The 113,009-nt window shown below is 68.3% G+C and carries 109 protein-coding genes and 2 pseudogenes (1 of these 111 running past the window's edge); 40 read left to right on the top strand and 71 right to left on the bottom strand.

Translation table 11 applies throughout. The features are described from left to right. Nucleotides 1-71: 71 nt before the first annotated feature. Nucleotides 72-899: an arylamine N-acetyltransferase family protein gene (locus tag ACNUDN_RS01400; protein WP_419120278.1), complete on the bottom strand. Its 828-nt coding sequence runs from the start codon at nt 897-899 to the stop codon at nt 72-74. A gap of 214 nt (nt 900-1,113) precedes the next feature. Between ACNUDN_RS01400 and ACNUDN_RS01395 the strand changes: the two genes are divergently transcribed. The 4 genes from ACNUDN_RS01395 (at nt 1,114) to ACNUDN_RS01380 (ending at nt 5,776) form a co-directional block, all read left to right on the top strand. Continuing rightward, the gene (locus ACNUDN_RS01395) at nt 1,114-1,788 is read left to right on the top strand and encodes an SDR family oxidoreductase (RefSeq protein ID WP_419120277.1); all 675 of its coding nucleotides are present in this window, start codon (nt 1,114-1,116) and stop codon (nt 1,786-1,788) included. Between the two features lie 229 nt (nt 1,789-2,017). Further along, nucleotides 2,018-2,827: a 1-acyl-sn-glycerol-3-phosphate acyltransferase gene (locus ACNUDN_RS01390; protein ID WP_419120276.1), complete on the top strand. Its 810-nt coding sequence runs from the start codon at nt 2,018-2,020 to the stop codon at nt 2,825-2,827. A gap of 13 nt (nt 2,828-2,840) precedes the next feature. After that, the gene (gene fadD12, locus ACNUDN_RS01385) at nt 2,841-4,487 is read left to right on the top strand and encodes an acyl-CoA ligase FadD12 (RefSeq protein WP_419120275.1); all 1,647 of its coding nucleotides are present in this window, start codon (nt 2,841-2,843) and stop codon (nt 4,485-4,487) included. 50 nt (nt 4,488-4,537) lie between these two features. Then, entirely contained in the window at nt 4,538-5,776 is a 1,239-nt protein-coding gene (locus ACNUDN_RS01380; protein ID WP_419120274.1) for an alpha/beta hydrolase, read from the top strand. On the opposite strand, the gene ACNUDN_RS01375 is transcribed toward ACNUDN_RS01380, so the two are convergent. Next, entirely contained in the window at nt 5,777-6,304 is a 528-nt protein-coding gene (locus ACNUDN_RS01375; protein ID WP_419120273.1) for a TetR/AcrR family transcriptional regulator, read from the bottom strand. 95 nt (nt 6,305-6,399) lie between these two features. On the opposite strand from ACNUDN_RS01375, the gene ACNUDN_RS01370 reads away from it, so the two are divergent. Then, complete coding sequence (locus ACNUDN_RS01370) at nt 6,400-6,771, top strand: hypothetical protein (RefSeq protein WP_419120272.1); 372 nt, start codon at nt 6,400-6,402, stop codon at nt 6,769-6,771. 51 nt (nt 6,772-6,822) lie between these two features. Here the strand turns inward: ACNUDN_RS01370 and ACNUDN_RS01365 are convergent, their stop codons facing one another. Continuing rightward, nucleotides 6,823-8,241 (bottom strand): WS/DGAT/MGAT family O-acyltransferase, encoded by a 1,419-nt coding sequence (locus ACNUDN_RS01365; RefSeq protein ID WP_419120271.1) that lies wholly within the window; start codon nt 8,239-8,241, stop codon nt 6,823-6,825. A gap of 26 nt (nt 8,242-8,267) precedes the next feature. After that, on the bottom strand, nt 8,268-9,491 hold the full coding sequence (locus ACNUDN_RS01360) for an alpha/beta hydrolase fold domain-containing protein (RefSeq protein WP_419120270.1): 1,224 nt from the start codon (nt 9,489-9,491) through the stop codon (nt 8,268-8,270). A gap of 177 nt (nt 9,492-9,668) precedes the next feature. Here ACNUDN_RS01360 and ACNUDN_RS01355 point away from each other — a divergent pair, with 177 nt between their 5' ends. Beyond that, nucleotides 9,669-10,619 (top strand): alpha/beta hydrolase, encoded by a 951-nt coding sequence (locus ACNUDN_RS01355; RefSeq protein ID WP_419120269.1) that lies wholly within the window; start codon nt 9,669-9,671, stop codon nt 10,617-10,619. A gap of 70 nt (nt 10,620-10,689) precedes the next feature. Here ACNUDN_RS01355 and ACNUDN_RS01350 read toward each other — a convergent pair whose 3' ends face one another. Next, on the bottom strand, nt 10,690-11,691 hold the full coding sequence (locus ACNUDN_RS01350) for a MaoC family dehydratase (RefSeq protein WP_419120268.1): 1,002 nt from the start codon (nt 11,689-11,691) through the stop codon (nt 10,690-10,692). Nucleotides 11,692-11,800: 109 nt separating this feature from the next. Here ACNUDN_RS01350 and ACNUDN_RS01345 point away from each other — a divergent pair, with 109 nt between their 5' ends. Further along, nucleotides 11,801-12,958, top strand: a complete 1,158-nt coding sequence (locus tag ACNUDN_RS01345) for an acyl-CoA dehydrogenase family protein (RefSeq protein ID WP_419124967.1) — start codon at nt 11,801-11,803, stop codon at nt 12,956-12,958. Then, nucleotides 12,958-13,680 (top strand): GntR family transcriptional regulator, encoded by a 723-nt coding sequence (locus ACNUDN_RS01340; RefSeq protein ID WP_419120267.1) that lies wholly within the window; start codon nt 12,958-12,960, stop codon nt 13,678-13,680. The genes ACNUDN_RS01345 and ACNUDN_RS01340 overlap by 1 nt, the downstream gene beginning before the upstream one ends. 57 nt (nt 13,681-13,737) lie before the next feature. On the opposite strand, the gene fadD4 is transcribed toward ACNUDN_RS01340, so the two are convergent. The 4 genes from fadD4 to ACNUDN_RS01320 all read right to left on the bottom strand — a co-directional run bounded on the left by fadD4 (nt 13,738) and on the right by ACNUDN_RS01320 (nt 19,819). Further along, entirely contained in the window at nt 13,738-15,288 is a 1,551-nt protein-coding gene (gene fadD4 / locus ACNUDN_RS01335; protein ID WP_419120266.1) for a fatty-acid--CoA ligase FadD4, read from the bottom strand. Between the two features lie 183 nt (nt 15,289-15,471). Next, nucleotides 15,472-17,301 carry a phosphoenolpyruvate carboxykinase (GTP) gene (locus ACNUDN_RS01330; protein WP_419120265.1) on the bottom strand — a complete coding sequence of 610 codons (1,830 nt, stop codon included), beginning with the start codon at nt 17,299-17,301 and terminating at the stop codon, nt 15,472-15,474. 155 nt (nt 17,302-17,456) lie between these two features. Beyond that, nucleotides 17,457-18,758: a hypothetical protein gene (locus tag ACNUDN_RS01325; protein ID WP_419120264.1), complete on the bottom strand. Its 1,302-nt coding sequence runs from the start codon at nt 18,756-18,758 to the stop codon at nt 17,457-17,459. Beyond that, nucleotides 18,755-19,819, bottom strand: a complete 1,065-nt coding sequence (locus tag ACNUDN_RS01320) for a hypothetical protein (RefSeq protein ID WP_419120263.1) — start codon at nt 19,817-19,819, stop codon at nt 18,755-18,757. Before ACNUDN_RS01320 ends, ACNUDN_RS01325 begins: the two co-directional genes overlap by 4 nt. Before the next feature lie 151 nt (nt 19,820-19,970). Here ACNUDN_RS01320 and trmB point away from each other — a divergent pair, with 151 nt between their 5' ends. From trmB to mmpL3, 3 genes are all read left to right on the top strand, one after another. Continuing rightward, on the top strand, nt 19,971-20,756 hold the full coding sequence (gene trmB, locus ACNUDN_RS01315) for a tRNA (guanosine(46)-N7)-methyltransferase TrmB (RefSeq protein WP_419120262.1): 786 nt from the start codon (nt 19,971-19,973) through the stop codon (nt 20,754-20,756). Between the two features lie 62 nt (nt 20,757-20,818). After that, complete coding sequence (locus ACNUDN_RS01310) at nt 20,819-21,487, top strand: NYN domain-containing protein (RefSeq protein ID WP_419124966.1); 669 nt, start codon at nt 20,819-20,821, stop codon at nt 21,485-21,487. Nucleotides 21,488-21,568: 81 nt separating this feature from the next. Further along, nucleotides 21,569-24,541 carry a trehalose monomycolate exporter MmpL3 gene (gene mmpL3, locus ACNUDN_RS01305; protein ID WP_419120261.1) on the top strand — a complete coding sequence of 991 codons (2,973 nt, stop codon included), beginning with the start codon at nt 21,569-21,571 and terminating at the stop codon, nt 24,539-24,541. A 375-nt stretch (nt 24,542-24,916) separates the two neighbouring features. On the opposite strand, the gene ACNUDN_RS01300 is transcribed toward mmpL3, so the two are convergent. Then, on the bottom strand, nt 24,917-26,071 hold the full coding sequence (locus ACNUDN_RS01300) for an AI-2E family transporter (RefSeq protein WP_419120260.1): 1,155 nt from the start codon (nt 26,069-26,071) through the stop codon (nt 24,917-24,919). Nucleotides 26,072-26,148: 77 nt separating this feature from the next. Here ACNUDN_RS01300 and ACNUDN_RS01295 point away from each other — a divergent pair, with 77 nt between their 5' ends. Both ACNUDN_RS01295 and ACNUDN_RS01290 read left to right on the top strand, forming a co-directional pair. Further along, a complete protein-coding gene (locus ACNUDN_RS01295; protein WP_419120259.1) occupies nt 26,149-27,318 on the top strand; it encodes a lysylphosphatidylglycerol synthase transmembrane domain-containing protein in 1,170 nt (389 codons plus the stop codon). A gap of 9 nt (nt 27,319-27,327) precedes the next feature. Continuing rightward, complete coding sequence (locus tag ACNUDN_RS01290; RefSeq protein WP_419120258.1) at nt 27,328-27,729, top strand: DUF3054 domain-containing protein; 402 nt, start codon at nt 27,328-27,330, stop codon at nt 27,727-27,729. Here the strand turns inward: ACNUDN_RS01290 and ACNUDN_RS01285 are convergent. From ACNUDN_RS01285 to ACNUDN_RS01270, 4 genes are all read right to left on the bottom strand, one after another. Further along, on the bottom strand, nt 27,724-29,073 hold the full coding sequence (locus tag ACNUDN_RS01285) for a sensor histidine kinase (RefSeq protein WP_419124965.1): 1,350 nt from the start codon (nt 29,071-29,073) through the stop codon (nt 27,724-27,726). The genes ACNUDN_RS01290 and ACNUDN_RS01285 overlap by 6 nt on opposite strands. A gap of 64 nt (nt 29,074-29,137) precedes the next feature. After that, complete coding sequence (locus ACNUDN_RS01280) at nt 29,138-29,806, bottom strand: response regulator transcription factor (RefSeq protein ID WP_419124964.1); 669 nt, start codon at nt 29,804-29,806, stop codon at nt 29,138-29,140. Nucleotides 29,807-29,889: 83 nt separating this feature from the next. Next, nucleotides 29,890-30,282 carry a heme-binding protein gene (locus ACNUDN_RS01275; RefSeq protein WP_419120257.1) on the bottom strand — a complete coding sequence of 131 codons (393 nt, stop codon included), beginning with the start codon at nt 30,280-30,282 and terminating at the stop codon, nt 29,890-29,892. A 140-nt stretch (nt 30,283-30,422) separates the two neighbouring features. Beyond that, nucleotides 30,423-30,872 (bottom strand): hemophore, encoded by a 450-nt coding sequence (locus ACNUDN_RS01270; RefSeq protein WP_419120256.1) that lies wholly within the window; start codon nt 30,870-30,872, stop codon nt 30,423-30,425. Between the two features lie 270 nt (nt 30,873-31,142). Here ACNUDN_RS01270 and ACNUDN_RS01265 point away from each other — a divergent pair, with 270 nt between their 5' ends. The 3 genes from ACNUDN_RS01265 to ACNUDN_RS01255 are packed head-to-tail and all read left to right on the top strand — an operon-like array spanning nt 31,143 to nt 35,286. After that, complete coding sequence (locus ACNUDN_RS01265) at nt 31,143-34,103, top strand: MMPL family transporter (RefSeq protein WP_419120255.1); 2,961 nt, start codon at nt 31,143-31,145, stop codon at nt 34,101-34,103. Then, nucleotides 34,103-34,594 carry an XRE family transcriptional regulator gene (locus tag ACNUDN_RS01260; protein WP_419124963.1) on the top strand — a complete coding sequence of 164 codons (492 nt, stop codon included), beginning with the start codon at nt 34,103-34,105 and terminating at the stop codon, nt 34,592-34,594. Before ACNUDN_RS01265 ends, ACNUDN_RS01260 begins: the two co-directional genes overlap by 1 nt. A 5-nt stretch (nt 34,595-34,599) precedes the next feature. Continuing rightward, nucleotides 34,600-35,286 (top strand): alpha/beta fold hydrolase, encoded by a 687-nt coding sequence (locus ACNUDN_RS01255; protein WP_419120254.1) that lies wholly within the window; start codon nt 34,600-34,602, stop codon nt 35,284-35,286. On the opposite strand, the gene ACNUDN_RS01250 is transcribed toward ACNUDN_RS01255, so the two are convergent. Continuing rightward, entirely contained in the window at nt 35,283-35,972 is a 690-nt protein-coding gene (locus tag ACNUDN_RS01250) for a hypothetical protein (protein ID WP_419120253.1), read from the bottom strand. The two genes, ACNUDN_RS01255 and ACNUDN_RS01250, sit on opposite strands and share 4 nt — an antisense overlap. Continuing rightward, nucleotides 35,969-36,556, bottom strand: a complete 588-nt coding sequence (locus tag ACNUDN_RS01245; RefSeq protein WP_419120252.1) for a hypothetical protein — start codon at nt 36,554-36,556, stop codon at nt 35,969-35,971. Before ACNUDN_RS01245 ends, ACNUDN_RS01250 begins: the two co-directional genes overlap by 4 nt. Before the next feature lie 40 nt (nt 36,557-36,596). Between ACNUDN_RS01245 and ACNUDN_RS01240 the strand changes: the two genes are divergently transcribed. Beyond that, a complete protein-coding gene (locus ACNUDN_RS01240; RefSeq protein WP_419120251.1) occupies nt 36,597-38,636 on the top strand; it encodes a M13 family metallopeptidase in 2,040 nt (679 codons plus the stop codon). Nucleotides 38,637-38,711: 75 nt separating this feature from the next. On the opposite strand, the gene ACNUDN_RS01235 is transcribed toward ACNUDN_RS01240, so the two are convergent. Further along, nucleotides 38,712-39,161, bottom strand: a complete 450-nt coding sequence (locus ACNUDN_RS01235) for a thiol-disulfide oxidoreductase DCC family protein (protein WP_419120250.1) — start codon at nt 39,159-39,161, stop codon at nt 38,712-38,714. A 177-nt stretch (nt 39,162-39,338) separates the two neighbouring features. Here ACNUDN_RS01235 and ACNUDN_RS01230 point away from each other — a divergent pair, with 177 nt between their 5' ends. Further along, a complete protein-coding gene (locus ACNUDN_RS01230; protein ID WP_419120249.1) occupies nt 39,339-40,292 on the top strand; it encodes an AraC family transcriptional regulator in 954 nt (317 codons plus the stop codon). A 193-nt stretch (nt 40,293-40,485) separates the two neighbouring features. Next, complete coding sequence (locus ACNUDN_RS01225; protein ID WP_419120248.1) at nt 40,486-42,051, top strand: phospholipase D-like domain-containing protein; 1,566 nt, start codon at nt 40,486-40,488, stop codon at nt 42,049-42,051. Nucleotides 42,052-42,071: 20 nt separating this feature from the next. On the opposite strand, the gene ACNUDN_RS01220 is transcribed toward ACNUDN_RS01225, so the two are convergent. The 6 genes from ACNUDN_RS01220 to ACNUDN_RS01195 all read right to left on the bottom strand — a co-directional run bounded on the left by ACNUDN_RS01220 (nt 42,072) and on the right by ACNUDN_RS01195 (nt 47,230). Beyond that, a complete protein-coding gene (locus ACNUDN_RS01220) occupies nt 42,072-42,530 on the bottom strand; it encodes a hypothetical protein (RefSeq protein ID WP_419120247.1) in 459 nt (152 codons plus the stop codon). Further along, nucleotides 42,527-43,741: a DUF58 domain-containing protein gene (locus ACNUDN_RS01215; RefSeq protein ID WP_419124962.1), complete on the bottom strand. Its 1,215-nt coding sequence runs from the start codon at nt 43,739-43,741 to the stop codon at nt 42,527-42,529. The genes ACNUDN_RS01220 and ACNUDN_RS01215 overlap by 4 nt, the downstream gene beginning before the upstream one ends. An 8-nt stretch (nt 43,742-43,749) precedes the next feature. Next, nucleotides 43,750-44,715 carry an AAA family ATPase gene (locus tag ACNUDN_RS01210; protein WP_419120246.1) on the bottom strand — a complete coding sequence of 322 codons (966 nt, stop codon included), beginning with the start codon at nt 44,713-44,715 and terminating at the stop codon, nt 43,750-43,752. Further along, the gene (locus ACNUDN_RS01205; RefSeq protein WP_419124961.1) at nt 44,712-45,194 is read right to left on the bottom strand and encodes a hypothetical protein; all 483 of its coding nucleotides are present in this window, start codon (nt 45,192-45,194) and stop codon (nt 44,712-44,714) included. Before ACNUDN_RS01205 ends, ACNUDN_RS01210 begins: the two co-directional genes overlap by 4 nt. Continuing rightward, nucleotides 45,191-46,123 (bottom strand): DUF4129 domain-containing protein, encoded by a 933-nt coding sequence (locus ACNUDN_RS01200; protein WP_419120245.1) that lies wholly within the window; start codon nt 46,121-46,123, stop codon nt 45,191-45,193. Before ACNUDN_RS01200 ends, ACNUDN_RS01205 begins: the two co-directional genes overlap by 4 nt. Nucleotides 46,124-46,216: 93 nt before the next feature. After that, complete coding sequence (locus tag ACNUDN_RS01195) at nt 46,217-47,230, bottom strand: L,D-transpeptidase (RefSeq protein WP_419120244.1); 1,014 nt, start codon at nt 47,228-47,230, stop codon at nt 46,217-46,219. Nucleotides 47,231-47,407: 177 nt separating this feature from the next. Between ACNUDN_RS01195 and ACNUDN_RS01190 the strand changes: the two genes are divergently transcribed. Beyond that, on the top strand, nt 47,408-47,740 hold the full coding sequence (locus ACNUDN_RS01190; RefSeq protein ID WP_419120243.1) for a thiamine-binding protein: 333 nt from the start codon (nt 47,408-47,410) through the stop codon (nt 47,738-47,740). A gap of 10 nt (nt 47,741-47,750) precedes the next feature. Here ACNUDN_RS01190 and ricR read toward each other — a convergent pair whose 3' ends face one another. After that, on the bottom strand, nt 47,751-48,080 hold the full coding sequence (gene ricR, locus ACNUDN_RS01185) for a copper-sensing transcriptional repressor RicR (RefSeq protein ID WP_419120242.1): 330 nt from the start codon (nt 48,078-48,080) through the stop codon (nt 47,751-47,753). Then, on the bottom strand, nt 48,077-48,703 hold the full coding sequence (locus ACNUDN_RS01180) for a DUF305 domain-containing protein (protein WP_419120241.1): 627 nt from the start codon (nt 48,701-48,703) through the stop codon (nt 48,077-48,079). Before ACNUDN_RS01180 ends, ricR begins: the two co-directional genes overlap by 4 nt. Before the next feature lie 79 nt (nt 48,704-48,782). On the opposite strand from ACNUDN_RS01180, the gene ilvD reads away from it, so the two are divergent. Continuing rightward, complete coding sequence (gene ilvD / locus ACNUDN_RS01175; RefSeq protein WP_419120240.1) at nt 48,783-50,495, top strand: dihydroxy-acid dehydratase; 1,713 nt, start codon at nt 48,783-48,785, stop codon at nt 50,493-50,495. On the opposite strand, the gene ACNUDN_RS01170 is transcribed toward ilvD, so the two are convergent. After that, a complete protein-coding gene (locus ACNUDN_RS01170; protein WP_419120239.1) occupies nt 50,492-51,010 on the bottom strand; it encodes an MBOE_33420 family protein in 519 nt (172 codons plus the stop codon). The genes ilvD and ACNUDN_RS01170 overlap by 4 nt on opposite strands. Before the next feature lie 188 nt (nt 51,011-51,198). Between ACNUDN_RS01170 and ACNUDN_RS01165 the strand changes: the two genes are divergently transcribed. The 3 genes from ACNUDN_RS01165 (at nt 51,199) to ACNUDN_RS01155 (ending at nt 53,775) form a co-directional block, all read left to right on the top strand. After that, entirely contained in the window at nt 51,199-51,882 is a 684-nt protein-coding gene (locus ACNUDN_RS01165) for a chymotrypsin family serine protease (RefSeq protein ID WP_419120238.1), read from the top strand. A 26-nt stretch (nt 51,883-51,908) separates the two neighbouring features. Next, nucleotides 51,909-52,784 carry an oxygenase MpaB family protein gene (locus ACNUDN_RS01160; protein WP_419120237.1) on the top strand — a complete coding sequence of 292 codons (876 nt, stop codon included), beginning with the start codon at nt 51,909-51,911 and terminating at the stop codon, nt 52,782-52,784. 169 nt (nt 52,785-52,953) lie between these two features. Next, on the top strand, nt 52,954-53,775 hold the full coding sequence (locus tag ACNUDN_RS01155; RefSeq protein WP_419120236.1) for a nitroreductase family protein: 822 nt from the start codon (nt 52,954-52,956) through the stop codon (nt 53,773-53,775). Between the two features lie 22 nt (nt 53,776-53,797). Here the strand turns inward: ACNUDN_RS01155 and ACNUDN_RS01150 are convergent, their stop codons facing one another. The 5 genes and pseudogenes from ACNUDN_RS01150 to ACNUDN_RS01130 all read right to left on the bottom strand — a co-directional run bounded on the left by ACNUDN_RS01150 (nt 53,798) and on the right by ACNUDN_RS01130 (nt 59,212). After that, a complete protein-coding gene (locus tag ACNUDN_RS01150; protein WP_419120235.1) occupies nt 53,798-56,371 on the bottom strand; it encodes a diguanylate cyclase domain-containing protein in 2,574 nt (857 codons plus the stop codon). Nucleotides 56,372-56,523: 152 nt separating this feature from the next. After that, nucleotides 56,524-56,682 (bottom strand): annotated as a pseudogene (locus ACNUDN_RS01145) (SRPBCC family protein); the annotation flags it as partial. 3 nt (nt 56,683-56,685) lie between these two features. Continuing rightward, nucleotides 56,686-57,078, bottom strand: a complete 393-nt coding sequence (locus ACNUDN_RS01140) for an SRPBCC family protein (protein ID WP_419120234.1) — start codon at nt 57,076-57,078, stop codon at nt 56,686-56,688. Nucleotides 57,079-57,092: 14 nt separating this feature from the next. Beyond that, nucleotides 57,093-57,881, bottom strand: a complete 789-nt coding sequence (locus tag ACNUDN_RS01135; protein WP_419124960.1) for a DAPG hydrolase family protein — start codon at nt 57,879-57,881, stop codon at nt 57,093-57,095. Further along, nucleotides 57,878-59,212: an FAD-binding oxidoreductase gene (locus tag ACNUDN_RS01130; protein ID WP_419120233.1), complete on the bottom strand. Its 1,335-nt coding sequence runs from the start codon at nt 59,210-59,212 to the stop codon at nt 57,878-57,880. Before ACNUDN_RS01130 ends, ACNUDN_RS01135 begins: the two co-directional genes overlap by 4 nt. A gap of 67 nt (nt 59,213-59,279) precedes the next feature. Between ACNUDN_RS01130 and ACNUDN_RS01125 the strand changes: the two genes are divergently transcribed. Continuing rightward, on the top strand, nt 59,280-60,011 hold the full coding sequence (locus ACNUDN_RS01125; protein ID WP_419120232.1) for an IclR family transcriptional regulator: 732 nt from the start codon (nt 59,280-59,282) through the stop codon (nt 60,009-60,011). Between the two features lie 44 nt (nt 60,012-60,055). On the opposite strand, the gene ACNUDN_RS01120 is transcribed toward ACNUDN_RS01125, so the two are convergent. The 5 genes from ACNUDN_RS01120 to ACNUDN_RS01100 form a co-directional block, all read right to left on the bottom strand. Continuing rightward, nucleotides 60,056-60,718, bottom strand: a complete 663-nt coding sequence (locus ACNUDN_RS01120) for an O-methyltransferase (protein WP_419120231.1) — start codon at nt 60,716-60,718, stop codon at nt 60,056-60,058. A gap of 42 nt (nt 60,719-60,760) precedes the next feature. Next, a complete protein-coding gene (locus tag ACNUDN_RS01115; RefSeq protein ID WP_419120230.1) occupies nt 60,761-61,252 on the bottom strand; it encodes a TIGR04338 family metallohydrolase in 492 nt (163 codons plus the stop codon). Continuing rightward, nucleotides 61,249-62,001 (bottom strand): DUF2786 domain-containing protein, encoded by a 753-nt coding sequence (locus ACNUDN_RS01110; RefSeq protein ID WP_419120229.1) that lies wholly within the window; start codon nt 61,999-62,001, stop codon nt 61,249-61,251. Before ACNUDN_RS01110 ends, ACNUDN_RS01115 begins: the two co-directional genes overlap by 4 nt. Before the next feature lie 84 nt (nt 62,002-62,085). Then, entirely contained in the window at nt 62,086-63,087 is a 1,002-nt protein-coding gene (locus ACNUDN_RS01105; protein ID WP_431959180.1) for an alpha/beta hydrolase family protein, read from the bottom strand. After that, the gene (locus ACNUDN_RS01100; RefSeq protein ID WP_419120228.1) at nt 63,084-63,923 is read right to left on the bottom strand and encodes an alpha/beta hydrolase; all 840 of its coding nucleotides are present in this window, start codon (nt 63,921-63,923) and stop codon (nt 63,084-63,086) included. The genes ACNUDN_RS01105 and ACNUDN_RS01100 overlap by 4 nt, the downstream gene beginning before the upstream one ends. 85 nt (nt 63,924-64,008) lie before the next feature. On the opposite strand from ACNUDN_RS01100, the gene ACNUDN_RS01095 reads away from it, so the two are divergent. After that, nucleotides 64,009-65,031, top strand: a complete 1,023-nt coding sequence (locus ACNUDN_RS01095; protein WP_419120227.1) for a sigma-70 family RNA polymerase sigma factor — start codon at nt 64,009-64,011, stop codon at nt 65,029-65,031. On the opposite strand, the gene ACNUDN_RS01090 is transcribed toward ACNUDN_RS01095, so the two are convergent. Further along, nucleotides 65,028-65,483: a MarR family winged helix-turn-helix transcriptional regulator gene (locus tag ACNUDN_RS01090; protein WP_419120226.1), complete on the bottom strand. Its 456-nt coding sequence runs from the start codon at nt 65,481-65,483 to the stop codon at nt 65,028-65,030. The two genes, ACNUDN_RS01095 and ACNUDN_RS01090, sit on opposite strands and share 4 nt — an antisense overlap. A 99-nt stretch (nt 65,484-65,582) precedes the next feature. On the opposite strand from ACNUDN_RS01090, the gene ACNUDN_RS01085 reads away from it, so the two are divergent. Next, nucleotides 65,583-66,350: a pirin family protein gene (locus tag ACNUDN_RS01085; RefSeq protein WP_419120225.1), complete on the top strand. Its 768-nt coding sequence runs from the start codon at nt 65,583-65,585 to the stop codon at nt 66,348-66,350. Next, nucleotides 66,328-67,668 (top strand): PQQ-dependent sugar dehydrogenase, encoded by a 1,341-nt coding sequence (locus ACNUDN_RS01080; RefSeq protein WP_419120224.1) that lies wholly within the window; start codon nt 66,328-66,330, stop codon nt 67,666-67,668. Before ACNUDN_RS01085 ends, ACNUDN_RS01080 begins: the two co-directional genes overlap by 23 nt. Nucleotides 67,669-67,677: 9 nt before the next feature. Here the strand turns inward: ACNUDN_RS01080 and ACNUDN_RS01075 are convergent, their stop codons facing one another. After that, complete coding sequence (locus ACNUDN_RS01075; RefSeq protein WP_419120223.1) at nt 67,678-68,226, bottom strand: SRPBCC family protein; 549 nt, start codon at nt 68,224-68,226, stop codon at nt 67,678-67,680. Between the two features lie 257 nt (nt 68,227-68,483). Between ACNUDN_RS01075 and ACNUDN_RS01070 the strand changes: the two genes are divergently transcribed. Then, on the top strand, nt 68,484-69,506 hold the full coding sequence (locus ACNUDN_RS01070; protein WP_419124959.1) for a phosphodiester glycosidase family protein: 1,023 nt from the start codon (nt 68,484-68,486) through the stop codon (nt 69,504-69,506). Here the strand turns inward: ACNUDN_RS01070 and ACNUDN_RS01065 are convergent. The 14 genes from ACNUDN_RS01065 to fadD5 form a co-directional block, all read right to left on the bottom strand. After that, nucleotides 69,499-70,278: a fructosamine kinase family protein gene (locus ACNUDN_RS01065; protein WP_419120222.1), complete on the bottom strand. Its 780-nt coding sequence runs from the start codon at nt 70,276-70,278 to the stop codon at nt 69,499-69,501. The genes ACNUDN_RS01070 and ACNUDN_RS01065 overlap by 8 nt on opposite strands. A 71-nt stretch (nt 70,279-70,349) precedes the next feature. Next, nucleotides 70,350-71,402 (bottom strand): mammalian cell entry protein, encoded by a 1,053-nt coding sequence (locus tag ACNUDN_RS01060; RefSeq protein WP_419120221.1) that lies wholly within the window; start codon nt 71,400-71,402, stop codon nt 70,350-70,352. After that, the gene (locus ACNUDN_RS01055) at nt 71,369-71,941 is read right to left on the bottom strand and encodes an Rv1363c family protein (protein WP_419120220.1); all 573 of its coding nucleotides are present in this window, start codon (nt 71,939-71,941) and stop codon (nt 71,369-71,371) included. The genes ACNUDN_RS01060 and ACNUDN_RS01055 overlap by 34 nt, the downstream gene beginning before the upstream one ends. Further along, the gene (locus ACNUDN_RS01050; protein WP_419120219.1) at nt 71,938-72,948 is read right to left on the bottom strand and encodes an RDD family protein; all 1,011 of its coding nucleotides are present in this window, start codon (nt 72,946-72,948) and stop codon (nt 71,938-71,940) included. The genes ACNUDN_RS01055 and ACNUDN_RS01050 overlap by 4 nt, the downstream gene beginning before the upstream one ends. Next, nucleotides 72,945-73,568, bottom strand: coding sequence for an Rv1363c family protein (locus ACNUDN_RS01045; protein ID WP_419120218.1), 624 nt, complete (start codon nt 73,566-73,568; stop codon nt 72,945-72,947). Before ACNUDN_RS01045 ends, ACNUDN_RS01050 begins: the two co-directional genes overlap by 4 nt. Beyond that, nucleotides 73,538-75,100, bottom strand: a complete 1,563-nt coding sequence (locus ACNUDN_RS01040; protein WP_419120217.1) for an MCE family protein — start codon at nt 75,098-75,100, stop codon at nt 73,538-73,540. Before ACNUDN_RS01040 ends, ACNUDN_RS01045 begins: the two co-directional genes overlap by 31 nt. A 3-nt stretch (nt 75,101-75,103) precedes the next feature. After that, nucleotides 75,104-76,249, bottom strand: a complete 1,146-nt coding sequence (locus tag ACNUDN_RS01035; RefSeq protein ID WP_419120216.1) for a virulence factor Mce family protein — start codon at nt 76,247-76,249, stop codon at nt 75,104-75,106. 5 nt (nt 76,250-76,254) lie between these two features. Continuing rightward, nucleotides 76,255-77,874: a virulence factor Mce family protein gene (locus tag ACNUDN_RS01030; RefSeq protein ID WP_419120215.1), complete on the bottom strand. Its 1,620-nt coding sequence runs from the start codon at nt 77,872-77,874 to the stop codon at nt 76,255-76,257. 14 nt (nt 77,875-77,888) lie between these two features. Beyond that, nucleotides 77,889-79,457 (bottom strand): MCE family protein, encoded by a 1,569-nt coding sequence (locus ACNUDN_RS01025; RefSeq protein ID WP_419120214.1) that lies wholly within the window; start codon nt 79,455-79,457, stop codon nt 77,889-77,891. Continuing rightward, nucleotides 79,454-80,485 carry a virulence factor Mce family protein gene (locus ACNUDN_RS01020; RefSeq protein WP_419120213.1) on the bottom strand — a complete coding sequence of 344 codons (1,032 nt, stop codon included), beginning with the start codon at nt 80,483-80,485 and terminating at the stop codon, nt 79,454-79,456. The genes ACNUDN_RS01025 and ACNUDN_RS01020 overlap by 4 nt, the downstream gene beginning before the upstream one ends. Next, the gene (locus ACNUDN_RS01015; RefSeq protein WP_419120212.1) at nt 80,482-81,699 is read right to left on the bottom strand and encodes an MCE family protein; all 1,218 of its coding nucleotides are present in this window, start codon (nt 81,697-81,699) and stop codon (nt 80,482-80,484) included. Before ACNUDN_RS01015 ends, ACNUDN_RS01020 begins: the two co-directional genes overlap by 4 nt. Before the next feature lie 5 nt (nt 81,700-81,704). Beyond that, the gene (locus ACNUDN_RS01010; protein WP_419120211.1) at nt 81,705-82,574 is read right to left on the bottom strand and encodes an MlaE family ABC transporter permease; all 870 of its coding nucleotides are present in this window, start codon (nt 82,572-82,574) and stop codon (nt 81,705-81,707) included. A 1-nt stretch (nt 82,575) separates the two neighbouring features. Continuing rightward, nucleotides 82,576-83,292 carry an MlaE family ABC transporter permease gene (locus ACNUDN_RS01005; protein WP_419124958.1) on the bottom strand — a complete coding sequence of 239 codons (717 nt, stop codon included), beginning with the start codon at nt 83,290-83,292 and terminating at the stop codon, nt 82,576-82,578. 300 nt (nt 83,293-83,592) lie between these two features. After that, nucleotides 83,593-85,296 carry a fatty-acid--CoA ligase FadD5 gene (gene fadD5 / locus ACNUDN_RS01000; protein WP_419120210.1) on the bottom strand — a complete coding sequence of 568 codons (1,704 nt, stop codon included), beginning with the start codon at nt 85,294-85,296 and terminating at the stop codon, nt 83,593-83,595. A 143-nt stretch (nt 85,297-85,439) separates the two neighbouring features. Here fadD5 and ACNUDN_RS00995 point away from each other — a divergent pair, with 143 nt between their 5' ends. Then, nucleotides 85,440-86,129 (top strand): GntR family transcriptional regulator, encoded by a 690-nt coding sequence (locus tag ACNUDN_RS00995; RefSeq protein ID WP_419120209.1) that lies wholly within the window; start codon nt 85,440-85,442, stop codon nt 86,127-86,129. Between the two features lie 44 nt (nt 86,130-86,173). On the opposite strand, the gene ACNUDN_RS00990 is transcribed toward ACNUDN_RS00995, so the two are convergent. From ACNUDN_RS00990 to ACNUDN_RS00980, 3 genes are read right to left on the bottom strand one after another with little or no spacing between them, the layout of a single operon-like run. After that, on the bottom strand, nt 86,174-86,614 hold the full coding sequence (locus ACNUDN_RS00990; protein WP_419120208.1) for an SRPBCC family protein: 441 nt from the start codon (nt 86,612-86,614) through the stop codon (nt 86,174-86,176). After that, nucleotides 86,598-87,365, bottom strand: coding sequence for a DUF72 domain-containing protein (locus ACNUDN_RS00985; protein WP_419120207.1), 768 nt, complete (start codon nt 87,363-87,365; stop codon nt 86,598-86,600). The genes ACNUDN_RS00990 and ACNUDN_RS00985 overlap by 17 nt, the downstream gene beginning before the upstream one ends. 30 nt (nt 87,366-87,395) lie before the next feature. Beyond that, nucleotides 87,396-88,073, bottom strand: a complete 678-nt coding sequence (locus ACNUDN_RS00980; RefSeq protein ID WP_419120206.1) for a TetR/AcrR family transcriptional regulator — start codon at nt 88,071-88,073, stop codon at nt 87,396-87,398. Between the two features lie 149 nt (nt 88,074-88,222). Here ACNUDN_RS00980 and ACNUDN_RS00975 point away from each other — a divergent pair. After that, nucleotides 88,223-88,333, top strand: a pseudogene (locus ACNUDN_RS00975) (CAP domain-containing protein); the annotation flags it as partial. Here the strand turns inward: ACNUDN_RS00975 and ACNUDN_RS00970 are convergent. From ACNUDN_RS00970 to ACNUDN_RS00950, 5 genes are all read right to left on the bottom strand, one after another. Beyond that, entirely contained in the window at nt 88,318-88,704 is a 387-nt protein-coding gene (locus ACNUDN_RS00970; protein ID WP_419120205.1) for a hypothetical protein, read from the bottom strand. The pseudogene ACNUDN_RS00975 and the gene ACNUDN_RS00970 sit on opposite strands and share 16 nt — an antisense overlap. 93 nt (nt 88,705-88,797) lie before the next feature. Then, on the bottom strand, nt 88,798-89,553 hold the full coding sequence (locus ACNUDN_RS00965) for an ABC transporter ATP-binding protein (protein ID WP_419124957.1): 756 nt from the start codon (nt 89,551-89,553) through the stop codon (nt 88,798-88,800). Then, nucleotides 89,478-89,663 (bottom strand): hypothetical protein, encoded by a 186-nt coding sequence (locus ACNUDN_RS00960; protein WP_419125348.1) that lies wholly within the window; start codon nt 89,661-89,663, stop codon nt 89,478-89,480. The genes ACNUDN_RS00965 and ACNUDN_RS00960 overlap by 76 nt, the downstream gene beginning before the upstream one ends. Continuing rightward, nucleotides 89,660-90,688 carry a taurine ABC transporter substrate-binding protein gene (locus tag ACNUDN_RS00955; RefSeq protein ID WP_419120204.1) on the bottom strand — a complete coding sequence of 343 codons (1,029 nt, stop codon included), beginning with the start codon at nt 90,686-90,688 and terminating at the stop codon, nt 89,660-89,662. Before ACNUDN_RS00955 ends, ACNUDN_RS00960 begins: the two co-directional genes overlap by 4 nt. Further along, the gene (locus ACNUDN_RS00950; RefSeq protein WP_419120203.1) at nt 90,685-91,587 is read right to left on the bottom strand and encodes an ABC transporter permease; all 903 of its coding nucleotides are present in this window, start codon (nt 91,585-91,587) and stop codon (nt 90,685-90,687) included. Before ACNUDN_RS00950 ends, ACNUDN_RS00955 begins: the two co-directional genes overlap by 4 nt. 304 nt (nt 91,588-91,891) lie before the next feature. Here ACNUDN_RS00950 and ACNUDN_RS00945 point away from each other — a divergent pair, with 304 nt between their 5' ends. Both ACNUDN_RS00945 and pntB read left to right on the top strand, forming a co-directional pair. Further along, complete coding sequence (locus ACNUDN_RS00945; protein ID WP_419120202.1) at nt 91,892-93,424, top strand: Re/Si-specific NAD(P)(+) transhydrogenase subunit alpha; 1,533 nt, start codon at nt 91,892-91,894, stop codon at nt 93,422-93,424. A 4-nt stretch (nt 93,425-93,428) separates the two neighbouring features. Beyond that, nucleotides 93,429-94,868: a Re/Si-specific NAD(P)(+) transhydrogenase subunit beta gene (gene pntB / locus ACNUDN_RS00940; protein WP_419120201.1), complete on the top strand. Its 1,440-nt coding sequence runs from the start codon at nt 93,429-93,431 to the stop codon at nt 94,866-94,868. A 228-nt stretch (nt 94,869-95,096) separates the two neighbouring features. Here pntB and ACNUDN_RS00935 read toward each other — a convergent pair whose 3' ends face one another. Further along, the gene (locus ACNUDN_RS00935; RefSeq protein WP_419120200.1) at nt 95,097-96,290 is read right to left on the bottom strand and encodes a sensor histidine kinase; all 1,194 of its coding nucleotides are present in this window, start codon (nt 96,288-96,290) and stop codon (nt 95,097-95,099) included. A gap of 1 nt (nt 96,291) precedes the next feature. Further along, complete coding sequence (locus ACNUDN_RS00930) at nt 96,292-96,933, bottom strand: response regulator (protein WP_419120199.1); 642 nt, start codon at nt 96,931-96,933, stop codon at nt 96,292-96,294. Between the two features lie 389 nt (nt 96,934-97,322). Between ACNUDN_RS00930 and ACNUDN_RS00925 the strand changes: the two genes are divergently transcribed. After that, a complete protein-coding gene (locus ACNUDN_RS00925; protein ID WP_419120198.1) occupies nt 97,323-98,303 on the top strand; it encodes a helix-turn-helix domain-containing protein in 981 nt (326 codons plus the stop codon). A gap of 5 nt (nt 98,304-98,308) precedes the next feature. On the opposite strand, the gene ACNUDN_RS00920 is transcribed toward ACNUDN_RS00925, so the two are convergent. Further along, nucleotides 98,309-99,856, bottom strand: a complete 1,548-nt coding sequence (locus ACNUDN_RS00920) for an FAD-dependent oxidoreductase (protein WP_431959169.1) — start codon at nt 99,854-99,856, stop codon at nt 98,309-98,311. A 45-nt stretch (nt 99,857-99,901) separates the two neighbouring features. On the opposite strand from ACNUDN_RS00920, the gene ACNUDN_RS00915 reads away from it, so the two are divergent. The 5 genes from ACNUDN_RS00915 to ACNUDN_RS00895 all read left to right on the top strand — a co-directional run bounded on the left by ACNUDN_RS00915 (nt 99,902) and on the right by ACNUDN_RS00895 (nt 105,669). Beyond that, a complete protein-coding gene (locus ACNUDN_RS00915) occupies nt 99,902-101,380 on the top strand; it encodes an aminotransferase class I/II-fold pyridoxal phosphate-dependent enzyme (RefSeq protein ID WP_498450143.1) in 1,479 nt (492 codons plus the stop codon). Nucleotides 101,381-101,513: 133 nt separating this feature from the next. Then, nucleotides 101,514-102,182: a phosphodiesterase gene (locus ACNUDN_RS00910; RefSeq protein WP_419120197.1), complete on the top strand. Its 669-nt coding sequence runs from the start codon at nt 101,514-101,516 to the stop codon at nt 102,180-102,182. Between the two features lie 14 nt (nt 102,183-102,196). Then, nucleotides 102,197-103,576, top strand: coding sequence for a cytochrome P450 (locus ACNUDN_RS00905; RefSeq protein ID WP_419120196.1), 1,380 nt, complete (start codon nt 102,197-102,199; stop codon nt 103,574-103,576). A gap of 72 nt (nt 103,577-103,648) precedes the next feature. After that, nucleotides 103,649-104,869 (top strand): acyl-CoA dehydrogenase family protein, encoded by a 1,221-nt coding sequence (locus ACNUDN_RS00900; RefSeq protein ID WP_419124955.1) that lies wholly within the window; start codon nt 103,649-103,651, stop codon nt 104,867-104,869. Continuing rightward, nucleotides 104,869-105,669 (top strand): tyrosine-protein phosphatase, encoded by an 801-nt coding sequence (locus ACNUDN_RS00895; protein WP_419120195.1) that lies wholly within the window; start codon nt 104,869-104,871, stop codon nt 105,667-105,669. The genes ACNUDN_RS00900 and ACNUDN_RS00895 overlap by 1 nt, the downstream gene beginning before the upstream one ends. Before the next feature lie 56 nt (nt 105,670-105,725). Here the strand turns inward: ACNUDN_RS00895 and ACNUDN_RS00890 are convergent, their stop codons facing one another. From ACNUDN_RS00890 to ACNUDN_RS00855, 8 genes are all read right to left on the bottom strand, one after another. Continuing rightward, entirely contained in the window at nt 105,726-106,208 is a 483-nt protein-coding gene (locus ACNUDN_RS00890; RefSeq protein WP_419120194.1) for a DUF456 domain-containing protein, read from the bottom strand. A 16-nt stretch (nt 106,209-106,224) separates the two neighbouring features. Continuing rightward, nucleotides 106,225-106,956 carry a methyltransferase domain-containing protein gene (locus tag ACNUDN_RS00885; protein WP_419120193.1) on the bottom strand — a complete coding sequence of 244 codons (732 nt, stop codon included), beginning with the start codon at nt 106,954-106,956 and terminating at the stop codon, nt 106,225-106,227. 20 nt (nt 106,957-106,976) lie between these two features. After that, complete coding sequence (locus ACNUDN_RS00880) at nt 106,977-107,675, bottom strand: haloacid dehalogenase type II (RefSeq protein ID WP_419120192.1); 699 nt, start codon at nt 107,673-107,675, stop codon at nt 106,977-106,979. Beyond that, entirely contained in the window at nt 107,672-108,637 is a 966-nt protein-coding gene (locus ACNUDN_RS00875; RefSeq protein ID WP_419120191.1) for an NADPH:quinone oxidoreductase family protein, read from the bottom strand. The genes ACNUDN_RS00880 and ACNUDN_RS00875 overlap by 4 nt, the downstream gene beginning before the upstream one ends. Further along, nucleotides 108,638-109,501 (bottom strand): SDR family oxidoreductase, encoded by an 864-nt coding sequence (locus tag ACNUDN_RS00870; protein WP_419120190.1) that lies wholly within the window; start codon nt 109,499-109,501, stop codon nt 108,638-108,640. A gap of 74 nt (nt 109,502-109,575) precedes the next feature. Then, nucleotides 109,576-110,991 carry an aldehyde dehydrogenase family protein gene (locus ACNUDN_RS00865; protein ID WP_419120189.1) on the bottom strand — a complete coding sequence of 472 codons (1,416 nt, stop codon included), beginning with the start codon at nt 110,989-110,991 and terminating at the stop codon, nt 109,576-109,578. A 76-nt stretch (nt 110,992-111,067) separates the two neighbouring features. Next, nucleotides 111,068-111,997: a class I SAM-dependent methyltransferase gene (locus ACNUDN_RS00860; RefSeq protein ID WP_419120188.1), complete on the bottom strand. Its 930-nt coding sequence runs from the start codon at nt 111,995-111,997 to the stop codon at nt 111,068-111,070. Nucleotides 111,998-112,117: 120 nt separating this feature from the next. Then, nucleotides 112,118-112,753: a TetR/AcrR family transcriptional regulator gene (locus ACNUDN_RS00855; protein ID WP_419120187.1), complete on the bottom strand. Its 636-nt coding sequence runs from the start codon at nt 112,751-112,753 to the stop codon at nt 112,118-112,120. A gap of 167 nt (nt 112,754-112,920) precedes the next feature. Between ACNUDN_RS00855 and ACNUDN_RS00850 the strand changes: the two genes are divergently transcribed. Next, nucleotides 112,921-113,009, top strand: partial view of a TetR/AcrR family transcriptional regulator gene (locus tag ACNUDN_RS00850; protein ID WP_419120186.1) — the beginning only. Its footprint extends 478 nt past the window's final position; 89 of the gene's 567 nt are visible here — the first part of the coding sequence; its start codon is at nt 112,921-112,923; its stop codon lies beyond the right edge, outside the window.

The following is a 113,009-nucleotide window of genomic DNA, read 5'->3' as shown; positions in this document are numbered from 1 at the left end:
GGGGTCGTCGGTCACGGCTTCTGAGTATCGTCGGCGGGCGCGACCAGGGACATGACTTTTTCTGCTGCCCTTCAGCTGTCGAGTATCCCTCCGATGCGCGCCTCGACGTCGGCACGGTCGCCGAGGTCGGCCACGTTGATGCCGAACCGCCCTTCCAGCACCTGGAGCACCTCGGCCGCACCGTCGAGCCGTATCTTCTCCGAGCCGCCGGCCCGATGCACCGCCAGCCGGTTGCCGCGCAGGTTCCATCGCGCGTCATCGGTGACCAACGCGGCGGTCAGGCCTCGGACGAACACCGACTCGGGATACGTGGACACGTACCAGCTGCCGACCTCCAGGTCGATCGGTGGCCTCGGGTTCGAGTCGAGCAGATAGAGCGACTCCCAGACACCGGCGACCCGGGCCTGGAGTTCGAACCCTTCCGAATGGTCGAGCAACCGGTAGGGCTCGTGACGGGTCTGCTGCACCAGGCCGGTCACGAGACGGATCGGGGAGCTCAACGTCTGACCGCCGAACCCGACGTCGACGAGATACGGGCCGTCGCCGCCGGGCAAGGTCACCGACAGCACCTGGTGGGTCTGCGCGGGTAGCGTGTCGTCGTGGTGCATCCAGACGACGCGACCGACCAGGCGTTGCACACCGAAGCCGAGGTCGTCGAGCACGTAGCCGAGCAGCCCGTTCTGCTCGTAGCAGTACCCGCCGCGCCGACGTCCGATGAGCTTGTCCGCCAATGCTTCCGCCGACAGGTCCACAACCGGGATGCCGGTGGCCGGGTCCAGGTTTTCGAAGGGGATGCTGCGGTTGTGCCCCGCGACGATGTCGCGCAGCGCGTCGACAGTGGGCGCCGCCGGGATGGTGAGGCCGATTCGGGCGAAGTATCCGTCAAGCAGGATGGACATGTCCGCCATGATGCGACCTCAACGGCGGTTGAGGTCAATGGCGTTCGGATGCAGATCCCGAAAGCACTATGGCGGAATCCCCCGACCGGGTTCCGCCATAGTGATTCGAACCTACAGCGGGCGGTTCGCATCCGTCAGCGTTTGGGGCTACCTGCCAGCTGCAATCTTGCTGTCGTCCGGGACTGCGCCGCGGTCGCATCGCGTTGACACCGGCATGATCAACATTGACAACACCACCGCCCTGGTCACCGGCGCCAACCGCGGCCTCGGCCGACGGTTCGCCGAAGAACTCGCCGCGCGCGGCGCCAAGGTCTACGCCGCGGCCCGGCGGCCCGAGAGCATCGATCTGCCGGGCGTCGAGCCGCTCCAGCTCGACATCACCGATCCCGATTCGGTGCGCCGCGCCGCCGAGCTGGCCACCGACGTCAACGTCGTCATCAACAATGCCGGCGTGTCGACGCGGGCCGGCCTGCTCGACGGGGCGCCCGAAGACATCCGCCTGGAGATGGAGACGCACTTCTTCGGCACGTTGGCCGTCACGCGCGCGTTCGTCCCCGTCATCGAGCACAACGGCGGGGGCTCCATCCTCAACGTGCTGTCTGTCCTGTCCTGGGTGCACCCCCCGACCAGCGGGGCCTATTCCGCCGCCAAGGCTGCAGGCTGGGCGATGACCGACGCGGTGCGTGAGGAACTGGCCCCCCGCGGAATCCACGTCGCGGCGTTGCACGTCGGATACATGGACACCGACATGGTCAGCGACATCCCAGCCGACCAGAAGACCGATCCGGCGGTGGTGGCTCGGTTGGCCCTGGACGGACTCTTCGCCGGGGCTCCCGAGATTATGGGGGACGACCTGACGCGGACCGTGAAGGCGCGGCTGTCGGGGTAGTGCCCGACGGCGGAGCCGTCCAAGCAGCCCCGACGGCGGAGCCGTTTTCATGATCAAGGTTGCGAAACGGTGTCCCACCTTGACGACCCACCCGTCGGTGCTGGATTCTTCCGTCACGTGATGCTCCTCATAGCTTTGTCGATGCCTGTGAGCAGCGGGTAGAGTAGCGAAACTAGAACACGTTTCAGTCTGACCTGTAGTCACGCCGTAGTCACTAAAGGGGGCCGCCGTGAGCGCGACCGACATCGAGACGTCCGAGATCACCAAATGGGACCCCGTGCTCACCGAACGGGTGATGGGCCTGCTCAAGCCCTTCCTCCGCGGCTGGCACCGCGCCGAGGTGCGCGGCCTGGAGGACTTTCCGCACGGCGGCGCACTGGTCGTGGCGAACCACTCCGGCGGTCTCTTCCCGATGGATGTGCCGATTTTCGCCAGCGGCTTCTACGACACGTTCGGCTACGACCGGCCCGTCTACACGCTCAGCCACGACATGTTGATGGTCGGGCCGACCGGCGCGTTCTTCAAGAAGACCGGCTTCATCCCGGCCAACCACCGCAACGCCGACGAAGCCCTGCGGTCCGGCGGTGTCGTGGTCGTCTTCCCCGGCGGGGACTATGACGTCTACCGGCCCACGCTGGCGGCGAACAAGATCGACTTCGGCGGGCGCACCGGCTACGTGAAGGCGGCCCTCAACGCCGGCGTACCGATCGTGCCGACGGTAGGCATCGGCGGCCAGGAGAGCCAACTGTTCCTCACCCGAGGCACCGATATCGCCAAGGCCCTGGGTCCGGTGGCGCGGATGTTCCGCACCAAGATCCTGCCGGTGTCTTTCGGCTTTCCGTTCGGGCTGTCGGTGGTGCTACCGGTCAACGTGCCACTGCCCGCCAAGATCACCATGAAGGCGTTGCCTCCGATCGACATCGTCGCCGAGTTCGGCGAGAACCCCGACGTCGACGAGGTCGACGCGCACGTGCGACGGGTCATGCAGCGCGCTCTCGACGAACTGGCCCAGGAACGCCGGCTCCCGGTGCTGGGCTGAACCGGGCTCGCCGATGGGAATCACCGACACGGTCACCAACGGGCTGGGCCTGCTCTCGACGATGGTCCGCGCCGGCGTCATCGCGCCGATGCGTCCCGACAAGTACCTGCGCATCGCCGGCGCCATGCAGCGCGAGAACATGGCGATCACTTCCGGGTTCGCCGCGGCCGCCCAGCGCTGCCCCGACCGGGCCGGGCTGATCGACGAACTCGGTGTGCTGACCTGGCGCCAGATCGACCGGCGTGCAGATGCATTCGCCGCTGCGCTACAGGCCTTGCCGGGTGGCCAGCCCGAGGTCATCGCGCTGATGGCGCGCAACCATCGTGGATTCGTCGACGCGCTCATCGCGGCCAACCGGATCGGTGCCGACGTGCTGCTGCTCAACACCTCGTTCGCCGGTCCTGCACTGGCCGAGGTGGTGGAACGCGAAGGTGAGGGACGCTCGGTCGCCGTCGTCTACGACGAGGAGTTCACCGAGACCGTCGACCGGGCACTGGCCGGGCGGCCCGAGACCACCCGCATCGTCGCGTGGGCCGACGGCGCCGTCGAGGCACTGACGATCGAGGCCATGCTGGCAGAACACGGGGGGCAGGAACCGCAGCGCGCGCCGGAGAAGGGCAGGGTCATCCTGCTCACCTCGGGCACCACCGGAACACCCAAGGGCGCCAAGCATTCCGGGGGAGATCCGAGCGTGCTCAAGGCGATCCTGGACCGCACCCCGTGGCGGGCCGAGCAGCCGGTGGTGATCGCGGCGCCGATGTTCCACGCCTGGGGGTTCTCCCAGCTGGCATTCGCCGCCTCGATGTCGTGCACGATCATCACCCGTCGTAAGTTCGACCCCGAGGCGACTCTGGGGCTGGTCGACACGCACCGTGCGACCGGGCTGTGCGTGGTACCGGTGATGTTCGATCGGATCATGGAGCTGCCTGCAGACGTGCTCGACAAGTACAGCGGGCGATCGTTGCGGTTCGCGGCGGCCTCGGGTTCACGGATGCGACCCGATGTGGTGATCAAGTTCATGGACCGCTTCGGCGACGTCATCTACAACAACTACAACGCCACCGAGGCCGGCATGATCGCCACCGCGACGCCGCGCGATCTGCGCGCTGCGCCCGACACCGCGGGCCGTCCGGCCGAGGGCACCGAGATCCGCATCCTCGACGCCGAATTGCACGAGTTGCCCGCCGGCGAGGTCGGCACGATCTACGTGCGGAACTCGACGCAGTTCGACGGGTACACCTCGGGTAAGACCAAGGAGTTCCACGAGGGATTCATGTGCTCGGGCGACGTCGGCTACCTCGACGGAGCCGGGCGGCTTTTCGTGGTCGGGCGCGACGACGAGATGATCGTCTCCGGCGGAGAGAACATCTACCCCGTCGAGGTGGAGAAGACCCTGGCCACCCACCCCGACGTGGCCGAGGCCACCGTCCTCGGCGTCGACGACGAGCAGTTCGGTCAGCGTCTGGTGGCGTTCGTGGTTTTGAACCCCGGAGCCGGGGCTACCCCCGAGACGCTCAAGCAACACGTTCGCGAGAACCTCGCGAATTACAAGGTTCCGAGGGAGATCACGGTTCTCGATGAACTGCCACGCAGCATCACCGGCAAGATTTCGCGCAAGGATCTCCAGGACCGCCTCGGCGGCGGTCGCGCCGACGGGTGACGCGATGCCCGGCCTGCCGCGCCACCGATCGCCCGACCTGACTTCCGAACATGGTTAAGCGCCGGCCGGTGCTGCGCGCGGTCGCCGAGTTGCTCAACGCAGCCAATGGCGTTCGCCCTCTGGCCCGCGACGGCTACCCCACCATCCCGGTCTTCGCGTTCGGCTGGCCCACCTCGGAGATGTCGGCGCTCTACCTCGCGGGCTCGATCCTGGATGCGGTTCGGCGGGGCGTGCGCGGCGACTTCCACGGTGCACGCGGTCGGATCGCCTTGCTGCTGACCGTGATCGCCTGGGGTCTGCTCCACCTGATCCACCGACGTAACGTCGCCGCGCAGCCGCACTTCGAGGAACCGCTGCGCGAGGCGCTCGGTGCGGACTACCAGCAGATCGCCGACAAGGCCAAGCCGGCCAGACGGCGCTATGTCGGGGTCTTCCCCAACGACGTCATCCGGCGCCGCTATGTGGAGACCGTCGTGCAGTACGGCCCGCTGCGCGTCAACAAGGCGGATATCTGGCGCCGCGCCGACCTGACCCGCCACGGCAAAGCTCCTGTGCTGCTCCAGGTTCCGGGCGGCGCGTGGTCGATCGGGATGCGCCGCCCGCAGGCCTATCCGCTGCTGAGCCATCTCGCCGACCACGGCTGGATCTGCGTGTCGATCGACTACCGGGTCAGCCCCCGCAACACCTGGCCGGACCACATCGTCGACGTCAAACGCGCGTTGGCATGGATCAAGGACCACATCGCCGAGTACGGAGGCGATCCCGATTGCGTCGCGATCACCGGTGGTTCGGCCGGTGGCCACCTGTCCGCGCTGGCCGCGCTGACCTCCGACGATCCGCAGTTCCAGCCCGGTTTCGAGGACGCCGACACCTCGGTCGTGGCCGCCGTCCCGATCTATGGCCGCTACGACTGGGTATCGGCTCGAGGGAGCGGACGCCGGGAGTTCATCGGCTTCCTGCAGAAGTTCGTTGTCAAGAAGCCCATCTCGAGACACCGCCAGGTCTACGTCGACGCCTCGCCGCGCTATCGCCTGCGCGCCGACGCCCCGCCGTTCTTCATCCTGCACGGACAGGACGATTCGATCATTCCGGTGCCGGAGGGACGCGAGTTCGCCGAGCAATTGCGGGCGGTGTCGACGTCACCTGTGGTGTACGCCGAGATCCCGCACGCCCAGCACGCTTTCGATTTCTACTACGGATCGCCGCGGGCGCATTACACCGCGCAGGCAGTCGAGGAGTTCCTGTCCTGGGTGATCGCACAGCGCGAGCTGGCCGCCAAGGCCAGTTAGTCAGGTATCGACGAGGTCGGCGATCACCGCTGCGACATTGTCGTCCCAGCCGTCGGCCACGACGCCCGTGCGCGCCAGTTCGGCGACGTAGCTGCCGACGATCATGTCGATGAGCGTGTCACCGGTCGCCTCGTCGAGTTGCAGTGCGTCCTTTGCCAGTTGACGGTAGGCGGCAAGGATGCTCCGGAACGCGTCGGTGAACTCGGGATCCTCACCGGTCAACAATGCGGCGAATCCGCCAGGGCCGATTCCGTCGGCAATGACGTCGACCGACTGTGCGATCACCCACCGTATCCGCTGCGCACGATCGGCATCCGCAGGCACGGGCGGACGCTCCCCGAGTGTCTGTAAGGCGGCGGTGAGGAGCACCCGCCGGTTCTGATGGCGACGGTAGATCGTGGTCTTCGCGATGCCCGTCGTATCGACGATTGCCTGCATGGTCACCGCACGGGGTCCGCGCGCACGCAGCAACCCGAGCGCGGCGTCGAGAATTCGGACTCCGACCTCATCGGTCTGACGCTCTGACATTGGTGACGACTCCTGCTGGACGGGTGGACGAGACCAACGCTACACTGGGCGTATCGCTACGCTACTCGTAGCGTATTGTGAAGGAGGTTGTGATCATGCGCATTTCATGGGAAAGTGCCCCACTGCCGGTCATCGGGTATCTGTCCACCCTGATCGGCTTCGTATTCCTGGGTTCGTTCACCGCAGCCCTGGCGTTCGGTAGCAGTCTGACCCCGTGGCTCGGCGCCGCGATGATCGTGAGTTACGCGCTGGCGGCGGGGTGTTTCGTCCTGCGTCATCGACACATCGCCGCCGCACACCCCGACAGCCACACAGTTCTCGGCATCGACCCCATCCGCGGGAACGTCGACCGAAGAGCGGCCGAACGCTACCTGGCGCGATACCGGGGACGGCCCGGTGCGCAGCCCGAACTCACACCCACGGGCGCGCAGAGATCATCGGAGACACCCCTCGCCGAGGCCGCGTAGCCACAAAAGCCGGGTAGCCACAAAAGCCGGGTAGCCACGGACCGGCCGAGACTAATTGGGAAGCGCTGTTTCGACGACGGTCAACTCCGGCGAAAGCCCCGCCGCGCGGCGGATCTCGGTGAACTCCTCGACCATGGCCGCGGTGAGTTCATGCGGGTCCTCGAGGGTTTTCCCGTCCGACAGCACCGAGATGTTGAGTTGGTCGACATAGCTCCACACGGTGATGTTCAACCCGCTGCCGGCCGTCAGCGGTCCGACGGAGTAAATCTCGGTGACCAATGCGCCTCCGACTCTGGCCCGCTCCCGAGGGCCCGGCACGTTGGAGATCGGCAGGTTCATCACCTTGTTCTGTCCGTCCTTGTTCGACAGCCAGCGGAACATCGCCTCGGCCGGCGCCGGTGGAAAGTACGCCGACCACCGGCTCACCAACTCGGGGCCGATGAGGTTGTTGCTCTCCTTGCCCACCGCCGCCGAGACATGCGCTCCCTGAACCCGTTCCAACGGATCCTCGACGTCCACCGGAAGGCTGACCAGCACGCCGGTGAAGTAATTGCCGGAAATCCGGTCACGGGAGAAGTCGAAGCTGACCGGAACCGAGGCGAGCAGCGGGTGATCTGCACGTCCGTCATAGCGCAACAACAACGTGCGCAACGCACCCGCCGACATCGCCAGCACCATGTCGTTGATGGTGACGCCCAGGTGCTTACCGGTCTGCTTCACGTCATCCAACGCCAGGGTGGTGGTGGCGAACCGGCGGGTCGCGTCGATCATATGGTTCATGAACGACGGCGGCGGAGTGAAAGGCCGGGTCAGCTCCGGGGACAGCTTGTGCGGACTGCGCTGCACCCGGCGCACGCCTTGAGCCGTATAGCGCATCACCCCGGGCAATTTCGCGATCTGCCGGAGGTGATCGGCGAACGCCGTCCGCACCAACTCACCTTTGGTCGGAGCCGGATCGGTGGCGTAGGAGTCGCGGTCGGCCTGCGGGCTGTCCTGCAGGTCCATTCCCCGCGCAAGCAGGTTGGCCGACGCAACGCCGTCAGCCAGTGCATGGTGAATCTTGCCCAGCACCGCGATGCGGCCGCCTGCCAGTCCTTCGATCAGGTACATCTCCCACAGCGGCCGGCTGCGGTCCAGCGCAGTGCTGGCAATCCTGCCGACCGCCTCGTCGAGCTCACGGCGCCCACCCGGGGCGTCGACACGGCATGAGCGCACGTGATATTCGAGATCGACCTCGGCGTTCTCCCGCCACATGGGGTGATGGAACTTGAACGGAATGTCGATCAGCTCGTAGCGGAACGGGTCGAGCTTGTAGAGCCGACTGTGGATGACCTTGCGCAACTCCTCGACACCGAACTTCGCCCCACCCAGATCGTCGAGCTCGATCACCGCCAACTTCAGCGTGTGCATGTGGACGTTCGGGGTCTCGCTGTACAGCAGCACAGCGTCCCAGCCACGAAGCCTCTTCACCGCGCCACCTTCCCCACCGGAGGTGACTATATAACCTCTTTGGCCCCGATGAGGCTCTGATTTCGGTGAATGTGGTTGAGGAACAAGCCGATTGCTGTCGCGGCAGCACCGGTGCGGGCGCCGTCGGTCATGTCGAAGCCGTGGCCGGCACCCGGCAATTCGACATATCCCACCACCGAGCGGGAGACGTCACGCATGCGTTCGACGAAGCTCTGCGCCTGCGCCACCGGGATCACGCTGTCCCCGGTACCGTGCACGACGAGGAACGGTGGCGCTTCGGCGTGGACGCGCGCCATCGGAGACGCTTTGCGAAACACGTCCGGATGCCTGTTGAACGTGCGCTTGACCACCACCCGCTCCAGGAAGTCCATGAAACGCACCCGCTCCACGGTGGACTTGTCCTCCCAGTCGTAGCGGCCGTAGATGCCGACCACTGCATCGACCGAGGTGTCCGAGCCTTCGGGCAACTCGCCCTGCATCTCGGGGTCGTTGGCCGTCAGACCCGCCAGCGCAGCGAGATGCCCGCCGGCCGAACAGCCGGCGATCGAAACGAAGTTACGGTCACCGCCGAACTTGTCCACGTTGGCGCGCGCCCAGGCGATGGCGGTCTTCACGTCGGTGATGTGAGCCGGCCAGGGATTGTGCGGTGCCACCCGGTAGTCGATCGACAGGCACACCCAACCCTTCTCGGCCAGATGAGACATCAGCGCGTAACCCTGCAGCTGGCGGCTGCCGTGCACCCAGGCGCCGCCCGGCACGAACAGCAGCACCGGGGCCGGTTCGGCGGGCAGGTCGTCGCGGCGCCACACGTCGAGCAGTTGCGAGGGCCGCGGACCGTAGCGCACCGACGTCCGGTGCACGTGCCGCCGGTGCTCGCGCATCTTCCAGACCGGCGGGGTGCGCTGCGCCGCGGGCCACTCGATATCAAGATCTTTGGCACTCAACAGTCCGCGCAGCGCGGCCTCGGTGACCTCGTTGGTGCAATCGCGCTCCTGCCGCTTCTTCTCGGCATCGTTGGGTGCCACCAGCGACTTCGCCAGCGCGCCGACGAAGTCCGGAGCGTGCCGGGTGCCCCAGATACCCGCCGCGGTCAACGCGCCGAGGGGCTCAAGATGTTTGCCGATCACCGGAAGCGACGCGGACGCCACGCTCATCGCGAGCAGGTAATCCGACGGACCCGCGTTCAGCAACCATTTCAAGCGGGTAGTCAGGGTAGGTCCGGGATACCGGATGTCCGGCCGTTCCGTCATTGCGCGAGCGTACCCCCGGACCCGTACCCCAAACGACAATCTGAGCGAAGTTGTCTACTCCTGTTCCGGTCGTGGTCAATTTGTGATGCACCTCACACGTCGGTCGCGGGGCTTCCCGTGCGCGGGGCGCACTGCATACCAGTGCGCGGTGCGCTTTTGCCACGCGGTTGGCCGCCGATGCCGGTCGTCCGCACGCATACTGATCGCGTGCCCCGCATCGAGTTCCATCCCGAACTTCGCCGCAGCGCCCGACTGCTGCCCCGGCAGATGATCACCCCGGTCACGCTCCCGTTCGTCCGGGCGGCGTCGCGGCTGATGTGGAACAGCAACAAGGGACCAGACGACGTCGAGGTGCTCACGTTGTCCTCCGGCGTCGGCGTCCGACTGTTCCGCCCGAGTGGCGTGACCCCCGGCCCGGCACTGCTGTGGATCCACGGCGGCGGCTATGTCATCGGCGATGCCGCCCAGGACGACGTGCTGTGCCGGCGCTTCGCACGCGAGCTCGGTGCGACCGTCGTCTCGGTGAACTATCGGCTCGCGCCCGAGCATCCATACCCCACCCCGCTGGAGGACTGCTACTCGGCACTCGGCTGGCTCACCCGCTTGCCGTCGGTCGACTCCGCGCGGGTGGCCATCGGCGGCGCCAGCGCCGGCGGTGGACTTGCCGCCGCACTGGCCCTGCTCGCCCGCGACCGTGGCGAAATATCGCTTGTCGCACAGCTTCTCGTCTATCCCATGATCGACGACCGCACGGTGCACCGCACCGGGCTCGACCACCCCGGGCACCGGTTGTGGAACCAGTCCAGCAACCGCTTCGGCTGGCGGGCGTATCTGGGGGACGCCGACCCGGACGAGGCAGTACCCGCCCGCCGCGACGACCTCGCCGGGCTCCCGCAGGCCTGGATCGGGGTCGGTACGCTGGACCTCTTCCACGACGAGGACCTCGCCTACGCCGAACGCCTGCGCCAGGCCGGTGTCCCGTGCGAGATCATGGTGGTCGAGGGCGCGTTCCACGGGTTCGACGGCATCGCACCGAAGGCCGATGTCTCGCAGTCGTTCTTCAACAGCCAATGCGATCTGCTGCGGACCGCCTTCGCCCCCGTCACTGCCGAGAATCCGAGCGAGTAGCTTGACCGGCAACGGGATTCGGCGATCGCTGTCCGCCTCCTGGCGCATTCGCCGCCACCGCGCTCCCGGCTCAGAACATCAATGCGGTGAACCGCCAGTCGAGCACCTGACGGTCCTCGGCAGGTGACGCGCCCGCCGCGAAGACCGCGGACCGCAACCGCAGCACCCCGCCTCGCCCATCCGACCGGGGGTCGGCGGCTTCGACGGTGAGATCACTGTAGAGCGTGTCGTCCTCGTAGACCGGGCCGGTGTGATCACAGGACTCCCACCCCAGCACCGTCACCAGGTTGGGCAGCATCCTGGTCGCCTGGGCCAGCGCCAATCCGATGGTGTGGCCCCCGTACACCAGACGCCTGCCGGCGACACGCGAATCATGATGAGTGGCAGCGATGTTGAGTGACAAGCGGGCCAGCTCGGGGGCGCTGCTGACCACATCGGCGGTGCTGCGCCGCACAGTCCCCGCCAGGCCCGGGTCGAAGTGTTGCCCGGGGACCCGGGCCCGGAACGCCTCCGCGTTCCAGTCCGCGGTGGGATCGGGCATCGGTAGCGTCGATGAGCCGATCCCGGTCAGGTCGTCGTCATGGCCTGTCACGGTCTCGCTGCGCAGCGGAAGCATCGCGCATCGGTAGAAGTCGAGCACCAGGCGGCCGACACCGTCGATGGTCGTCATGCGCAGGGCCGCGAGTCCGGTGGGCGCCCGGCCTTCTCTGACGGAGTTCTGCCGAAGGCCCACCACCTCGGTGCGGGTGAACAGTGTGTCGCCGATGACCGGATAGCGGTGGAAACGCAGACCTCGGTAGAACAGATTGGCCTTCACCCGCTGGGTGGCCAGGGTCGACTGACCGATCGCCACATCGCACACCAGGGCCGGATGTGCCAGCGGGGCGCTCGCGCCGATCACCGCCAGGGACAGCTCGGCGTCCAACGGCAGGCGCAGCCGGTCACCGACGATAGCTTGGTGCGTCGCCGCCACCCCGGACGTCAGGGTCATCGAGGGCGCGGCGTCGAACACCTGACCGACCTCAAGGTCCTCGAAGTGCGGACCCCCCGATATTTGGCCGTACAAAGTCACAGCGAATCATGCTGGCACCTGGTCTGGAACGGTGTTAATATGACGTGTGGAAATGGCCGTACATTTGAGAACGTTGAAATTCGGAGGCGTCGGGATGAGCGAAGGTGCGGTGGCCGCGGGCTTGAGCGATGAGGAGACCCTGCTGGTGGAGACGGTTCGCACGTTCGTCGACCGCGACGTCAGACCCACCGTGCGCGACGTCGAGCATGCCAACGCCTACCCCGAGGCCTGGATCGAGCAGATGAAGCGGATCGGCATCTTCGGGCTCGCGATCCCGGAGCCGCACGGGGGTGCACCGGTGTCCACCCGCTGCTATGTGCTGGTGACCCAGGAACTGGCGCGCGGGTGGATGAGTCTGGCCGGCGCGATGGGCGGGCACACAGTGGTCGCCAAACTGCTGACCCTGTTCGGAACCGAAGAACAGCAGCAGCGCTACCTACCGCCGATGGCGACCGGCCGGCTGCGGGCGACGATGGCGCTCACCGAACCCGGTGGCGGGTCGGATCTCCAGGCAATGAGCACCGTGGCCCGTCGCGACGGTGACGCCCTGGTGATCAACGGGGCCAAAACGTGGATCTCCAACGCTCGACGCTCGGGTCTGATCGCGCTGCTGTGCAAAACCGATCCCGACGCCGTTCCGCGGCACGAAGGCATTTCGGTGCTGCTGGTCGACAATCCGAGCGAGGGGCTGTCGGTGTCGCGCGACCTGCCCAAACTCGGTTACAAGGGGGTCGAATCGTGTGAGCTGTCGTTCGACGGCTGCCGGGTGCCCGAGACCGCCATCCTCGGCGGGGTCCCCGGCCGAGGATTCGCGCAGATGATGAAAGGGCTTGAAACCGGCCGCATTCAGGTGGCGTCGCGGGCATTGGGGGTGGCGTCGGCGGCGCTGGCAGACGCCCTGGCCTACGCGCAGAACCGGGAGAGCTTCGGGCAGCCGATCTGGAAACACCAGGCCGTCGGCCACTACCTCGCCGATATGGCGACGAAACTCACCGCGGCACGCCAACTCACCCTGCATGCCGCCGACAGGTACGACAGCGGCGCCCGGGCCGACATGGAGGCCGGTATGGCCAAGCTGTTCGCGTCCGAGGTCGCGATGGACATCGCGCTCAACGCGGTGCGAATCCACGGAGGGTACGGCTACTCGACCGAGTACGACGTCGAGCGATACTTCCGCGACGCTCCGCTGATGATCGTCGGGGAAGGCACCAACGAGATCCAGCGCAATGTCATCGCCGCACAACTCGTCGCCCGCGGAGGTATCTGATGCCGCCGGCGTATCAGGTACTGCGGGAGCGTCTCCGCAACGACATCGCCGCCGGGCGGTATCCCGACGGGACGCGTCTACCCACCGAGTCCGAGCTCGTCGCCCGGCACGGGCTGTCACGTCAGACGGTCCGCCGGGCGTTCCAGGATCTGGTCGCCGAGGGCATTGTGTACCGGGTGCCCGGACGCGGCAGCTACGCCAGCGAACAAGGCCGGCGCTATCTCCGGCAGCTCGGGTCGATCGAGGATCTGATGAGCCTGTCCGTCGACACCACGATGGAGGTGATCGACGGATTACGCCGCCGGGTGGACATCGACGCGGCCAGCCGGCTGCGCCAGGACGGGGACATCGTCCACACGGTGCGGTTACGCCGTCTCCATGAGGGAATACCGTTCTGCCACACTGTGGTTCATCTCCCGCCGGCGGTGGCCGGCGCGGTGTCCGAGTCTGTGAACCTGGCCACCGGGGCCATCAGCACCCACACCGTGATCGGACTGCTCGAGCCGCATCTGGAGAAACCGATAGCCCAGGCCGCGCAGTCGATCACCGTCACGGCCGCCGGACCCGCAACCGCTGCGGCGGTCGCCTGCCCGCCGGGGCATTCGATGTTACGGGTGGACCGGCTCTACGCGGACGACGACGGCCGACCGGTCGAATTGGCCGTCAGCGAGTTCCTGCCCGAGCAGTACACCTACCGGGTCACACTGCGCCGCTCGGGCTAGACGCTCCCCGGTCTGTGCGCCACCGTTGCGCACTGCACACCGGGTTCGGTGGACCGCTCACGAGTACTTCTTGATCAGCTCCTGTTTGTAGAGTTTGCCGGTGTCGGTGCGCGGGAGCTGAGCCTCGAACGACAAGGAACGCGGGCACTTGTAGTGCGCCAACCGATCCCGCAGCCATGCGATCAGCTCACCGGCGAACTCCTCGGTGGCGTCAGCCGGATCGACGGTCTGCACCACGGCCTTGACGCGTTGTCCCATCTCGTCGTCGGGCACCCCGAACACCGCGGCATCCATCACCCTCGGGTGGGTCACCAGTAGGTTCTCGGCCTCCTGCGGATAGATGTTGACGCCGCCGGAGATGATCATGTGGTGGCGCCGGTCGGTGAGGTAGAGGTACCCCTCGTCGTCGAGATATCCGATGTCGCCCACCGTTTTCCAGCCCAGCGGATGCCGAGACGAGGCTGTCTTGTCCGGGTCGTTGAGATATTCGAAGTCGAAGCCGCCCTCGAAGTAGATCTCACCGGCCTGCCCGGCCGGCAACTCCTGACCGTCCTCACCCACGATGTGGATGACGCCCGCCAGCGGTTTGCCGACCGAACCCGGGTGCTGGAGCCACTCCTCGGCGCTGATGAGCGTGGATCCGTGCGCCTCCGAGGAGGCGTAGTACTCGTCGACGATCGGCCCCCACCAGTCGATCATCTGCTTCTTGATCTCCACCGGGCACGGTGCGGCCGCATGCATGACCCGTTCCAGACTCGACACGTCGTAGGAGTTGCGAACCTGCTCGGGCAGTTTCAGCATCCGGGTGAACATCACCGGAACGAACTGGCCGTGCGTCACCTTGTGTTCGGCGATGGCGTCCAGGGCGCCCTCGGGGTCGAACTTCTCCATCACCACCGTGGTGATGCCACCGGCCTGCGTCTGCATCGACCACACCGAGGGAGCGGTGTGGTAAAGCGGTGCCGGACTGAGGTATACCGCGTCGGGGCGCATCCAGAAGGACACCAGCGCCGCCATCAGGCCCGGTGACTCCGCGGGCGGCACGTGCGGTAGTTCGCGTTTGATCCCCTTGGGACGTCCCGTGGTGCCCGACGAGTACTGCAGCAGATCGCCTTCGATCTCGTCGGGGATCGGCGTGTCCGGTTTGTCGGCCACACACTCGGGGTAGCTCTGCCAGTCGTCGAGCACACCCGCGCTGCCCGCCGCCGAGGATTCTGTACCGCCGGCGATCAGCCGGACCGGCGGCAGACCACCGGGCAACTCTGCCGCCAGACCGGCCAGGGTGTCGATGAGCTTGACCGATCCGATCAGCGCCTTGGCGCCGCTGTTGTCGACGATGTAGGCAACCTCGGCCGCGGTGAGGTGTGTGTTGATCGGCACGTAGTACAGGCCGGCACGGCGGGCGGCCCACATCACCGCATGGAAGTGCTCGTTGTTCTCCATCAGAATCGCGACGGCATCGCCCTCGACCAGTCCGGCGTCGCGAAACAGATGCGCCAACCTGTTCGCACGCGCCTCCAGCTCACCGAACGTGACGACCGTGCCCGTGGGATACATGATGACGGCGGGCTTGTCGGGGGTGGCAACGGCGGTGTCGCGGATCTGCATGCGCAGCACTCTACTGAATAAAAGTTGACACCTGTCAAGAGGGCGTCGCCGCCCCATCGAGCGCCGAGCGTCGCCCCATCGAGCGTCGAGCGTCGAGCGTGCGTGAAGTTCGGCGCGAGCGTGCGTGAAGTTGAGCCTGGACCCGGCGTGTCGCCTGCAGACACGCACGCTGGGCCCAGAAAATCAGCTCTCCTTGGCCAGGCGGGTCTTCAGTGCGTCGAACTCGTCTTTGATGCCGGTCGGCAGTTTCTCGCCGACGAACTCGAACCACTCCTCGATCAGCGGCAGCTCGGCGCGCCATTCCTCGGCATTGACGGCCAGCGCCTCGTCCACGTCGGCAGGGTCCACGTCGAGCCCCGACAAGTCGAGATCGGCCGCGGTGGGCACGATGCCGATCGGCGTGCTCTTGCCGTCGGCGGTGTGCTCGATGCGCTCGATGGCCCACTTGAGCACCCGGCTGTTCTCGCCGAAGCCCGGCCATAGGAAGCGGCCGTCGCCCCCGCGGCGGAACCAGTTGACGAAGAACACCTTCGGGAGCTTGGACTCGTCGGCCTGCTTGCCGACATTGATCCAGTGCTGGAAATAATCGCCGACGTTGTAGCCGAGGAACGGCAGCATGGCCATCGGGTCGCGGCGCACGGTGCCGACCTTGCCCTCGGCGGCAGCAGTCTGCTCGGAGCCCAGCGTGGCGCCGATGAACACGCCGTGCTGCCAGTCACGGGCCTCGGTGATCAGCGGGACGGTGGTCTTGCGGCGGCCGCCGAACAGGATCGCCGAGATCGGCACCCCCTGCGGGTCGTCCCATTCCGGGGCCAACGTCGGGCACTGTGAGATCGGCGTGCAGTAGCGCGAATTCGGATGGGCCGCTTTGGTTTCCGTCTCACGCAAGACCCAGTCGTTGCCCTTCCAGTCGATCAGGTGATCGGGCTCGCCCTCCAGGCCCTCCCACCACACGTCGCCGTCATCGGTCTTGGCGACGTTGGTGAAGACGGTGTTGCCCGCGGCGATGGTCTTCATCGCGTTCGGGTTGGAATCCCAGTTGGTGCCCGGTGCGACACCGAAGAAACCGAACTCGGGGTTCACCGCGTAGAGCCGGCCGTCCTTACCGAACCGCATCCAGGCGATGTCGTCGCCGACGGTCTCGGCGCGCCAACCCGGAATGGTGGGCTGCAGCATCGCGAGGTTGGTCTTGCCGCACGCCGATGGGAAAGCCGCGGCGATGAAGTAAGCCTTGTCCTCCGGCGAGATGAGCTTGACGATCAGCATGTGCTCGGCGAGCCAGCCCTCGTCGTGCGCCATCGCCGAGGCGATACGCAGCGAGTAGCACTTCTTGCCCAGCAACGCGTTGCCGCCGTAGCCGGAGCCGTAGCTCCAGATCTCGCGGGTCTCCGGAAAATGGGTGATGTACTTGGTGTCGTTGCACGGCCAGGGCACGTCGGCCTGGCCTTCCTCCAGCGGGGCGCCCAGCGAGTGCAGCGCCTTGACGAAGAAGCCGTCCTCGCCGATCTTCTCCAGGGCCTTGCTGCCCATCCGGGTCATGGTGCGCATCGACACCACGACGTACTCGGAGTCGGTGAGTTCCACACCGAGCTTCGGATCCTCGGCCTCCAGCGGTCCCATGCAGAACGGCACCACCCACAGCGTGCGTCCCCGCATGCTGCCCCGGTACAGATCGGTCATGATCCCGCGCATCTCGCCCGGGTCCATCCAGTTGTTGGTGGGGCCCGCGTCGATCTCGCGCTGCGAGCAGATGAAGGTGCGCGACTCCACGCGCGCCACATCGGACGGGTCAGACAGCGCCAGGTACGAGTTCGGCTGCTTTTCCGGGTTCAGCTTCTGGAAGGTACCGGCCTCGACCAGCTGCGCGCAGAGCCGCTCATACTCCTGCTCGGACCCGTCGGCCCAGGCGACGCGGTCGGGCTGGGTCAGCTCGGCGACCTCGCGGACCCATGCCAGCAGACCCTGGTGCTTGGTGGGTGCGTTGTCGAGTCCCGGAATGGTCGCTGCGGTCATATGCGTGTCGTCTCCCTGCATCTGCGAAAGGCCTGCCAGGACGCGGGCACCGGGACCGGGGCCCGAGGGCCCGGATTCGCTGGCAGCCGCGGCCGTCACTGTGTACTGAGGTTAACGCGGGTGACATACCCTCGGGAATTCCGGAGTATGTCCATTCACTCACAGGAACGATTCAGATGGCCGCCACCGGGCGATCTACTGGCCGGTAACACGTTTCCGGTGCGCCGGAGCCGTTCGCGCGTCAGCGTCAGCCCCCGTAGTTCGGCCTCGATCGCAGCGATCCGCAGACCCGCATCGGCATCCTCGTCGGCCATGGCGCCTGCGGACAGGATCGCGGTCTCGATTGACAGCATCCGGTCGGCCACCCGCTCTTCGACCGCGGCGCGCAACGCGGCCATACCTTCGGCGGTCCACCGCTCCAGCACGGCGCGATCGTGCAGCAGCGCACGTGTCCGGATCACCCACGCCGCGGTCAGCGCTCCGATGACGGCGCCGACCGCCGCGGCACCCGGCGCCGGCCAGGGCGCGATCCCGGTCAGAAACCGGGCCACCACCACCGCGACACCGAGACCGAAGCCCGCCCCGAGTACGGCCATCAGTCGCGTCTCAAGTCGGCGACCGTTCAACGCCGGTCGCGGGAGCTCGAGCCCCGCCGCCGGACCACGGCTGCCCGGGACCACCGTGCCCGCAGCCGAGCCCGGGACCGCAGCAACGGTGTGCGCGGTGACATCCGCCTCGACCGCGGCCAGGGTCTCGGCGCTGCGCCGTTGCGTTCGGTGCACGAAACCGGCCATGTCATAACGGCTCACCGAGGTCACCTCGGCGAGCAGATCGGCGCGCAACGCGCCACACCGTCTGCGCGCCATGTGGGTCGCTGCCAGCCGCGCTCTCGTCACGACCGCGCGGCGGTCGGCCGCACGGCGCGCAGCCCGGGCCCGGCTGCCACGCACCAGCCGGGCCCGCTCGGCGGCCAGTAATCGCTCACGAGAACTCAGGGCGTGCAGTGTGTTTCGCGCGAGCAGATGGGGATCACCCAGTTGCTCGGCGATCACGGCGACGAGGTCGTCCATGCGGGGTTCACCGAGGCGGGGTGACGCCGCCGCACCGGTCCACGGAACGTCACGGAAACGCGCGGCATGGACGGCGAGCAGCTCTCGGTCCTGCTCCAGCACGCCCGCCCAGTCCCGGTGGTCGTCGATCTTCGACACCACCGCCACCACAGCCGCGGTCGTCTCGGCCACCGATTCGGCGAGCGCACAATCCGATTCGGACATCGCAGCGACCGCCGAAAACACCAGAAGCACCATCGAGGGGGCGCCGGGACATCCCTCGTCGACGTCCTCGAGGAACCGGTTGTCCGGCATGCGGCGGCGCAGCTCGTCGACCATGGCGGTGACCCCGGCGCGCGGCGGTCCCGCCACCAACACCAGCTTGGGCATCAGCTTGGGCCCGGTCACCGGACCTGGCCCAGCAGCCGCAGCGAACCACGTGCGATGTCACGACCGCAACGCCGCCGGACGTCGTCGAGGGCGCCGGCAGCGTCGCGCCGCCAGTGCACCGCCCGCCGCTGGTGGGCCTGCGGATCGTCGCCACGGTCGACCGGCTCGCCGGCCGCCTCCACCACGGCGACCGCGGCGGCCATCACGGAGATGACCACCTCGTCGGAGACGAGAAATGCCGCCAGCTCGTCGTCACGACTTTCGGCGGCAAGCCGGCTCAGGTCGTCGAGTGCGGCGCAGACCCGTCGATATCCGACCTCGGCCTCTATCGCGGCCAGGCTCTCGACGAGCCGGTCGACGCGGCTGAGCGCCCGCAGGCTCTCGCTGATCGCGGCCGGCGGGGCCCCGTCGACGCAGGCGAGCACCGCGTGCGCGATCCCGAAGCGGTCCAGCCGGCGCAGTAGGCGGTGCCGCAGCTGCGGCGGCACCGGGTGCTCGGCCGCCACGAACGCATCGGTCGAGGTCATGTCCACCGGGGTGGCGGCCAATGCCCGCAGCACCGCGGCGTCCTGCTCGTCGATCTCGGCCGAGGCGAGCAGGGCGACCATCGGCACCACCGGCAGCCCCACCAGCTCGGCTATCGCGGTGGCGCAGCGATCCGCCGACGCCAGCGGCCCGCCGGGTTCCCGACCCCCCAGGTCCGCCTTGTTCAGCACGATCACGGTCGGCGTATCGGTGCCGATCATCGCGCGATCCTCGGGCTTGAGCGCCTCGGCGATCACCACCACCTGGACGTCGGCCTCAGCTGGGGCGCCGGCCTCAGCTGGGGCGGCGCCGCGTACGACGCAAACCCCCTGACCGAAGGCGGGCACCCCGGTGGCGTCGAGCGCCCGCGCCACCGCGCCGCTGCCCACGCCGCGCCGTCCCCGCACCGCTACCCTGACGGGGGCACGGAGCCGTTTGTCGACCGCGCGCAGGCGCGGATGCTGCGTACGGGCGGCGAACTGGGCCAAGACGTCGACGAAGATGTGCTTCCCCCGCAGGTCACGGGCAGTCGGGCCGACCGCCTCGACACCCATCGTGACACCGTCCGCAGGTGGTCCCGGACACGAATTTCGTTCGTGCGCGGCACCCGTGCAGCCACGGGGCAGGAACCGGGTAACCGTCGGTACCAGGGGAAGGCAACTGTTGGGTATCAATCTGTAACACGATGCAGGGAGCGCGGTCTTGATGAGCGACCATGGACGGATGCACACGCCCGAATCCGACCTCGCCATGCCCGTGGCGGCGGATTCCGGTGACGGAGCGCACCCGCACTTCCACCGTCGGGTCACCAGCTTCCGCGCCCGTCGCTCGACGATCTCCGACGGTCAGCGCGCGACCTGGGACCGGCTCTGGCCGGCGCTGGGCCGCGAGGCCTGCGACGGCGACGCGCCGGCCGGCCTGCTCGACACCGACACGTGGTTCGGCCGGGCCGCACCGGTGGTGCTGGAGATCGGCTGCGGCACCGGGACGTCCACGCTGGCGATGGCCCAGGCCGAACCGGACCTCGACGTCGTCGCCGTCGAGGTCTACCGGCGGGGGCTTGCCCAGCTGCTCAGCGCGATCGACCGCACCGCCGGCACCGACCCGGTCACCAACATCCGGCTGATCCGCGGCGACGGCGTCGACGTCCTGACCCACATGTTCGGTCCCGGCTCGCTGACCGGCGTGCGCGTGTTCTTCCCCGACCCGTGGCCCAAGGCCCGTCACCACAAACGCCGGCTGCTGCAGCCCGATACGGTCGCGTTGATCGCCGATCGGCTCCGCCCCGGCGGGGTCCTGCACGCGGCGACCGACCACCCCGGTTACGCGCAGCACATCGCCGAGGTCGGCGACGCCGAACCCTCGCTGCGGCGGGTCGGCCCGGACACTGCGCGGTTGCCCATCTCGGTTTCCCGGCCGGCGACCAAATACGAACGCAAGGCCCTCGCCGGCACCGATGTGGCCGAACTGCTCTGGGAGAGAACACCGTGAGCCTGACGGACGACATCCCGGCCCCGGCCGGCGTCGCGGACGTACCGGAGAACCCGAACCCGGTGACGCCGGTGACACTGGGCGCCGACAGCGCCGCCTCGGCCCGCGTGCTGCTGGTCTGGGACGCGCCGAATCTGGACATGGGCCTCGGGTCCATCCTCGGTGGCCGCCCCACCGCGGCGCACCGCCCCCGGTTCGACGCGCTGGGACGCTGGCTGCTGTCCCGCACCGCCGACCTGTCCGCCGAGTTCACCGGTGCCGGCCGCCCGGTGGCGCTGGAACCGGAGGCGACGGTATTCACCAACATCGCCCCAGGCAGCGCCGATGTGGTCCGGCCCTGGGTGGAAGCGCTGCGTAATGTGGGTTTCGCGGTCTTCGCCAAACCCAAGATCGACGAGGACAGCGACGTCGACAGCGACATGCTGGCGCACATCGCGCTGCGGCACAGCGAGGGCCTGGCGGGCCTGATCGTGGCCTCCGCCGACGGCCAGGCCTTCAAACTGCCCCTGGAGGACATCGCCCGCGGCGGTATCGAGGTGCAGGTGCTCGGATTTCGCGAACATGCCAGTTGGGCGTTAGCGTCGGATACCTTGGAGTTCGTCGACCTGGAGGACATCCCTGGTGTCTTCCGGGAGCCGTTACCGCGGATCGGACTTGACTCGCTACCCGAGCAGGGCGCCTGGCTGCAGCCTTTCCGGCCGCTGTCGTCGCTACTGACCTCGCGCGTCTAGAACAACTTAAAGCCTCGGGTCGACGTGCGCGGGGCCAAGACGGAGATGTACACAGCTTTTTGGTGACGATAGGAGCATTAGGTGTTCGCCTGGTGGGGTCGAACGGTGTACCAGTACCGATACATAGTGATCGGTGTCATGGTCGCACTGTGCCTGGGCGGCGGCGTCTACGGCATCAGCCTGGGACAGCACGTCACGCAGAGTGGTTTTTACGACGAAGGCAGCCAATCGGTCCATGCGTCGCTGGTCTCCGACGAGGCCTACGGCCGCGACCGGACCAGCCATGTGGTGGCGATCCTCACTCCACCGGACGGTGAGAAGGTCACCGACCCGGCGTGGATGGAGAAGGTCACCGGTGAGCTGAACGACGTGGTGGCCGAGCACCCGGACCAGATTGTCAGCTGGGTGGGGTGGTTGCGCGCGCCCGACAGCACGGCCGAGACCGTCCAGCAGATGAAGACCGAGGACGACTCGAAGACCTTCATCAGCATCCCGCTCAAGGGTGACGACGACGACGAGATCCTGAAGAATTACCAGACCGTCGAACCCGACCTGGAGCGGATCAACGACGGCAACATCCAGCTCGCCGGACTGCAGCCGCTGGCCAGTGAACTCACCGGAACGATCGGCGAGGACCAGAAGCGCGCCGAAGTCGCCGCCATCCCGCTGGTGGCGGTGGTCCTGTTCTTCGTGTTCGGCGGTGTGATCGCTGCGGCGCTGCCTGCGATCATCGGTGGTTTGACCATCGCCGGCGCGCTGGGCATCATGCGGTTGTTCGCCGAGTTCATGCCGGTGCACTTCTTCGCCCAGCCGGTGGTGACGCTGATGGGTCTGGGCATCGCGATCGACTACGGCCTGTTCATGGTGAGCCGCTTCCGCGAGGAGATCGCCGAGGGCTACGACACCGAAGCCGCCGTCCGCCGCACCGTGATGACCTCGGGACGCACCGTGATGTTCTCCGCGGTGATCCTGGTGGCGTCCTCGGTGCCCCTGCTGCTGTTCCCGCAGGGCTTCCTCAAGTCGATCACGTACGCGATCATCGCCTCGGTCATGCTGGCGGCGATCCTGTCGGTCACGGTGCTGCCGGCAGCGTTCGCGATCCTCGGGCGCAATGTCGACGCGCTCGGTGTGCGCACGCTGCTGCGGGTCCCGTTCTTCCGCAATTGGAAGCCGATGCGGGTCTACCTGGAGTGGCTGGCGGAAAAGACCCAGAAGACCAAGACCCGCGCCGAGGTCGAGAAGGGTTTCTGGGGTCGTCTGGTCAACGTCGTGATGAAGCGGCCGATCGCATTCGCCGCACCGATCCTGATCATGATGATTCTGCTGGTGATCCCGCTGGGCGGGTTGGCGCTCGGCGGCATCAGTGAGAAATACCTGCCTCCCGACAACGGGGTCCGTCAGGCGCAGGAGGACTTCGACCGCAGCTTCCCGGGCTTCCGCACCGAACCGCTGACGCTGGTGATCGAGCGCCAGGACGGCGAACCGGTCACCGACCAGCAGCTGGCCGAGGTCCGGGCGAAGGCGATGACCTTCAGCGGGTTCACCGATCCGGACAACGATCCGACCAAGATGTGGCAGGAGCGTTCGGTCCAGGAGGGCGGAACCGAGGATCCGTCGGTCCGGGTGATCCAGAACGGTCTGGTCGACCGCAACGATGCGTCGGAGAAGATCGAACAACTCAGATCGATCCAGCCCCCACGCGGTCTGGAGGTCTCGGTCGGCGGTACGCCTGCCCTGGAACAGGACAGTATTCACAGCCTGTTCGACAGGCTGCCGCTGATGGTGGCGGTGCTGATCATCACCACCACGATTCTGATGTTCCTGGCGTTCGGCTCGATCGTGCTGCCGATCAAGGCGGCGCTGATGAGCGCGCTCACCCTCGGATCCACGATGGGGATCCTGACCTGGATGTTCGTCGACGGCCACGGCTCAGGACTGATGAACTACACGCCGCAGCCACTGATGGCGCCGATGATCGGCCTGATCATCGCGGTGATCTGGGGCCTGTCCACCGACTACGAGGTGTTCCTGGTCTCCCGAATGGTGGAGGCCCGCGAACGCGGGATGTCCACCACCGAGGCAATCCGTATCGGCACCGCGACCACCGGCCGGCTCATCACGGGTGCGGCACTGGTCCTTGCCGTGGTCGCCGGGGCGTTCGTGTTCTCCGACCTGGTGATGATGAAGTACCTCGCCTTCGGGCTGCTGATCGCGCTGCTGCTGGACGCCACGATCATCCGAATGTTCCTGGTGCCGGCGATCATGAAGTTGCTCGGCGACGACTGCTGGTGGGCGCCGCGCTGGATGAAGCGCGTCCAGGAGAAGATGGGCCTCGGCGAGACCGAGCTACCCGATGAGCGCAAGCGTCCGACCGTTCGCGAGAGCCCCGCACCCGCCGAGGCGCTGGTGGGCGCCGGTGGTCCACCGGTGACTGTGCCGCCGCGGCCGATGCCGCCGCACGATCCGACCCACCCGGCCCCGGCAGCGCGCCCGCTGGCGACAACGCGGATGACCGCCCCACCTCGGGCAGGTGACCCGTCCGCGGCGGGCACCACCCGCCTGCCCAGCGCGCCGCCCCGCCCGCCGGCGCCGGCCGAGGAGGAGCCGCAGACCACCCGGCTGTCGATCGCGAAGAACGCGGTTCGCAACGCGGTCAGCAGCGCCGCCGCGGCGGCCCAGCGCGCGACCGAGAAGCCTGCTGCGCCCCCACCGGCGCGTGACGAACGCGAGATCGAGTCGTGGTTGGGCGACCTGCGCGGGGGCGGTTCCGCTCCGGCGCAGCCGCCACGCCCGTCCGCCGAGCCGACGCGGGCCATGCCCGACGCCGGCGGAGCTCACGAGCCGACCACGGCGATCCCGGCACCGCCGACCACGGCGATCCCGGCACAGGACGATGCCGACGATGCGGCCACCCGGGCGATTCCGGCACAGCGCAAGCCGGACACCGAGGCGGCGACGGAGAAGCTCAACACCCGGCCCGACGACGACACGTCGCGACGTGGTGGCGGCGGGCTGAGTGCTCAGGATCTGCTACGCCGCGAGGGCCGGCTGTAGCTGCGTCTGCGGGTGGGCCAGCCGGTCCCGAGGCCCCTGGTGGTCCCGACGGTACCTGGTGGTCGCGACGGTCCCTGGTGGTCCCTGGTGGTCGCGACGGTCCCTGGTGGTCGCGACGGTCCCTGGTGGTCCCTGGTGGTCGCGAATGGTCGCACGCACCCCACGGATCTACGTTGTGCAGGGAAAGTGCGAGTAACTGCCTGCAAGAAGCGGATCGGTCGGACTCGACGATCCCCGGGCTTGGCGGCTGGGCCCACAGGAGTGGCTGGAGCGGCTGGGCACGCCGGGCTGGGCTCGGCCGGGGGCTGGGCTCTGCACGCCGGGGGCTGGGCCAGTTGCTCACCCGGGGGCGGGCCGTGCCAAGGAGGCGAGAACCTACTCCCGTGCTACGTCGACGTCATCAGGTTCGGCGTTGATCAACGCATCGTCCTCGGCCTCCATGGCGGCCTCTTCGGCAGCCGGATCCTCGGCGAGCAGGACCCGCAGAGCGCTGTTGAGGAACGCCAGCGCCGGCACGGCCAGCAGCGCGCCCACGATGCCGGCGAGCACGGCACCGCCTGCGATCGCCAACACGATCGCCAACGGATGGATGGCCACCGCACGTCCCATCACCAGCGGCTGCAGCACGTGACCTTCCAGTTGCTGCACCGCGATGATCAAACCGAGGGTGATCAGCCCGTAGATCCAGCCCTTGGCGATGAGCGCGACGATGACCGCCAAGAATCCCGTCACCACCGCACCGACAAGCGGTACGAACGCGCCCAGGAACACCAGCGACGCCAGCGGGAGCGCCAGCGGGATTCCCATGATGGCCAGCCCCACCCCGATACCGATGGCATCGACGGCCGCCACCAGAAACGTCGCGCGCACGTACCCGATCAACGATCGGAAGCCTGCGCGGCCCGCATCGCGCACCCGGTCGCGCACATGTCCCGGAAACACCTTGGTGACGAATCCGAAGATGTTGCGTCCCCCGTGCAGCAGGAAGATCAGCGTGAACAGCACCAGCAGCGCACCGGTGACGATCTCGGTCACGGTGCCGGCCGTCGACAGCGCCCCACTGGTCAGCTTCTCCTGATTGCTGCGTAGCGCCTCGATCGCCGCATCGCGTGCCTCGTTGATCTGCGCCGGACTGACCCCGAGCGGCCCGTCCGTCAGCCACCGACCCAGGCCTTCGATGCTCGTCGACACCTGGGTCACCAATTCCGGTGCCCCTTCGATGAATTGGTTGACGACGAACGCCAGCAGGCCGCCGAACAAGGCGAAACCGGTCAACAGAACCAGCGCGACCGCGCCGCCCCTCGGGGCGCCGCGACGGTCCAGGAAGTCGACCACGGGAAGCAGCAGCGCGGCCAGGATGGTAGCCAGCGCGACGGGAACGACGAGGATCTCCAACTGCAGCACGACCCACAGCAGCGCGACGACGGCGGCCAGGATCACCAGCAGCCGCCACGACCAGGCCGCGGCCTTACGGACCAGCGGTGCCACCGAAGCGTCGGCGAAGGTGTCGAAGGACGGACCGGCTGACATTCCGGTAGCGTAACGGCCCCGCCAGTGCGTGCCCCGGATCTGCAGTTTCGGCCTTTTCGCGGCTTACCCTGTAGGGCGTGTCTCACGACGCCCCCGCGAGCGACGCGCACACCGGGCCCGCCGAGCCCGAGCGGACTCGCGGTAAGTACTGGTGGCTGCGCTGGGCGCTCATCGCGCTCGCCGTCATCGTGCTGGCGGTCGAACTGGCGCTGGTGCGCGATCAGCTCGCCAAGGCGTGGAAGAGCCTGGTGTCGGCGAACTGGTGGTGGGTGCTGGCCGCGGCGGGCGCGGCCATGGCATCGATGCACAGCTTCGCCCAGATCCAGCGCACCCTACTGCGCTCGGCGGGCGTCATCGTGCACCAGTGGCGCTCCGAGGCGGCCTTCTACGCGGGCAACGCGTTGTCCACCACGATGCCGGGCGGTCCGGTGCTGTCGGCCACCTTCATCTACCGCCAGCAGCGGCTCTGGGGTGCCTCCCCGCTGATCGCGTCGTGGCAGCTCGTCATGAGCGGTGTGCTGCAGGTGATCGGGCTGGCGCTGCTCGGCCTCGGCGGAGCGTTCCTGCTCGGCGCGAGCGAGAACCCGCTGTCGCTGATCTTCTCCCTCGGCGGATTCCTGGCATTGATCCTGTTGGCCCAGGCGGTGGCGACCCGCCCGGAACTCATCGACGGAATCGGCGTGCGGGTGCTGACGTGGGTGAACTCGGTGCGGAACAAGCCGCCCGAAACCGGCCTGGCGAAATGGCGCGAGATCCTGGCCCAGCTGGAGGCGGTGCAGCTGAGCCGCCGCGCTCTCGGGACGGCTTTCGGCTGGTCGCTGTTCAACTGGATTGCCGACGTCGCGTGCCTGCTGTTCGCCTGCTACGCCACCGGCGGCCACCCCTCGGTGGCGGGGGTGATGGTCGCCTACGCGGCTGCGCGCGCCGTCGGCTCCATCCCGCTGATGCCCGGCGGCCTGCTGGTGGTCGAGGCCGTCCTGGTACCCGGGCTGGTGTCCAGCGGGATGTCACTGGCGTCGGCGATCTCGGCGATGCTGATCTACCGCCTCATCAGCTGGATCTTCATCGCCGCGATCGGGTGGGTGGTGTTCTTCTTCATGTTCCGCACCGAGAGCCATCTCGACCCCGACTCCGCTGCCCCGATGCCGGACCGCGCCGAAACCCCACCGCTGTTCAGCCCGGACCCGGAAGCCTCTCATCCACCGGACGAAAAATCCGGTGCGCCGCCTGATCGCCCCGATCGCTAGCCTGGCCAGGTGACGATCGAACCGACCACCGAGTCCCGGTCCGCCGGGCCGGCGCTGCGCGCCCTGGCCATCGACCTCGGATGCGTCGTGGTGTTCTGCGTGATCGGTCGGCGTAGCCATGCCGAAGGGCTGACGGTCACCGGTGTCGCCGAGACCGCCTGGCCGTTCCTCACCGGTACCGCCGCCGGGTGGCTGCTGGCCGGCGGCTGGCGGCGGCCGACGGCACTGGTTCCCACCGGTCTGGTGGTGTGGGCGGCGACGGTGGTGATCGCGATGCTGCTGCGCAGAGCCACCTCTCAGGGCACCGCCGCCAGTTTCATCGTGGTGGCATCGGTGACCACGGCGGTGCTGCTGCTCGGCTGGCGCGCCGCGGCGCAGGTGTCGGCGCGGCGCGCCGCGCACCGCTCATGAGTCCCAATCCCCTGGTGGCTCAGGCTCACTCGACACCGTCAGGGTCGCACGCAGACCACCGAGCGGACCGTCGGACAGCGTGATGGTCCCACCGTGCAACGCCGCCTGCTGGGCGACGAGCGCCAATCCGAGACCCGACCCGCCCGGGGCGGCATTGCTCCCACGGGAGAACCGGCCCAGCACCGCCTGATGTTCCTCGGCGGGCAGGCCGTGACCGTTGTCGTCGACGGTGAAGGTCACTACATCGCCGCTGCGGCGGGCGGCCAGCACGATGCGGGTGGCCTGGCCGTGGGTGATGGCGTTACGCACCAGGTTGTCCACCGCGAGGCGCAGACCGCCGGGCCATCCCAGCACGGTGCCCAGATCGTCGGCCGCTTCGATGTCGATCTGCACGTCCCGCCGGACCCGCATGTTCTCGCGTGCGACCCGATCGAGCAGATCGGTGACGATGATGACCTCGCGGTCCTCGACCTGGGCCAGCTGCCCGGATGCGAGCTGACCCAGCGCGGTGATGATGCCTTCCACGCGGCGCTGCGCGCGCGACAGGTCGGCGACCACCTCATCGCGTTCGTCCTCGGGCAGATTGTGGATCCGCAGCGTGTCGAGGTCGGCGCGCATCGCGGTCAACGGGGTGCGTAACTCATGAGCGGCGTTCGCGGCGAAATCCTGGGCGGCCTGCAGCGAGTTCGTGGTGGCCAGCTGCGCGGCGGCCAGCCGGTCGAGCATCGCGCTCATCGCCTCGGACAGATCCTCGGCTTCCCGCACCCCATGCACCGCCGGGATCTGCTCGCTGCCGTCGTGTAACCGCTTGGTGTGCTCGGTGAGTTTGCGCAGCGGCCGGATCGCCGGGCCCGCCAACAGCCAGCCGAGCACACCGGCGAGCAGCACGGTGCCCACGCCGACACCGATGTACAGCGGAATCCTGGCCCGGCTCAACAGGATGCTGTCGGCCCGGATACCGATGGACATCAGCACCCCGCCCTCCTGGGGGACCGGCAGGGTGCGCACCCGGTACTCGACCCCGTTCACCATCACGGTCTCGGTTCCCGGGGGGAGCGGGGGCAGCTGGAAGCCGCGTTGGAACACCACCTGACCGGTCGACCGCGACCGGCCGGTCTGCAGGACACCGCGGCGCGGATCGGAGAGCTGGTCGGGAAAGACGCTGGCGTCGACGATCGCGTCGAGACGGCGATCGAGCTGAGCTTCGTCGTTGCTCGCCAGGACGAGCGAGGTGAGGATGGTGAACGCGGCCACCACCGCGGCCGCGGCGGCCGCCGCAGCGACGGCCACCCTGGTCCGCAGGGACGCCGATCGGAGAAATCTCGGAAGTCTCGGGCGGTTCAGCGGACCACGTGCCTCTGCGACGTGCCCCTGCGCGCCTGCCCGAAGAGATCTCCCGCTGCGCCGGTCACGGCTCTTCCCGCAGCACATACCCGATGCCGCGCACTGTGTGTATGACGCGTGGCAGGTTGTCGCGCTCCAACTTGCGGCGCAGATAGGAGACGAACACGTCGGCGACGTTGGTGTCGACGTCGAAGTCGTAGCCCCAGACGAGCTCGAGCAGCCGTTGCCTGCTCAACACCACGCCCGCGTTCTCGGCGAGCGCGGCCAACAGGTCGAATTCGCGCTTGGTCAGCTCGACCCGCTCGCCCGCCACGAACACCAACCGGCGCGCGGTGTCGATGGTCAGCGAACCCACCGTCATGGTGTCCGAGGTGGGGTCGGAATGGTGCGCGCGGCGCAGCAATGCGTGCAGCCGGGCGACCAGCTCCCCGAGGTCGAACGGTTTGGTCAGGTAATCGTCGGCACCCGCCTCGAGCCCGGCGATCCTGTCGTTGACGGTGTCGCGCGCCGACAACACGCAGATCGGGATGTCATTGCCGAGCGCCCGCAACGCGGTGACCACCGCCACGCCGTCGAGTTCGGGCATCTGCACGTCGAGCACCAACGCGTCGTGCGCTTCGCTGGACAGCAGCCGAAGCGCCTCTTTACCGGTCGCGGCGACCCTGACGTCGAACCCCGAATGCCGCAGACCGCGGGCAACCGAGGTCCGTACGTCCGGGTCGTCGTCGACCATCAACACCGTCCGACCCGCGCCGTCCTGGGCGGACAGCTCCCCCCCACGAGCGGGCGGAGTATCCACCCTGTCCCGCACCGGCGTTACGGGAAGTTCGGGCCGTCGGGGTCCTCGGGGGTGAACCCGCACCGATGTTTGATGTCAGCCAGCGGCTGGCGGATGCCACGCAGTTCCGCACTGACCTGGGGGTGGACCTCTAGGTATTCGGCAACCTCGGTACGGATCTGCTCGTGCGGCATACCGTGCAAGCCGCTGAAGAAGTCGTTCACCTCGGGGTGGGTGAACAGGTACGCCGACGATGCCGCCGACACCCCGGAGGCCACCCCGGCGAAATCAGCCGCCGAGCAGTTCGGCGGCGGGGGTGCGGGCTGGGCCGAAGCGGCGGGCAAGACGCCGAACAGCATCCCGCCGGAGACCGCGCCTGCGCCAAGCGCACCCGCGACCGCGCGGCGCACAGCTGGGGCCGAGAACAACATGAAGGCTCCTTCTTCAGAGGTGGACCGACCTATGTCGGTGGCCGGTCGAGACCATCCTAGAAAGCTAAGCAGAACCCGCGCCCACTTTCTTGCCTAGCGGTTAACCGATCATGAGAAAGTCCGCAGGAACGGCGGGCCGATCAACCTGCGATCGGGGCCGCGACGTTCTGTGACACCGGCAGCGCCGGACCCTGCTGGGCGGCCTGCATCAACCCGAACACCTGCGGCAACGTCACGGGGAGTTTGCATGTGCCCGACAACGCCACCAGCGGCTGCTGCAACCGCTGCAGATCCGAGGCCACCTGCGGGTTGGCGTCGAAATAGGTCTTGAGTGCCGCGATCGACTGCGGCCCGGCCTCCCGCTGGGAGATGGTGGTGATCGCCCGATTGGCCTCCGGGTTGGCCTCCAGGTAATTGCCGGTGTAGGTGGCGACCTCTGCGACGGTCCTGGCGACTTCGCTGGCCGCGCACGGGTCCGGGGCCGCGACGGCCGCCGGGGCGAGCACTGTCGCGGCGATCGCTGTCGCGGCGAGCACTGTGGCGGCGCCGATCCCGACCGCGGCGGCGTCGAATTTCCTGGGCAGATGCATGACGAACTCCTAACAGTTCGCTAACACGTGACGTGCTTCGCAAACATGCTGCGATGATGAGCAGAGGGTCCCCGACGCCAGTGTTTGACCATCGCCATACTGCCATCGGTTCGGCCGGGCTGCCGAATCCACGACCCCAAGCTGCGCGTATTAGAGCTGCATGAGGCATTTCTGGCAGCTCATTTGAGCCCGGCAGACCTGCAGAATCCTGCTGTACCCTTCCGCTAGCAGCACCCGGGGAGAAAGTGGGGAGTTCCGATCCAGCAGTTCATGATGCGCGTGAGCAGCAACCTGCGCAGATTCCGCTGGGCGGTCTTTCTGGTCTGGCTGCTCCTGCTGGCGCCCTCGATTTGGTTGGCGGTGAACCAGTCCGGCAACCTGACTGGCGGCGGGTTCGAAGTCCAGGGTTCCCAGTCGCTCTACGTCCAGCGGCAGCTTGAGGACCAGTTCCCCGACCAGGGTGCCTCGCCGTTGGCCCTGGTGGCCGCCCCGCGGCCGGATGCCTCGTTCGACGATATGAACGACGCCGTCGCCCACCTGGAACGGCTGGCGGCCGAGGTGCCGAGCGTGACCGTGGTACCCACACCGCAGCAACCCGCGCCCGCCCCGGACCGGCCCTATGTCATCACGCTGCAACTGGACTTTGAGAACACCGGCGCTGTCGACATCGCCAAACAGTTGCGCGAGAAGGTCGGCATCGACGGTTACGAACCGGGCGAGATGGAGAACGGCAAGGTCCGGCTCTACGTCATCGGTCAGGGCGCGCTGGGCGCAGCGGCGACGCTGGCCACCAAACACGACGTCGCGCAAGCCGAGAAGTGGAACTTCCCGATCGTCCTGATCATCCTGCTCGCGGTGTTCGGATCGCTGGCGGCGGCGGCGATGCCGCTGCTGCTCGGACTTTGCACCGTCGTGGTGACGATGGGTGTGGTCTTCGTGCTGTCCATGCACACCACGATGTCGGTGTTCGTCACCTCGACGGTGTCCATGTTCGGCATCGCGGTGGCCATCGACTACTCGCTGTTCATCCTGATGCGGTTCCGGGAGGAGTTGCGGGCCGGACGAGAACCCGAGGACGCCGCCGACGCCGCGATGGCGACGTCGGGTCTGGCGGTGGTGCTGTCGGGTCTCACCGTGATCGCCTCGGTCACCGGCATCTATCTGATCAACACCCCGGTGCTGGAGTCGATGGCCACCGGAGCGATCCTGGCCGTCGCGATCGCGGTGCTGACGTCGACGACCCTGACCCCGGCGGTGCTCGCCACCTTCGGCCGCCGGGCCGCCCGACGGTCGTCCTATCTGCAGTGGGGCCGGCGCGCGGAGGCCACCCAGTCCAGGTTCTGGACCCGCTGGGTCGGCGGGGTGATGCGCAGGCCGTGGCTGTCGGCGCTGGCGGCCTCGGTGCTGCTGCTCATCCTCGCCGCGCCTGCGTTCTCGATGGTGTTGGGCAACAGCATGCAACGCCAGTTCGACCCGACCCATGAGATCCGTGGCGGGGTCAACGCGGCCGCCGAAGCGCTCGGTCCCGGCGCGCTGGGGCCGGTCCGGGTCTTGATCACCTTCCCCGAGGGCAACGCCGCCTCGGCGCCGGCGAAGGAACCGCTGCTGGCCGAGGTCCGCGAGAAGATGACCGAGGCACCGCACACGGTGTCGGTGTCCCCCCCGGTTTTCGGCAACAACTACCGCAGCGTCCTGCTGTCGGCCGTGCTGTCGGTCGACCCGGAGGATCTCAGTGCCCGCGACACGGTGGACTGGATGCGCGCACAACTGCCCGAGGTCGTCGGCGACACCGCGCGCGTCGATGTGGGCGGCCCGACCGCGCTGATCAACGATTTCGATGATCGGGTTTCCGAGACCCAGCCGTTGGTCTTCGTGTTCGTGGCACTGATCGCCTTCGTGATGCTGCTGATCGCCATCCGGTCGGTCTTCCTGGCGTTCAAGGGCGTGCTGATGACCGTGCTGTCGGTCGGCGCGGCCTACGGCTCCCTGGTCGTGGTCTTCCAGTGGGGCTGGCTCACCGACCTGGGCTTCAAACAGCTTCCCTCCCTGGACAGCACGATCCCGCCGTTGGTGCTGGCGTTGACGTTCGGGCTGTCGATGGATTACGAGATCTTCCTGCTGACCCGGATCCGGGAACGGTTCCTGCAGACCGGCAACACCCGCGATGCCGTCGCCTACGGCGTGTCGACCAGCGCGCGCACCATCACCAGTGCCGCGCTGATCATGATCGCGGTGTTCATCGGCTTCGCCTTCGCCGGCATGCCGCTGGTGGCGCAGCTGGGCGTCGCGTGCGCGGTGGCCATCGCGGTGGACGCCACCATCGTGCGCCTGGTGCTGGTGCCCGCGTTGATGGCCATGTTCGACGAATGGAACTGGTGGTTGCCGCGCTGGCTGGACCGCATTCTGCCGTCGGTCGACTTCGAGAAGCCGCTACCGAAGGCCGACATCGGCGATCTGGTGATCATCCCCGACGACATCTCGGCGCTGGCCCCGACGGGTGCGGATCTGCGCACCGTCGTCAAGTCCGCCGCCAAACTGAAAACACTTGCGCCACAATCAATCACAGTAGCCGACCCGCTGGCTTTCAGCGGTTGCCAACCCTGCGCGAAGATCGGGGGCCGGGTCGGGCGCGACGAGCGGATCACCGCGGCCGTCAGCAACCGGGCCCACGGCAAGACCGTCGCGGTCAAGCTACCCAAGCATCCGGTGACGATGTGGCGCGGCCGGCTCGATGTGGCGCTGGACGCCCTCGCCTACGAGCGGGCCGGCGGGCCGGCGCAGGCGGAACAGGCGGGCGGGCCGGCGCAGGCGGAACGGGCCGGCGGGCCGGCGCAGATGGAGCGGATCAGCCCGATGGAGACGACGAACGTGCTGCTTCCCACCGGCGACCGGCTGCAGATCCCGACCGGTGCCGAGACGCTGCGGCTCAAGAGCTTCCTGGTCATGCAGCGCAACAGCGCCCGCGATTATCGGGAACTCGCCGAACTGGTGGATTCCATGGACGTCGACACCGCAGCTGATGTGCTCAGCGGCATGGACCGGTATTACGCTGGGCAACCAGCCCGCGCGGGCCACTGGGTAGCCACTCAGCTGGTGCGGCGGTTGGCCGAGCCGGTGCCGTCGGACGGGCCGGATCTCGCCGCGGCCGGGGCCGAGGAGGAGGCCGAGTGGGCCAAGGTCAGGCAACGCTGCCTCTCGGTGGCAGTGGCCATGCTGGAGGAGACGAGGTGATGGTGGCTCCTGAGATGCCCGAGGTACGCGGCGCGGGCCGCCGCGCGGCCCCGCCCGCCGACGACCGGCCGGTGGAGTTCTGGCCGACCGCCGCGATCCGAGCCGCCTTGGAGAACGACGATCTCGCCGTGTGGCAGCGCATCGTGGTGGCGATCAAACGCGACCCGTTCGGCAGAACGGCGCGTCAGGTCGAAGAGGTGCTGGAGACGGCCCGGCCCTACGGTGTGTCGCGGGCGATGTCGGAGGTGCTGACCCGCACCCGCGAACACCTCGAGGCCAACGAGTGTGCCGAGGTCGCCCGGCACGTGCACCTGTTACTGGATCGGTCCGGCCTGGGCGAACACGAGTTCGCCTCCCGCATCGGCGTTCCCGCCGACGACTTCGCCGCCTACCTGCGGGGCAGCACCAGCCCGCCGGCGTCGTTGATGATCCGGATGGGCCGGCTCTCGGAGCGGTTCGCCAAGATGCGCGCCCAGCGCAGCGGCGACTGATCCCGATGGCCTATCTGCTGATCCCCGGTGCCGGCGGCAGCGCGTGGTACTGGCACCGGGTGGTGGAGCTTCTCGAAGCCGCCGGCGTCGAGGCGATCGCGGTGGATCTGCCCGCCGACGATGTCGACGCCGACCTGCTGACCTACGCCGACGTCGCCTCGGTCGCCGCGATGGAAACGGCCGGACCGTTGACGGTGGTCGGTCAGTCGATGGGGGCGATGACCGCGCCGATCGTGGCCGAACGGTTGCCCACCGAATCGCTGGTGCTGGTCAATCCGATGGTGCCCAAGCCCGGTGAATCCGGGGGGCAGTGGTGGGAGAACACCGGTCAGAAGCCGGCCCAGATCGAGTACTTCCGTGAGATCGGGCTCGACAGAACAGAGTTCGACTTCGTCGAGGACTTCTTCCACGATGTGCCCGCCGAAGTTCGGGCGGAGGCGCTGCGCCGGCCCGAACCCGACCAGTCCGACACGCCGTTCCTCGAACCGTGGCCACTGCCCGACTGGCCCGAGGTCGCGACCAGGGTGCTGGTCGGCGAGCAGGACCGGTTGTTCCCGCTGGACTTCCAACGCCGGGTGGTGCGCGAGCGCCTCGGCCTGGAGGTTCAGGTGGTCCCCGGCGGTCACCTCGTCGCGCTCAGCCACCCCGCCGAGCTGGTCACGGCACTGCTCGACTCGGCACAGCGCCCCTAACGGGAATGGATCGGCGAGACGTCCTCGACGATCCAGCGGCCATCGGACTTCGACAGCGCCACCCGCAGCGCCAGTACCGCGGTGTCGGGCTGCCGTCCGGGGACGCTCTGAGTGCCTCGCAGGAGCACTGCGACGCTGGCCGCGTCCGGTCCGATGGCCTCGACACCGGCAGAGACCGTATTCGCCTGCGCCGAGACATTTCGGCTTGCGAGGTCCTCCGCCACGGCCGCGAATTCGTTCCTGAACCGTTCGGCGCTCGCGGTCGACATCAGGCCGGCGGCACGGTCGATCGACGCCGTGGGGTCTTGCGGCGTGAACGTCGCCGACGCCTCGGCCACGCTGCTGGCGATACCTGCCACCTCGGCACTGTCGGCGCGCAACGCGCGGTCGGGCCGCGTCCACTGGGTGTACCCGACCACCACGGCGGCCACCAACGCGGCCGTGGTGACCGCGATGACCGCCAGCCGCAACACAGGACCGTCGTCATCGGTTCCGACGGTGACCCCGTCCCGGCGCGCGAGCACGCCGTTGACGGCCATCCCCTGAACCACGAGCAGACACAACACCGAGCACACCGACACCCACCACAGCGGCCACTGCAGCGCGAGGCCGATGTACACCAACGCGGCCACCGCCGCCAGCGGCGCCAGCAGGTCGAACGCCAGGACACGCAGCCGGTTCCTCATCGGATCGACTCCAACCGGGACACGGCCAGCCTGCCGTCGACGTCGGCGACGTCCAGACGCAGGTTCCACCGCACTGTCCGCGGCGTGTCGGTGCCGGCGTTCTCCGAGACCGACGTCGCGACGACCAGCACGCTGTCGGTGCGCGATGCGAAACCCTCCAGATCCCCGTCGGGGTCCGGCGTCTCCCCCGGCCGCGGGTGGTGGATGGTCTCGATCGCCACCGAGTCGATCTGGCCGGTGGTGCGGGACTGCAGCGTCTGCACCAGCTTGCGGTAGGGCTCGACGGCGGTCTCGAAGTCGACGTTGAGCTGCCCGACGGTGCCCTCGTGCAGCGTCGTCATATCGGCATCGACGCTGTCGGCGTTCATGTTGATCAGCACATCGGTCCACTCGGCGGCGGTCTGCAGTACCTGCGTCCGGTACCTCAGCTCTTCGGTGTCGTCACGATGGCCGATCCAGATCAGGGTCGCCGACACGACCGCGACGACGGCCAGCACCCCGAGGACCGCCGATGCGACGCCGAACGCGCTGAACACCGCGGCGTCGGTCGGTCGCTGATCGGAAAGCTGCTCGTCATCGGGCATGCGCGTGAGGGTACCGGCACGTTTCTGGAAGGATGTCGGGGTGACGGTAGAAGCGACATCCTCGACCTCATCCCCATCCCCGGAATCCGCATCCGCATCCTCCTCGGGCGCGGTCTCAGGGATCGACCTGCGCTACGTCGACACCCAGGCTCGCCCCCAGGACGATCTCTTCGGTCACGTGAACGGACGCTGGCTCGCCGAATATCAGATCCCGCCGGACCGGGCCACCGACGGCGCCTTTCGCACCCTTTACGACCGCGCCGAGGAGCAGATCCGCGACCTGATCGACGAGGCCGCGACATCCGGCGCCCCGCACGGCACCGATGAGCAGCGCATCGGCGATCTGTTCGCCAGCTTCATGGACGAGGACACCGTCCGCACGCGGGGGCTTCAGCCGCTGCTCGACGAGCTGGCGACGGTGGACGGGGCCGCGACGCCGGAGGAACTGGCCCGGGTGATGGGTGCGCTGCAGCGCACCGGCGTCGGCGGCGGCACCGGTGTGTACGTCGACACCGACTCCAAGGACTCCACCCGCTACCTGCTGCACCTGACGCAGTCCGGGATCGGGCTGCCCGACGAGTCCTATTTCCGCGACGGGCAGCACGCGGAGATCCTGGCGGCCTACCCCGGGCACATCGCGGCGATGCTGGGCCTGGTCGAGGCAGATGCGACCGCGGATCACCGGGCGACCGCATCCGCGATCGTGGCGTTGGAGTCCGAGATCGCAGCGGCACACTGGGACGTGGTCAAGCGCCGCGACGCCGACCTGACCTACAACCTGCGCACCTTCACCGAGGTGGCCGAGCAGGCGCCGGGCTTCGACTGGGCGGGGTGGCTGGCCGGCCTGGGCGCCGGGCCCGAGCAGGCCGCCGAGATGGTGGTGCGCCAGCCGGACTTCCTGACCGCGTTCGCGCGGCTGTGGGCCGGGCACAGCCTGCAGGAATGGAAGAACTGGTTGCGCTGGCGGGTGATCCATTCCAGGGCTTCGTTGCTCACCGATGAGTTGATCGCCGAAGACTTCTCGTTCTACGGCCGCAAACTCTCGGGCACCGAGGCGATCCGCGAGCGCTGGAAGCGCGGGGTTTCGGTGGTAGAGAGTCTGATGGGTGAGGCGCTCGGCCGCCTGTACGTCCAACGGCATTTCCCGCCGCAGGCCAAGGCGCGCATCGACGAGCTGGTCGCCAACCTGAGGGAGGCCTACCGGGTCAGCATCAACTCATTGGACTGGATGACCCCGGAGACCCGGCAGAAGGCGCTGGTCAAGCTCGACAAGTTCACCCCGAAGATCGGCTACCCGAACAAGTGGCGGGATTATTCGGCGTTGGAGATCGCCCGCGACGATCTGTACGGCAACTACCGGCGCGGCTACGCGCTGGAGTACGACCGCGAGCTGGCCAAGCTCGGCGGACCGGTGGACCGCGACGAGTGGTTCATGACACCGCAGACCGTCAACGCGTACTACAACCCCGGCATGAACGAGATCGTGTTCCCGGCAGCGATTCTGCAGCCGCCGTTCTTCGACGCCGACGCCGACGACGCCGCCAACTACGGGGGCATCGGGGCGGTGATCGGGCACGAGATCGGACATGGGTTCGACGATCAGGGCGCCAAGTACGACGGCGACGGCAATCTCGTGGACTGGTGGACCGACCAGGATCGGGCCGAGTTCGGCAAGCGCACAACGGCATTGATCGACCAGTATCAGGAATTCGTGCCGCGCGGGCTGGACGGTACTCATCACGTGAACGGTGCGTTCACCGTCGGGGAGAACATCGGCGATCTCGGTGGTCTGTCGATCGCGTTGCTGGCCTACCGGCTCTCGCTGCAGGGCCGGCCGGCCCCGGTGATCGACGGGCTGACCGGGGAGCAGCGGGTCTTCTACGGCTGGGCTCAGGTGTGGCGCACCAAATCGCGTGAGGCGGAGGCGATCCGGCGTCTGGCGGTGGACCCACACTCACCTCCGGAATTCCGCTGCAACGGCGTCATCCGCAACATGGATGCGTTCTACGAGGCGTTCGGGGTCGGACCGAACGACGAGCTCTACCTGGAACCGGAACGGCGCGTACACATCTGGAACTGATCCGGCACATCCGGAACTGATCCGGCACATCCGGAACTGATCCGGTCCTGATCGGCACCGCCTGAGGGCCGGCCGTCAACCCATGAAGCGGGCCCGCACGTGCGGTTCGGGGATGGGGCAGGTGTCGCGGGTGCCGAATACCCGGTACCGGATCCGGGCGAAGCCGTCGTAGAGACGGTCGCGCACCGGCGCCGGGATCACTCGCGCCGCCAACAGCACCCGCCAGGGACCACCGAGGTAGTCCGTGACGCGCAGGGCCGCGGCGGATTTGACCGACACCTGCTCGGTCGGACCGCCCGGATCGTCGACGAAGACCACGGAGTCGACGCCGGCGAGCGCCGGATGCCGGTCGATCACCGCCTTGGCGAAATCACTGTCCAGGGCAGCGAATCGCAGATCCCCGCGCCGGTCCAGTCGCAGGATGGTCTGGACGGCGCCGTTGCAGAATCCGCAGACGCCGTCGTACAGCAGCACCGGGGGGTCGTGCCGCGCCCCGGGTATCTCCGCGCTTTGCGCTTTCTGCACTGTCGTAGGTTTCTGCACTGTGGTAGCGCTCTCCACTGTCGTAGCCGACCGTTTCACCCATGGTGTTCCCGATGTCCGGGCCGGTAATCGGATCCGGCGCATATCACCGCGTCGTCACGCTCGGACGAATAGGTGGACAACAGCGGTTTTCCCTCGGTGATCGTCTAACCTGTCGGGGTGGATGTCTTCGGTGACCTGTGTCGAGGACTGCGTGCACACGGGTCGTTGTTCGGCGCCTCGACACTGACACCGCCCTGGGCGCTGCACTTCGTCGACGGAGCCCCACTGACCCTGTGCACCGTGCTCGACGGCGACGGCTGGATCGTGCCGGAGCACGGCGAACCCGAACCGCTGCGAGCCCGCGACACCGTCGTCGTGAAGGGTCCCGCGACGTTCACTTTCGTCGATGCGATCGACACCCGAGCCCAACCGGTCGCGTGTGGGGAGTTCTGTTCGACGCCGGATCAGGGTGGCACCCGCCACCGGTTGGGTTGGAACGACCTGTCGGCCCCCGATCACCGGCGGGACCGGCAGGACGACACCGGCGCGACCACGCTGATCGTCGGCGCGTATCCGGTGGGCGGCGAGATCAGCAGGCGCCTGCTGGACGCACTGCCGCCGCTGCTGCGTGTGGCCGGCGGCGGAACCGGCGACGCCGTCCTGGACCACCTCGCCGCCGAGGTCGCGCTCGACATCCCCGGCCAGCAGGTGGTGCTCGACCGGCTGCTGGACTGGATGCTGGTCTGTACTCTGCGCGAGTGGTTCGACCGACCCCACGGTGAACCCCCGGCCTGGTGGACCGCACAGCGTGACCCGGTCGTCGGCGCCGCGCTGAGTCTGCTGCACGCCGAACCCGCGGCTGCGTGGACGGTTTCCCTGCTGGCCGAGCGCACCGGGGTGTCGCGCTCGACGCTGGCGAAACGGTTCACCGACCTCGTCGGCGAGCCGCCCCTGACCTACCTCACCGCATGGCGTATGACGCTGGCCGTGGATCTGATGCGCAGGCGCCGGACTGCGACCGTCGCCGAGGTCGCGCGCACGGTCGGCTACTCGGACGCCTTCGCGTTCAGCGCGGCGTTCAAGCGGGTCCGGGGTGTGAACCCCAGCGAGTTCCGGCGCACCGTCGCCTGAGCGCCCGCGCCAGCCGGGCGCCGGGTCCGTCAGCAGGCCGTCATCCCGGTCGGCGGCGCGCCATGTGGCGACGGCATAGGCTCGCGACATCGGGTTCCGGTCCTGTGGCCGTGCCACGGTGCATGAGGTGACCGGTCGACGGGGCGAAGGGTGCCCCCGTCGACCGGTCGAAGGTGAGCGTCGAAGGCGAGTGATGTCAGACGAGTCGCAGTACGCCCCCGCCGGGGCCCCCGACCGGCTCCTGGTACCCGGATCGACGTGCTGGCAGACTGCCCGGGCCGACCGGTACGCGCCGGTCATCGACGGAGCCGACTACCTGGCCCTGGTCAAGATCGCGATGTTGCGCGCCGAACACCGGATCATGCTGATCGGGTGGGACCTCGATTCCCGCACCGCGTTCGAACCCGTCGCGCCGACGCTGGCCGGGCCCAATCACCTCGGGTTGTTCCTGCACTGGCTGTTGTGGGGCCGCCGGCATCTGCAGGTGTACCTGCTCAAATCCAATCTGCGGCTGCTCCCCGCCTTCGACGGCTTCTGGTTCGGTGTCACCCCGGTGACGCTGCTCAATCAGATCACCTCGCACCGTATGCATTTCGCGGTCGACGGGGCGCGCCCCACCGGAGCGGTGCATCACCAGAAGATCGTGGTCGTCGACGACGAGATCGCGTTCTGCGGGGGTATCGATCTGACCGTCGGCCGCTGGGACACCCGCGCTCACCTTCCCGCGGCACCGGGCCGCCAGACCTCGGGGCAGCCCTACGGTCCGCGACACGAGGTCGCGGCGGCGGTGAACGGCGCCGCGGCGCGGGTGCTCGCCGCGCAGGCCCGTGACCGATGGCAGGCTGCCACCGGTCAGACCTTGCCGCCGGTTTCGGCGCGTGAGCCGATCTGGCCCGAGCGGCTGCCTGCCGCGCTGTGTGACGTCGAGGTGGGTATCGCCCGCACCCTGCCGGCGCTGCCGCAGCGCAGCGAGGTCCGGGAGGTGGAGGCGTTGAACCTCGCGGCCATCGCCGCCGCACGCCACGTCATCTACCTGGAGAACCAGTACCTGGCCGCCCGCAGCCTGGCCGAGGCGCTCGCCGAGCGGCTACGCGAGCCGGACGGACCCGAAGTGGTGATCGTGCTGCCCCGCAGTTCCGAGAGCCGCCTGGAACAGGAGTCGATGGACAGCGCCCGCGAGCGTCTGCTGCACACGTTGTGGGACGCCGACCGGTTCGGCCGCCTGGGCGTGTACTGGCCGGCGATCAAGGGCGGGACGTCGGTGTATGTGCACGCCAAAGTCATGGTGATCGACGACCGGCTGCTGCGGATCGGCTCGTCGAATCTCAACAACCGCTCGTTGGGATTCGACAGCGAGTGCGATGTCGCGCTGGAGGCACCTTCCGAGGGCGGCGCCGACGTGCGACGGCACATCGTCGACACCCGCGACGATCTGGCGGCCGAACATCTCGGTGTGCCGCTGCCGGATTTTCAGCGCGAAGTGCTGCGCCGCGGCTCGTTCCTCGCGGCGATCGATGCGCTGCGCGGGACCGGACGGTCGCTGCGCAAGTTCACCGAGACGATGGTGGCAGCCGACGAGAGTCCTTTCGCGGAGAACGATCTGATGGACCCCGACCATGTGCCGCCGTCGATGGCCCAGAGCGCGCTGACGCTGCTGACCGGTGTGGTCACCTGGCCGTTGACCCGCGCCGCTCCCCGGCTGATGTCGTTCATCCGGGCCGACGAGACGGTCACCGAGCGGGCGGACGCAGGCCCCTAGCGTCCGGCGGACGGCATGGCTCAGCGGGTGCGCGGCAGCAGGGGCTGCAGCGCCAACAGATAAGCGGTGAACAGCGCCACCGGCGCCACCAGCGGCAGCCACGCTATCTGGACAGGCACCAGCACGGCCACGGCTCCGACCGCGGCGAACCCCACCGCGAACGACATCGACGGGACTGTCGGATCGGAGTGCCGCAGCACGAGATAGGCGGTGGCGGCCAGCCCGGCGAGCACAGTGCACATCGGATCGGGGGTGGCCAGGACGACGGTGATCACCGACGCCAACACCGCCCCGGTGGCCGCGCGGCGCCACCATACCGAGGCGATCACCGCCACCACCGAGGCCACCGAGACCACCGAGACCACCGAGACCAGGGCCGCAGCACCGTCCGATCCCCGTCCGCCGCCGCCGGCCGCCGCCGCCACCATCAGCAGGCCGAACATCGTGGTCGTCAAGACTTTCCCGATACCGGCGGTCACCGTCGTCGTCCCCGGGCCGGGACCGCAGCCATCGCCTGGTCCAGTGTGACGGCGGCCGGCCACGCCACGATGTCCACCCCGACGGTCGCCATGTCGCGGTACATGAACGACCGTTGCATCGCCCACATCCGGTGCACCAGTGGGTCGTGGTCACCCTCGACCGGGCTGCCGTCGAGGACGTCGACGGCGAGCACGGGATGACCGCGCTTGCGCAGATCGATCAGGGCCAGGGCGAACTCGGTGGCCAGCATCGTGGAGAACGCGATGACGATCGCTGCCGTGGGGAGCGCGGGACGTGGGGCCAGGGTGCCGGGAGCGGTTTCGAAGGTGTCTGACGCGCCGAGCATCGTGTCGAGTATCCGGTAGAACTGTCGCTGCCCGATATCGGCTCCCAGCCAACGGGTCTCGCGGCCGCCGAGCGCGACGAGTCCGGCCCGGTCCCCGTATCGCAGCGCGCTCTGCACCACCTGGGCGGCGCCGCGCGCGGTGCGCTCGGTGGCGGCGGTGGCCGGACCGGGAGGTTGCGGGTAGGTGTCGACGAGAACCACCACATCGGCGGCCCGGTCGGTCAGCCGTTCGGTGACGTGCAGCGCACCCCGACTGGCGCTGACCGGCCAGTTGACGGTGCGCAACTGGTCACCGGGCAGGTAGGGCCGGACGTCGGCGAACTCGACACCGGGGCCGCGGTGACGGGTCAGGTGGGTGCCGAGCCGGTCGAGCAGATCGGTACGCGGAATCGCGATGGATTGCGTTGGCGCCATGGGAAATACGCACACCTGCGCGGCGGCGGCGGTACCCACCCCCTCCAGCAGACCACCCCGGGCGCTCACCCGCAGTGTGACTTTCACCGGATAGCGCCCCCAGCGCGACGCGCTGACGGACAGCACCAGACCCGTGGCATCGGCCGCGCCGATCTCGTCGACGTCCAGGCCGGTATCCCGCACCGCGCTCAGGGCGACAGCGCTGCCGTCGTCCGCACAGGCCGACACGGTCAGGCGAATCCGTTCGCCCTCGAAGCACCGCTGGATGACGGGATCCGCGTGCAGGGTCACCACCGGCACCGCCGCCTGCCTGCCGACCGAGCACAGCACGCCGAGCAGCGGAGCGGCGAACGCCACCAACTCCCACCGGCCGGTGACCAGTGCGGCCACCAGGGCTGCCGCCACGCAGGTGGCCAGTGATCGGGTCAACGGCGCTGCCCGCCAACGCATTTCGACGGTCACTGGGAAGCCCCCCGGGCGCGGGGCACCGGGGTGCGGCGCAGCAGCTCCTCCACCACGTCGGCGCCCTGAACCCGCCGGACCCACATTTCGGGCCGGAGGCTGATGCGGTGCGCCCACGCGGGCACCGCCAGCGCCTTGACGTCCTCCGGGATGACGTAGTCGCGCCCGAGCAGCAGCGCCCGCGCCCGCGCCAGTTGCACCAGATCCAGCTCGGCGCGCGGGCTCGCCCCCACCGCCACCTGGGGGTGCTGCCTGCTCGCGGCCGCCAACGCGACGACGTAACCGAGCACGTCGTCGTGGACGCTGACCTGCTCGACCGACTCCTGCATGGCATACAGACCCCCGGCGTCGACAACCTGCCGCACCGTCACCGGCGCAGACCCGCGGTCGAGGCGGCGCCGCAACATCGCGGTCTCCTCGGTCTCACTGAGATACCGCAGTTCCAGCCTGATCGCGAACCTGTCCAGCTGCGCCTCGGGCAGCGGATACGTGCCCTCGTACTCGATCGGGTTGTCCGTCGCCAGCACCAGGAACGGCTCGGGCAGCCGGTGTGTCACACCGTCGACGCTGACCTGGTGTTCGGCCATCGCCTCCAGCAGTGCGGCCTGGGTCTTCGGCGGGGTGCGGTTGATCTCGTCACCGAGCAGCAGGTTCGTGAAGATCGGACCGCGGCGGAATTCGAAGCGTCCGGACTGCATGTCGTAGATCGTCGAACCGAGGAGATCGGCGGGCAGCAGATCGGGGGTGAACTGCACCCGGGTGAACTCCAGGCCCAGCGCGGCGGCGAACGATTTGGCGATCAGCGTCTTGCCCAGGCCGGGCAGATCCTCCACCAGCACATGGCCGCGGGCGAGCACGGTGACCAGAATGAGGTGGAGCGCGTGGCGTTTCCCGACGACGGCGCGGCCGATCTCGTCGAGCACCGCCTCACACTGTGCGGTGGTCACCGCTGCAGTGGTCACAGCCGTTCCAGTCGCTGCAGGATGTCGTCGAGGGTGGCCCGGCCGGGCCCGGGCTGCCCGTGGCCGTCGCGGGCGATGTTGTCCGGGTCCACCCACTGCCACAGCTCGTCACCGAACAGCATGCGACCGGTGGCCTCGAACATCCTCGGGTCCTTCGACTTTCGGTGGCCCGCGGCGAGTTCGAACTGCCGGGCCAGCATCGGGCGCAGCCGGCGGTCCCAGTCTGCCCGCGACGACTCCGCCCATGAGATCAGCGTCTCGGTGCGCAACAACCACCGGCGCAGTGCCTCATCGGCGTCGTCGGTGACCGATTCGGTCGTGTCGTCCTGCCGCGGATCAAGGCGGGTCCGGGCCGCGATCAGCGCACACGCCAGCGCAGCGCCGGTCAGACCCAGCACGGCTTCGCCGTCGAACTGGGTCACCGCCAACAGCTGCACAGCGAGGATCACCAACACCCCGCAGACCACGACCTTCCTCACGTCGCCGCCCATCGCAGCTCGCTCTGCACCAGGCGAAGCGCGGCGACCGCATCGCAGCGATGGCTTTCGTCCATGACGTGCGGACTGAACCGCGCCTCTTCGAACAGTTCCACCAGCCGGGTGGCGCTGTCTGCGGGCAGCACCCGCCGTTGCACGGCCCGGGCCAGCACTTCGGCTGGGGTGTCGGAGTCCTGCGGGACGGTGCCGGGGGACTTCTCCAGCTCACGTTCCATCGCCAGGTAGCAGGCGATGATCGCCTGCCGCGGATCGCGGCTCAGGTCGCCCACCTCTGCCAGCCCCCGCTCGGTGGCCCGGGCCAGGTCGAGCACCGGCGCGGGCGCGGCGTCGCCGGGGTCCGCTGACTGCTCCGGCACCGCCGGCGCGCGCCGGCGTCCGAGCAGCGTCGTGGCGGCCGACGTGACGATCAACGCGACAGTCACACCGGTGAGCACGGCGAGCACGACGGGGGCGTCACCGTCATCTGCGGGCCGAGCCCGCTCCGGGTCGCCACGACCGTCGGCGCCCGACGGCGCCGAGGTCCCCGCCGCGTCGTCGACGGTCACCGCCGGCACCCACCGCATCAGAATCAGGATCACCAACGACCACAGCAGCAGTGCGGCCGCGGCGAACAGCAGCGGGCGCCACCGCATTGCGGTCCCGGGTGCGCGGAGTTCTCGACGCGGAGCGCCGTCGGCCGGCGCGGCCGGACGCCGGGCCGGCTGAGCGAGGACCGCGATCGCGATGACGGTCATGGACACCGTCAGCATCACGACGAGCGCAACCAGGCTGCCCGACCCGGCTTCCGAAGGCTCGTCGGGCTGCCCGGTGCGCCCGAGTTCGGGCAGGTAGCCACGTAAACCGGTGACAGCCAGCAGGATCAGCACGATCACGGCAGTGGCGCGCACGGCCGTCTTGTCGTCCACCGGCATCAGCCCACCCTCGGCTCCGGTACCGACGACCGGGCCGCCGTCGGCCTGTGCTCATCGTGGCACGATGGGCACGCCGGGCGCGGGGCTATCGGGTCAGAACATCTGCCAGTCCGACGCTCCGTCGGGCTGGGTGTACCACCCTCCGTCGGTGTTCTTGATCACGACCGCATCGCCGCTGCCGAAGTTGTCGTAGAACCATTTGGCATTGGCCGGGCTGAGGTTGATACAGCCATGGCTGACATTGCTCTTGCCCTGGGATCCCACCGACCACGGCGCACTGTGCACGAAGATGCCGCTGTTGTCGATCCGCACGGCGTCGTCCACGTCGAGCTTGTAACCCTCGCCGGACGGGTCGTCCACCGGGACGCCGTAGGTCGAGGAGTCCATCACGATCTCGGAGAATTTCTCCAGCACGTAGTAGGTGCCGTTCTTGGTGTCGTAGCCCGGTTTGCCCAGCGAGACGGGGAAGGTCTTCTCGACCACGCCGTCGCGCACGATCTCCATCTGCTTGGTGTCGTTGTCGATGGTCGCGACGAGCTGCTCGGGGACGCTGAAGCTGGACTTGGTGCCCGCCGCGTCGATGGTGACGACGGTGCCGGCCGGCCAGAAGTCCTGAGGCCGCCAGCGCAGCTGGGTGTCGCTGACCCAGTAGAACCGGCCGGGCACCGGCGGATTGGACGAGATGTGGACGGCATCCTGGGCCATCTGCCGATTGGCGATGGGCCGCGCGAAGTTGATGTAGATCGGCTTGGCGGCGCCGACGATGGACCCGTTGACCGGGTTGAACGACGGCGGCACGAACGGCGGCTGACCGACGAACGGGTTTGGGTTCTGCCCGGCCGGCGTGCCTTCGGGGATGGGCATCGGCTGGCCGGGAACAACCGCCAACGGGTTGGCCGCAGTGGGGCCGGTCGAGCCCGGCGCGGGCGGCGTGGCCGGATTCGGGAAGCCGAACGGGTTCGCCGGCGGCGGAACCGGCTCAGGTGCCGGCGGAGCCGGCGCCGGAGCGGGTTGCGCCAGCGCCGAGGGGGTGCCGAGCGTCAGCCCGGCGACCACGCCAACTGTCATGAACAGGGCGAGGACCCAGCTCCGGTTTCGCTGCCGCATGCGTTACCTCCAGTCCAGCGACTGACCCCAGTGTGGCACAGCACCGGGGTCGATCTCCCCGGCGAACGTCGCCGCCGGACCCCGGCACCCTCCTGTCCGAGGGCATTGACCTGCAGTGATGATCGTGTTCACGCGGCCTTTCGTTACCCGGCCGTGGAGTACGGGGACACTGGACCCATGATCGTCGCGTTCAGCATCAGTCCCGCCGGTGCCGACGGCACCGGCAGCGTCGGTGACGCAGTCGCCGAGGCGGTCCGGATCGTACGGTCATCGGGGCTGCCCAACGAGACCAACGCCATGTTCACCAATATCGAGGGTGAGTGGGACGAGGTGATGGCCGTCGTCAAGCAGGCTGTCGACGCCGTCTCGGCGGTGTCTCCGCGGACCAGCCTGGTGCTCAAGGCCGATATCCGGCCCGGCTACAGCGGTCAGCTCACCGCGAAGGTGCAACGCATCGAGGACACTTTGGGCATCGAGGACACTTTGGGCATCGAGGACGCCCTGGGCTGACGCCCCGCGGTCAGGACCGGACCAGCCGGGCGATGGCCGCCGAGGCCTCGGCGAGTTTGGCGTCGGCCTCCGCGCCGCCGACGGCGACCGCGTCGCTGACACAGTGTCCGAGGTGTTCGTCGAGCAGTCCCAGCGCCACCGACTGCAGCGCGCTGTTGACAGCGCTGATCTGGGTCAGGACGTCGATGCAGTACTTGTCCTCGTCGATCATCTTGGCGATTCCGCGTACCTGGCCTTCGATGCGGCGCAGGCGCTTGGCGTAATTCTCCTTCTGCGCCGAGTAGCCGTGCGTCCCGCGGTCGGGTTCGGCGGTGTCGTGCGCACCGGTCGTCTCACTCACGGCATCCCCTTCAGCATCTGCCTCATCTGCGCGATCCGCGTTTCCTGGCCGCTGACGATCGTCCTGGCGATGGCGATGGCGTCGACATTGGCGCCCTCGGCGATCTCGGTGTCGGCGATATCGACCGCTCCCTGGTGCTGACCGATCATCGACTGCAACCACAGTCTGTCGAACTCCGGACCGCTCAGCGACTCAAGCTCGGTGATCGTGGCCTCATCGACCGAACCCCGCGGCGGGTCCTCCCCACCGTCGGCCCCCGGGCCACTGGGGCCGGTGCGGATCTCGGGGTTCTCGTTCCACTGCACGAGCAACACGTTGAGGATGTTGATCTCGGGTTGCTGGACGGCCACGATCTGGTTGGTCAGCGCGATCAACTCGGGATTCTCCGACCTGCGCTGCGCCAGCTCGGCCAGATCGATCGCCTGTGCGTGGTGGGGGACCATCTCGGTAGCGAATGCGATATCGGCGTCGTTGTAGCTCGCGGGAGCACCGGTGATCAGGGGTGTCTCGGGCTCATCAGTGCCGTTCGGCCCGTTTCCCGGCTCGTCACCGCGCTCGCCGCACCCGGCGAGCAACAGCAACGCGACGAGCACGGCGAACAGACGCGCGGCCAACGTCATCATGCACCCAGAGTACTAGTACCCCACGGGGGTATGACGGGATGGTTTGGCGGCCGTAAACGCCAGGCGCATAATTCTCCGCATGCCCTCAGACCCCGCGCAGCCCGGCATCGACATCAAGCCCCGCAGTCGTGACGTCACCGACGGACTGGAAAAGGCCGCGGCCCGCGGCATGCTTCGCGCGGTCGGCATGGGCGACGACGACTGGGCCAAGCCGCAGATCGGCGTCGGTTCGTCGTGGAACGAGATCACCCCGTGCAACATGTCGCTGCAGCGGCTGGCGCAGGCCGTCAAGGGCGGTGTTCACCAAGCGGGGGGTTTCCCGCTGGAGTTCGGCACCATCTCGGTCTCCGACGGCATCTCGATGGGCCATGAAGGCATGCACTTCTCGCTGGTGTCGCGTGAGGTGATCGCCGACAGCGTGGAAACCGTGGTGCAGGCCGAGCGCCTCGACGGCACGGTGCTGCTGGCCGGCTGCGACAAGTCGATCCCCGGCATGCTGATGGCCGCCGCACGCCTGGATCTGGCGTCGGTGTTCTTCTACAACGGTTCGATCATGCCGGGCACGGCCAGGCTCACCGACGGCACCGAAAAGGAAGTCACCATCATCGACGCCTTCGAGGCCGTGGGCGCCTGTGCCCGCGGGCTGATGTCGCGCGAGGACGTCGACATCATCGAACGCGCGATCTGTCCCGGCGAGGGCGCCTGCGGGGGCATGTACACCGCTAACACCATGGCCTCGGCGGCCGAGGCTCTCGGAATGTCGTTGCCGGGCAGTGCATCTCCAGTCGCCATCGACAAGCGGCGCGACGAGTTCGCACGCAGGTCCGGGGAGGCCGTGGTGGAGATGCTGCGCCGCGGGATCACTGCCCGCGACATCCTGACCAAAGAGGCGTTCGAGAACGCGATCGCCGTGGTCATGGCGTTCGGCGGCTCCACCAACGCGGTGCTGCATCTGCTCGCGATCGCCTACGAGGCCAACGTGAAGCTGACACTGGAGGACTTCACCCGCATCGGACAGAAGGTGCCGCACCTGGCCGACGTGAAGCCGTTCGGCCGCCACGTGATGAAGCACGTCGACGAGATCGGCGGCGTGCCAGTGGTGATGAAGGCACTGCTGGACGCGGGCCTGCTGCACGGCGACTGCCTGACCGTCACCGGCCAGACCATGGCCGAGAACCTGGCCCATATCGAGCCCCCGGACCCCGACGGGAAGGTGCTGCGGGCGATGGACAACCCTATCCATCCCACCGGAGGCATCACGATCCTGCACGGGTCGCTGGCACCCGAGGGTGCCGTGGTGAAGTCCGCAGGCTTCGATTCGGATGTGTTCGAAGGCACTGCAAGGGTTTTCGAGCGGGAGCGGGCCGCGCTGGATGCGCTGGAGGACGGCACCATCACCCACGGCGACGTCGTCGTGATCCGCTACGAAGGCCCCAAGGGCGGACCCGGGATGCGCGAGATGCTCGCGATCACCGGTGCCATCAAGGGCGCCGGTCTCGGCAAGGACGTGTTGCTGATGACCGACGGCCGGTTCTCCGGCGGAACCACCGGGCTGTGCGTCGGCCACATCGCCCCCGAGGCGGTCGACGGCGGGCCGATCGCCTTCGTCCGCGACGGCGACCGGATCCGCCTCGACGTCGCGCAGGGCACCCTGGACATCCTCGTTGACGAGGCCGAGTTCGACTCCCGCAAAGCGGGTTTCGAACCGCTCCCGCCGCGTTACACGACCGGGGTGCTGGCCAAGTACACGAAGTTGGTCGGGTCGGCGGCGGTCGGCGCGGTCTGCACCTAGCGCGGCGCTGCCGGTGCGTCGATCGGGGTCAGCCTGATCGGAACCCGGTGGGTGCCGGGTCCCTCACCGGGGCATCCGGGACCTTCGACGACCAGGGTGCGCTCCCCGGTGAAGCTCCCGCCGGGACCTGGGATCCAGTGGTCCGAGCGCGTCGACGGCACGGCGCTGGCGGGGTCGGTCCGGTCGCAGAAATAGGGGTACGGACCGCTGGTTTCCCACCGACCACTGTCCCACCGGTACTCGAATGCCGCCGGGGCGGCCGGGTTACGAGCTTGATCGTCGCTGTTGTCCATCCGCGCGACACAGCCGTTCACATCACAGTGGGTGCTGAATTCCGTGGGAAACGCGACCGGATTCATCGGTGTCGGTACACCGTTGAAACTCTGGTGCGCGAAGTCGATGTGCACGTCGTAGTACCCGTAGATCGGCACCGGCTCGGGACGGTCGGCATGAGCTGCCGGTGCCGCCAACAGCGCAGTGCCGGCCAGAGCACTTGCGGCGACGGTCCGGTACATACCTGTGGATAGCACATCGGATGGCCACGACGCAGCCGAGCCGAGGTATCGGGAGCAGCGGATCCACCGTCGCACTGCCGGCGGTTGCAGGCTCCGCGACAGCTGGCGCGTCGTCCAATCCGCTTTGTCGCGATCGCCGGCATGAGAGCATCGGTTTTCGAAACGCTCACATTGTCAATGGAGACAGCATGAGTCGTGTACTGGCCGCAGCTATGGCAGTCCTGGTCGCGGTGCTGCTGCCCAGGCTGCCTCTCGCGCACGCCTTCGGCGAATACCCGGTGGCCAGCCCGGGGGCTTATCTGGTGAGCACCGCCATTGCCGGCAACGGCCAGCCCTACCAGTGCACCGCCGGATTCACCGTCCGCACGGCCGGCGGCGCACCGGCCATGCTGACCGCGGGACACTGTGACCGCGACCCGGTCAACGACACCGTGCTGCAGCGGACGCCAACCGGCGACCAGGTGGTCGGACATTACGTCCGCTGGGAGGTCATCCCGGGGGTGCGGGACGTGGGTCTGGTCGACCTTGCCGCGAGCTCGGTCCCGCTGGTGAGCCAGGTGGACGCGATGCGGGTGTCCCGCGTGATGACCGCCGAAGACCTCCGGCGCGAACAGCCGCACCTCTGCAAGTCCGGCGCCCGCACGGGGGTGACCTGCGGGCCCATCACCGCGCTGACCGACAATCAGGTCTCCTTCCGGGCCTGGGACGACCTCGGCGACTCGGGCGCGCCGGTCTACGCCCGCCTGCCCGACGGCACCGTCGCCGCGGTAGGCATCTTGTTCGCCCACAGCGACGACGTGTTCGGGCGCATCGTGCACGCCTCGCTGGTGGCGCCGGTCATGTCGTTGTGGGGTCTGAGCAACTGGGGCTGATCTCGGGTCCGGCCACAATGGTGAACATGGTGTCATTGGTGGACATAGTGGCGTTCGACCTCGGCGCGGTGCGGGACCGGATGGGAAGCGCGCTGTTCGGCATGGTGGCCGGACCTGAGGGTCCGGCCAATCGCGCACGCATCCACCAGACACCCGGCCCGCGCTGGTTCGGCGAAGACCGTCCGATCCGGCGCGTGCACGGCGATGCGTCGATGTTCGTCGGCGGTCTACGCGCGTTGCTGCTGCAATCACTGCACCCGCTGGCCATGGCGGGGGTGGCCGAGCATTCCGATTACCGCAATGACCCGTGGGGAAGGTTGGCCCGCACCAGCACGTTCCTGGCCACGACGACTTTCGGGGCGGCGCAGGATGCACAACGCGCCGTCGACCAGGTCCGCGGCATCCATCGCCGCATCAACGGCACGGCCCCCGATGGGCGCACCTACCGGGCCGACGATCCGCACCTGCTGGAGTGGGTGCACATCGCCGAAGTCGACAGCTTTCTTCGCGCGCATCAGCGCTACGGGGCCAAACCACTGGACCGCCCCGGGTGCGACGCCTACGTCGCCGACACCGCCCGCATCGCGTCCGCACTCGGTGTCCCCGATCCTCCGCTGACCACGGCAGAGCTGGCTCACCGGATCACCGCTTACCGGCCCGAGCTGCAATCAACCGCCGCCGCGCGCGACGCTGCACGGTTCCTGTTGCTGACCCCGCCGTTGCCGCTGCTGGCCCGGGCCCCGTATGCCGCGCTGGCTTCCACCGCGGTCGCGCTGTTGCCGGCGTGGGCACGAGCACCACTGCGTCTCCCCCATGTGCCGCCGGTGGAGGCGACCGTGGTGCGATCGACGGGCCACCTGCTGGTGGGCGGGATCCGCTGGGCGATGTCTCGCCCCGTGTGACACGGCGATGTCTCGCCTATCTGACACGGCGATGTCTCGCCCATCTGACACCGCGATGTCTCGCCTATCTGGCACCGCGATGTGTGGCCCGCGCGTGGTTCGGCCTGCGTTCCGCCGCTTCTAGAATGTCGCGGTATCGATAGTCTCGGCACCCGGTGGAGGTGGGCGTATGGCCACGGCATTTCCCGCGGTCGAGACCCTGGAGCAGGTCCTGGACCTCGCCGCGCACGCTCCGTCGGCACGTAACGCGCAGCCGTGGCGGTGGCGGGTCGACCGGCACGGAGTGCAGCTGCTCGCCGACTGGACTCGTCGCCTCGGTGACACCGCTTCCGACCGGCGCGATGTGGTGCTCAGCTGCGGTGCCGTGTTGCACCATTGCACGGTCGCGTTTGCCGCCGCGGGATGGACGAGCCGGGTCCACCGCGACATCGACGGCGACGTGCTGGCCACCCTGGAGCCGGCGCTTCGCCCGCCGGGCGCCGGCAGCGTCGAACTCGGCCGTGCCATCGCCGGGCGCCGATCCGACCGGCGTCCCTACACCGGCGCGCTTCCTGCAGGCACGGTCGAGCTGCTGGTGATCCGGGCGCAACGCTTCGGGGTCGAGCTGGCCGTCGTACCGGCCGCCCGCTGGGCCAGGACCGGGCCGGCCGAGTTCAGGCTGAGCTACGGAGACGTCTCAGCGGGGCACCCCGGTGACGACGCCGTCATGCTGGTGCTGGGGACCGGCACCGACACTGCCCTAAACCGGCTGCGTACCGGCGAGGCGCTCAGCGACCTGACGTTGGCGGCCACCGCCCTCGGGCTGGTGACCTGCCCGCTCACGGAGCCACTGCGAGACAACCGGGACCGGCTGGCGCTGGCCTGCGAGGTCTACGACGGCGAGGCCCTTCCGCAGGCGCTGGTCCGGCTCGGCGCGCGGGCGACCGGCGCCCCGTTGCCCGCGGTGCCACGGCGGCCTGTGGCAGAGACGACCGTGTTCGATCTGAACTGAGCCTGCTCGACCTCGGCCGCTGTCACGCCAACGGGGCGACGCCACCACCCAGAAGTTCCGGCGTGTCGGACACGTTCTCGGGATCGCCCATCGTGACACAGTCCTTGCCGTTGCGTTTGGCCCGGTACATCAGCCGGTCCGCACGGCGCAGCAGCGTCTCGGCGGTGCAGCCCGGGCCGGAGGTCACCACACCGGCACTCACCGAGAGGTGGTCGTAACTCCCACCGCCCGTCAGCAGCACAGGACGACGGACCTCGGCGCGGATGCGTTCGGCCAGGTGCTGCAGTCGGTCGGGGTCGGACACACCCGGGCAGAGCACCGCGAACTCGTCACCGCCGAGCCGGGCAACCGTGTCCGTCGGCCGAATCGCCGACTCGATACGCCGGGTGACGACGGTGAGCACTGCGTCGCCCTCCGCATGGCCCCAGGTGTCGTTGACCGCTTTGAAACCGTCGAGATCGAGGAAGATCACACCGACACCGTCGGACTGTCCGTTCGCAGCCCTGGCCAACGCGTGTTCGATGCGGTCGGTGAACAGGGCCCGGTTGGCCAGCCCGGTCAGCGGGTCGTGTGACGCGAGATACTGCAGTTCGGCCTCCACCCGCTTTCGGGTGGTGATGTCTTCGACCAGGCAGATTCCGTAGGGCTCGGACCCCTGGGGCGCGATGACCGAGGCCGAGACCGCGCCCCAGACCCTGACCCCGTCCGCCCGGAGGAACGGGGTCTCGGCCTCGAACCGCTCGGCGGGCCGCAGCCTCAGGATCTGGTCCAGTCCGACCGTCCCCGGGTGAGTTCCCTGCGGGCTGAGATCGGCGACCGTCATGTCCAGCACCTCGCCCGTCGAGCGGCCGAGCAGATCCGCCATGGCCTGATTGCACCGCGTGATCCGACCGAAACCCGGAGCACCCACCCCGAACAGGAACATGCCCATCGGGGCGGTGTCGAAAGCCAGCCGGAAGCGCTCCTCGCTTTCGGACAGCGCGTGCTCGGCCTCTTTTCGCTCGGTGATATCCGTTGCGACACAGATATATCCGGCGCAGGTACCGTCGTCGGCGGCCATCCGGGACACCGCGAGGCTGACCGCGGCACGGGTGCCGTCGCGCCGTCGGTAGGTCCACTCACCCACCTCGGCGGACTCCGGCGTCACGTTGTGCACCAGGACCGGGAAGCCGGCCGGGATTCCCAGCGCGGCGGCTCGCGCACACAACTCCGGATAATCGTGGAGGTCCACCGGTGTGCGGCCGAGCATCTCGGCCTCGGTCCAACCCAGCAGCCGTTCAGCGCCGTGGTTGAACAGGGTGATCCGGCCCGTCGGGTCGGTGCCGATGATGGCCTGCTCGGATGCCGCCCGCAAGACCCCGGCGAACAGATCCCGCGCGTCGCGCAGCGCGCGGGCGTTCGCGCGTTCCTCGGTGACGTCGCGGAACGCCATGACGGTCAGCGGTGAGGTCTGCGGGAGTGGGGCTGTGGTCAGCTCGACGACATGGGCGTCCTCGGCTTCGATGACAATATCGCGCAGTCCGGCGAGGCCGGCGGCCTCGCCGGATCGCGCGTCGGTGTGCCCCGACGCGGCCGAGACCACCTCGTCGACCAGTCCGGAAGCTGCCGCCCGGGCGTTCTGCAGAACCACCTCGTCGCTGGAACCGACCAGGATCACGCCGTCGTGGATGTTGTCGAGGACCGCGCCCAGCAGTTCGGCGTTCTGGTCGGCGCGGTCGCGAGCGCTTTCGAGTTCCGCGATGAGGCGAACACGGGAGTCGCGGTACAGCGACAGGGTCAGCACGACCAGGCCCAGGCTGCCGACCATGGCCTGCGACAGCAGCGCCCGCGCTTGAACGTCGGGGACGATCAGGGGTCCGCGACCCATCAGGGTGGCGAAGACGATCCACGTGCCCGCGCCGGTGAGGAACAGCGTGCTCGCGGTGGTGCTGTAGCGCAGGGCCACCCACATCGCCGGAACCAGCACCACGTAGGCCATCGGCAGACCGGTGCTCGCCCAGAACGCCCAGAAGAAGACCGCCACCAACCCGGCCCCCACCAGCAGAACCTCGATGACGGTGGCTGCCGACATGCGGGGCGGTGTCCAGGTGGCGTCACGCATCCGCAGCCAGATCGACACCCCGACCAGCACCGAGGTTCCGTTGCGCACCGCGAAGAGCGCGAACGTATCCCAGACCGGCGACCCGTTCACCACCACGAAGTACGCGGTCGCCAGAACCGCCGCGCCGGTTGTCGCGACGGTCACCGCGGCGACCAGACGGGCCAGATCAGCCGGGTCGCGAAGCACCACCTGATCGCGTCGATAGGCCAGCAGCTCCACCGTGACCACCGAGAGCACCACGTTGACGAGGACGAACCATCCCGCCAGCGGGGGTGCGGCACCGGTGGCGATGTTCGACGTATAGGCCACGACCGCCAGCAGCGCCAGGTGCAGAGCGCGTTCCCGGGGGCCCCGATCACGAACCGCGAGCAACCAGATGACACCCACCGCGGCGGCCGGCCACACCATCGAGACCTCGCCGCCGCCCAGCCGAGTGGCCCGCCCGGCGAACACAGCCAACGCGTAGAACAGCGGAAACACCAGGAAGTACGTCACAGAGCGTAGAGTCCGATCCACCGCACCCCCAGTTCGGCCGCAAGTTCAAGATCAGGATGCAGCGAAGGGTAAAGGTTGGGCGTCGAACGTCAAAACTGGTGACTTTCTACCCCACAATGTCATGACCCGCCGGCGCGGATCCCGGGGTTACGTCACTGACGCTTGAGCTCTCCCACCCGCTGGCGCAGACCTTCGGTGGCGGTGTCCACCGACCCCTTGGCGCCCTTCTTGACCAGAAAACCGGGCAGCGGCACTGTGGGGTCGACGGTCAGCTCGAACCGCACCCGGGTCCTTTCCCCTTCCGGACCGAGCTGTTAGCCGCTTCGAAACTGGGCCGACATGGTTTCGATTCGGCGCAGCGCGATCGCCAGCACCGGCAGGTATCCCGGTGCCCACACCGGTGCGCTCATCCAGACGGTACTGCCGTGTTCCCGCGGCCGGACACCGTGCCGGGTGGCCGGCACCCCGGCGACTCGCCAGCCCCAGCAGCGGCCCTGCTCCAGTTCGGTGATCACGAACGGCAACGCAACCCCGACCGGCGTCCACACCCGTCCGGACGCGCCCAACTCGAACGCGCTGCCGTCGATCTCGGCCCGCGACACCGTCGGGCCCCACCGCGGCCACGCCTCAAGATCGGTCAACACCCGCCACACCGAGTCCGCCGAAGAGCCGACATCCCTGCTGACCGTCCACATGTCGCGGGGCATACCCCGCCGCCCCGTCAACCGAACCTGGCATGCAGCGCGGGTAGAAACTCGGCCAGATGGTTCATCTCCTGGGCACAGTGCACCAGCAGATCCCGCGGGTCCGGCAGCTGACGCGCAGCCACCGGCCGAACCACTGTGTTGGCCAACAGGTTTCCGTGCCGGACCGCCACGTAGGGGCCCCCCATCCAGAATCGGGACCGCATCTCGGCACCGGCCGGCGTGCTGCGCACGTGGTGCACGAACCAGCCGATGTCGACCGGCGCCTCCGAGGAACCCAGCCGCGCACACACCGCGACCGAGTCGCCGGGGTTGACGTCCAGACCCATCGCCGCCGGATCGATGAAGCGGATCGCGGCCTTCGCGTATGCCGACCCGAGGTACTCCTCGATGAGCGAGATCCGGCCGACGTAATCCCCGTCGCCATCCCCGTCGCCACCGCCGTCGGCCCACCGCGCCGATGCGTGCGCCCGCGGATGCCACAGCTTGTAGCGGCGGGTGTCGCTGCCGTGCCAGCCGAACCACCAGTCCCACATCTGCGGGGTGACACCGGGCATGTCGGTGCGCACCGACACCTGGAACGCCCCGTTGGCCAGCCTGCCGTAGCCGTTCTCCGTCGCGTGGTAGCCGTCGTCGAGAAGGGTTGCGGCGCTGTCCAATCGGAGGAGCAACGGTTCGGCCTGCGGACCGTGGTGCAGTGCGTCGACGACGTGGGCGGGCAGCGCGGCCATCTGCGGGTCGAAGAATTCGCCGAACTCGGTGTCACCGTCGTCGCCTCGGTACCCGAGGTAGGCGCGCGCCATCAGGCCCTTCCCATCCAGCTGTGGAAGCGGCCCCGCGGATCGTACTCGGCGCGGACGCGATCCAGCCTGGCCATCGCCTCGGGGGTGGCGAACGGTGCGGCACGGCGGCCGAGGTTCTCGTCGGCCAGTTGGATGCCGGTCTGCAGATGTTCCAGCGCCGCCATGTTGGATCGCGCCCAGTCGCCGTACTTCTCGTCGTCGGCGGCGTCGTGCCACACTCCGTAGAGGGCGAGGTAGATCTCATCCTCCATGCTGTAGGCCATGTCCTGCCGCTGTGGTGACGGCCCCCAGTTCAGCCATAGGAAATGGGCAGGATGCGGGGGCATCGTCTCGAGGATGCGGGCGATGCCCGGCATCAGCTCGTCCGCGGACGCCGAGGTCCACATGTTGTCGGTGGCGTAGCGATATCCGGTGGGGTAATTGCTCATCACCCCCGCGTACCAGGTGTCCAGATCGGTGGGCGCATACGGCACCGCGACAAGGGCGCGGTCGCGCACCGGGCAGGTCTCCAGCAGCGCCAAGGCGTCGATCGCCTCCTGCTCGGTCTCGGCGAACACCGGTGAGGCCATCACGATGCCCGGGGAGTCCAGACCCGCACCCGGGACCGCACGCGAGGCGACCATCTGGAATTCCACCCGCCGGTCCACCTCGGCGCTGATCGACCGTGCCCACGGGTAGATCTGCTCGGCCAGCTCGATCGGATACACGTACAGGCTGCTGCCACAGACCCGCGGGCGCCGGTGCAGCTGGAGATGGAACGCCGTGACGACTGCGAAGAAACCCGGACCCGAACCCCTTGCCGCCCAATACAGATCGGCATGGTTGTCGCCGTCGATGTAGATCTGTTCCCCGGCGGCGGTGACGACGTCCAGACCGAGCACGCTTTCACATGCCGGGCCGAGCACCCGGCTGTTCCATCCGTACCCGCCCTGCAGCAGGTAGCCACCGATACACACGCCCTTGCAGTGCCCGGCCGGGAAAAACAGGTCCTGCTCCCACAGCCGGCCCGCCAGCACACTGCCCCCCACACCGGGCCCCGCCACGGCGGTCCCGGTGTCGGCGTCGATCTCGCACCGGTCCAGACCGCGGACATCGAGCAGGACGCCGCCGTCGCGAATGTGGTTACCCGCCCAGCTATGCCCGCCCGACCGGATTCCGATCTGCAGATCGTGGGCCGCGGCGTACTTCACGGTGGTGACGACATCGTCGGCGTCGACGGCCTGCACCACGAGGTCGGGGTAGCGCCCGGGGGTGCGCGCGTTCCATACCGTCATGGCGCGCGCCTGTTCGTATCCGTCGTCGCCTCGGAAGAAGTGCCGGGTGGGAAGATCCATCTCATCCTCCAAGAGATTCGGATATCGGATCTTGTTAGTCCGTTCAGCGGATCAATATAGTGACGTGATGCCAGCCGGGGACCCGAACGGACGAATCGACTCAGCCGACGGCCGCGACGACGGTCTGCAGGTCCTGCGCAGGGCTGCGGCGGCTCTCGACGAGATTGCGACCGCGCCCGGGCAGCTCCGTCTGGTCGACTTGGGCAGCAACCTCGGATTGGCCAAGTCGACGGCGCGCAGGCTGCTGGTGGCCCTCGTCGACGTGGGCTTCGCTGCGGCCGACGACGGCGGCCGGTACCACCTGGGTGACCGTCTATTGGGGCTGACCAGCGCCGACGGGTCGACGATGGCGGCCCGGCTGCGGCCGGTGATCGAACGGGTAGCGCTGGCCACCGGCGAGACCGTGGACCTGTCGGTGCAGCGCGGACGCCACATGTGGTTCGTGGACCAAATCGAGTCGGCCCACCGGCTCCGCGCCGTCTCCGCCGTGGGCGCACGGTTCCCCCTGCACGGCACCGCGAACGGCAAGGCGGCGCTGGCCCTGATGGGGGACGACGCCATTCCTGCCGGCCTGCTGGACGAGATCACCGAGGTGCGCCGCAGCGGGATCGCCTACGACCGTGACGAACACACCGCGGGGATCTCGGCGGCGGGAATCGCCGGCCGGTTCCCCGGCGGGCACGTCGTCGCGATCTCGGTGCCCGCACCGACCGAGCGGTTTCTCGCCCAGGAATCCACGATCGTCGCCGCACTGCGTGCCGCCGCGGCGGACCCGCTGTGGACCGACGTGGCTAGTTGACGTGGCTAGTTGACGTGGCTAGTTGACGAGGCTAGCTGACGTGGCTAGTTGACGAGGGCCACGGCGAAACCATCCCAACCCTTGGCGCCGACGGTCTGGATCGCCGCCGAGTCCAGCCGGGAGTCGGCGCCCATCATGTCGAACATCGCGCGAACCGCCTGGGCCTGCCGATCGTCGGGCGCGGGATCGAGCACGCGCCCGTTGCGGGCGATGTTGTCCACCACCACCACGGTGCCGGGCCGCCCCAGGGTGATGGCCCATTCCACATAGGCGACGTTGTTCTCCTTGTCGGCGTCGATGAACACCAGATCGAAGGGTTCGCCGCGCTGTTGCAGGACAGGCAGCGACTCCAACGCCGCCCCGACCATGATCTCGACCCGGTCGCCGACCCCGGCGCGCTCCAGGTTGCGCCGCGCCACCTCGGCATGGGCGGGGTCGTACTCGAGTGTCACGACGGCACCGTCGGCTCCGACCGCGCGGGCCAGTGCGATGGTGCTGTAGCCGGCCAGGGTGCCGATCTCCAGCACATGGCGCGCCCCGGCCATACGCGCCAACAGGGACAGCAGCTTGGCGTGCTGCGCCGACACCTCGATCGCCGGCATTCCCGCTGCCTCAGCGGCCTCTCGGGCCGCCCGCAGGTCGGCGTCCTCGGTGTGGAGCACGCGGGTGAACAGGGCATCCAGCGAAACCCAATCGGGCGCAGTCACACATCGACCGTACTCCCGGACCGGCCGCTGCGGCCGGCAGACTCAGCGGGCCCCTTCCTTGGCATAGACCACCCGAAGGACGTGCGCGGCCTCGGGGCCCATCACCGCACCCGCAAGTTCACAGAACGTCGCGACGAATTCCGGGCCGTGCGGCGGTTGTGCCTCACTGAGGTGGTGGGCGACCTCGTGCAGGACCACCAGCTCGCGCAGCGCCCAGGAACTTCGATCCTGGGGCACCGCGATGGTGGCGTCGTCGCCGGTGCGTTCATAGTGGGCGGCGGTGGCGCCACGGCGCGGACGCACCCGCAGCGGCCCCGCCGAGGGCCAGTGGTCCCGGACCGCGGGGTGGGACAGCACCCTGTCGACATAGTCCTGCACTGCCTGGGCCGACGAGAACCGCGCCTCGGGCGGCAACGTCAATCGGGCGCCGAAGAAGTCGACCATCGGGTCGCCGCGCTCGGCGGCCCGGTCGAACATGGTGCGCACGAAGCCCTCGGCGGCATAGACCTTGGCCCGCTGCGCATCCCGGGTCACCTCTCCAGCGCCGACCGTGCCCCCGCCAGCTCGGTCTCCCCGCCCAGCCGGGCGGCCCGACCGGCCCGGTCCCCGGCCCGGCGCGCGGCCGACGAGTAGCCCGCGGTGGCGCTCGTCGCGCGCCACGTGCCCCTTGCCCGCGACGTCTCGCGGTAGTAGTCCTTGAGCTCGATGTCCTTGTTGCGCAACGCTATCGCGGTGCCAGGGCGGCTGGCCGGGCCGCTCGTCGCCTCCCGGTGCGCCTGTTCGCGCGCTTCGGCCAACCGCTGTCCGACCCGGGCGCCGAACGCCAGCTGGAAGTTCAGCCGGGCGGTGATGGCGGGGGTGGGTTTGTGGGCGCCGGAGGCGATGTAGTCCTTGGACGCCCGCACCATCTGCATGACCAGGCTGGTGTAGAGCGCGTGGGTGGCGTCGATGTCCTCGGCGAAACCGTAGGCGTAGACGAACGTCGAGTTCGACGCCACATCGCATGTGACGTCGTTGGCGGCGCCGATGACGACGAACAGCTGCACATAGGTGCGCAACCCCCGGGCACCGGTCTCGCCGATGGTGATGGTGCGCTGCACCGGCGTCTGGGCCTTGGTGCGCCGATCGGCGTGGCTGCGGGCCACCGCCAGGTCGATCGACGTCGAGGTGGCCAGCCGTTGGGCGGCTGCCATGAACGCGTCGGCTTCGTGCGGATTGTCGGTGCCCTCGGCCTGGCGCAGCAGTGCCGCGATGCGGGCCAGCATCTTCTCGTCGGTGGTCATGCCGGAGACATTAAGGATCGGGTGCGACGTTTCACTGGTCTGCAGTATCCCCCATCCCCACAGTTGTTTTCATCCCCAGCCGGCTCACTTGCCGGCGAAGTCGTCCAGCGCGGAGACCAACTGGTCGGACAACGGCGCCTGGTTGGCGTAGTTGGCGATGCTGTCGGTGGGATCGTCGCGCAGCACATGGTTGACGCCGGTGAGCTCGACCACGGTCAGATCCGTGTGCTGCAGGGCCGCGATCAGCGGCCCCATGGCGGCGCAGCGAGCCTGGTTGTCGGAATCCGAGCAGGTGAGCAACACCGGTGTCGCTGCGGGTACCGCGGCGGCGAGTTGCACCGGGTCGACCTGATCCGCGGCGACCACGGCCTCCAGGTTGCCCGGGTTCACGATGGCGTTAAGGCCGTCGGGCAGATCAGTGGGAACGGTGCCGGTGGTCCGGATCTGCTCGACCGCGGCCTGCCAGACCGCCACCGTCTCGGGCGAACCGTCAGCGCGCACCCGGTCGGTGATGATGTCGAGGTAGCGCCCCGGAAGCGGCTGCAGCAGCCCCAGCGAATGCACCGTCGGGGCACCGGGGCCGGCGTCGCCGGCCAGCGTCAGCGCGTGCACGGCGCCCTCCCCCAGCGCGTACACCGAGATCCGCCCGGGATCGGTTTCGGGACGGGCATTCAAGAACCCCAGCGCGGCCCGGGCTCCGCTGGTGTACACCGCGCTGACCACCTGGGTCGGGTTGTCCTGGAACGGGCCCAGCCCGGTCCGCCCGGTTCCGACCTTGTCGTAGCGCAGCGTCGCCACCTCCCGATCGGACAGCAACTCGGCCAACTGGCGCATGTTGCCGATCGGTCCCGCCACCGCGTTGTCGCCGTTGCGGTCGGTGGCTCCGCTCTCCGAGATGAGCAACGCCGCGGGCGCGGGCTCACCCTCCGTCCGGTGCCGGTAGGTGCCGTGCAGGGTCAGCCCGTCGGCCTCGAACCTCACCTCCTCGTCGGTCCAGGTCACCGGTTGCGGTTGCGGCGGCGCCGCAGACGAGCAACCCGCGACCGACAGCACCAACGCGAGAACGACAGCCGCGGCGCGCTTCACAGCTGGGACTCGATCCAGGAGGTGACGTCGTCGAGCACCACGGCTTGCTCGGGTTCGTTGAAGACCTCGTGATACAGGCCGGGGTACACCTTCAGATGCGCGTCGGCCGAACCGACGCAGTCGACGAGTTTGCGGCTGCCTTGCACCGGGATCAGTGTGTCGCTCTCCCCGTGCACCACCAGCAGCGGCGCGGTGAGGGCCGCGGCCCGCGCCGGCATGGTCTCCCCGACTTCGATCAGCGCCTTCCCCACCCCGGCCGGCAGTCTGCCGTGATGGACCAGCGGATCGGCCTCGTAGGCGGCCACCACCTCCGGATCACGGGACACCGCCTCGGCGGGCAGGTTCTCCACGGGCAGTCCCGGGGCCAGTCGGCCGAGCACCTTGGCCAGCAGGAGCTTCGCTGGCGGTACTGCATCCTGGGCATCCACGGCGGGCCCGGACAGCACCATGGCGTGGTAGTCGTCGGGATGTTCGACGCCGTAGCTGAACACGATGCCGCCGCCCATGCTGTGGCCGAGCACGATCAGCTTGAGGGAGGGCTGCTCGGCGCCGGCGATCCTGACCAGAGTGTGGAAGTCCCCGGTGTATTCGGACATGTCGCGCAGATAGACCCGCTTACCGCCGGACCGTCCATGTCCGCGGTGATCCAGCGCGTAGGTGACCAACCCGGCCCGCCCGAACCGGGCGGCGACGTGGTCGTATCGGCGCGCATGCTCGGCATAGCCGTGGGCCAGCACCACCACGCCGCGCGGCGAGGCTTCCGGGGTCCACACGTCATACACGATCCGGATGCCGCCGATGCCGTCGAAACTGCGCTCGGTGCGGTTCACGGTCATGCAGCGAGAGTAGTGGGCGGCGGTTCCGGCGGCTGTCGGGGCAGGTGCGCCGCGGCGTTGCGCCTCCGACGCGGGCGGGCTGAGCGTGTCGGTGGCGGTGCGTAAGCTGCACTTTGTGACTGTCACCGCTGTTGAGGGCAGCAGTGCCGAGGACGCTTTTCTCGCCGACGCGCAGCGCTACCGGCGCGAGTTGCTGGCGCACTGCTACCGGATGACCGGTTCGCTGCACGACGCCGAGGACCTCGTCCAGGAAACCTACTTGCGCGCATGGAAGTCGTACAACGGGTTTCAGGGCAAATCCTCGGTTCGCACCTGGCTGTACCGGATCGCCACCAACACGTGCCTGACGGCACTGGACGGCAACAAGCGCAGGCCCCTGCCGAGCGGCCTGGGGCAGCCGTCCTCGGACCCCACCGGGGAGCTGTCCGAACGTCACGAAGTCAGCTGGCTCGAACCATTGCCCGACGCGCCGCGTGAGGACCCGTCGGATCCGTCGGTGATCGCCGAATCCCGGGAGTCGGTGCGCTTGGCCTTCGTCGCTGCGCTTCAACACCTCTCGCCGCGTCAGCGTGCGGTGCTGGTTTTACGCGAGGTGTTGCAATGGAGGGCCGCCGAGGTCGGGGCGGCGGTCGGCGCGTCCACCGCGGCGGTCAACAGCCTGCTGCAACGCGCCCGTGCTCAGCTCGACGAGATCCAGCCCAGCCGCGACGATCACCCGGTACCACCCGAGTCCCCGGAAGCCGCGGACATGCTCGACAGGTACATCGCCGCGTTCGAGGAATACGACATGGACCGGCTGGTCGAGCTGTTCACCGCCGATGCGGTGTGGGAGATGCCTCCCTTCGACAGCTGGTATCAGGGCCCCGCGGACATCATCACGCTGTCGAAGGTGCACTGTCCGGCGCAGCAGGCCGGCGATATGCGCTTCCTGCGGACCACCGCCAACGGACAACCGGTGGCCGCGCTCTACCTGCGTAACCCCGAGACCGGTGTCCATGAGGCTTTTCAGTTGCACGTGCTCGATCTGCGCAGTTCCGGCATCGTGCACACGGTGGCGTTCATGGATACCAGCCTGTTCGCGAAGTTCGGGCTGCCCGCCACGCTTTAGTCCGCCGGCCGGGCAGTGCCCAGCCGCGCGAGCACCGCTTCGACCGCGGCACCGAACGCCCGCTGGTGGGCCTCGCTGAGTCCATCGAAGACCACGGAGCGCACGAGATCCACGTGCCCGGGCGCGGCGGCGTGCAGCGCTGCGCGCCCTGCCTCGGTCAACCCGACCGTGGCCCCCCGCCGATCGTCGCCGTCCCCCTCGCGGTCGACGAGCCCGCGGCCCCGCATGCGCCGCAACTGGTGCGACAACCGGCTTTGTTCCCAGCCGATCAGCTCGCCGAGTTCATGGATCCGCATCGGGCCACGCTCCGCGAGCGCGACGAGCACGTCGTAGTCCGACAGCGAAAGCTCGCAGTCCTGTTGCAGCTGGCGATGCATGGCCGTGTGCAACCGGCTGACCATCGCGAGGTAGTTGCGCCAGATCCGCTGTTGCTCGTCGTTGAGCCACTCCATGGAACCACCCTAGACGCGGAATACATGACACGTCATCAATGTTGTCGGCAGCAGGGCAGCCACCTAGGCTGGCAGGAACTCGTCAAGGAGTGATTCCCCATGACCGGCACCCAGAGCATCGTCGACGTCCGGCGTGCAGACGATCGCGCCAAGACCAAGATCGCGTGGCTGGACTCCAAGCATTCGTTCTCGTTCGGCGGCCATTACGAGCCGGGCAACACCCATCACGGCCTGCTCCTGGTCAACAACGACGACGTCGTCAAGCCCGGCACCGGGTTCGACACCCACCCGCACCGCGATATGGAGATCGTGACGTGGGTGCTGCGCGGCTCGCTCGTACATCAGGATTCGACCGGCCATTCCGGGGTCATCTATCCAGGCCTGGCCCAGCGCATGTCGGCCGGACGGGGGATCCTGCACTCGGAGAAGAACGACTCCTGGACGCTCACCGGCCAGGAGACACACAGCGAGCCGGTACATTTCGTGCAGATGTGGGTGGTCCCCGACGAGTCGGGTACCGACCCGGGCTATCAGCAGCTCGAGATCGACGACGAACTGCTGCGCGGCGGTCTGGTCACGATCGCGTCCGGGATGCCCGCCCACTCCGAGGCCGCCGCCATCACCATCGGTAACCGGTACGCCGCCTTGCACGGCGCTCGACTGGCGCCCGGACAGAGTGTCGAACTGCCCGAAGCGCCCTACCTGCACCTGTTCGTGCCCCGCGGTGAGGTGACCCTGGAAGGTGCCGGCCCGCTGCGCGAGGGGGACGCGGTGCGGTTCACCGCCTCCGGCGGGCAGCGTGTCACCGCCGGCACGGCCGCCGAAATCCTCGTCTGGGAGATGCATGCGGGACTTGCTGCGGCATAAACGAATTCATCAACGAATTGGCGTAGCGCTACTCGGGGTGGCGCTGCTCGCGGGTTGTGCCGGCGAGCCACAAACCGACCCGACGCCCGCCGACACCCCCGCCGCGTCACCGACACCGCCGACCACCGCGGAAACCCCCGGAACCGCAACGCAGGCGGTGACCGTCGAGGTCGACGAGTCCCTGGCCCAGGCCCCGTTCGACCAACCGCGGGAGGCGATCGTCCCGCAGGGTTGGACGATGTCGGTGTGGGCACGCACGTCGCGGCCGCGGCTGGCGGCCTGGACCCCGGACGGCGACCTGCTGGTGTCGGTACCCAGTTCGGGTCGGGTGTTGCGGTTCTCGCCGGGTGACGGTGCCGCACCCGAGGAGTCGGTCCTGCTCGACGGCCTCGACGAGCCGCACGGGTTGGCGTTCGACGGTTCCACCCTGTTTGTGGCCGAGAGCGATCAGGTTGACGCGTACCGATACGCCGAGGGCGCGGCCACCGAACCGCGCACCGTCGCCGGCGGACTGCCGGATGACCGCAGTCCGGATCTGCGCGGCGCCTATTCGCACGTGCTCAAGAGCGTCGCGATCGGCCCCGACGGTGCCGTGTACTTCTCCATCGGTTCGACCGGCAACATCTCCGAGGAGGACCGCACCGCCGACCCGCCCCGGGCGACCATCATGCGGGTGCCACCCGGCGGAGGTCCGGCCGAACCGTTCGCGACCGGGGTGCGTAACGGCACCGGGCTGGCGGTCGCGCCCGATGGTGCGCTCTGGACGGCCAACAACGGCCGCGACAACGTGGCCTTCCCGGAACCGGGCCCGTCCTACGGGCAGGTGATCCCCGAGTACGTGGGAGAACATCCACCCGAACAGATCGCCAAGCTCACCCCCGGTCGCGAACTCGGCTGGCCGTACTGCAATCCCGACGGAGGGCCTGCGGACCTGGCCTACATCCGGGACGTGCAGACCAACCCCGATGGCGCGCAGATGGACTGCGCCGCCTTGCCGCCCGTCGAACAGAGCATGGGCGCCCACTCGGCACCGCTCGGGCTGAGTTTCGTCGACGGCGAGCTGCCCGACCCGTACAGCCGCGGAGCCCTCATCGGGGTGCACGGCTCGTGGAACCGGCAGCCGCCGCGTGCCCCCGAAGTCTCGTTCTACCCCTGGCAGGACGGTGACCTGGGTAACCAGCAGACCCTCGTCGGGGGGTTTCAGGCCGACGACGGATCCAGATGGGGTAGGCCCGTGGCCGCGGTCGCCGGGCCCGACGGCGCCGTCTACATCACCGACGATGCCGCCGACGCGATATACCGCCTGGCCCCTGGCTAGAGCCGCAGATCAGCCCGGCGTCGCGGGGAGCCGGTTGAGCACCGCGGCCATCCGGCGTTCGACGTGCGCGGCGCGCCTCTCGCACACCCTTTTCAATATTGGATTGACAATGCTTGCAATGCCGTGCATTTCGAGCTCGGTTTGGTACGTGATCAGCGACCCCCGGCCTTCGGGCGATGCCGCGATGCTGCCGACTGTTCTCGATGTCCGGCCCTCACCCACGAAGACCACCGTGTGGTCGGTGAGCTCGTCGAGCCGGTAGGTGAGTTCGGCGGTCACGCCGAGCAGTTTCGAGACGTGGTGCCAGTACGCACCCTCGGCAACCGGGCCGCTGTCGATGCGCTCGCATCTGCAGGTGCCGGGATCCCACTGCTCGGCGTGCTTGAGGTCTTTGAGGTAGTCCACCACGAGGCGGGGCGGCGCACTCACGGTGAAGGTTCGCGTCACTGAGAGCATGCGTCCGGATACCCGATTCGGTGGCAGCTCATCCGCGATCACCCCCGCGCGTTCGCCGGCGCTACGCCGCAGCAAACCGGTCAGCGACCGGCCCGGAACCATCCCGTGATACCGCTGTGACGAAAGTTGACAGTGATTCTGGTGGGATTATTGTTGACACGCCCGCGTCGTTCACCCGAGAGGAGCCGCCGGTGCCGACTCCTACCGCAAACTCTCGGCGCTCACGCACCGTCGACCACTGGCGCTCACGCACGGTCGACCATTGGCGCTCACGCACCGTCGACCATTGGCGCTCACGCACCGTCGACCATTGGCGCTCACGCACCGTCGACATCCGACGTTCGGCGGTTGCCTTGGCGATGTGCGCCGTGCTGGCGACGGTGACGGCGCCGGCGGCAGGCGCGGCCGGCGCCCGGGAGCTGCTGGCCGCCGCCATCGCCAACACCCGCGGGTCCTATCTGGTCTACAACTTCGGGAGCGGTTTCCCGGCACCGATGCTCAACGCCTCAGGCAACTGGTACGAGCTGAACAACGGCGGCCGGTTGATGATCATCAAGGGCGCCTCACAGCGGCTCGCCCCCCGGCTGCTGGCAGACTCGCACACCGGATATCAGGCCCGCTGTGAGCGTGATCCGCGGGCGCGCACCGGCGAAGGGTTGTGGCAGGCCTCCGAGATCTACTCCCCGTTACAGGCGTGGCAAGCGCTGGGCCAGCCGACGATTGCGATCAACGCGAACTTCTTCGACGTCCGCGGGCAGCAGGGTGGGTCGTGGAAGACCACCGGATGCAGTTCGCCGCTGGGCGCCTACGTGGACAACACCCGGGGCCTGGGCCGTACCAACACCGCCGTCACCGGCACGCTGGCCTATGCCGGCAAGCAGGGTCTGTCCGGCGGAAACGAGCACTGGATGGCTCTGTCGACGATGATCCTGCCGGTCAAGGGCGCGCCGTTCGTCGTCCCGCCGCGCCACGACGACGACTTCGATGCCGCCACCCCGGTGGTCACCGGTCTGATCGACCAGGGCACCCGGTTCGTCGCCGTCGCCGGGATCGGTCTGCTGGCGCCCGGCGACACCGGTCAACTCAACGACCCCGGACCGAGTTCGGCACGCACCGCCCTGGCCTACGTCAAGGACCGTGACGAGATGTATGTGTTCCAGGGCGGTAACTACACCCCGGATCAGATCCAGGACCTCTTCCGCGGCCTGGGCAGCGACACCGCGGTCCTGCTCGACGGCGGCGGATCGTCGGCGATCGTGTTGCGTCGCGACACCGGCGGCATGTGGGCCGGCGCCGGTTCACCACGCGGCTCCTGCGACACCATGGCGGTGCTGTGCGACTCCCGCGAGCGAGCCCAGCCCGCATGGCTGGCGTTCAACTGACGCTGTCGGCTGCCTCCCGGGTCTGCTGCAGATAGCCACCGCCGAACAACACCACGTGCGCCAGCAGCGGGTAGAGCTGGTGCAGACCGACGCGGTGCTGCCAGCCGGGATGCAGGGGCCGCCGCTGCTGGTAACCGGCCAGCACCTCATCCAGATGCGGACAGCCGAACAGCGCCAGCATCGCCAGATCGGACTCCCGATGGCCGCCGTGCGCGGCGGGATCGATGAGCACCACGCCCTGCGGCGTCCACATCACGTTTCCGCTCCACAGATCACCGTGTAACCGGGCCGGATCCGTACCGTCATCGAAATCCCCTGCGCCGCAACGGTCGATCACCCGGTCCACCGAGGCCCGGGTCTGCGGGTCGAGTTCGGCCCGAGCCGCCATCTCCGTGAGCCGGTGCGCGTAGAAAACCCCCCAGGTGCGGTCCCGGCGGTAGGCCATCGGTAGGGGCCGACCGAGCGGCCCGAAGTAGCCGGCCCCGGTCCAGCCGGCCGGCGGGGCACCGAAACCGTCGGCGCCCGCGTCGTGCGTGCGCGCCAACCGAATCCCGAACTCGCGCGCCGCAGCCCTGCCGGGAGCCGCGGGTGTCAACCGCTCCAGCGTCAACGACACGTCGTCGACCGCCAGCACCCTGGCGCACGGCACTCCGCCGTCAGCGGCCGCGAGCCAGCGCAGCCCGGCCGCCTCGCAGGCGAAGAACCCACGGGGCGCCTGCGGATTCTGCTTGACGAACGGCCGAGCGCTGGAGGACCGATCGCTCTCGGGCACGGTGCTACGCCGGACCGGTCGGGCCCGGCCCGAGGATCGCGGCGCTGATTGCGGCGGTCACGGCGGCAGCTTCAGAGCTGCGGCGTCAGGTCGAACGACGTGATGGTCGACATCCGCGTGATGCGCCAGTCACTGCCGTCCCGTTGCATGGTCAGGCGGTAGGACAGGTACCTCAGCGACGGGATGTTCTTCGTCACCGGACTGGTGGCCACCGAGTTCGTGTACACCAGAGCCGTCGCCTCGGTCGGGATCGAGGGTGGCGACACCGACTCCACAGCTGCACCCATCACCTCGGTGGTGTTCGTCACCTGGGCCTGCTTGTTCGGTTCGATGATGGCGTCGATGTAGCGCCGGTAGTCCGCGGCGAAATCGCCACCGAGATACACCGAGGCCCGGTTCGCCAGGGTCGCCATGTCATCCGGGGTGTAAGTCCACAACGCGGTGATCGCGTCGGTCGCGGTGCGCGCGATGTTCAGCTTGGTCTCGACGAGTGCGCGTTCAACCAGATAGGGCTGCACCATTGCCGCGGCGAAGCCGCTCGCCCCGACGAACACCGCCGAGGCGACCACTGCCGCGATGACCACGCCGCGGCTGGCGGGCCGATGCGGTACCAGCACAACGGGTTCGGACGGGGACTCCGGTTCAGCCGAGAATTCGGGTTCAGCCGGGGATTCGGGGTCGGCCGGGGATTCAGGTTCAACCGGGGACTCAGGTTCAACCGGGGACTCGGGTTCGGCGCCCTCGACGTTCCGGCCGTTCGGCCGGTCCGGTTCCGGCACAGCGCTTTTCGTGGGTCGGCCGGACTTGCCCACCGGAACCTTGGACGACTCCCCGTCGGCTGCGCCGCCCCCATGGTCGGCAGAGTTGTCAGTGTCGGCAGAGTTGTCAGTGTCGTCAGAGTCGGCAGGGTTGCCAGGGTTGCCAGGGTTGTCAGAGTCGGCAGGGTTGCCAGAGTTGTCAGGGGCCACCGGGCCGACTGCCTCGGCCTGTTCGACCTGTTCGGCCGGGTCTGCGGGGCCGCCGGCGACGGACTTGGCCGGGCGCCGCAAGGACCACCGCCGCTTACGTGCAGAACCGCCTGCCTCGGTGGTCAGATCACCTGGATCAGGTTGCTGATCTTCCACTGCTGTCCTTCCTTGATCGTCGTTGCGACCCAGCGGCTTCCGCTCTCGATCGTCGACTTTCCGTCCGGCGTCTGCGAGGTGACCTTCGTCGCGATCAGCACATCGGCACTGCCGTCGTCGTGCCAGCGTTGCACACCCGCCGCGAGCACCTCACCGGTACTGGGTTCGGAACGGGCCACCTGCACCAGGATCTCGTTGAGCCGGTCGTTGAAGTTCTTCGCGAACTCCCCGGTGGCCTGCGCGGCGACGCGGTCGGCGTAGGCATTGGCGTTGAAGGGATCCAAGCTGGTGTACATGACCATGAACTCGCTGGTATAGCCCAGGGCCGCCGCGTCGTTGACCGCCGCACGACGGTCCTGCCGGTGCTGGGCGAGCATGAACGCCGACACGGCGATCGCGGCGACGAGTACCAGCGCGGTGATGCCGGCGATCAACGGAAGTCCCCAACGCGCAGGCGTTCTGGGAATGGGCTGGAAGTAGTCCGGGCTGACCGTGTGCTCGTCGGTATCGCCGTCGGTGAACTTGCGCAGCGGACTCATCGGCTCGCCTGATTCATCAGCGGCTTCTTCAGCACCGTCAGGTTCGCGACCCGCCACTGCCCGTCGGCGGCGGACTTCTCGAACTCCACCTGCACGGTGGCGGTGATGAACTTCATGTCCTCGGGGTTGGACCCGCGCTGGCCCTGCATCGCCAGCAGCATCGACGCCCGGTCAGGGGTCACCGGCGGGTTGTCCAGCACCGCGCTGTTGACGGCCCAGTACTCGTTAGTGGTGTCCGCCGCGGGATCGGCGTCCACGCCCTGCACCGCCTGCTGTTGGGCGATCAACTGAGAACGGTAGGCGTCGGTGGTCAGCGACTGGGCCCTGGCGAAATCCTCGGACATGGTGTCCGCGCCGTAGCTCAGCATCTGCTCGACGATCCGCGGTCCCTGCTGTTCGACTTGCTGCCGCGCTTCGGCCACCGCGAGTTCCTGCCGGTAGACCACCGCATAACCGAGCGCCACCGCCGCGACGCCGACCAGCGCTGCGGCGGCGAGCACCTGCGCGACAGCCCGGCGCATGTCCCGCCGCGGCGCCTGGACGCGGTGCACCTCGGTGCGGGCCAGCAGATCGGCGAACGTCCGCCGGCGACGATCCCACAGCGGCCACAGCCACCCGATGAACAGTGCAAGGGTGTCGAGCACATGCGCGAGGTCACGCGCGGCCAGCCGCAACACCCCGACCGCTGCCCCGTCGGCCCGACGCACCGCGATACCCGACAACGCCCGACCCAACGTCCAACCGGTCGCGACCGGAAGCACCAGACGATTGACCGCCATCAGGAACAACGTCAACGCCGCGACCGCGGTGAACACCCATCGACTCCAGGCGTCGGCGGGCGCGGTCAGTGCCAGCAGCGCCGCGGTGGCGATCACCCCGCCACCCGGCAACACATCCACCGCGAGCGCCGCGGCCCGAGCGCGCCACGTCGCCAACCCCGCCTGCGCGGCCGGATCCTCGGCCGACGCGTTCGAAGCGGTCAGGCTGGTGTCGACAACAGCTGTCACGAGTTGACCTGATCCAGCTTGGCGATCCGGTACTGCCCCTCGTCGAAGGCCATCGTCGCCCGCAACCGATAGCCGACCTGCTGATCGGCGGCCTCCGAGTTCGAGATGCGCACGCGCACCGCGACCAGCACGTTGACCGATCCGTCCTCGTTGTGCCGCTCGACCGCGGCCCGCAGATCGTCGACCGCGACCGTCGCGTTCGCGGCCTGATACGCCTCGGCGATGACGCTGCTGAACAGGCCGGCCTGCACACCGAAGTCCCCGGTCGAGCATTCCAGGATCTTGGACTGGGCCGCGGTCATCGCAACGGTGTCGGGCGCCTGGGTGGCCGCGACGCACTCCTTGGCCGCCTGTAGCGCGGCCTCGTCGGTGCGGGCGACATCGGCGGCACGCTGGTTGGCCCGCTCGGCGAGATATCCACCCGCGACCGCGGCGCCGGCGAGCACCACCAGGCCCGCCGCGATGCCCGCGACCCAACGGCTACCCAGTCGCGCGGCTCTGCGGCCGTCGCCGGGGTTCGCTTCTGGCGTTGTCTGGTCGGGCAGGGTGGCCGACTCTTCGTGGTGTGCGTCAGCCTCGGCGTCGGGGGTCAGCCGGCTGGTGCCAGCATCTCCTTCCATCCGTCGTCTCCTGGGTTGCTCGAGTTGCTGACGTTGTACCTGACGCCGTCAGGCCCTACCACCTCACCGCTACTCGGGCTGTAGGCCGCGGTGGTGCCGGGCGCCCCCTGCGACGGTGTGTAGATGCACGGGTTGGGCTGTTGTCCGCTGCAGCTGACCGTACCCGACCCCGGAGGGCTGACCGGATCGCTGACCGGTGCGGTGTTCTGCGGCGGCGGGAGCTGATCGGCGGGCAACGGATTCTGCCCGTTGTTCACCGACGGCGCCGGGACGACCCGGCCCGGGTCGACACCCTGGTCGCACCGCGCACCCGGCGCGGGGCAGGCCAGAATCTGGTTCGGGTCTCCGTACCACGGATTGGTGCCCAACGGGACGTATGGCTCGTCGCTGCGGCACTCCCGTGGGGTCGCCGCCCGCTTACCCGGGACATCGGCACAGGGATAGTTCCGTGCGCCGCGCACGACGTTGCCCTGGAAATCCTTCGGGATCTTGCAGTACGTCCCGGTCGGGAGCGGCGCCATGCTGGTGTCTGCCGGCGAACGCCACTCCGAGGCCGGCACGAAACCGGTCAGGCACGGCGGCGGCTGGTTGATCGACAGACCGAAGTGCAGCAGACCCTCGTTCTCGAAGATCGTGCCCGCCTGTGATAGCGCAGCCCCCTGCGGAAGCACCACCAACGCCTGCTCAATCCCCTTGTTGTAGCGCTTGAGCATGTCGATGACCACCGACAGGTTGGCCAGCGTCTGCGGCAGCGAATCCCGCACGTCGTTGAACACGGTCGACACCTGATCCAGGGTCGGCGCCGCCTGCTGCAGACCACTGCGCAGCGCACCGTCCTGCTCGGCGGCCTGGGCCGCGATGACGTTGAGGTTGCGTGACCACTGCTCGATCGCGTCCCCGGACTGCACCTGACTGTCCAGGATCGGCGCCGAGTTCGCGATGATGTCGTTGACCTGCGGCAGGTTGTCCCGGAACCCCTCGGCGATGTTGGTGGTCGAATCGACCAGCCGCTGCAGCGCCGGTCCCAGACCGCCGACGGCCAGCGAGGTCTCGGTCAGCAGCGAGTCGATCTTCTCCTTGGGCAGCACGGCCAGGCCCTCGTTGGCCGCATCCAGGGCGGGACCCACCTCGCTGGGCACCGTGCTTTCGGTGATGGTCTGGCCGGGACTCAGGTACTGGGTGGTGTCGCTGGTGGACACCAGGTCCAGGTACTGCTCACCGATCGCCGACACTGAGTGCACGTTCGCGGTCGCATCGGCGGGGATCTTGAACGTGTCGTCGATGCTCATGGTGGCCCGGGCACCGGTCTCGGTCGGTTCGACCGCGGTCACCTTGCCGATCTGCGTGCCGCGGTAGGTGACGTTGCCTGTCGCATACAGTCCGCCCGAGCGCGGCAACTCCGCATACAGGGTGTACTGACCGACACCGACCAGGCTGGGCAGCCGCAGGTAGTACAACCCGAGCACGCTGACCGCGATGATCGTGAGGATCGCGAAGATGATCAGCTGGATCTTGACGAACCGCGTCAACATCGCTCACTCACCCCTTTCCACCAGCGGTCCGCCCGGGACGGAGTGCGCATTCGGGGTGAACCGCACGTCCGGGATCATCGTCGCCGGATCCCGGCCCCAGGCCTGCTCCAGCGCTCGCAACATACCCGAAACGCCTGTGCCGCTGAGGAATCCGTTGTCGATGGCCGACAACGTCAGGTCCACCAGGATCGACACGTTGATGTAGTCGCCGCGCACCACCTTCGGCACGTTCTCGATGCTGAACGGCGCCGTCAGCAGCAGCTTGAGCGCACCGATCAAGTACGGACCGGCCTTGCCCAGCTCCCGCAGCGGGCGCTGCAGATTGGCCAGGTTGGTGTTCAGGTTGTCGCTGGCCGGGGCGAGCGCTCCTTCGGCGGCACCGCTGATCCGGCCCAGCGCCTCCACGGCATCGGCGAACAGATCGCGGGTGTCGGCGAAGTGCTGGATCAGCGGCGGGAACTCGGTGAGCACCGCGTCGAGGGTGGCGTTGCGCTGTTCGACGACGGTCAGCAGCCGGTTGGTCGAGTCGATGGCCCGGGTGATGTCGTCGCGCTGCTGGTTGAGCTCGCCGGTGAAGGTGTCCAACCGGCCCAGGAAATCCCTGATCTGGTCGGCGCGGCCGGTCAGCACGTTGTTGATCTCGGTCTGGATCGTCTCCAGGTTGGAGACGCCGCCACCGGTGAGGATGGACGCGATGCTGGCCAGCACCCGCTCGGTGGTGGGGAACGCCGACGCGTTCTGCAGCGGGATGGTGTCGCCGGTCTCCAGGAGTTGCGGCGACGGATCCGGCGGCATGTCCAGCTGCACGTGCTGAGAACCCAGCAGGCTGGTCTGGCCGATCTTGGCCAAGGCGTTGACCGGAAGCTGCACCGTCGGCTCAAGGTCGAGGGTCAGGGTGGCGACCCAGTTTCTCAGCTCGATCGCCCGAACCCGGCCCACGTAGACGTCGGCCACCCGGACCCGGCTGTTGACGTTGAGCGCCAACGTGTCCGGCATCTGGACGTAGATGGTGGTGCGGTCCGACCCGGTTCCGGGTCCACCGGGCAGCGGAACGTTCGCGATGCCCTTCCACGAACCGCACGAGGTCAGCACGAGTGCCGCCGCGCCCAGGGCGATCGCGCGCCGTCCCAGTCTGGTCCACTTCCGCATGGCGATCAGCCCCCTGCCTCGGCCGGCAACAGCGGTCCCGACGGTGCGGCCGGCGCCGGCCCGGCCGGTGCGATCGCGCCGAGCGGGTCACCCGGGATGACGCCCGGGGCCGGACCCGGTGGTGGCGCGGGCTGCGGGTACCACGGCGGCGGCAGCGGGGTGTTCTCGCTGTACGCGTTGGGCGGACCGGGCAGCCTGCCGTTGTTCACACCGAAGGCCGGCGGGGCGGGCGGCGGGACGATGTCGGGACCACCCATCAGTTCGGCCAGCGATTCCGGCGTCAGCATGTTCGCCGTCAGCGGCTGCACCTCGACCCCCTGCATTCCGGGGGCGACGATCCAGCCCGGTTCGTGATTACCGTGCGAGAACAGGGTGTCCCGCGACCAGATACCCGGCACGGTCGTGTCCTTGTATCCCGGCGGCGGCTGCAGGCGCGGCTCCGAGTAGGCGATCTGCTTGGGCAGGGTCATCGCGGTGCGCAGTTGGTTGGCGCCGAACGGCAGGTAGTTGAACTTGATCGCGTCCAGGATCGGACCCAGGTACTGCGCGCACAGCTCGGCGGATTCCTGATAGCCCAGCCGGCTGCCCGCCTGGATGGAGCTGCAGATGAACTCCATCGGGTTGGCGAAGTTGGAGATCACCGGCATACCGACGATGCCGCCCGCGTTCGGCGACGAGATGTTGACGATGTTCGAGCCGAGGTTCGGGAACACGTGCAACCCGGTCTCCAGGCCCTCCCGCGGCTCCGGCTGCAGGATCGCATTCGTCACGTCGGCCAGGTTGTTCACGTCGTGGGTCAGCACCTCGCCGTTCTCCTCGATGAATCCCCTTGTCGTGCTGAGAAGTTCGTTGAGATCCTGCAGGGCGTTGGCCACTTCGCGGTCGGTGTTGGTGAATGCGTTGGTGAACTGGGCGAGATCGTTGTTGAGCGCCACGAACTGTTGGTCACTGCGGTGCAGCGCGTTGACGAACAGTGCCAGGCTCTTCACCACGCTGAAGAAGTCGCCACGGCCTTCGTTGAGCGCGAACAACGCCTCGGACAGACCGTTGAGTGTCCGGTTGAGCTGCTCACCCTTACCGGCGAAACCGTCTGCGGCCGACTCGATGATGTCCCCGAACGGGCCCTTCGGCTGCTCCGGCGTCGGCCCCAGATCGGTGAGCAGACGGCTCAGCGAGTCACGCAGATCGTCGTACTCGACGGGCACCTGGGTGCGATCGAGGTCGAGGACCGCACCGTCGGGAAGCTCGGGCCCCCCGGTGTAGGGCGGCGCGAGCTGGATGGTGCGCGAGGCCACCAGGCTCGGGTTGAGGATCGACGCGGTCGCGTTCTCGGGAACCTTGTACTTGTTCTCGTAGTGGAACGTGACCTTCATCTTGTCGCCGGCCGGCTCGATCTTGTCGATGGACCCGACGCGCACACCCATGATCTGGACCTTGTCGCCCGGATAGAGCGCCAGCGTCTGGCTGAAGTAGGCCACCACGGTGTTCGTGGTCATCTTCTTGTAGAAGTTCCAGCCCAGGAACGCCCCGACGATCCCGACGATGAGCAGGACGACGCCGACGATGACGGCGGTCCGGGAAACGCCCGGCAGCTTCATGTTTCGGACGTTGAAGATGGTTGACATGTCTGTCGGCCCCCCTATCCCTGTGATCCCGGTGGGAGGAACGGTGGATTGCCCGGCAGCGGCGGCTGCCCGGCAGGCGCCAGCTGCTGTCCCGGTCCGGGCGCCGCCGGTGCGGGAAGCGCCGGCGGCAGCGGTGCGATGCCCGGGGTGAAGTCGGGCGCCGAGGGCTGCGGCGCCAGCGGCACGGTGCGCGCGCCCGGCGGTGCGGGCGGCAGCGGGGGCATCTCCCCTGGCACGTTCGGCGACAGCTGACCGGGGATGGCTGCGGCGGGCACACCCGGAGCGGGTTGCGGCCCATGCGCGTTCGGCGCCGAGGTCGCCACGTTCGGCGGCGGGTAGCCGCCGGGAACCGGCCCGTAGGGACCCTGGGTCAGGTCGGCGCACGGGAGCGGGTCGCCGGGTCGCGGCAGGCCGTCGGCGGGCGGGGTGTAGGAGCACGGCGAGCCGGGTTCCACGGCCGGTCCCGGATTATCCGGGGTGCCTTCGATCGGTGTCGGCGCGGGCGGCGGCGCGCCGTTGGGGAATCCGACGCCGTTGGGGTCCGGGAACTGGAAGGCCGGCAGCCCGGCGTTGCGCCAGAACTCCTCGGGGCTGATGCCGCGCTTCTTGAACGCCGCGTCGACGAACGGCTGCAGGATCCAGTACGGCGCGAGGTTGACCAGCATCACCTTGAAGTAGGGGCCGGAGGCCAGTGCTTCGCCCAGCGACGCAGTGAATTTCGACAGTGTGGACAGCACGTCGACCAGGTCGAACTTGCGCTCGACCAGAACGTCGCTGACGGTGCGGAGCTGTTCGAGCACCCGGTTGAGGTTCGGGTTGTCGTCGATGAGGCCCTTGACCTGGGTGGAGAACGAGTCGACCCGTTCCAGCAGCTGGCTGACCGCGTAGTTGCGTTCGTTGACCGCGGCCAGCAGGGTCTGCGCGTTGACGAACAACTGGTTGATCTGCTCGCTGCGGTTGCCGAGCACCCCCGCCACCCGGTTGGCGTTGGCCAGTAACTGCTTGATCTGGTCGTCACGGCTGCCGATGGTCTCGGAGAACCGGGCGACACCGTCGAGTGCCGCGCTCAGATTCGGGTAGGTCTGATCGATCGTCTCCGACAGCACGTTGAGTGAATCGCGCACCGTCCTGGTGTCCCAGCCGGCAGCCGAGTTGCTCACGTCGAAGAAGGCGTCGTAGATCTGATACGGCGTGGTGGTCTGACCCAACGGCAGAATGCCGTTGGCGCGCAACGGCTCATCCCCACGGGGTTCGATCTCGATGTTGCGCCGACCCAGGATGGTGTCGGTGCGGACGGCCGCGCGGCTGTCGGTGCCGATCTCGGTGCCGCCCAGCGAGTAGCCGATGACGACCCGGTCGCCGTCGATCTCCATCGAGCGCACGGTGCCGACGTCGACGCCGGCGATGCGCACCTTGTCACCGTTGTTGATGCCCCCGGTGTCGGCGAACTGTGCGTAATAGGTCGGGGTGGCGAACAGCATCGGCACGCTGGCGAAGCTCTGACCCACGCCGATCACGATGACCAGGATGATGATGCCCATCACCCCGCCGCGGATACGGTTGGAACCCTCCAGGACTCTCATTGCGGTGTGCACCTACCCGAGGGCTGACTCCAGACCTTCACCGTGCGGACCGGTCCTCCAGGTTGTAAACCGTTGAGTTTCAACGTGACATCGCAGGCGTAGAAGTTGAAGAAGTCGCCGTACACGCCACCGGCGCGGCCGATGATCTTCAACGCGGTGGGCAACTGGGTGAGCAGACTGTTGAGTTCGTCGCGCTGGTCGACCAGCGGCTGCTGAACGGCTTCGAGCCGGCTGACGGTGCTCTGCAGCAGCGGGCGGTTGTCGGCCAGCAGGTCGGCGATCGTGCCCGCGGCGTCGCTGATGTCGCCGACCGACTCCGCGATCGGGTCGGCTCGGTTCTTCAGGCCGGTGATCAGCACCTCGAAGTTCTTCACCGTGTCGTCGAACTGCTGCTGGTGTTTGACCGTCGTCTCCAGCACGGTGTTCAGGTTGGTGATGACCTCGCCGATCGCCTGATCCCGGTCGGCCAGCGCGGAGGTCAGCGATGCGGTCTGGTCCAAGATGTCGTTGATCGTGCCGCCCTGGCCCTGGAACACGGTGATGATCGACTGCGCGATGTTGTTGACCTTCTCCGGCTCCAGGGACTGGAAGACGGGGCGGAATCCGCCGATCAACGCGTCGAGGTCCAGGGCCGGCTGGGTGCGTTCGACCGGAATCGTCCCGCCCGCAGCCAGTCTGGCGTCGCTCTCGCCACGCTTGAGCTCCAGGTAGCGGTCACCGATGAGGTTCAGGTACCGCACGGCCGCAGTGGATCCGTCGAACAGTTCCAGCGATCGGTCGACGTTGAAGTCGACCCGGACCTTGGTGCCGCCCTCGATCAGCTCGACGTTGTCGACCTTGCCGACCTCAACCCCCGAGGCCCGGACGAACTGGCCGGCGCGCAGACCGCTGGCATTGGAGAAGATCGCCGAATAGCCGGTGGTGCGATCGAATCGCATCTGCCCGAACACCACGATGATGATGCCGGTGAACAGCAGCAGCACCAGCGAGAAGGCGCCGAGTTTGATGGCGGTACCGGTGATTTTCATGGGTTGATCGTGTGCTCCCCGACTTGGCGGCCCCAGACGTATTCGGTGAAGAGCGGCGAGCCGAGGCCGATGTGGTTGTAGGGGGCGATCGACGCACCGGTGTCCATCACGAGGTACGGCGCCGGCCACAGGTCACGGGTGACGGGCTGCCAGCATCCGGGCCGGCCCCCGGGACCGCCCTTGGCGTTCACCCGGGGCAGGTTGTCCGGATAGACGTAGGCGTTGCCGGCGCCCAGACCGAGCAGCTCGGAGTGGGTGCGCAGCGAGTAGCCGTTACCTCCCAGGGACGCCGCGATCTTCGGCTCCACGTCGTGGAAGTTGCGGATGGTGCAGAACAGCGCCGGGCTGTACTCGTCGAGCAGCGCCGACGTCGGCAGCAGGTCCTCGGCGCCGCGGGTCAGGTACGGGCCCCCGCGTTCGAAGACGTCGCCGCCGGTGTTGCCGAATCCGACCGCGGCCATCAGCGCCGCATCGACGTCGCCCTGTTGTTCGTTGAGGGTGCGAGCGGTGGTCACCGCGTTCTGCAGGCCGTCGAACAGATCCGGCGCGGCGTCGGCGTAGATGTCGCCGAGATCGGCGAGCAGCTGGTTGTCACGACGGATCTGCGGCATCTGCGGGTTGATCTCGGACAGGATCTGATTGCCGTTGACGATCGATTCACCGAACCGGTCGCCGAGCCCGTCGAGGGCCTGCGCGGTCGCGGTCAGAGTCTGGTTCAGCTTGATCGGGTCGACCTGGTCGGCCAGCGACACCACCGTCTCGAACAGGGTGTTGAACTCGGTCGTCACCGACGTCACGTCGATCACGTCGGAACTCGTGATGCGTGCCGACTCGGGATCCTGCGGGCTGGAGAAGGACACGTACTTGTTGCCGAACACGGTGGTGGCGCTGATGTCGGCCTGCACGTTGCGCGGGATCAGGTTGAGGTACTTGGGGTCGACCTCGAGGATGATCTTCGCCCGGGGCTCGCCGTCGATGTTGGCTTCTTCGACGTTGCCGACCCGACCGATCTGGACGCCGTTGTAGGTCACCTTGGCACCGGGGTCCATCGACAGACCGGACCGCGCCGAGATCATCGTCAGCTGGGTGCGCGACAGGAAATCACCACGGAACTGCAGGTACACCAGGACCACGGCGACGATGGACAGGATTGCCAGCACCAGGCCCGCGATCTTGTACGGCGGTTGCCGTTTGGTGTTCTGGGGTGCCGTCATCGCCGTCAGACCGTCAGGTTGAAGTTCGGGTCGACGCCGTAGAGCGCCAACGAGGCGAGCAACACCACACACACGATCGCGACCAGTGACGCGCGCATCGACCGTCCCACCGCCTCGCCGACGCCGACCGGACCGCCGCTGGCGAAGAACCCGTAGTAGCAGTGGTTGAGCATCACGATGACCGAGATGATCACGGCCTGGATGAACGACCAGAACACGTCGTCGGGCCGCAGGAAGGTCCGGAAGTAGTGCTCGTAGGTTCCGATCGACTGTCCGTAGAACAACGTCGTGGTCACCTGCGCGGACAGGAACGACATGATGATCGCCATCGCGTACAGCGGGATGATGACGATGAAGCCGGCCATGATGCGGGTGGACACCAGGTAGGAGATCGACTTGATGCCCATCACCTCGAGCGCGTCGATCTCCTCGCTGATCCGCATGGCCCCGAGTTCGGCGGTGGCGCCGGCGCCGACGGTGGCCGCCAGCGCCTGCCCGGCGACCACCGGCGCGGCGATGCGCACGTTGATCAAGGCGGCGAAGAACCCGGTGAACGCCTCGACGCCGATGTTGCCCAGGGAGGCGAAGCCCTGAATGGCCACCAGGGACGAACCGGAGAGGGTGACGAAACCGACGATGGCCACGGTGCCGCCGATGACGGCCATGGCGCCGGTGCCCATGCCGATCTCGGCGATCAGCCGCAGCGTCTCCTTGCGGTAGAAGCGCAGCGCGTGGCCGATGGAGCCGATGGCGGTGACGACGAACCACGCCACATGGCCCATCGCGTCCAGGCCGCGGCCCGGGGCACCGGCCCACTTCTCGGCGGTGGCGACGCCCCGGGGGAACCGGGAGCGCAGGACGGCAACGGTCGACATGTCAGCTCCCCGTTCCGAATCGGACGCCGATGGTGGTCAGCACGACGTTGACGGCGAACAGCGCGATGACGCACAGGACCAGGGTCTCGTTGACCGCGGTGCCCACCCCCTTGGCGCCACCGGCGACGGTGAGGCCGCGGTAGCAGCCGACCAGGCCGGCGATCAACCCGAAGGTGCCGGCCTTGATGATCGAGATGATCACCTCGGGCAGGCCGGTGATCAGGGTCAGCGTCGAGACGTAGGCGCCCGCGGAGACGTTCTGCAGGTAGACGCCGAAGATGAAGCCGCCGACCAGGCCGACGGTGATGACCGCACCGTTGAGCAGGATGGCCACGAAGGTCGACGCGATGACGCGCGGCACCACAAGCCGGTGGATCGGGTCGATGCCGAGCACTTCGAGTGCGTCGATCTCCTCGCGGATGGTGCGCGCGCCGAGGTCCGCGCAGATCGCGGTGGATCCGGCTCCCGCCACCACGAGCACCGTCACCAGTGGCCCGAGCTGCGTCACGGCGCCGATCGCCGCGCCCGCGCCCGAGACGTCGGCCGCACCGAACTCGGCGAGCAGGATGTTGAGGGTGAAGATCAGCAGCACGGTCAGCGGGATCGAGACCGCGAGGGTGGGCAGGAAGGCCACCCGCATCAGGAACCAGCTCTGCAGGATGAACTCGCGCCACTGGAACGGCGGCCGCAGGGCTGCCCTGCCTACGAGCACGCACATCCGCACGAATCCGCCGACGGCTTCCAGGCCGGGCCTGACCTGATCGCGGACATAACCGCTCAGTTGAGACTTGTTCGTCACGGTCACCGGCAAGCTCCCGCGACCATTCCGCGGCTGGCGTAGCGCATCGGCAGCATCTGTCGCCCGCTCCCTTCCAGCCCCGACCCCATACGTGTGAGCACGGTCTCCCTACCGGTCAGTAGTAAGACAGACCACCGGACTGTACCCGATGGTGTGGGCCCTGCGTACCGCATCCGCGGTTTTGAGCACCCAACTGTTGGCAAATGTCGACCCCCGCCGCTAATCCCGTTGTCCCGCAGTAGAAACCGTTGTCGGAGTGGAACTTTCGCCCGCGTCAACAAATTTTGCGGCGCCGAAGCGCGCTCGCAGTTCCGTCTTGAGGACTTTGCCGGCGGGATTCCGCGGCAAGGCGTCGACGATCTTGATCGCCTTCGGATGCTTGTACCGCGCCAGCCGCTCGGTGAGGAACTGTTCCAGATCGGCCAGCGCCGCCTCGGCGCCGTGCACCGCGCTCAGCGAACTCCGGAGCACCGCCACAGCAACCGGAACTTCGCCCCACTTCGCATGCTCACGTCCGATCACGGCGACCTCGACGATGTCGGGGTGGGCGGCCAGGACGTTCTCGACTTCGGCACAGTAGATGTTCTCGCCGCCGGAGATGATCATGTCCTTTTTACGGTCGACCACCCAGATGTAACCTTCGTCGTCCTGCCGCACCAGGTCACCGGAATGGAACCAGCCACCCGCGAAAGCCTCCGCGGTGGCCTTGGGGTTGTTCCAATACCCCGCCATCAGGGTGGGCGCGCGATACACGATCTCCCCGACCTGACCGATCGGCACGTCGTTCATGTCCTCGTCGACGATCCGCGCGGACACGGTCGGGATGACCTTGCCCACCGAGCCGAGTTTGCGCAAGGCGTCGTCGCCCAGCAGCATGCAGGTGACCGGGGACATCTCCGTCTGACCGAATGCGGCCAGGATCTGCGCGCCCGGAAAGGTCTCCGACATCTGCCGCAACAGGGTGTCCGAGGCCGGCGCGGCGCCCCAGGACAACACCCGTAGCATCAGCCGGCGCGGGTTGGCCCGCTGTTCGGCGCACACGGCCTGCCACTGCGCGGGCACCAGGAATATGCCGGTGACCTTCTCGGCTTCCAGGACGTCGAGCAGTCCCCCGGGATCGAATGCGCCCAGCGGGTAGATGACCGTCGGCCGACCGAGCAGCAGCCCGAAGATGGTGTTGCCGATACCGGCGATGTGGAACAGCGGCACCCCGACGAAACCGATGTCGTTGTTGATGTCGGCGCCGTTGGTGAACAGGTGTGTCATCGCCTGGCCGGCGAGGTTGTTGTGGGTGAGCACCGCGCCCTTGGGGCGCCCGGTGGTGCCGGAGGTGTACATGATCAGCGCGGGTGAGTCGTCGAGAACGTCCACCTGCGGGCACTGCGACCCGGTGGCCAACAGACCCTCGTAGTCGAGCGCCGCGTCGCCGTCGGTGCCGTCGGCACGCTGATGGTCACCCCCGGCGACGATCACCGTGGCCAGCCTCGGATCGATGTCGCGTACCGCGGTGGCGACGTCGGCGAGCACGGCTTCGGTGATGATGACCGCGGCGTCGCAGTCGGCGACCAGGTAGGCGATCTCGGTCGGAGTCATCCGGAAGTTGACCGGCACCGCGATGGCGCCGATCTTGTTGATCGCCAGGCAGGACTCGATGAACTCCGGACGGTTCAGCATCAGGATCAGCACGCGGTCGCCGAAGGCCGCTCCCCGCTCGTGCAGCGCCCCGGCCAGCGCGTCCACCCGGCGGTCCAGCTCACGCCAGGTGGTGGTGTGTCCCAGAAATCGCACAGCGGTGTGGTCGGGCTGCATCAGTGCGTGGCGGGCCAGCTGGTTGGTCCAGTTCTGTCGGCGCGACAGGTAGGGCTGGTCGGTGGCTGGGCCGGGCCGGTCGATCAGGTCGGTCAGGTTGGTCAGGTCGGTCAACGTCTCCTGCTCCGGTCGATGGGTTGCGAATGGCTGATATTTGATCAAACATGTTGTTACCCCGGTCACACTATGGCCCCGGCGGCTAAGGGACAACCCTTCGGTTGATCCGCTGCCTGCAGAGCCGGAAAGGCAGCGACACGATGAATGCCCCTGCCGGAATGCCGACCACGGGCGCGGTGCGGCGGCGGGAGCAACTCTCGGACGAAGTCGCCGCCCGCCTACGGGCGGAGATCATGACCGGTGCGCTGCGTCCCGATTCGTTCATCCGGCTGGACGAGACCGCGGCGCGCCTCGGTGTCAGCATCACCCCGGTGCGGGAGGCGCTGCGCACGTTGCGCGGTGAGGGCATGGTCGATCTGGAGCCCCATCGCGGGCACCGGGTGGTGCCGTTGACGCGTGGCGACATCGAGGACATCTTCTGGCTGCAGTCCACGATCGCCAGGGAGTTGGCGGCCAGTGCGGCGCGCCGGATCACCGAGGAGCGGATCGACGAGCTGGACCGGTTGACCGACAAGCTGGCCGCCGCGGTCGCGCTGCGCGACACGGATCTGGTGGCGTGGACCGAGGGAGCGTTCCACCGCACCTTCCTCAAGGCCGCTGGCCGCGTGAAGCTGGCGTGGTTTCTGCTGCACGCCACCCGTTATCTGCCGCCGGAGCTGTTCGCCTCCGACGAGACATGGGGTCCGGTCGCCATCGCCAGTCACCGCGAGCTGATCGACGCGTTGCGCGCGCGGGACGTGGACCGGGTGGTCGCCTTGACCGAGGGTCAGTTCACCGACGGACTGCAGCGGTTGCTTTCCTGGCTGGACCGGGTCGGGCTCTGGAGCTGATCGGACTCCCCCACGCGGTTATGGCGCCGCGGCGGGATCCGCGGTTATGGCGACGCGAACTGTTCGGCGCGGGACTTCAGGTTCTCGGCCAGGTAGTCGAGCGTGTCGCCGACGACCTTCTTGACCAGCGTGTTCGGCACCGCCATCTTGACCTCCACGTCCAGGTCGACGGTCAACAGCGACGTCGGCCCCATGGACACCACCGAGAATCGCTGCTCCTGTTTGGAGAAATGGTCGCCCTGCTGCAGGACGGTGTAGATCTGGTTCTCACCCGGGTAGTAGACCGCGGTGATGAAGGTGCCGGCCTGGCCCTGCACCACCACGTCAAGACGTAGCTGGCTGGGTCGGCCGTCGTTGTACCGGGCCAGCACCCAGCACCCTTTGATCTCCTCGTTCCAGGTCGGGTAGCTCTCGAAGTCGGCGACGATCGCCATGATCGTCTCGGCCGCTGCCGAGACCTCAACTGTCTTACTCACCAACGGCATCGGCAGAGCATATCGACTGCGGGCCGTTGCTCAGCTGCGCCTTGAGATCCCGGGCATTACGGACGGCGTTACCGCCGAGATCGTTGTTGAAGTAGACGAACACGTCGCGGTCCTGGGCGGCCCACTCGGCAATGCGCTCGCTCCACCAGCGCAGATCGTCCACGCTGTATGAGCCGCCGTACAGGGCGTGCGGGTCCGGACCGTGCAGACGCACGTAGACCAGCGAGGCCGTGGCCTTCAGGACGCACGGCAACCCCGCGCCGCTCATCACCACGTAGGCCGCGTCGTGGTGAGCGAGCAGGTCATAGACGGTGGGGTGATCCCACGAGCTGTGCCGGAACTCGACGGCGACGGGAATGTCGGCGGGCATCGCACCGAGGAAATGGTCCAGGCGTGCGTCATCGCGTTCCAGCGCCGGGTGCAGTTGCACCAGCAGCGGGCCCGCGCGGTCGCCGAGGGCGCGCCAGCCACGTTCCAGCCGCTCGATCCACACCTCGGGCGACCGCAACCGGCGGGCATGCGTGAGACCCCGCGCGGCCTTCACCGCCATGACGAAGCCGGCCGGCAGCTCATCTCGCCACCGCTCGAACTGGGCGTCGGACGGCCACCGGTAGAAGCTGCCGTTGAGTTCGACGGTGTCGAACTCGGCCGCGTAGTGCTGCAGTCGCCGGCCGGCCGGTGTGCCCGGCGGGTAGAGCACACCGCGCCAGTGGTCGTAGGACCAGCCTGATGTCCCGATACGAACCGTCACCTGGTCCGGGTACCCGCGATGACCTCGCTGCTAGCCTGGTTCGTTGAGGACCCGGGCCGGCACCGCGGCGTCGACATCGACGCCCAGCGGTGAGGCGTCCCGGACCGTCTCATCCTTGATCAGCCCACGCAACAGCGCGGTACTGAATTCGACGGCGATCTCCTGCGCCGTGCGACGACCGTGGGGCCGTAGCCAGCGGTAGGAACCCAACGTCATGCCGATGTAGCCGAGCGCCAGCACGTGGGAGTCACAGTCGTAGAACTCGCCGCTGGCGATGCCCCGGTCGATCACGTCACGGACGTGTTCGTACACCTGGGTCTCTCGTGCCCGGATGTAGTCGACCTGTTCCTCGGTGAACCACTCGCTGATGTAGGGGCCCTCCTGGAAGTACACCGCCGCGCGTTCGATGTCGCTGGCGATGCCGACCAGCAGGCGTCGTGTGAAGTGATAGATGGTCTCGCGCGCGGATGCGGTCGGATCGTCATGCAGGGCGTCCACGGTGAAGTCGGCCGCGCCCTTGTAGATGTCGTAGAGGATGAGCGACTTGCTGGCGTAGTAGTGGTAGACGGTGGCCTTGTTCAGGCCGACGGCATCGGCGACATCGTCCATCCGCGTGCCGTGGTACCCCCGGGCGGCGAACAGCTTGGTGGCAACGGCCAGCAGCTCCTCGCGGCGGGACATCCCGTTGGTCGTGACGGATTCAGACATGGCGACTCACTATAGGCAGGCCGGACCGCTTCGCGGTCCACTAACTGGTTGGTTCAGTCTAGGTCGTTGCCGTGTTCAGATGAGGGCCGCCGGTCTAGACTCATGGGGTGCCGCCGTGGTGTGGCCCGATGCGACGGAGAGGTAGCGCGGTGGACCCGAATCCGGATTACGACGCAAGCGACGAGCTCGAGTACGGCATCAACTGGTTCGCGTGGATTCTGCGAGGAGTCTATCCGCCTCCCGCCTATCCCCCGGTCTGATCCACCTTCCGCGCCGATCGGCGCCCGTTGAACCACTCGCGACCGTGCTCGAGGAACACCTGCGCACGTCTGCCCATGACATCGAGCTCGGTCTTGCCGCGCGCGGAAGCGACCGACCACCGGTCGCGCAGTTCGTCGCGCCAGTCCCGGGCCGGGACGGGTTCGCAGTCCGGCGGCCACTGGATCGGCGGCTCCGCGGCGGCGACCGCCAGCGCCGCGCCCGGTCGGCTGTCCTCGCTGTAGCACTCTCCACACTTGCGGCACCGAACCTCGTACCGCATCCCGCTGGGCTCCGACTCGATGAAGACATAGTCGGCTACCGCGACGCATCGCGGACATCTGGCAAGACCGCGTTCGACCACCCTGCTCACGTCGCTATCGTGCGGCCCCCGACACCTGCCACGCACTGGTAATTCGATGTCGATGCGCGATCGGTGCCGTTTCGAGACACGCGCTGCGGGCGCTCAGGCGGCCGCTGCGCGCACTGCCCGGCCCACTTCGGCCCGCAACTGCCCGTACTCCGGCGAGCGCCTCAACTCGTCGGGATCCACCCCGGTGCGCGGCAGGTCGACCGGGATGTCCAGGGCCACCTGGCCGGGTCTGCGGGTCAGTACCACGATGCGGGAACCCAGGAACGCCGCCTCGTCGGCACTGTGGGTGACGAACACCGTCGTCCGCCCCGACTCGGCACTGACCTGACGCACATCCTCCTGTAGCCGCTCCCGCGTCAACGCGTCCAGCGCGGCGAACGGCTCGTCGAGCAGGAACAGCGGGTTCTCGGCCGCCAGGGCGCGCGCGATCGCCACCCGCTGCTGCTGACCGCCGCTGATCTCCCAGATCCGCCGACCGGCAGTGCCCGCCAGGCCCACTCGGTTCAGCAGTTCATCTCGACGCTCAATCCGCTTGTCCCGCGGCACCTTCGCGTACTTGAGCGCCAGGTCGACGTTGCCGCCGACGGTGCGCCACGGGAACAGCCGCGGCTGCTGGAACACCACGCCCGCAGTCACCCCGGGTGTCGGGGGTCCGCCGGCCACCTGCACCGAACCCTGGCTGGGCTGCTCGAACCCGGCCAGCAGCCGCAGCAACGTGCTCTTCCCGCAACCGGAGGCACCCACGAGCACCAGGAAAGACCCAGGCTCTACGGTCAGGTCGACCGGGCCCAGTGCGGTGACACCGGCCCGACCGCTGCCGTACCGGTGCGAGACGGAGTTGATGTGGATGGCGGGCTCGTCACCGCGGCGAGCCGCGAGATCAGCACCGCGGCGAGCCGCGAGATCAGCACCGCGGCGAGCCGCGAGATCAGCACCGCGGCGAGCCGCGAGGTGCTCACTGGGCGAGGACACCGGGCAGGCCCTGGGTGTAGATGGCGTCCTGGAAGGTCTGCAGCGGTGCCGCGGCGGGTATCTGATTCTGGTCGGCGAGGAACTGCGACGCGCTCTCCAGGTTCACCGCGATGTTCCCCGGATTACCCTCGGATCCAAGCCATTCCGGGGAGGCCACCTGCTCTGGCGTGAGGTAGACACCCTGCTTGAGCTGACCTGTGACCTCATCCGGGGACAGGCCGATCTGGGCGCCGATGGCGGTTGCGGCCGCGGTTGGGTCGTCGTGGATCAGCTTGAGCGCGCGGGCTTGTTGTTGACGCCAGATGTCCACGACTTCGGGATGCTGCGAGGCGAATTCGTCGGATACCGCGCCCAGGTCCAGCGTCGGCTTGCCGTCCGTGGCGAGCTGACGACTGGTGATCAGGTCCCTGCCGGTGGCCCTCAGCTGGTCCAGCGTCGGCAGCCAGGTGTAGGCGCCGTCGATGTCGCCGCGCTCCCACGCCGCCAGAATGGCCTGCGGCTGCAGGTCGACTAACTGAACATCGTTGGGCGACAGACCATTCTGGTTGAGCGCCGCCAACAGGCTGTAATGCGCGGTGGAAGCGAAGGGGGTGCCGATGCGCTTGCCCCTGAGGTCGGCGATCGTGGTGACACCTGAGCCGTTGCGTACCACCAGCGCCTCGTTGTCCCCAGCGACGTCGAGGACGAACGCCACCTTGTAAGGAATGTTCAACGGCGCGGAGAGTCCGCGCGCGACCGGGCTGGAACCCAGCGCGCCGAAATCGAGTTCCTTGGCGATGAACGCGGTGTTGACGTCAGCGCCCGAATCGAACTTCGTCCACTTGATGTTGTAGTCGGGCAACGCTTCTTCGAGCCACTTGTTGTTCTTGACGATCAGGTCGCCGCTCGGGAACGTCTGGTAGCCGATCCGGATCGTCGGCCGGTCGGCCTGCTGTCCTTCGCTGCCGACCGCGCAGCCCGCGAGCGCCAGGATGGCGGTGACGAGCCCGAGCACCAAAGACTTCCGCTTCATATTTTTCCTCTCCAGGGGACACTGCGCCGTTCGGCGGTGCGCAGCAGACCGTCGATGACCAGACCCGAGAATCCGATCGCGAAGATCCCGACCAGCACCACGGGGGTGTTGTTGTAATTGCTGGCGTCCTTGACCAGACCGCCCACGCCCGGGATTCCGTTGAACAGCTCGGCGGCCACGACCGACGAGTAGGCCATGCCGACCGCGAGCCGGATCCCGGTGAACGTCTCGGGCAGTGCCGACGGAATCACCACGTCACGGATGACCTCGCGGCGCGAGGCGCCCAAAGCCCTTGCCGCTTCCTGCAATCCGACCGGCGCCGCCACCACCGCAGCGGTGGTGGCGACCGCGGCCGGCGGCAACGCGGCGAGCGCCAGCAGCGTGATCTTCGGTGCCTCGTCGATGCCCAGCCAGATCACCAACAGAAAGAAGTAGGCCAGCGGGGGCAGTGCCCGCAGGAAGGTCAGCCACGGTTCGAGCACGCTGCGCACCCAGCCGACCGATCCCATGACCAATCCGAGCAGCACTCCCACCGCCACACCGATCAGCACACCGGCGAGAACACGGCGCAGTGTCATGTAGAGGTGTTCCCACAGCAGATATCCCGCGTACCCGCGGACCCCGTCGCGGGTGGTCGACACGTCGATGAAGGCCTGCCACACGGTGGCGGGATAGGGCACGAAGATCTGGTTCCAGATGCCGCTGGCCGCCGCGAGCTGCCACACGATGCCGAATACCAGGACAGACAGCAGCGGCAGCGCGATGCGGGTCAGACCGGCACGCCCTGGTCGACGGGGGCGCGCACCGTCGCCGGACCGCGACGCCGCAGCGTCGTCTTGGGCACCGCCGGGGACACCGTCTGGGGCATCGTCTGGGGCGATGTCGACGAAAACGGACACCGGCAGACACTGACGGATGCGTCGGTTTCGGGGAAGAGCTGCGCTCACGACGAGCGAAAGTCGGCCGCCGGGCCCGCGTTGACAACCGTCAAACCGCCGCGCGGGCGGCGGCCTCGACCGTTACAGCGTCCCGCGGGTCCGTCACGTGCCTGCGGCCCCGTCCCGACATCGTGCACAGCCGTCGCAGGCGAACTTCTACACTGACCTTTTCCACCTGTCCAATGTCGGCCAGCGGTGGGGCGCCTGACCTGGACAGGGGCGCCTCGCCGCACCCGTACGCGAAGCCAAGATCGGATCGACATCGATGATCATCGGGATACCGAGAGAGTCTCAGCCTGGAGAGACGCGCGTCGCTGCCACCCCGCAGACGGTAGGTCAGCTCATCAAGCTCGGCTACCAGGTAGTGGTCGAGTCCGGGGCCGGGGCCGCGGCCAGCTTCTCCGACACGGCCTTCACCGAGGCCGGCGCCGCCGTCGAGCCGGCCGATCAGGTGTGGTCGGCCGACGTGGTGCTCAAGGTGAACGCACCGACCGAGCCGGAGATCGCGCGGCTGCGTGACGGGGCGACGCTGGTCGGCCTGATCTCGCCGGCATTGAAGCCCGAGCTGGTCGAGCACCTGGGCACCAGGCCGATCACGGTGCTGGCAATGGACGCGGTGCCGCGCATCTCGCGCGCGCAGTCGCTGGACGTGCTGTCCTCGATGGCCAACATCGCCGGCTACCGTGCCGTCGTCGAGGCCGCGCACCGATTCGGCCGGTTCTTCACCGGGCAGGTCACCGCCGCGGGCAAGGTGCCCCCGGCCAAGGTGCTCGTCGTCGGCGCGGGTGTCGCCGGCCTGGCGGCGATCGGCGCCGCGGGCAGCCTCGGGGCGATCGTGCGTGCCACCGACCCACGGCCCGAGGTCGCCGACCAGGTCGCCTCCCTGGGCGGGGAGTACCTGGCCGTGGATCCCGCCGCGGCCGAGGTGTCGGCAACCGGCTACGCCAAGGAGATGGGCGAGGACTACAAGGTCCGCGAGGCGGCGCTGTACGCCGAACAGTGCAAGGACGTCGACATCATCATCACGACCGCGCTGATCCCCGGTAGGCCGGCGCCGCGCATCATCACCGCCGAGATGGTGGCGTCGATGAAGGCAGGCAGCGTCATCGTCGACATGGCCGCAGCCAACGGCGGCAATGTCGAGGGCACCGTCAAGGACCAGGCCGTCGTCACCGACAACGGTGTGACCATCATCGGCTACACCGACCTGGCCGGCCGGCTGCCCGCGCAGGCCTCACAGCTCTACGGCACCAACCTGGTGAACCTGCTCAAACTGCTGACCCCGGAGAAGGACGGGCAGCTCACCTTGGACTTCGACGACGTGGTGCAGCGGTCGGTGACCGTGGTCCGCGACGGGGAGATCACCTGGCCGCCACCACCCGTGCAGGTGTCGGCGGCGCCCGCCGCGACGGCGGCGGCGCCGGTCGAGCAGAAGCCGCCGAAGCAGCCCATGACGATGCGCCGCCGCCTGGGGGTCACGTTCGCGGTGGCCGCGGCACTGTTCGCGTTGATCGCGATGTCCCCCGCCGCGCTGCAGGTGCATCTGACGGTGTTCGCTTTGGCGATCGTCATCGGCTACTACGTGATCGGCAATGTGCACCACGCATTGCACACGCCACTGATGTCGGTGACGAACGCGATCTCGGGGATCATCGTCGTCGGCGCGCTGCTGCAGATCGGGCACGGCAACGCCGTCATCACCGCTCTGGCATTCGGGGCGATCCTGGTCGCCAGTATCAACATCTTCGGTGGCTTCGCGGTGACCCGCCGCATGCTGGCGATGTTCTCGAGGAGCTGAAACCATGTTCACCCTGGAAACCGCCGCCACCGCGGCCTACGTCGTCGCGGCCTTGCTGTTCATCCTGGCCCTGGCCGGACTGTCCAAGCACGAAACCGCCAGAGCGGGCATCAGTTTCGGGATCGTCGGGATGGCGGTGGCGTTGACCGCGACCATCGCCCTGGCGATCGCCCGTCATATCGAACCCTTGGGTCTGGCACTGTTGGTCGTCGCGATGGCCATCGGTGCCGCGATCGGGCTGTGGCGCGCCAAGCTGGTCGAGATGACCGGGATGCCGGAGTTGATCGCGCTGTTGCACTCCTTCGTCGGCCTGGCCGCCGTCGTGGTGGGCTGGAACGGTTACCTGCACGTCGAGGCCGATCCCGGTGGCGCCGAGGCTCTTCACCTCGCCGGCGAGGGGATGCTCGGCATCCACTCGGGCGAGGTGGTGATCGGCGTCTTCATCGGCGCGGTGACGTTCACCGGGTCGATCGTGGCCAACCTCAAGCTGTCGGCCCGGATGAAGTCCGCGCCGATGATGCTGCCGGGCAAGAACATTCTCAATGTGGGCGCCCTGCTGGTGTTCTTCGCACTCACGGTGTGGTTCGTCATCGATCCGCAGCTGTGGGTGCTCATCGTGGTGACGGTGCTGGCGCTGCTGCTGGGCTGGCATTTGGTGGCCTCGATCGGCGGCGGCGACATGCCGGTCGTGGTCTCGATGCTCAACAGCTACTCGGGATGGGCCGCCGCCGCGGCCGGCTTCCTGCTGGGTAACGACCTGCTGATCGTCACCGGTGCACTGGTGGGCTCCTCGGGTGCCTACCTGTCCTACATCATGTGCAAGGCGATGAACCGTTCCTTCATCTCGGTGATCGCCGGCGGTTTCGGGATCGAGGCCGGTCCCGCCGACGACAAGGACTACGGCGAGCACCGCGAGATCACCGCCGAGGGCGCCGCCGAGCTGCTGGCGAACGCCACCTCGGTGATCATCACCCCCGGCTACGGGATGGCGGTCGCGCAGGCCCAGTACGGTGTGGCCGACCTGACCCGCAAGCTGCGTGAGCGCGGCGTCGACGTCCGGTTCGGTATCCACCCGGTCGCGGGCCGCCTGCCCGGCCACATGAACGTGCTGCTGGCCGAGGCCAAGGTGCCCTACGACATCGTGCTCGAGATGGACGAGATCAACGACGACTTCGACGGCACCTCCGTGGTACTGGTCATCGGCGCCAACGACACCGTCAACCCGGCGGCGTCGGAGGATCCGGGCAGCCCGATCGCCGGCATGCCGGTGCTGACGGTCTGGAACGCCGACAACGTCATCGTCTTCAAACGGTCCATGGCCTCGGGTTACGCCGGTGTGCAGAATCCGTTGTTCTTCCGGGAGAACACCCAGATGCTGTTCGGCGACGCCAAGGACCGGGTGGATGCGATCAATGCTGCGCTGACGGTCGCCGAGACCGTCTAGCTGCGGCTGGGGCCACCGAGAACATCCGGCGTCGCTGAGGCCGACCGAAAACGGCCGGCGTCGCAACCCCACCTGTGGCACCGATCCACCTTTTGCAGACGGTTACTCGCACTTTCCCTGCAAAAAGCGGATTCCTTAATGACTCGACCCACCGCCCGGGTCGGGATCTGCCACCGGGACCTGTCCGCCCAGTCTTGCGGTCCCATCTCGGGGGTGAGGGTGACTGGCTCACGCCTGCCCGGGTTCGGGCGGTGAGCTCACCGTCACCGCCGTGCCCGCCCCTGGGGCCGAGGTGATGCGCATGGATCCGCCCATCGCCTCGAATCGTGCCAGCAGCGAACCGAGGCCGATATGCCCGTGCTCCAACGACTTTCCGACGGTGTCGGGATCGAACCCGTCGCCGTCGTCGGCGACGGTCAGCACGACGCGGTCTCGCTGCCGGTGCAGATCGACGCGCACCGTCTTCGCCCCGGCATGCTTGCCCACATTGTTGAGCAACTCACGGACGGCCCGGTACAGCAGGGCCTGCGACTGCGGTTTGCCCACCTCACCCAGGTCGGCCACGACGTCGACGTCGTAGCGGTTCTGGAACTGCCGCAACAACTCTCGAACGGCGGCGGTCAGCCCCAGCTGGGCCAACACCTGGGGATGCAGCTCGGTGACCGTCGAGCGCAGCCCGGTCGCGGTCTCCTGCAGCGCCGAGTAGACGGCGTCCAGGGCCGGGTCGGGGTGACGCTCCCTGGCCTCGTCGAGTTCCAGCCTCGCGGCCAGCAGGGTCTGCAGCGGACCGTCGTGCAGGTGTTCGGCGACCTCGCGGCTGTGCCGCTCATCGGATTGCATGGCTTCCGAAACCAGCTGCCGCCGCACCTCTTGCAGCGCGAGGAGCCGCGCTGCCCGACGGGCGAGCACCAAGCTCAACGCTGTCGTCGCCACGGCCATCCACACCAGGAACCCGAAGTGGGTGTAGACCATGTTCGGCAGTCCGACGGTGTCGTCGCGTTTGGAGTAGAAGATCCACACGGTGAGGTAGCCCAACGCGGTGACGGCGCCGATGACGGCGGTCAACGCGGGTCGGTCATGGAATGCGACCGAAATCGGCAGCAGGAAAAACACCGGCAACAGGGCCGCGGTGGCCCCGCCGGAGACGAGGCACAACATGATGATGACCACGACGTCGACCGCCGTCGACGTCCAGTCGGCCCACCGCGGCACAGGTCCCCGCAGGACCGCGATCAGCCAGCCCGCCGCGACTACCGCGTAGCCGCCGAGGATGGCGGCGTACAACCCGGGCAGCCAGTGGTCGACCTCCCAGATCCACACCAACACACCGATCAACGCGATCAGCGGCAACCGCAGCACCGCCGACACCCGCACCGGGTCGGTGGCCAGGTGGTCGCGCCACGAGATCAACGGATCGGTCACGTCAGTCCAGGAGTTTGCGTCGCATCGCCTCGGCGACGGCAGCGCCCCGGTCGCTGACGCCGAGTTTCTCGTAGAGACGTTGCACGTGCGTCTTGACCGTCGACGGGGCCAGGAACAGCTGCTTGGCCATCGCCGGGATGCTGCTGCCCGCGGCGATCAGCGCGAGCACCTCGCGCTCGCGTGGGCTCAAGACCGGCCCGTCGGGCTCCGCCCGCCGGCGGATCTCCCCGGCCAGCCCGGCCGCCAGACCCGGCGCGAGGACGTCGCGCCCCTTCGCACAGTCCAGCACCGCATTGACCAATTCGTTGCGCGTGGACTCCTTGGGCAGGAATCCGGCCGCCCCGTCCTGCAGCGCGCGGTAGACGATCGCAGCCTCGTCATGCGCGGAGATCAACAGGACGCGGGTGGCCAACCGGTCGCGCAGCACGGCGGCGGCGACCTGTGCGCCGTCCATCCCGGGCATGCGGTAGTCGAGCAACGCCACCTGCGGGCGGTGTTCCCGGATCGCGTCGAGCGCGGCCATACCGTCGTCGGCTTCGGCCACCACATCGATCGATCCGCTCGACTGCAGGGCCCGCACCACACCGTCGCGGAACATCGGGTGGTCATCCCCGACCACCACGCGCACCTTCTCAACGGTCATCGGTCGCAGGTCATCGTTCGCAGGTCATCGTTCGCAGGTCATCGTTCGCAGGTCATCGCCGCACCACGGCATCAGCTTTGCACAGCACGGGCGTGCCGCCCCCGCGATTGCCGATCGATGCGACTGCCGGCGTGTGCGGCCCCTTCGGGTCCCTCCGGCGATCGCGATGAGCGTGGTGCCCGATTCCACTTCCATTCACGTTCGCATTCGCGTTCGTTCGGACCGACATATTCACGGCAATACCGCATTGCGCGAAGCGGACAGGCGCTCTTCGCTATACGTATATTGTGTACGCGTTGCCCGCTAATTCGCGCGTCGCACGGTAAGGTGGAGTCACCTGGGGCGAAGCCATAGCCCCGTTCGACCGCCGCCAAGAGCGGGGCAGCAGCATGCAGACACCGACAACGCCCTTCCCACCGCGTGACGATCTTCTCTTCGAGAGCCAGGACCTGGCAGCCACCGAGGACTTTCTGGTCCGCGCCTACACCAAGATGTCCATCAGTGCCGGAATCGGCGAACGAGCCTCCACCCGCGTCGACCGGCGCTGGCTCGGGCCGATCAGCTACGACGAACTCACACTCGACTTCCACATGACCTACGACGCGGCCCCGCTGGGCCGGGTCTGTCTGTGCAGGGTGCACGACGGACACATCGAAGAGGACTTCATCGGCGAACCGGCGGACGTGTTCGCCCCAGGGGACGTCACCTTGTTGACGCCGCCGGAACTCCCGTATTCGGGGCGGGTGTGCGAAGCCAGCTACGACCTGACCATGTTCGATGCCCGGTTGCTGGACAAGGTCGCTGCCCCTGAGCGGAGCCGCAAGGACGGGCCGGTGCGGTTGCTGGGCCATCGCCCGGTGTCGCCGCAGGCCGGGCAACAACTCAACGCAGCGATCGAGTACGTCCGGACCGTGGTGCACTCTGACGGAGCGGCACCCACGCGGCTGGTCGCCTCCACCACCGCCTCCATGCTGGCCGCCACCGTGCTCTCGACGTTACCGACCAACGCGGCGACCGAACCCACCGCCGTCGACCGCGCCGACGCCTCGCCGCCGTTGCTCCGTCGTGCCCGCGCCTACATCGAAAGCAACGCCGACGAGGACATCGCGCTCACCGACATCGCGGAGAGCATTCATGTCACCCCACGCGCGCTGCAGTACATGTTCCGTAGGCATTTGGACACGACCCCGACGGAATACCTGCGACGAGTTCGTCTGGACCACGCCCACCGTGAACTGATCGACGCCGACGCCGATCACACGACTGTCCAGATCATCGCGGCCCGTTGGGGTTTCGCCCACACCGGCAGGTTCGCCGCGATGTACCGAGATGCCTACGGCCGCAATCCCTCCGAGACACTACGGACCTGAGCCGGTCAGCACCCGGCCAGTCCGCGGGTGGCCGGTCCCTCCAGTAGGGCACCGTCCGGGCCGAACCGGGACCCGTGCAGCGGGCACTCCCAGGCGCGGTCGGAGTCGTTCCACGAGACGATCCCACCCAGGTGTGGACAGATGGGCGAAACCGTGCGCTGCACGCCGTCGACGACGCTGGTCGCCCGCAGGCGCCAGGGCGGACCGTTCACCACACCTTCCCCGTCGGCCGGAGTTCTGGTCGACGTCGTCAGCGGCGCGAGCCAGCCGTTGGCAAGGTGCAGACCGACTTTCAGGTTGGCCTGCAGCGCGGTGGAAAGGCCGCGCAGTTCGTGCGACCGCCAACTGGCGAAGGCCTGCGCCCAGTCCATCCGGCCACCCAGGATGCGGGCCGACAGGGCCAAGGCCGCAGCGACACCGTTGGACATCCCCCACTTGTCGAAACCTGTTGCCACAAGCACGCTCTCGTGCCTCGGCAGCAGCGGTCCGACAAAGGGCACCTCGTCGTCGGGATGGTAGTCCTGCGCGGACCAGTAATGGGTCTGCACCGCTCCCGGGTAATGCAGCACGGCCCAGCGGGCGAGTTCGTCGACCCCGGCGCTGGGGTTGTCGGCTCTGCCGACCGAGTGGCCCGCGCCGCCGACGACCAGCTTGTTGCCCTCAGGTGTCGGCGCATACCGCACCGATCGGGTGGGGTTGTCCACCGCGAGGTACATCGCGGTGGTGATCCCGCCGGGCACGTCGAACGCCAGGCAGTAGGACCGTTTCGCCTCGACGCGCGCGAAGAACATCCCCCGGTCCAGGATCGGGGTCCCCGTCGCCAGCACGCAGTGCCGGGCGGTGACCGCGAACTGCTCGTCGCGGGTGTCCTGCGCGGTCTCGGTCAGCCGCAGCCGGACCCGGACCGGATCGGTTCCGGTGACGGTGGTGGCGCGGACACCCTGCAGCAGGGTTCCGCCGTGGGTCTCGAGTTCGGCGACCAGGCTGCTCAGGAACGGCATCGGGTCGATCTGGGCCTGGTCGCGCACCCGCACCCCACCGCGGAACGGGAATGGGACATCGGCCTCGTCCACCCACTGCGCGTCGATGCGCGCGGCCCGGCAGGCCGCGAGAATGTCTCTGGCCGTGCCGATCCCGGGTTCCGCTTGGGCGTAGGCGTGGTCGTCTTCGCGTTGCAGGCTCAGACCGTGGTTCTCGCAGTGCCGGATCAACCAGTCTCGGCCCTCGGCGTTGCCTGTCACGTAGGCGTTGAGGACGTCGGGGCCGTGTTTGGCACGGATCCGCGCCAACTTGGAGCCCTGGAGCACGGTGACCTTGCCGGTGGTGTTGCCGGTGGCCGCCGCGCCGACCCGGCGCGCTTCGACCACCACCACCTTCTTGCCGGCCCTGGCCAACAGGACGGCGGTGGTCAGACCGGTGATCCCGGCCCCGACGACCACCACGTCGGCGTCGCGCGCCTGCGCCACCTGCTCGGGGCTTGAAGCGGTTTCGATGCGATTGTCGGTCCACAGCGAGGACATGGCGCGCGGTTTACCCGGTACCGGTGTGCTCAAACGCTGGCCCGTCCCGCCGGCGAGAGCGACGCGTTTGGCGGGCAGATGAGCGGGAACGCCGACCGGGTGGATCAGTCACAGGCACCGATGTTGGACGCGCTGGCCGACTACCACCGGCTCCAGCGCTACGGTTTCACACCGCCGGGCCATCGGCAGGGCCGCGGCGTCGACGAACGCGTTGCGGCCGTGCTCGGCGCCGAGGCGTTTCGCAGCGATGTGCTGGCCAGCGGCGGGCTCGACGACCGCCGGATGCGCGGCGGGTTCCTGTCCACCGCCGAGGATCTGATGGCCGACGCCGTGGGCGCCGACGTCGCCTACTTCTCCACCTGCGGCAGCTCGCTGTCGGTGAAGGCCGCGATGATGGCGGTCGCCGGCGGCGGTGACGGTCTGCTGGTCACCCGTGACAGCCACAAGTCGATCGTCGCGGGACTGATTTTCGGCGGTCTGCAGCCGCGGTGGATCACGCCGCAATGGGACGCCGCCCGCCATCTGTCCCATCCCCCGTCGCCCCAGCAGGTCGAGGACGCGTGGCAGCGCCACCCGGATGCCGACGGCGCCCTCATCGTCAGCCCGAGCCCCTACGGCACCTGCGCCGACCTCAGCGGTATCGCCGAGGTATGCCACCGGCGCGGCAAACCGCTCATCGTGGACGAAGCGTGGGGTGCGCACCTGCCGTTTCACCGCGAGCTGCCGACCTGGGCGATGGACGCCGGCGCCGACGTGTGCGTGGTCAGCGTGCACAAGATGGGCATGGGATTCGAGCAGGGCTCGGTGTTCCATGTACAGGGCGATCTGATCGACCGGGACCGGTTGGCGGCGTGCGCCGACCTGCTGATGACGACCAGCCCGAACGTGCTGGTGTATTCGGCCATCGACGGTTGGCGCCGCCAGATGGCCGAACGGGGTCCGGTGCTCCTGGGTGACGCCTTGGAGCTGGCCCGCACGGTCCGCGCCACCGTCGATGATCTGCCCGAGGTCACCGTGATGGACGAGGAACTACTCGGTGCGCAGGCTTCGCATGACCTGGACCGGCTGCAGGTCCTGATCGACGTCTCGGCTACCGGCACCACCGGGTACCAGGCACACGATTGGCTGCGGGAGAACTGCCGGGTCGATGTCGGTATGAGCGATCACCGGCGCATCCTGGCCACCCTGTCGACCGCCGACGACAGCGCGAGCGCGGCCAGGCTGCTCGACGCGTTGCAGGCCTGGCGTTCGGCGGCCGACGATTTCACCCGCCCGCCACCGGTCACACTGCCCGCACCGGGTGACATCGAGCTGGAGACGGTGATGCTGCCGCGCGACGCGTTCTTCGGCAGGACCGAGATGGTGCCCGCCGAGCGGGCCGCCGGCCGCATCGCGGCCGAGCAGATCACGCCCTACCCACCGGGGATCCCCGCCGCGATACCCGGGGAGCGTCTCACTGGAACGGTCATCGAGTACCTGCGTTCGGGTATCGACGCCGGGATGAACGTCCCCGACCCGGCCGACCCGTCGCTGGAGCGTTTCCGGGTCACCGCCTGAATCGACGTCACCGCCTGAATCGACGTCACCGCCTGAATCGACGTCACCGCCTGAATCGACGTCACCGCCTGAATCGACACTGAGAAGTGCCGCCCGGTCGTTTCATCGCCCCGGAACCGGGCAGACAGAGCTGGTGAGCATTTCTGAGCTGACCACACTCCCGCTCCGCGCCGGGGCCGCCGTGCGCGACAAGCGGTTCTTCCATCCCGTGGGCGTGCTGTGCGGCGGCACGGTGACCCGCCTGGCCCCCGCCGGGGAAGGTCTGCCCCTGATATCGGGCGACGTCGTCGGGCGGGTCTCGAAAGGGGCGGGTACCCCCGGTGCACTGCCGGACTTCGCCGGCCTGGCATGGCGGATGCCTGGTGATGCGGACGGGCCGCAGCCGTGGGACGTGCTGACGGTCTCGTCGGCCGCGCGTGTCGCGCTGCGGCCGGTGCGATCGTGGTCTGCCGCGCAGTACTCGACGCTGATGCCCCTGGGCTACCGCGGAGGCGTGTACTGGTTGCGCGCCCGGCTGCGCACCCCTGTCGAGGGCGGCGGGCTGTCCTTGGACCCGATCGTCGAACAGCTGCGCACCGGCACCGTCGAGTTCGTGATCGAACAGGCCTACGGCCCTGGGCCGTTCACGAACCTGGCCACCGTGGCCTTCGACCGCCGGCTGTGCGACGACGACCCCGGATGCGATCAGCCGTTCGATCCCACCGTGCGCAGCGGTACCGAGGTGACCCTGCTGCCCCGGTGGCTGACCTCCCTGCGGCGCGCCGCGTACCGCAACAGCCGACGGGGACGGGGTGCCGAATGACGGGGCAAGCGAGGGTGACTCGGCTCAGAGAGGCCTCGACCGGGGCCCCGGCCGTCGCCGAAGCAGCGCGGTTGACCGGGGCCGATGCGCTGCTCGCACTCGCCGATCTGGGATTGCCGTCGATCGCGGCCGGTCCGATCGCGCGCCGCAAGCGGGTGGTCGGACTGCTCGATCGGTGGGACGCCGACGCCCGCGGCGTCCGGCGGCTGCAGAGCCTGCGTCGACGTTTCGGTGCGGGCCCGGTGGAGATCGCGATCCCGGGTCGACGCATCGTGGTGCCGCTGGATCCCGGCGACGTCGCGGATGTGCTTGAACAGAGCCCGTATCCGTTCGATCCGGCCAGCTGGGAGAAGCGCCGGGCGCTGGCGCAGTTCCAGCCGAACGCCGTGTTGATCTCGCGCGGCGACATCCGGGCCAAACGGCGTCAGGTCAACGAAGCAGCGCTGGACGCCGGCGCCGAGCTGCACCGGCTGGCCGGCCCGATGCAGGCTGCCGTCGACGACGAGGCCGCGCTGTTCGCCGCCCGAGCACTCGACGCCGGGACTTTCGACTCGGCACAGTTCGTCGTCGCCTGGTGGCGGCTGGTGCGCCGCGTCGTCCTGGGCGCAGCCGCACGTGACGACGACGCCGTCACCGACGATCTGTGGCGGCTGCGTTCCGCCGGGAACTGGTCCTTTCTGAGCCGTCCGCATCCGCGTCGCCGCGAACGCTTCGTCGCACGTCTGTACCGCTACGCCGAGAACCCCGATCCCAACAGCCTGCTCGATGCGTTGGCGTCGGTGCCGGCGGCGGGCGCGGTGGACCCGATCGGGCAGGTGCCGCACTGGCTGTTCGCCTTCGACGCCGCGGGCATGGCGGCGCTGCGGGCCGCGGCGCTGCTGAGCACCCATCCGGAGGTGGCGGCCGACAGCGAGATCGACGATCCCGATCAGGTCCGGGTGCGCCCGCAGCTGCGCGCGGCGGTACTGGAGTCGATCCGCCTGTGGCCGACGACCCCGGCGATCCTGCGCGAGATCGTCGCTCCGACGACCTGGCACGAAGGCAGCGCCGGTGAACTGACGGTCGCGCCGCCGGCGACCGTGCTGATCCCGGTTCCGGCGTTTCACCGCGACCCGGAGCTGCTGCCGTTCGCCGACCGGTTCGCCCCCGAGGTGTGGCTGGACGGACGTGCCGCGCAGCACCCGCAGCTGGTGCCGTTCAGCGCCGGTCCGGCCGGATGCCCGGGCCGCGACCTGGTGCTGTTCGTGACCAGCGCTCTGCTGGCCGCTCTACTTGCCCGGCTGGACCTCACCCTCAAATCGGGTGGACCCCTGCGCCCGGATCGGCCGTTGCCTGCGACGCTCAACCCGTTCGGTCTGGAGTTTCGCGCCGCCCGTGCCGCGGTTTCGGCCTGACGGATGCGCTCATGATCAGGCGGTGGACCTCGCCGTTTACCCGTGTCCTATCGTGGCGGCATGGACTTCGCGATGTCCGCCAAGGCGGCCGACTACCACCAGCGGTTGACCGACTTCATGATCGAGTTCGTGTTCCCGGCCGAGGAGTCGTATCACCGCTATCGCGCCGAGGCCGGGCCGGACGACCATACGGTTCCCCCGGTGGTCGAGGAGCTCAAGAAGCTGGCCCGCGAGCGCGGATTGTGGAACCTGTTCCTGCCCGCGGAGTCCGGGCTTTCGAACCTGGAGTACGCGCCGCTGGCCGAGCTCACCGGCTGGAGCATGGAGATCGCCCCCGAGGTCACCAACTGCGCTGCCCCCGACACCGGCAATATGGAGACGCTGCATCTGTTCGCCACCGAGGAGCAGCGCGCGCGGTGGCTGGAACCCTTGCTGGCCGGTGAGATCCGTAGCGCTTTCGCCATGACCGAACCGGCCGTGGCGTCCAGCGACGCCCGCAACATCGAGACCACGATGCTGCGCGACGGGGACGACTATGTCATCAACGGCCGCAAGTGGTGGATCACCGGCGCAGCCGACCCCCGCTGCACGATTCTGATCGTGATGGGGCGCACCAACCCCGACGCCGCCAGCCATCGGCAGCAGTCGATGATCCTGGTGCCCACCGCCACCCCCGGGGTGTCGATCGAGCGGTCGCTGCCGGTGTTCGGGTGGCAGGACCAGCACGGGCACTGCGAGATCACCTTCGACAATGTGCGGGTGCCGGCGTCGAACCTGCTCGACGAGGAAGGCAGCGGTTTCGCCATCGCGCAGGCGCGGCTGGGGCCGGGCCGCATCCACCACTGCATGCGCGCCCTCGGCGCGGCCGAGCGGGCGCTCGCGCTGATGACCGACCGCGTGCAGAAACGAGTGGCGTTCGGTAAACCCCTGGCCGAGCAGGGCGTCGTCCGTGAGTCGATCGCCAAGTCGCGCAACGAGATCGAACAGGCCAGGTTGTTGTGCCACAAGGCCGCCTGGACCATCGACCAGCAGGGCAACAAGAGCAAGGACGCCCAGCTGCTGGTGGCCCAGATCAAGGCGGTCGCCCCGCAGGTGGCCTGCGACGTGATCGACCGCGCGATCCAGGTGCACGGCGGCGCCGGGGTCAGCGACGACTTCCCGTTGGCGCGGTTGTACAGCTGGCACCGGGCGATGCGGCTGTTCGACGGCCCCGACGAGGTGCACATGCGCACCATTGCGCGCGCCGAGCTCGGCAGGGAGAAGTCCCCTCTGGTGCGGGCGGTGACGGGGTAGTGCCGTTCTCCGGCGGCGAGCTCTCCGGGGCGTGGAACTTCCGCGACGTGTCCGACCAGACCGGCATCGCGCCGGGACGGTTCTTCCGCGCCAGTGAGCTGTCGAAGCTCGACGACACCGGCCGGGCCTCGCTGGCCGGCTTCGGGGTCACCGACGTCGCCGACCTGCGGACGGCACGCGAGCTGGAGCGCCACGGACCGGGTCTGGTGCCGGCCGGCGTCGAAATCCACCACCTGCCGTTCGTCGAGACCATGGCAGCGGACGGTGAGTCCCCGCACGAGCACGCGTTTCAACGGATGATGACCGACAAACCCGAGGACGAACCCGTCGCGGTGGCTGCGGCGCGGTACATGACCGAGGAGTACGCCCGGATCGCCGCGGCGCCGTTGGCACAGCGCGCCGTACACCGGGTCGTGACGCTGCTCGGGTCGGAGCGGGCTGTGCTCGCGCACTGCTTCGCCGGCAAGGACCGCACCGGTTTCACCATCGCCGTGGTGTTGGAGGCCGCCGGTGTCGACCGCGACGCCATCATGACCGATTACCTGCGCAGCAACGTCGCCGTTCCGCAGCTGCGCGAGAGCATCCTCGCCACCATCCGCGAACGCGCGGCTGACGCTCCGGAGATCATGGAACTCGCCGAGGCGCGCCTGACCGACGCGGTACTCGGGGTCCGCGAGGAGTACCTGGACACGGCGCGCCGCACGCTGGACTCCGAATTCGGTTCACTGACCGGCTATCTGGAGGCGGCCGGGGTGAACGACGACGACGTCCGGCGGCTCCGCCAGGCCCTTCACGGCTGAGCCTGGCGCCGGACACCCGCCCCCGGGTCGCCCGGGGTTCCGTGTCCGCTGACCGGTCAGGTCAGCACCACCCCCACCACCCAGGCGACGGTGGCCAGCAGGGCCCCGGTGAACTCGACGCCGACGGACAGGGCGACACCTTTGAGCGCATGCCAGGTCGAGGCCCAGGCCCGGGTCACCTCCCGTCGGATCCCCAGCTCGGCCGCGAACACCCCGGCCACGAACCCGATCAGCAGCCCGATCACCGGGATGACGAAAAAGCCGACGACTCCGGCGATTCCGCCGACCACGAGCACCGAGGTACGCACGTCGGCCTGGCGCATCCGCTTGACCGGCCAGGTGTATTTGATGATCTGCGATACGACGAACAAGGCCACCGCGATGCCGAACACCACCCACGACACCGCGGTGTTCACCACGAACGCCCACACGCCGATCGCGCTGATCACCAAGATGCTGCCGGGCAGGATCGGCACGACGATGCCGACCAGGCCGATCGCGATCGCCAGGGCGACCAGGACAATGCCGCCGATGCTCACCGGGCGAGCCTACGGGTCAGGGCTTCTTGCCGCGCACCCATTGGATGGTGCCGATGCTCTTGGTCCGCACGCCGGCCAGGCCGAGGCTTTCGAAACTGTCGCCCAGTTCGTCGTCCTCGAAGACGTGTACGCCGGCATTGGGCAGGTACCGCATCGGTGCGGCCGCCGGGCCTGCGGTCGGCACCATCACCGCGATGCGGCGACCGGAGCGCAGCACCCGCACCATCTCGGCCAGCGCCACCGAGGGCTCCGGGATCAGTTGCAGCATCGCGATCGACACCACCGCGTCGACCGACTCATCGCGCAACGGCAGCTGCCGGGCGTCGGCGCGCAGGAACCCGACATTCGGCCCCGATTCGGCACGCACGGCGCGCGCCAGCATCGGCTCCGAGATGTCGACCCCGAGCGCCAGTCCACCGGGGCCGACGGCCCGCCCGAGTGCGGCGGTGACGTTGCCCGGCCCGCTTCCGACATCGAGCGCGGTGCCGCCGACGGGCAGGTTGAGCCACCCGGTCGGCTCCTGCCAGGCGGTCATCACGCGGCGCACAACCGCCTGGGCGTTGTCGTAGAACAGTGACCCGAATCGTGACGCCCACAGCGCCTGCACCGTGCCGGTGTTGCGGTCCGGCGTCGTCTGCTCACCGAGCAGATCGAGATAGCCCTTGCTGACGTCGGGGTTCTCCGGCGGATCGGCGAGCAGCCGTTCGGCCATGCGCAACGCGGGCGGCAGCGGGGTGGCTCGAGTCATGACACCACGCTACGCGCGGGTCAGGCGCCGAGCTGATCTGCCAGGTCAGAGAAATCGTCTGCTGTCAGGTCGAATTCGCCCGCAGCCGGTTCGGCCGGCCGACGATCCGGCCCGAACTCGTCCGGACGGTGAACGAACGCCGTCCCCAGACCGACGACGCGGGCCGCGCGCAGGTCGCTGGGGTGCGCGGCGACCAACATCAGCTCACCGGGTGCGACGTCCAGGATCTTCGCGCAGCCCCGGTAGGTCTGCGGGTCCGGCTTGTAGTGCCCGAAGATCTCCGCCGACAGCACACAGTCCCACGGCAGATCCGCGTGCTTGGCCATGTTGGTCAGCAGCGACACGTTGCCGTTCGACAGTGTGGTGAGGACGAAGCGCCGCTTGAGCCGGGTCAGTCCGGCGACCGCGTCGGGCCATGGGTCCAGCCGGTGCCAGGCCCGGTTGAGCTCGTCGACCTCGGTGCCCGCGACGGTGATGTCGGCGGCGTCGAGCAGCTCGACCAGCCGGGAGCGGTGCAGATCGTCGAGACGCGTCCACGGCAACTCGCCGCGGCGTACCCGGTCCATCGCCGGGACATACCCGGCGCGCCAGTCGTCGGCAAAGCGTGGCCAGTCCGCGGTGACGCCGTTGCGACGGCCGAACTCGGTGAGCTCGCGGATGACGCTCGAACGCCAGTCCACCACGGTGCCGAAGACATCGAAGGCCAGCGCGCGAATCACCCGGTCTCCAGCACCAGTTTCCCGTTGACGGCCCCTTCGGCGAAGCGCTGCAACGCCGCGGCCCCGTCGGACAGCGGAAACCGAACCGGGGCAGGAGGTCTGAGCCCGTTGTCGATCAGTCCCGCCAGCGCGGCACCGACCTCGGCCTGCGCCCCGGGGGTTCGGTTGACGAATTCGCCCCACCCGACACCGACCACGCTGACGTTGCGCAGCAGCAACCGGTTGACCTTCACGGTCGGGATGCCGCCGGCGGCGAAGCCGATCACCAGCAGCCTACCCTCGGTGGCCAGGGCGCGGATGGCATCGTCGAACGCAGGCCCGCCGATCGGGTCGACGACCAGGTCGACGCCGCGGCCGCCTGTCTCGGCCTTGACCGCCTCGAGCCAACCGTCGGTCAGCGGCAGCACCATATCGGCACCCAGCGACTCCACGAACTCGGTCGCCGACGGGCGATGCACCATCGCGATGACCTTGGCTCCCAGCGCCTTCGCGATCTGTATCGATGCCGTCCCGATCCCGCCGCCGGAGCCGAGCACCAGCACCGTCTCACCGGCCCGCAGCCCGCCACGGCGGTGCAACGCGAAGTGCATCGTGTAGTAGTTGCCCAGCAGGCAGACCGCCGACCCGTCGTCGAGCGCCGGGTGGGTCGGCACCACGCCGGTCACCGGCACCGCGACGCGTTCGGCCCAGGCGCCGAGCAGACTGAAACCCGAGACACGCTGTCCGGTAACAAATCCCGAGCCGTCTGGGGCGGAATGGACGGTACCGGCGACCTCCACTCCGGGAACGAACGGTGCAGGCACCTTCATCTGGTACTCGCCGCGGAGCATCAGCAGGTCGGGAAAGCAGACGCCGGCGGCACCGACGTCGACGATGACGGCGTCAGTGCCGTCCGGGTCGTCGACGTCGGTGTAGGTCAGCCCGGCTGGACCTGTGAGCTCTTGTGCAACAAGTGCTTTCATCTAGCCGAGAGTGAAGGTGGCCCGCTCGGCCGCCGACAGGTCGGTGATCTCACCCCACTTGGATGCGATGTCGTCGACCGACGGCACCTCGCTGAACGTCACTCCGCTGTTCTGGAACAACGCGACCCGCTGCACTTTGCCACCGCCCACGATGAACACCGAGGCGGTTTCGGGCACCTCTTCGGTGCACAGGTAAGCCACGATCGGTGCGACGTACTCCGGGGTGAGCTTCTCGAACACCTCCGGCGGCAGGATGTCCTGCGTCATGCGGGTGGCCGCGATCGGGGCGACGGCGTTGGCCTTGATGTTGTACTTGGCGCCTTCCTGGGCCAGCGTGTTAATCAGGCCGACCAGGCCGAGCTTGGCGGCACCGTAGTTGGCCTGGCCGAAGTTGCCGAACAGCCCACTGGTGGAGGTGGCGACCACGACACGCCCGAAACCGTTCTCGCGGAAGTGCGGCCAGGCGGCACGGATGACGTTGTAGCCGCCGTACAGGTGCACTTTGAGCACGGCGTCCCAGTTACCGAACTCCATCTTGTGGAATGTGCCGTCACGCAGGATGCCGGCGTTGCTCACCACACCGTCGACCTTGCCGAACTCGTCGACGGCGGTCTTGATGATGTTGGCGGCCGCCTCCGGCTCGGCCACCGAGTCGTAGTTGGCGACCGCACGGCCGCCGGCGTCCCGGATCTCCTTGACCACCTCGTCGGCCATCGCGGACCCCGAACCGGTGCCGTCGCGCGCTCCGCCGAGGTCGTTGACCACGACGCTGGCGCCTTCCCGCGCGAGCGTCAGCGCGTACTCGCGCCCCAGTCCACCTCCGGCACCCGTGACGACGATGACACGATCCTGCACTCCTGGCACTGATGTTCCTCTCTTAAGGGGTCCCGTCCGGCTCAAACTATCGTCCCGGGGCGCTGCGCTGTTGCCTGCGGGGGTCAGAACAACTTGCGCGCCAGCTTCCACGCCTTCGCGGTGTATGGCGGGTAGATCATCGCGCCGAGGTCGGGTCGGGTCGGCTTGGTCAGCACCGACTTACGGTGGCTGAACTCCTCGAAGCCGAACTTTCCGTGGTAGGCCCCGAGCCCGGATGGCCCGACACCCCCGAACGGCAGTTTGTGGGTGGCGAAGTGGAAGATCAGGTGGTTGACCACCATGCCGCCGGCGGGCACCTCCCTGATCACCCGCTCGCGAACCGCCTTGGCCTTGGTGAACAGGTAGGCGGCCAGCGGTTTGGGCCGGGAGTTGACGAAAGAGATTGCCTCGTCCAGGTTTTGCACGGTCATGACCGGAAGGATGGGTCCGAAGATCTCATCGGTCATCAGCGGCTCGGCCGGGTCGGGATCGACCACGACGGTGGGTGCGATCCTCATGGCGGCTGCGTCGGAGCCACCGCCGACGGCGACCTTGCCCTTGGTCGCCGCCAGTGCGTTGGCAAGCCGGTTGAAATGCCGCTCGTTGACGATCTTCTTGCCTGCGGCGTTGCCGGCCTCGAACGTGTCGATCGCGGTGCGGATGCTCTCGACGAGCTTGTCGCGGATCGGGGCCTCGGCGAGAACGTAGTCCGGCGCGATGCAGATCTGGCCCGAGTTGATCAGCTTGGTCCAGGCGATGCGCTTGGCGGCGACCTCGATATCGGCGTCGGCGGCCACGATGACCGGGCTCTTACCGCCGAGCTCGAGGGTGACGGGTGTGAGGTGGGCGGCGGCGGCCTCGTACACGCGGCGGCCTACCTCGGTGCCTCCGGTGAAGATCAGGTGGTCGAAGCCCTGGGCGATGAGTTCCTGGCTGACCGCGCCGTCGCCCTCGATGACCGCGACCGCGTCGTTGTCCAGGTAGCGCGGCACCAGCTCGGCCATCAGCGCCGACGATGCGGGCGCGACCTCAGAAGGCTTGAGCACCACGGTGTTTCCCGCGGCGAGGGCGCCGACTGCCGGCCCCAGCGTGAGCGCGAACGGGAAGTTCCAGGCGCCGATGATCAGGACGGTGCCGTAGGGCTCGTACTCCACCCACCCCCGGCCGGGCAGCTGTGACATCTCCAGCATGCGGTAGCGGCGCTTCATCCACTTTCCGACGTTCTTGGCCGCGTAGGCCGCCTCGCCGCTGGTGCTGGCGACGTCGGCCAACCACGCCTCGAACGGCGAGCGGCCCAGGTCCTTGTCTAGGGCGTCGGCGATCGCGCTTTCGTTCTCGGTCATCAGCCGCTCAAGGGCATGCAACTGCTCCTTGCGCCATTGGACGCTGCGGGTGCGCCCGGTGGCGAACGTGGCGCGCAGCTTGCCGACAACGGCCGGGATGTCGGTGCCGGTGGGGGCCGGGGCGGCCTGAGCAGGTGCGACGGATTCGGTGGTCATGATGGGGTTCCTTCCTGACCTCGGGTATCCGCATCGTAACCAACCATCCGGTTGGTGAACAGGAGTGCGCCTGGGCTCAGGGCTTCACTGCGGTGGTGAACGTGGAGAAGGACTGCTCGTCGGCGTCGGCGATGTCGATGAGGCGGTTCAGCCGCCGCATCTCGTCTCGCGACGCCGTCTCCTCGGCGGCCCAGCCGTGGGCGGACAGCCACTGCGCGACGTTCGCGCGGTGGGGATCTTCGTAGGTGAGTTCGGTGATGTCCATCGGTTCCACCCCGAGCTGGGCGGTGATCGCGGCGAACCGGTCCCGCATGCGTTCGCGGCGGTCCTGGTCGTGGACGCCCATCGATTCCGCCGCGATCCTGCTGCCCTGCGCACTCAGCTCGGTGATCTGTGCGAACAACCGGTCCTGGGCGTCTGCAGGTAGGTACATCAGCAGACCCTCGGCCAGCCATGCGGTGGGCCGGCCGGCGTCGAACCCGGCCTCGGTGAGCGCGGTCGGCCAGTCCTGCCGGAGGTCGATCGGCACCTCGCGGCGCTGCGCGGTCGGCTGGGCGTCATGTGCGGCCAGGGTCGCGGCCTTGTACTCCAGGACCAGGGGTTGGTCGATCTCGTACACGGTGGTGGCGGCCGGCCACGGGAGCCGGAACGCGCGGGAGTCCAGGCCGGAGGCCAGGATGACGATCTGGCGGATGCCCGCCTCGACGGCGGCGGCGAAGAACGCATCGAAGAAGTGCGTCCGCACGGCCTGATAGTTCTTCATGTGCACCAGCAGCTGACCGATCTCGGGATCGGACTCGTTCACCCGGGCCAGGAACTCCTCGTCCCCGATGTACTGCCAGGTTCCTGCGCCGGCCCCGGCCACCAGGGGTTTGGCGTATGGGTCGGTGATCAGCGGGTCGGGTCGATCGGTCTCGGAGGCGCGGGCGGCGGCGACCATGACAGCGGTGGCCCCGACGCTGGAGGCGATGTCCCAGCTGTCGTCGTCGGTACGTGATGAACTCATGGCGGGCTCTTTCGATCAGATGCGGTGCAGCTGCGGTATGCATCGACAGGCTATCCACGCGGCAGACGTCCCCGGTGTGGCGTACACCACAATGGGCGCCGCGCATAGTCGCCCCGAGGGCTACTCGCTGAGGTTCCAGAGCTTGTTGGCCAACAGCAGTTCCAGCTTGTGCACGACGGCGCCGAGTTCGCTGCGGTCGCCCACGAAGCCGGCGTAGAAGCCCATCCCCCACACCACGGCCACCAACATCTCGACCAGATGGTCGACGTCGGTGTCGGCGCTGAGCTCACCGCGCGTGACGGCATCGTTGACAGCCCAGGACACGAAGGCCCGGGAGTTCTTCATCGCGTCGTGCTCGTCGGTGCCGAGTTCGGGGTGGCGCTGGGCTTCCAGCACCGACGTCACCAGGAACGCGGCCGCGGAACGATCCTCGGATTCGGACTGGGTGGCGACCGACAGGAATGCCGACAGCCGCTCGATCAACGTCGTATGTTCCTGCGCCCGGGCGATGCCCACGCTAACTACCGAAGCGTTGGTCTGCTCGACCACCTCGCCCCACAGCACCCGTTTGCTGGAGAAGTAGTGGTTGATGGCGGGCCGGGTGAGATCGGCCCGCACTGCGATCGCCTGGAACGTCGCCGCGTCGTAGCCGAGTTCGCTGAAGACTTCGCGAGCGGCATGCACAATGCGCTCCCGCGTTTCAGCGGCCTTCGCTGCGGGGGGACGCCCTGGACCTCGACTCGCCGTGTACGGCACGTTGAAATTGTGCCACACGTCACCGGACCCTCCGTCACGCATCCGTGCGCCGACACCCGACGGTGACCTTTCAGCAAATGGCCTCGGGCGAGCGATCTCGGCGCCGGCCGAGGCTGGGGGGTGCAAATCCGGTCGGCGCCGGGGACGGCGAACTAGGGTTTTCGTCCATGGGGGCTGTGGCATCGCGAGAGTCGTTTTTCGACGCCGGCCTCGACGTGCTGTCCGACCTCGGGTACGGCGGACTCAAGCTCGCGGA

Origin of the sequence: Mycobacterium sp. smrl_JER01 (assembly GCF_048513595.2) — a bacterium.
In the GTDB taxonomy this organism is placed as follows: domain Bacteria; phylum Actinomycetota; class Actinomycetes; order Mycobacteriales; family Mycobacteriaceae; genus Mycobacterium.
The sequence above is the reverse complement of the archived record's forward strand: the minus strand, read 5'-3'. Positions and strand labels throughout refer to the sequence as shown.

What these genes read in the sequence shown, in the direction of transcription:
- ACNUDN_RS00945 (WP_419120202.1), top strand. Translation starts at nt 91,892, where the DNA reads ATGATCATCGGGATACCGAGAGAGTCTCAGCCTGGAGAGACGCGCGTC.
- trmB (WP_419120262.1), top strand. Translation starts at nt 19,971, where the DNA reads ATGAGCGACCATGGACGGATGCACACGCCCGAATCCGACCTCGCCATG.
- ACNUDN_RS00875 (WP_419120191.1), bottom strand. Translation starts at nt 108,637, where the DNA reads ATGAAAGCACTTGTTGCACAAGAGCTCACAGGTCCAGCCGGGCTGACC.
- ACNUDN_RS01200 (WP_419120245.1), bottom strand. Translation starts at nt 46,123, where the DNA reads ATGCCGGTGGACGACAAGACGGCCGTGCGCGCCACTGCCGTGATCGTG.
- ACNUDN_RS01170 (WP_419120239.1), bottom strand. Translation starts at nt 51,010, where the DNA reads ATGTACCGGACCGTCGCCGCAAGTGCTCTGGCCGGCACTGCGCTGTTG.
- ACNUDN_RS00865 (WP_419120189.1), bottom strand. Translation starts at nt 110,991, where the DNA reads ATGACCACCGAATCCGTCGCACCTGCTCAGGCCGCCCCGGCCCCCACC.
- ACNUDN_RS01255 (WP_419120254.1), top strand. Translation starts at nt 34,600, where the DNA reads ATGGCCTATCTGCTGATCCCCGGTGCCGGCGGCAGCGCGTGGTACTGG.
- ACNUDN_RS01020 (WP_419120213.1), bottom strand. Translation starts at nt 80,485, where the DNA reads ATGAAAATCACCGGTACCGCCATCAAACTCGGCGCCTTCTCGCTGGTG.
- ACNUDN_RS01080 (WP_419120224.1), top strand. Translation starts at nt 66,328, where the DNA reads ATGCGGGACTTGCTGCGGCATAAACGAATTCATCAACGAATTGGCGTA.
- ACNUDN_RS01075 (WP_419120223.1), bottom strand. Translation starts at nt 68,226, where the DNA reads ATGGTTCCGGGCCGGTCGCTGACCGGTTTGCTGCGGCGTAGCGCCGGC.
- ACNUDN_RS01225 (WP_419120248.1), top strand. Translation starts at nt 40,486, where the DNA reads ATGTCAGACGAGTCGCAGTACGCCCCCGCCGGGGCCCCCGACCGGCTC.
- ACNUDN_RS01010 (WP_419120211.1), bottom strand. Translation starts at nt 82,574, where the DNA reads ATGTCGACCGTTGCCGTCCTGCGCTCCCGGTTCCCCCGGGGCGTCGCC.
- ACNUDN_RS01250 (WP_419120253.1), bottom strand. Translation starts at nt 35,972, where the DNA reads ATGAGGAACCGGCTGCGTGTCCTGGCGTTCGACCTGCTGGCGCCGCTG.
- ACNUDN_RS01130 (WP_419120233.1), bottom strand. Translation starts at nt 59,212, where the DNA reads ATGGATCTTCCCACCCGGCACTTCTTCCGAGGCGACGACGGATACGAA.
- ACNUDN_RS01260 (WP_419124963.1), top strand. Translation starts at nt 34,103, where the DNA reads ATGGTGGCTCCTGAGATGCCCGAGGTACGCGGCGCGGGCCGCCGCGCG.
- ACNUDN_RS01370 (WP_419120272.1), top strand. Translation starts at nt 6,400, where the DNA reads ATGCGCATTTCATGGGAAAGTGCCCCACTGCCGGTCATCGGGTATCTG.
- ACNUDN_RS01040 (WP_419120217.1), bottom strand. Translation starts at nt 75,100, where the DNA reads ATGTTGACGCGGTTCGTCAAGATCCAGCTGATCATCTTCGCGATCCTC.
- ACNUDN_RS01165 (WP_419120238.1), top strand. Translation starts at nt 51,199, where the DNA reads ATGAGTCGTGTACTGGCCGCAGCTATGGCAGTCCTGGTCGCGGTGCTG.
- ACNUDN_RS01100 (WP_419120228.1), bottom strand. Translation starts at nt 63,923, where the DNA reads ATGACCGTGAACCGCACCGAGCGCAGTTTCGACGGCATCGGCGGCATC.
- ACNUDN_RS01395 (WP_419120277.1), top strand. Translation starts at nt 1,114, where the DNA reads ATGATCAACATTGACAACACCACCGCCCTGGTCACCGGCGCCAACCGC.
- ACNUDN_RS01215 (WP_419124962.1), bottom strand. Translation starts at nt 43,741, where the DNA reads ATGCGTTGGCGGGCAGCGCCGTTGACCCGATCACTGGCCACCTGCGTG.
- ACNUDN_RS00860 (WP_419120188.1), bottom strand. Translation starts at nt 111,997, where the DNA reads ATGAGTTCATCACGTACCGACGACGACAGCTGGGACATCGCCTCCAGC.
- ACNUDN_RS01360 (WP_419120270.1), bottom strand. Translation starts at nt 9,491, where the DNA reads ATGACGGAACGGCCGGACATCCGGTATCCCGGACCTACCCTGACTACC.
- ACNUDN_RS01340 (WP_419120267.1), top strand. Translation starts at nt 12,958, where the DNA reads ATGCCGCCGGCGTATCAGGTACTGCGGGAGCGTCTCCGCAACGACATC.
- ACNUDN_RS01090 (WP_419120226.1), bottom strand. Translation starts at nt 65,483, where the DNA reads ATGGAGTGGCTCAACGACGAGCAACAGCGGATCTGGCGCAACTACCTC.
- ACNUDN_RS01195 (WP_419120244.1), bottom strand. Translation starts at nt 47,230, where the DNA reads ATGCGGCAGCGAAACCGGAGCTGGGTCCTCGCCCTGTTCATGACAGTT.
- fadD4 (WP_419120266.1), bottom strand. Translation starts at nt 15,288, where the DNA reads ATGCAGATCCGCGACACCGCCGTTGCCACCCCCGACAAGCCCGCCGTC.
- ACNUDN_RS00915 (WP_498450143.1), top strand. Translation starts at nt 99,902, where the DNA reads ATGAGCGGGAACGCCGACCGGGTGGATCAGTCACAGGCACCGATGTTG.
- ACNUDN_RS01180 (WP_419120241.1), bottom strand. Translation starts at nt 48,703, where the DNA reads ATGATGACGTTGGCCGCGCGTCTGTTCGCCGTGCTCGTCGCGTTGCTG.
- ACNUDN_RS00995 (WP_419120209.1), top strand. Translation starts at nt 85,440, where the DNA reads ATGAATGCCCCTGCCGGAATGCCGACCACGGGCGCGGTGCGGCGGCGG.
- ACNUDN_RS01045 (WP_419120218.1), bottom strand. Translation starts at nt 73,568, where the DNA reads ATGGAAGGAGATGCTGGCACCAGCCGGCTGACCCCCGACGCCGAGGCT.
- ACNUDN_RS01110 (WP_419120229.1), bottom strand. Translation starts at nt 62,001, where the DNA reads ATGACCACCGACGAGAAGATGCTGGCCCGCATCGCGGCACTGCTGCGC.
- fadD12 (WP_419120275.1), top strand. Translation starts at nt 2,841, where the DNA reads ATGGGAATCACCGACACGGTCACCAACGGGCTGGGCCTGCTCTCGACG.
- ACNUDN_RS01245 (WP_419120252.1), bottom strand. Translation starts at nt 36,556, where the DNA reads ATGCCCGATGACGAGCAGCTTTCCGATCAGCGACCGACCGACGCCGCG.
- ACNUDN_RS01265 (WP_419120255.1), top strand. Translation starts at nt 31,143, where the DNA reads ATGATGCGCGTGAGCAGCAACCTGCGCAGATTCCGCTGGGCGGTCTTT.
- ACNUDN_RS01005 (WP_419124958.1), bottom strand. Translation starts at nt 83,292, where the DNA reads ATGTGCGTGCTCGTAGGCAGGGCAGCCCTGCGGCCGCCGTTCCAGTGG.
- ACNUDN_RS00990 (WP_419120208.1), bottom strand. Translation starts at nt 86,614, where the DNA reads ATGCCGTTGGTGAGTAAGACAGTTGAGGTCTCGGCAGCGGCCGAGACG.
- ACNUDN_RS01275 (WP_419120257.1), bottom strand. Translation starts at nt 30,282, where the DNA reads ATGTTGTTCTCGGCCCCAGCTGTGCGCCGCGCGGTCGCGGGTGCGCTT.
- ACNUDN_RS00925 (WP_419120198.1), top strand. Translation starts at nt 97,323, where the DNA reads ATGCAGACACCGACAACGCCCTTCCCACCGCGTGACGATCTTCTCTTC.
- ACNUDN_RS01025 (WP_419120214.1), bottom strand. Translation starts at nt 79,457, where the DNA reads ATGAGAGTCCTGGAGGGTTCCAACCGTATCCGCGGCGGGGTGATGGGC.
- ACNUDN_RS00955 (WP_419120204.1), bottom strand. Translation starts at nt 90,688, where the DNA reads ATGAAGCGGAAGTCTTTGGTGCTCGGGCTCGTCACCGCCATCCTGGCG.
- ACNUDN_RS01160 (WP_419120237.1), top strand. Translation starts at nt 51,909, where the DNA reads ATGGTGTCATTGGTGGACATAGTGGCGTTCGACCTCGGCGCGGTGCGG.
- ACNUDN_RS01155 (WP_419120236.1), top strand. Translation starts at nt 52,954, where the DNA reads ATGGCCACGGCATTTCCCGCGGTCGAGACCCTGGAGCAGGTCCTGGAC.
- ACNUDN_RS01055 (WP_419120220.1), bottom strand. Translation starts at nt 71,941, where the DNA reads ATGAGTCCGCTGCGCAAGTTCACCGACGGCGATACCGACGAGCACACG.
- ACNUDN_RS00980 (WP_419120206.1), bottom strand. Translation starts at nt 88,073, where the DNA reads ATGTCTGAATCCGTCACGACCAACGGGATGTCCCGCCGCGAGGAGCTG.
- ACNUDN_RS01300 (WP_419120260.1), bottom strand. Translation starts at nt 26,071, where the DNA reads ATGTCAGCCGGTCCGTCCTTCGACACCTTCGCCGACGCTTCGGTGGCA.
- ACNUDN_RS01380 (WP_419120274.1), top strand. Translation starts at nt 4,538, where the DNA reads ATGGTTAAGCGCCGGCCGGTGCTGCGCGCGGTCGCCGAGTTGCTCAAC.
- ACNUDN_RS01320 (WP_419120263.1), bottom strand. Translation starts at nt 19,819, where the DNA reads ATGGGTGTCGAGGCGGTCGGCCCGACTGCCCGTGACCTGCGGGGGAAG.
- ACNUDN_RS01125 (WP_419120232.1), top strand. Translation starts at nt 59,280, where the DNA reads ATGCCAGCCGGGGACCCGAACGGACGAATCGACTCAGCCGACGGCCGC.
- ACNUDN_RS01270 (WP_419120256.1), bottom strand. Translation starts at nt 30,872, where the DNA reads ATGCATCTGCCCAGGAAATTCGACGCCGCCGCGGTCGGGATCGGCGCC.
- ACNUDN_RS01355 (WP_419120269.1), top strand. Translation starts at nt 9,669, where the DNA reads ATGCCGGTCGTCCGCACGCATACTGATCGCGTGCCCCGCATCGAGTTC.
- ACNUDN_RS01085 (WP_419120225.1), top strand. Translation starts at nt 65,583, where the DNA reads ATGACCGGCACCCAGAGCATCGTCGACGTCCGGCGTGCAGACGATCGC.
- ACNUDN_RS01070 (WP_419124959.1), top strand. Translation starts at nt 68,484, where the DNA reads ATGTGCGCCGTGCTGGCGACGGTGACGGCGCCGGCGGCAGGCGCGGCC.
- ACNUDN_RS01035 (WP_419120216.1), bottom strand. Translation starts at nt 76,249, where the DNA reads ATGCGGAAGTGGACCAGACTGGGACGGCGCGCGATCGCCCTGGGCGCG.
- ACNUDN_RS00885 (WP_419120193.1), bottom strand. Translation starts at nt 106,956, where the DNA reads ATGACTCGAGCCACCCCGCTGCCGCCCGCGTTGCGCATGGCCGAACGG.
- ACNUDN_RS01015 (WP_419120212.1), bottom strand. Translation starts at nt 81,699, where the DNA reads ATGACGGCACCCCAGAACACCAAACGGCAACCGCCGTACAAGATCGCG.
- ACNUDN_RS00930 (WP_419120199.1), bottom strand. Translation starts at nt 96,933, where the DNA reads ATGACCGTTGAGAAGGTGCGCGTGGTGGTCGGGGATGACCACCCGATG.
- ilvD (WP_419120240.1), top strand. Translation starts at nt 48,783, where the DNA reads ATGCCCTCAGACCCCGCGCAGCCCGGCATCGACATCAAGCCCCGCAGT.
- pntB (WP_419120201.1), top strand. Translation starts at nt 93,429, where the DNA reads ATGTTCACCCTGGAAACCGCCGCCACCGCGGCCTACGTCGTCGCGGCC.
- ACNUDN_RS01190 (WP_419120243.1), top strand. Translation starts at nt 47,408, where the DNA reads ATGATCGTCGCGTTCAGCATCAGTCCCGCCGGTGCCGACGGCACCGGC.
- ACNUDN_RS01400 (WP_419120278.1), bottom strand. Translation starts at nt 899, where the DNA reads ATGTCCATCCTGCTTGACGGATACTTCGCCCGAATCGGCCTCACCATC.
- ACNUDN_RS01280 (WP_419124964.1), bottom strand. Translation starts at nt 29,806, where the DNA reads ATGGTCGACGACGACCCGGACGTACGGACCTCGGTTGCCCGCGGTCTG.
- ACNUDN_RS01330 (WP_419120265.1), bottom strand. Translation starts at nt 17,301, where the DNA reads ATGACCGCAGCGACCATTCCGGGACTCGACAACGCACCCACCAAGCAC.
- ACNUDN_RS01030 (WP_419120215.1), bottom strand. Translation starts at nt 77,874, where the DNA reads ATGTCAACCATCTTCAACGTCCGAAACATGAAGCTGCCGGGCGTTTCC.
- ACNUDN_RS00900 (WP_419124955.1), top strand. Translation starts at nt 103,649, where the DNA reads ATGTCCGCCAAGGCGGCCGACTACCACCAGCGGTTGACCGACTTCATG.
- ACNUDN_RS01140 (WP_419120234.1), bottom strand. Translation starts at nt 57,078, where the DNA reads ATGCCCCGCGACATGTGGACGGTCAGCAGGGATGTCGGCTCTTCGGCG.
- ACNUDN_RS01375 (WP_419120273.1), bottom strand. Translation starts at nt 6,304, where the DNA reads ATGTCAGAGCGTCAGACCGATGAGGTCGGAGTCCGAATTCTCGACGCC.